Source organism: Pseudomonas palleroniana, assembly GCF_022836895.1.
GTDB classification, from domain to species: domain Bacteria; phylum Pseudomonadota; class Gammaproteobacteria; order Pseudomonadales; family Pseudomonadaceae; genus Aquipseudomonas; species Aquipseudomonas palleroniana.
In genome coordinates this window covers 1,456,147-1,571,489 of sequence record NZ_CP092411.1, presented here as the reverse complement: position 1 = coordinate 1,571,489, position 115,343 = coordinate 1,456,147, and the positions used below count along the sequence as shown (strand labels likewise).

Below are 115,343 nucleotides of genomic sequence, written 5' to 3'. Positions count from 1 at the left end.
CGGGAGCGCTCTGGGTGCATGAGGTGTCATTCAAGGGTGTGCTGGTGGAGTTTCGAGGCCGGGCCAAGCCGCCGAAAACCTTTTCCCTGTGGTTCAGCCCGTCAGGTTACGAACGCATTGCCTTGCGTGGCGCGCTGGAGCGGGAAACCGCCCGGGGCTTGTTCGCTTATCGCTTGAACCAGAGTAACGCGGATGAAATCGAGCGCTTGCGCCAGTTCATCCTGCATCAGCATCGCCTGGTCCACCCCCACGTACATGCCTGACTTCAGGTATCCAACTGCCCGTTGAGGAACTGCTGCAAGCGGCGCTGCATCAAGCGCCCTTCGTTGCCCAGGCAGCCGATGGAGGAGCCTGCGAGGTCGTCTTCGGCCAGTTCCGAAGCCGCACCGGCCAGAAACAGCGGGCAATCGAGCGTCAACGCCAATCGGTTCAGACGCTTGTGCAGGTCATGCCGTTGTGAATGGTTGGAGAAGACAACGAGCGCGCGCGGATGGGTCTTCTCACAGATCAGTGTCAACTCATCAAAAGGCTGGCCCATCGCGAGCACCTTGATGGCCAAGTCATCACGACTGATCAGTAATGCCGCGACCAGCAACTCCAATTTACGACACTCGCCGGGAATCGCGGCCATCACCACCCGCGGCGCCGAAGAGGCGCAGGCCACCTGCAGGCGCTGCAGGGCCTGCAGGCGCAGGAAGGCATCGTAGAACAACCATTCGCTGGCCTGACCGAACTGGTTCTGATGATGCAGCAGCTCGCCCCAAAGCGGCATCAGGATGTTCTGGAACGCCACACTGAGGGGGTAGGTGCCCAGGATCTGGCCATACAACTGCTCCAGCACGCGATCGTCGAAAACACTGACGGCCTGCATCAGGCGTGCCTGCCATTGCGACCATTCTGCGTTTTCGACCGTGCCCCGCTCGGAACGTACGACTTTTGCCTGCTGCTCGTCACGCGCGAGGATTTTGCCCACCTTGCTCACTGCCACACCGCGTCCGACCCAATCGAGAATGCGATGAACGGTTTCAATATCGCTCCTGGAGTAGAGCCGATGCCCACTTTCGGTGCGTGTGGGCTGAATCAGGCCATAACGGCGCTCCCAGGCGCGCAGCGTGACCGGATTGATGCCTGTCAATCTCGAGACTTCACGAATCGGAAACAGCTGGTCTGAATCGGTCGGATCTAGAAGCGAAGTGCTATCTATCGGAGCAGTATTCACGGGCATTTTGAACAAAAACCAACGGTAACTGGGCATTCATTTAACGCCTTTAGAACTGTCTTTTTCAAGGTGTGTGCCCTTCAGACCAATGTCACTGGCGCATTTTTGCAAAACAGGAATAATCCTTGCCTGTTTTTTCCACGTAGCTGCAACACCCCCGCAGCTTCGTTCGTGCGCCACCTACCCGGTGCCGCGCACCCGTTATCTGGAGATACACAATGTCTACCTCCCCCGTTACCTTGATGGTCGCGCGTCGCGTGGCCAAAGGACGCTACGAAGAATTGATGGCCTGGCTGCGCGAAGGCGAGCAACTGGCCACCGACTTCCCGGGTTACCTGGGCTCCGGCGTACTGGCCCCGCCACCCAATGATGACGAATTTCAGATCATCTTCCGCTTCGCCGACGAAAAAACCCTGCATGCCTGGGAGTTCTCCGCTTCGCGCAGTGCCTGGTTGAGCCGTGGCAGCGAGCTGTTTGCCGACCCGTCCGAGCATCGCGTCAGAGGTATTGATGGCTGGTTCGGCGCCGCGGGCGCACGCCCTCCCCGCTGGAAACAGGCGGTGGCTATCTGGCTGGCGTTCTTCCCGGTGTCACTGCTGTTCAATTTCGGCCTTGGGCCATTGCTCAGCGAGCTGGACCTGTTCAGCCGCGTGCTGGTCAGCACGGCCGCACTCACGCCATTGATGGTTTACTGCTTTATTCCGTTGTCGACCCACCTGCTGGCAAACTGGCTACATCCCACGCCACCGCGCAAGGCCACTGAAGCCGCCGCGTGAGTACAGGGGGGCCGGTCGCTGGTATCATTTCAACCTGCCAGCGATTTGAGTCCCCCCATGACTGCAACCAACGCCCCGATCCTGATCACCGGCGCCAGCCAGCGCGTCGGCCTGCACTGCGCCGAGCGCCTGCTGGATGACGGTTACCCGGTGATGTTCAGCTACCGCAGCGAGCGCGAAGGCATCGAGACGTTGCGCGAGCGTGGCGCGATCGGCCTGTTTGCCGATTTTTCCAGCGAAGCCGGGATTCTTGCGTTTATCGCGCAGTTGAAGACTCACACCGACAGCCTGCGTGCGATCGTCCACAACGCCTCGGCATGGATCGCGGAGACGCCAGGCGATGAAAGCCGCGCCTTGCAGGACATGTTCAGCGTGCACATGCTTGCGCCCTACCTGATCAACCTGCATTGTTCAGCGTTGCTGCAGCGCTCGACGCCTGCCGATATCGTGCATATCAGCGATGATGTGGTGCGCAAGGGCAGTCGCCAGCATATCGCCTACTGCGCCACCAAGGCCGGGCTCGACAGCCTGACGCTGTCGTTTGCCGCGCAGTTCGCGCCGCTGATCAAGGTCAACGGCATCGCCCCGGCAATGGTAATGTTCAACGAGGACGACGACGCCGCCTACCGCGCCAAGGTGCTGGCCAAGTCCGCTCTGGGCATCGAACCTGGACCGCAGGTGATCTACCAGAGCCTGCGTTACCTGCTGGACAACCCCTATGTCACCGGAACCACCCTGACCGTCAACGGTGGGCGGCATATCAAGTAAGCCGTTTTTGAGGATGTCGTATGACCTTATCCCTGCCCCACCATTACCGCGAGATCCTCAAGGGCCTGGGCGAAGACCCGCAGCGCGAAGGCTTGCTCGACACGCCCAAGCGCGCCGCCAAGGCCATGCAGTACCTGTGTCACGGCTACGAGCAGAACCTGGACGAGATCGTCAATGGCGCACTGTTCGCGTCCGATAACGACGAGATGGTGATCCTCAAGGACATCGAGCTGTATTCACTCTGCGAGCACCACCTGTTGCCCTTTATCGGCAAAGCCCATGTGGCCTATATTCCAACCGGCAAGGTGCTCGGCCTGTCGAAGCTGGCGCGCATTGTCGACATGTATGCGCGGCGCCTGCAGATCCAGGAAAACCTCACGCGGCAAATTGCCGACGCGATCCAGCAGGTCACCCAGGCCGCCGGCGTGGCGGTGGTGATCGAAGCCAAGCACATGTGCATGATGATGCGCGGTGTGGAGAAACAGAACTCAACCATGAACACTTCGGTGATGCTCGGCGCGTTCCGCGAGTCGAACACCACGCGCATGGAGTTCCTGCAACTGATTGGACGGAGCAAATAGCAATGCCACAACTTCAACCAGGCATGGCGCGCATCCGGGTCAAGGACCTGTGCCTGCGCACATTTATCGGTATCAACGAGGACGAAATCCTCAACAAGCAGGATGTGCTGATCAACCTGACGATCCTGTATGCCGCCCAGGAAGCCGTGCGTGACAACGACATCGACCACGCGCTGAACTACCGCACCATCACCAAGGCCATCATCGCCCACGTCGAAGGCAATCGCTTCGCCTTGCTGGAGCGCCTCACTCAGGAACTGCTGGATCTGGTGATGAGTAACGAATCGGTGCTGTATGCCGAAGTCGAAGTGGACAAGCCGCATGCGCTGCGTTTTGCCGAATCGGTGTCGATTACCCTGGCGGCCAGCCGTTAACCTCCCCTGAATCTGCGTGAACCCTATGACCGATCAACAACGTCTCGAACTCGAAGCCGCCGCCTTCCGCCGTTTGGTGGCCCATCTGGACAGCCGCAAGGACGTGCAGAACATCGACCTGATGAACCTCGCCGGCTTCTGCCGTAACTGCCTCTCCAAATGGTACAAGGCCGAGGCTGACGAGCGCCGGATCGAGCTGAGCCTCGATGACGCGCGTGAAGTGGTGTACGGCATGCCGTATGCCGAGTGGAAAGCCCAATACCAGAAAGAAGCCAACGCCGACCAACAAGCGGCGTTCGCCAAAGGAAAACCCCATGACTGATTTGAATACCCTGCGTGCCAGCCTGAACAGCGGCGAACATGCTTTTGCCGATACCTTGGCGTTTGTCGCTGCCGGTTATGACTACCAGCCGCAAGCGTTCACCAACGGCAACGTGGAAAACGCGGCCGGGCAGAACGAAGGGTCGTGCAAGACGCTGGGTTTGGCCCTGCTGGAGGGCTTGAGCGATCAGGAAGCACTGCTGGCATTTGGTGAGCATTACCGCTCGGTCGTGGCGACGCCTGAGGGCAGCGACCATGGCAACATCCGTGCGTTGATCGCCAACGGCTTGGCCGGTGTGAAGTTCAGCGCACAGCCACTGACTCGCCGCACCTGAGTCAGGCATTAAGCAAAATGTGGGAGGGGACAAGCCCTAAAATGCCAGTCAGTTAAGCGATAGAGCGGACGATGGTTAACATGTGGGAGGGGGCTTGCTCCCGATGGGCCGCGAAGCGGCCCCAGCTTTGGGTTTGAAAAGGCTGGGCCTGCTGCGCAGGCCATCGGGAGCAAGCCCCCTCCTACATTGGTTTTGCGGCGTTGGTTAGAACGAAGCGTCCTTCAAGCCGTCGAGGTAGCGCTCGGCATCCAGGGCCGCCATGCAACCGGCACCGGCCGAGGTGATGGCCTGGCGGTACACGTGGTCGGCCACGTCACCGGCAGCGAAGATACCTTCAATGTTGGTCGCAGTCGCATTGCCTTCACGGCCGCCTTGCACCACCAGGTAGCCATCTTTGGCTTCGAGCACGCCTTCGAACAACGAAGTGTTCGGCGTATGGCCGATGGCAATGAACACGCCGTCGACTTTCAGCTCGTCGAAGCTGCCGTCGTTGTTCTTCAAGCGCGCACCGGTCACGCCCATGTTGTCGCCCAGGACTTCGTCCAGGGTGGCGTTGAGCTTGAGGATGATCTTGCCTTCAGCGACACGGGCATGCAGCTTGTCGATCAGGATTTTCTCGGCGCGGAAGGTTTCGCGGCGGTGAATCAGGGTCACGGTGCTGGCGATGTTGGCCAGGTACAGCGCCTCTTCAACGGCCGTGTTCCCGCCGCCGACAACGGCGACCGGTTTATTGCGATAAAAGAAACCGTCGCAGGTCGCGCAGGCGGAAACGCCTTTGCCCATGAACGCCTCTTCGGACGGCAGGCCCAGGTAACGGGCGCTGGCGCCAGTGGCGATGATCAAGGCGTCACAGGTGTAGACACCGCTGTCGCCGGTCAGGCTGTAAGGCTTCTTGGAAAAATCGACCTGGTTGATGTGATCGAACACGATCTCGGTTTCAAAACGCTCGGCGTGTTCTTTCATCCGCTCCATCAGCGCCGGGCCGGTCAGGCCGTGGACATCGCCCGGCCAGTTGTCGACTTCAGTGGTGGTGGTCAACTGACCGCCCGCCTGCATGCCGGTGATCAGCAGCGGCTTGAGGTTGGCCCGGGCAGCGTAGACGGCAGCGCTGTAACCGGCAGGGCCGGAACCGAGAATAATCACTCGCGAATGACGGGTATCAGACATGACTCACTCCTGTCGACCGCCCGGACAACAAGGCGGCTGGAATAAAAAAGGACCGCGAAGCACTTGGGGAAGGCTTGAACTCGCAGGCCCTGAAAAATAATGGGTGCAGCGTATCGAGGGGGGCAAGATTAAGGAAATACGGAATAACAATCCAGCTCATAGGTGGTCTCTATGCAGTCGACTCGGTTGATCGAGACGTTTGTTACTGCTGATGTCGCCGCTTTCGCCCAACCGGCAAAGCCGGTAAGGTCGGCGCGTTTGTCCCACTGCTCGGAGTTCTCCATGCCCGCCCCTGCTCTTTCCGGCCCGCAATACCTGCGCGAGGGCCTCAAACTGGTGTTGAGCCCCGGCCTGCGCCTGTTTGTGCTGCTGCCGCTGGCAATCAACCTGGTGCTGTTCGTCGGCTTGATCTATTTCGCCGGCCATCAGTTCAGCCTGTGGGTCGATAGCCTGATGCCGACGCTGCCCAGTTGGTTGAGCTTCCTCAGCTACATCTTGTGGCCGCTTTTTGTGGTGCTGGTGGTGTTGATGGTGTTTTTTACCTTCACCATGCTCGCCAATATCATCGCGGCACCGTTCAACGGTTTTCTCGCAGAAAAAGTTGAAGTGGTGGTGCGTGGCACCGATGACTTCCCGCCGTTCAGTTGGGGTGAGCTGGCCGCGATGGTGCCGCGCACCCTGGCTCGTGAGATGCGCAAACTGGGCTACTTCCTGCCACGCGCCATCGGCTTGTTTATCCTGTCGTTCATCCCGGTGGTCAACCTGATCGCGGCGCCGTTGTGGCTGCTGTTCGGTGTGTGGATGATGGCGATCCAATACATCGACTACCCGGCCGACAACCACAAGCTGGGCTGGAACGAAATGCTCGCCTGGCTGCGCCAGAAGCGCTGGCAGAGCATGAGCTTCGGCGGCATCGTCTATCTGGTGCTGCTGGTGCCGGTGGTCAACCTGCTGATGATGCCGGCAGCCGTGGCCGGGGCCACGTTGTTCTGGGTACGCGAGCAAGGCGCCGAGGCGATGACGCGGCAAAACATGGCCAAGTCATAAATCCATCATCCCAATGACACAATGACGACATGGCCCGCGGAGACACTGTGGGTCATGACGACAGCCTCGCTTCACATCACCTTAATTACCGAAACCTTCCCGCCGGAAATCAACGGGGTGGCCAACACCCTTGGCCGCCTGTGCGAGGGGTTGCGTGCGCGCGGCCATCAAGTCGAGCTGGTACGCCCTCGCCAGGGCGCCGACCAGAGCCGCCCCAACGACGAACAACTGCTGCTGTGCCGCGGCTGGCCGCTGCCGGGTTACCCGGGCCTGCAGTGGGGCCAGTCGTCGATGCACAAATTGCTGCGGCGCTGGACGCGCCAACGCCCCGATGTGCTGTATATCGCCACGGAAGGGCCGTTGGGGCTATCAGCCCTGCGTGCGGCACGTCGCCTGGGTATCAGTGTGGTCAGCGGTTTCCACACCAATTTCCAGCAGTATTCGAACCAATATGGCCTGAGCATGCTGAGCCGCATGGTCACCCATTATCTGCGCTGGTTTCATAACCGCTCGACCTTGACCCTGGTGCCGAGCGCCAGCCAACGCCTGGAGTTGGAGCGCCGCAATTTCGAGCGCCTGGGGATGCTCGCGCGCGGGGTCGACAGCCAATTGTTCCACCCGGCCAAACGCGATAACGGGCTGCGTGAAAGCTGGGCGTTGAACAGTGAACAGATCGCCGTGTTGCATGTAGGCCGCCTGGCCCAGGAAAAAAACCTGGGGCTGCTCAAACGTTGCTTCGAAACCCTGCAAGACAGGTATCCACTGCACCAGATGAAACTGATCATCGTCGGTGATGGCCCGCAGCGCGCAGCGATGGAAAAAGCACTGCCCGAGGCGATTTTCTGCGGCACTCTGCGCGGTGAAGAATTGGCCCGGCATTACGCGTCGGGCGACCTATTCCTGTTCCCCAGCCTGACCGAAACCTTCGGCAACGTTGTGCTGGAGGCCATGGCTTCAGGGTTGGGGGTAGTGGCATACGATCAGGCGGCGGCGACCCAGCACATCCGCCACGGCTACAACGGTGTGACTGCGATGCCGGGGGATGAAGAAGCCTTCTGCGATGCGGCCAACTGGTTGCTTGAAGAGCGCGAGACCTTGCGCAGGGTGCGCCTGAATGCGCGTCAGCATGCCAGTCGCCAAGGCTGGCCGGCCATTATCGAGCAATTCGAGAACCAGTTACGTGGTGTGTGCGCGCAGGGTTTTACCCCATCCAAACCCGCCACACCTGCACTGAACGATCTGCGAGTGCCGTAAGTCGGTTCACCACGCCTCCCGGCACGCCCCCTAAAACCGGTCCCAATCTTCACAATCGTCTCTGCGCCCCCCCCGAATCACCGAGCTACAACGGCATATTTCGGGAACGTCGCGCTGCCAGTCACCACCCACATGACACCTGCTATCGAAGGTGTTTTCCTGTTGGATCACCCCGAATCAGGCAGGTATTTCTCACGAAAAATTGATAGAGAGCGTTATGTCGACACTGATCAATGGGCCAATGGCTCCGCAATTGCTGCACCACAACACGCAGACCCAGAACACTGCACAGGCTCCCGAATTGAGGCGATCCGGCGGCGGATATGAAATGGCGATGTATGGAAAGGAAACCCCGCCCAATTGGGGCCAACCACGGCCTGAACGTCCGGATTACGGCTGGAATCAGCCACTGCCTACCCACCCGGATTACGGCAGTTACCGTCCGCGTCCTACCCGCCCGGAATACGACAATCACCACCGTCCGTACGCAACCCGCCCGGACTATGACAATCATCGTCCTTACCCAGCCCGCCCGGACTACGACAATCACCGTCCTTACCCAAGCCCCCCGGACTACGATAATCACCGTCCTTACCCAACCCGCCCGGACTACGATAATCACCGTCCTTACCCAACCCGTCCGGACTACGATAATCACCGACCGCAATACACCCGACCTGATTATGGCTGGAACCGCCCGCTACCTACCCGACCGGATTACGACAGTCACCGTCCGCACTACCCCCGCGCGGATGACGGCTGGAACCAGCCGCAACATACCCGCCGGGGGGAACAACCCATACCGCGACCTGTGACAGGACAACGCAGTAAATAGCTGAAACAAAACGGGAGGCAGGGTCTTCCACCCCTTGCCTCCCGTTGAAAGCCGCATGTTTACCTGCCATTCAAACCAGGGTCGTCAATGCCTCACGACTGAACGGCAGAATGTCACTCTCGCGCCCTTCGCGCACCTTGACCGCCCAATCCGGGTCCACCAGCAGTGCTCGCCCTACAGCCACCAGGTCAAACTCCTCGTTGTTCAGGCGCTCCAGCAGTTTTTCCAGGCTCGCCGGCTGTGCAACTTTATCGGTGTTGACCATGAACTGCAGGAACTCGCCATCCAGGCCGACGCTCCCGACGGTGATGGTTGGCTTGCCGGTGAGCTGGCGGGTCCAGCCGGCCAGGTTGAGGTCGGAGCCTTCAAACTCCGGCTCCCAGAAGCGACGGGTAGAGCAGTGGAAAATATCCACACCGGCGTCGGCCAACGGCTTGAGGAATTCTCCCAGCGCCTGCGGGGTGTGCACCAGGCGCGCGGTGTAGTCCTGCTGCTTCCATTGGGAGAAACGGAAAATGATCGGGAAATCAGGGCCGACAGCGGCGCGGGTCGCCTGGATCAACTCGATGGCAAAGCGCGAACGGTTGGCCAGGCTGCCGCCATATTCGTCGGTGCGCTGGTTGCTGCCTTCCCAGAAGAACTGGTCCACCAGATAGCCGTGGGCACCGTGGATCTCCACGCCGTCCATACCGATGCGTTGGGCATCCTTGGCGGCTTGGGCGAAGGCATTGATCACGTCTTTGATGTCTTGGGTGGTCATGCCATGGACAACGACGGCGCCATCCTTGAGTTTTTCCATCGGGCCATATGCCGGCACGCTGGCGTCCGGTTCGGTGCCGATGCGGCGCACACTGCCCACATGCCACAGCTGCGGGACAATCTTGCCCCCTTCTGCGTGTACGGCGTCGACCACTTTTTTCCAACCGGCCAGTGCGGCATCACCGTAGAAATGCGGAACATTCGGGTAGCCGTTGGACGCTTGATGCCCCACCACGGTGCCTTCGGTAATGATCAGCCCCACGCCGGCGGCAGCGCGGCGGCGGTAGTACTCGATGACCTTGGAATTGGGCACGCCACCTGGGGAGAACGAGCGGGTCATCGGCGCCATCACTACGCGGGTCGACAGCGTCAGTGCACCGAGCTGGAACGGTTTGAACAAGGCTTGGACAGGCATGGGAGCGCTCCACGGGAGACTGGATTTATGATGCCGATAATATGGTGAGATCAGGGTGCTTCATAGCACTATTGATCTGGGTGATTAAGGGCTAAAAGCGAAGGCCGCTAACCTGTGGCTAGGGAGTTTGCTCCCTGGCCACAAGTAAGGGAGATGTTCAGCTCAGGGCTTTTTCGATGGCATGGACGATCGTTGGATCGTCCGGCGCGGTGCGCGGCGAAAAGCGTGCAAGCACTCGCCCATCCTTGCCCAGCAGGAATTTTTCGAAGTTCCAGGTGATATCCCCAGGAAACTCTGCGCCCTCGCCCGCCAGCAAGCGGTAGAGCTGATGGCGATCATGGCCATTCACATCAAGCTTGCTGCCCAATGGAAACGTCACGCCGTAGTTGAGGCTGCAGAACGCCTGGATTTCTTCCTCGGTGCCCGGTTCCTGGCCTGCAAACTGGTTGCAAGGCAGGCCAAGCACGGTAAAACCCTGGTCCTTGTACTGCTGATAGAGGTTTTCCAACGCCGCGTATTGCGGGGTCAGGCCACATTTGGAGGCCACGTTGACCACCAGTACCACTTGCCCCTTGAAAGGCGCCAGCGGCAGCTCATGTCCGTCTAAAGCTTTGAGTTTCAGGTCGTGGAAAGCGCTCATGACGAACTCCAGATATCCCATGTTCTTCGCATTGCGGCTCTGCGAGATTACAACCCGCAAGCCTGCAATCATAGACGCCGATTGCAAAACTCGCCTGCGAGTTACTGAGCGGTAGGCCAGGGCAAAATCGGAATCGCGGTCACCGCATTCTGCGGGCTGCCTTCGATCAAACGGTCGCTGTAGACCAGGTAAACCAGGGTATTGCGCTTCTTATCGAGGAAGCGCACCACTTGCATGGTCTTGAACACCAGGGAGGTGCGCTCCTTGAACACTTCGTCGCCGTCCTTGAGCTCGCCCTTGAAGCGAATCGGCCCGACCTGGCGGCAGGCAATCGAGGCTTCGGCGCGGTCTTCGGCCAGGCCCAGGCCGCCTTTCACACCGCCGGTCTTGGCGCGGGACAGGTAGCAGGTCACGCCATCAACCTTGGGGTCGTCAAACGCCTCGACCACAATGCGGTCGTTGGGGCCGACGAACTTGAACACCGTCGACACCTGGCCGATTTCTTCTGCGCTGGCCAGCAGCGGCATGGCCAACAGCAGACCGAGCAATCCCTTCATTACGCGCATCGTGTATTCCTTTGGTTAAACCAGGATCAGGTTATCGCGGTGAACCAGTTCCGGTTCGGCCATGTAACCCAATAGTCCGACAATCGCGTCAGACGATTGCCCAATGATTTTCTGCGCTTCCAGCGCGCTGTAGTTGGCCAGGCCGCGGGCGATCTCACGGCCGTCCGGCGCGACGCACACGACCATCTCGCCACGGCGGAAACTGCCTTGCACCAGCTTGACGCCCACCGGCAGCAGGCTCTTGTTGCCTTGAGACAAGGCCGACACAGCGCCATCGTCCAGCACCAGGGTGCCACGGGTTTGCAGATGGCCGGCCAGCCACTGTTTGCGCGCAGCCAGCATGCCGCGCTCCGGCGACAGCAGCGTACCGATGCGTTCACCGGCCTTGAGGCGGTCCAGCACACGCTCCAGGCGCCCGCCGACGATGATGGTATGCGCCCCGGAGCGTGCAGCCAGGCGTGCGGCACGCAGCTTGGTCTGCATGCCACCACGGCCCAGGGCGCCACCGACGCTGCCGGCCACGGCGTCCAGGGCCGGATCATCGGCACGGGCTTCGTAGATCAATTGCGCGTCGGGGTTATTGCGCGGGTCGGCGTCGAACATGCCGTCGCGGTCGGTGAGGATCACCAGCAGGTCGGCTTCCACCAGGTTGGCTACCAGGGCGGCCAGGGTGTCGTTGTCGCCGAAGCGGATTTCGTCGGTGACCACCGTGTCGTTTTCATTGATCACCGGGATGACCTTGAGCTCCACCAGCGCACGCAGGGTACTGCGGGCGTTGAGATAGCGCTTGCGGTCGGACAGGTCGTCGTGGGTCAGCAGGACCTGCGCGGTGTGGCGGCCGTGCTCGGCGAAGCTGGATTCCCAGGCTTGCACCAGGCCCATCTGGCCGATGGCGGCGGCGGCTTGCAGTTCGTGCATCGCGCTGGGTCGCGCGGTCCAGCCGAGGCGGCTCATCCCGGCGGCAACCGCCCCGGACGACACCAGCACCAACTCGACACCGGCCTCATGCAAGGCCACCATTTGCTCGACCCAGACGCTCATGGCTGCGCGATCGAGCCCCTTGCCATCCGCCGTCAGCAACGCACTGCCGATCTTCACGACCCAGCGCTGCGCACCTGTCACTTTGCTCCGCATCATCTTCAACCTTAAAGTGAGGGCCGCGCGACCCAGCGCCGCCCATAACGTTATACCCGGATACCAAAACGCCGCTCTACAAGGAGCGGCGTTCAAGTTTATCGCAACGAATCAGTCGCGCACGTAAATGATTTCCGGGCCATCTTCATCATCCACGTCTTCTTCGTCCCAATCATCGTCGCCGATGTCATGGACCGACTTCACGCCGCTGCGGCGCAGGGCACGCTGGTCATCCAGGGCCTGCAGCTGAGCACGGGCTTCGTCTTCGATGCGCTGGTCGAGCTCGGCCAGTTCGGCCTTGTACACCGGGTCGGCCGCCAGGCGGTCGGCGCGGTCTTCGAGGTAGCGCATGATGTCGCGGGTCAGGCGCTCGGTGCCTTCTTTGGCGATGGCCGAGATCACATAGACCGGGCCTTCCCACTCCAGGCGGTCGACGATTTCCTTGACGCGGGCCTCGTGTTCTTCTTCGAGGATCTGGTCGCACTTGTTCAGTACCAGCCAGCGATCACGCTCAGCCAGGGACGGGCTGAACTTGGTCAACTCGTTGACGATCACTTCGGCGGCGTCCGGCGCGCTGGTGTCATCCAGCGGGGCCATGTCGACCAGATGCAGCAGCAAACGGGTACGCGACAAGTGCTTGAGGAAGCGGATGCCCAGGCCAGCGCCATCGGAAGCACCTTCGATCAGGCCGGGAATGTCGGCGATCACGAAGCTTTTCCAACGGTCGACGCTGACCACGCCCAGGTTCGGCACCAGGGTGGTGAACGGGTAGTCGGCGACTTTCGGCTTGGCCGCCGAGACCGAGCGGATGAAGGTACTTTTACCGGCGTTCGGCAGGCCCAGCAGGCCCACGTCGGCGAGTACTTTCATTTCCAGCTTCAGGTCACGCTGCTCGCCCGGCTTGCCCGGTGTGGTCTGGCGCGGCGCACGGTTGGTACTGGACTTGAATCGGGTGTTACCCAGACCGTGCCAGCCGCCCTGCACAACCATCAGCTTCTGGCCGGCCTTGGTCAGGTCGCCAATCACTTCCTGGGTCGCGGAGTCGATGATCGTGGTGCCGACCGGTACGCGCAGTACCAGGTCCTCGCCTTTTTTACCGGTGCAGTCGGTGCTGCCGCCGTTGGAGCCACGCTCGGCGTCGAAGTGCCGGGTGTAACGGTAGTCGACCAGGGTGTTGAGGTTTTCGTCGGCCATCATGTAGATGGAACCGCCGTCACCGCCATCACCGCCGTTGGGGCCACCGTTTTCGATGAATTTTTCGCGACGGAAACTCATGCAACCGTTACCGCCGTCGCCTGCTTTTACTCGGATGGAAACTTCATCAACGAACTTCATAACAAAACGCCTCTCGCCTCTTGGACGAGCTTAAGAAACCAAGACATAAGACTCTTGCAAAAATGAGCGCAGCGACCTCAAGCAACGACCGCAAATCCTGCTGCTCTCGCCCATTACAAACAGCTTTGCAAGAGACTCACTCCACAAACGAAAAAGCCCCGTCGCAAGACAGGGCTTTTCCAGCGATCTCGCGATTAAGCTGCGACAACGCTCACGTAACGGCGGTTGAAAGCGCCTTTTACTTCAAACTTGATCACGCCTTCGATTTTCGCGAAGAGGGTGTGATCTTTACCCATGCCTACACCGTAACCGGCGTGGAATTGGGTGCCGCGCTGACGCACGATGATGTTGCCCGGAATGATTTTCTGGCCGCCATACATCTTCACGCCAAGGCGTTTGGCTTCTGAGTCGCGACCGTTACGGGTACTACCACCAGCTTTTTTGTGTGCCATGAGTCAATTCTCCTAGTGAGGAATTAGGCTGAAATTAAGCCTGAATACCGGTGATTTTGATCTCGGTGTACCACTGGCGGTGGCCCATACGCTTCATGTGGTGCTTACGACGACGGAACTTGATGATGCGGACTTTATCGTGACGACCTTGGGAGATCACTTCAGCCACAACGGTAGCGCCAGCAACAACTGGAGCGCCGATGTTCACGTCATCGCCATTGGCGACCAACAGAACGCGATCAAAAGTAACGGATTCGCCGGTAGCGATTTCCAGTTTTTCGATCTTCAGGTATTCACCTGGGGCGACCTTGTATTGCTTGCCACCAGTAACAATTACTGCGTACGACATGGTATTTCTCCGATAATCCTGCTCACCCAGCTCTTTATAAGAAGAGGTATTGGCTGGCATGGCTGCATGGGATGGACGTCCCGAATGCAATTGCGTAAGGCAGGTGCTGCCCAGGAAGTTCAGGGTGCGCGATTGTACGCAAGCTATAGAGGCCTTGCAAGTGGCCGTCCATCGCGCCTTGACACTGCGGGGTCAGGGTCCTAGCATGCCGCGCAACCCTTCTGGAGCGACTGTCGCTGATGCAACCCCAAGCTTTCTACCGCGCGGTCGCGGACGATTTTAGCGCCGTCGACGGCATCATCAAGCAGCAGCTGACGTCTAAAGTGCCGCTGGTCTCCAAAATTGGCGACTACATTACGTCGGCGGGCGGTAAACGCCTGCGTCCTTTATTAGTGTTGCTGTGCGGCAAGGCCCTGGGCCGCCAAGGCGATGACCTGCGCCTGCTGGCAGCAACTATCGAGTTCCTGCACACCGCCACCCTGCTGCATGACGACGTGGTCGACATGTCCGGCATGCGTCGGGGTCGCGAGACCGCCAATGCCATGTGGGGCAACGCTCCCAGCGTGCTGGTGGGCGATTTCCTTTACTCGCGCTCGTTCGAAATGATGGTCGAACTGGGTTCGATGCCCGTGATGAAAATTCTTTCACAAGCCACGCGCATCATCGCCGAAGGCGAAGTATTGCAGCTGTCGAAGGTCCGCGACGCCAGCACCACCGAAGAAACCTACATGGAAGTCATCCGCGGCAAAACCGCGATGCTCTTCGAAGCTTCGACCCATAGCGCAGCCGCCCTGTGCGGCGCGACCGCCGCACAGGCCGAAGCCCTGCGCACCTTTGGCGACCACCTGGGCGTGGCGTTCCAACTGGTGGATGACCTGCTCGACTACCGTGGCGACGCAGAAACCCTGGGCAAGAACGTCGGCGACGACCTGGCCGAAGGCAAACCGACCCTGCCGCTGATCTACACCATGCGTGAAGGCACGCCGGAACAGGCTGCGCTGGTACGCAAGGCGATCCAGAAAGGCGGGATCGAAGACCTGGAAGCCATCCGTGCAGCCGTTGAAGCCTCCGGCTCCCTGGATTACACCGCGCAACTGGCGCGCGACTTCGCGGCCCGTGCCATCGCGTGCCTGGAAGCCCTGCCGGCCAGCGAATACCGGGACGCCCTGGTCGAACTGAGTGAGTTCGCGGTCGCGCGTACACACTGAAATACCTGCATGTGGGAGCCCCCCTCCCACATTCAAGCCTATTACCCATTCCCGCCCCTGGCCCAATTCCCTATATAATGTGCGACTTTTAGCCCTCCTGACTTTCAAGGAACTTTAGTGAGCACGTTGCCACCCTGCCCAAAATGCAATTCCGAATACACCTACGAAGACGGCGCCCAGCTGATCTGCCCGGAATGCGCCCATGAGTGGTCCGTCAACGGCGAAGCCGAAGCGGCCAGCGACGAAACCGTGAAGAAAGACTCTGTGGGCAACGTCCTGCAAGACGGCGACACCATCACCGTGATCAAGGACCTCAAGGTCAAAGGCACGTCCCTGGTGGTCAAGGTCGGCACCAAGGTCAAGAACATCCGCCTGTGCGACGGCGACCACGATATCGACTGCAAGATCGACGGCATCGGCCCGATGAAACTCAAGTCCGAGTTCGTCCGCAAGGTCTGAATCTGCTGGTTCCATCCCGCGCCCGCCGCGGGGTGGCGTTTCGCCATCTCCTTTGACCGAACGCAACGGTCCATCCAGAAAACCCAGAAAACCGCCAATAGACACTTGCTATTCGACGAATAAGAATTATTCTCATTGAAACCCATCAAGGAGAATGAACCATGACTTATTTGATCGATGCCTGGCTGGACCGCCCACACCCCTACCTGCGGATTCTGCATCGGGAAACCGGTGAGGTTTGTGCAGTACTGGAAGAGGAAGCGCTGAACGAACTGCAGGATCAGGGTGACCTGGACGTCAATGGCTTGAGTTCAAGTGAACCCGGAGTGCTGAAAGAGGTGGTGAGAAACCTGTTTCTATTCTGCTATGCCCGAGCGTTGCGCCCGGCGACGGAGCTCAATGGCAAGTTCCATCCATGAACACACCCGCAAAACACTGTGGGAGCGAGCACGCTCGTTCCCACAGATAATCAGCAGGTCTTACAGAACGTCGAGCAGCTCGACGTCGAATACCAGAACGCTGTGCGGTGGAATGCTGCCAACGCCTTGAGCGCCGTAAGCCAGTTCACTCGGCACGTACAGACGCCATTTGCTGCCGGCATTCATCAGTTGCAGGGCTTCGGTCCAGCCGGCGATCACACCCCCTACCGGGAATTCTGCAGGCTGACCGCGCTCGTAGGAACTGTCGAACACAGTGCCGTCGATCAGGGTGCCGTGGTAGTGGGTACGTACTTGATCTTCACGGGTTGGCTTGGCGCCGGTACCGGCAGTCAGCACTTCAAATTGCAGACCGGAAGCGAGGGTGGTGATGCCATCACGCTTGGCGTTTTCCGCCAGGAATGCCAGGCCGGCGCCAGCAGCGGCTTCAGCCTTGGCGGCGGCTTCGGCTTGCATGATCTCGCGGATGACTTTGAAGCTTGCAGCCATTTGCTCCTGGTCCACACGGCTTGGCTTACCGCCGAAGGCGTCGGTCAGGCCGGCCAGGATCGCGTCCAGGCTCACGCCCGGTGGTGGGTTGTCGCGCAGTTGGTCGCCCAACTGACGGCCGATACCGTAGCTGACGCGGGTTTCGTCGGTGGACAGATTAACTTCGGACATGAAGAGGCTCCGCTGTAGGGCCACACAGGAAAACGCCGTTTCCCGCGCCGCCCAGAACTAAAAGGGCCAGCAGACTAGCACACATGCGTCGTCTGTGATGAGCCCTGCGCACGTACCTATCTACCGCCGTCGTTCCAAGCCGGCATCTCATGCTGAGGCTCCTTCCATCACATTGGAGACGGTGCCATGAGCACACCCTCTGCATCCCAACTTGAGCAACTGCACGCGCAGTTGCTTGAGATTGATCCAAGCCTGCGCAGCCAAGTCAGCAAGCCTGCCCCACCGCCCCAGGAGCTGACTGACCTGGAAAAATTGAACGCCACGCTCAAGCAAGCCAACCACACTTTCCTCGACCAGGCACGCGCGCTCTATCAGGACCTGGCCCAAGTCGACCTCAGCCAAACCGGCGGCAAGGCGTTGTTGACCCGCCTGCGGGCCAAACTGAACGAACAGTTGCAAGACCTTGATGACACCAGCTCCGTCACCGGTCAAGGCCGTCAGACCTTCATGCGCTACGCCGCCGGCAGCACGGCACTGGAACGGGAGGCCAGCCTCAATATCAAGGACCATCTGCTGAACCCGGTCGACCTGCGCATGCTTGAGGATTGCTCACGCGTGCCGTCGTTACGACCGGGCATCTATGCATTGACGTTCACCTATCAGGAGCAAAGCGTCGAATTCGCCGGCGCATTTGTATTGACGCGCCAGCCGAGCCCGGTGGTCGATAGCCTGACCAGCGATGCCGCGCTCGGCCCGGTACTGCTCTTTACGCCATCGGCGGGCCTGTATGGGTTCGATACCCTGCTCGAACTCGACCAGAGCCTGAAAGCGAACATGGCCGAGCGCGGAGAAATCCTCCGGCACTTGCCGGTGCGTTATCAACACTTGGGCGTCGCCGACATCTGGCCGCTGGAGCTGCGGCCGATCGACGACCTGCTGGTGTTCGAACACAGCTACCAGGCGCTGCTCGACAAACGTCGCCTGGACATCGACCTTGCGCTGAGCCTGGTCAATAACCCGCGAACTGACAGTGCGCAGTTGATCGAAGAGCTGGACGCCGCTATCAGTGCGGCCCAGCCCGACCTGTCCCAGCGCCTGGCAATGCGGCGCCAGCGCCTGCTGGAGTGGGCGTTGCATAAAAGCTTGCCCGACTGGTACCGCAACGCCGATGACGCGAAGCAAGCCAACCTGGCGGACTGCATCGTCCAGTACAACCAGGCCCGGCAGACATTTCTCGAACTGTTCGGCCCCTGGATAACCCCTGGCGCCCTGGCCCATTACCAGTTGCTCGAACAATTGGCCGACCAGTTGGAGATCCATGACCTCGACCCGCAGCAACTGCTCGTCACCACCCGCCGCGAAGTGGCGGACGTGGGCGCCTACGTGCAACAGCGCAGCCTGGTGGATGTCGCCCTCGCGGGTTTGCACAGCGACGACCGTCTGCCCGGCTCAGCCTTTCTCAAGCACACCACCCTGAGCTACGCCGGCGCACCGTTGCAAGGTCGCCACGCGCACCTCACGCCACACAGTCTGCTCGACCTGTTGCAACCGCTGGACCCGCGCCTGGAGTTTGCCGCCCAGCAGAAAAAAGCCATGGCTACGCCCGAAATCCGCCAGGCGACCAAAGCCATGCTCGATCGACGCCTGGCACTGTTGGCCTATACCGCCAACCTGCAAGGCCACCTGAGCGCGGCCGACTATCAATTGTTTGAACAATTGCGCAGCACGCCCGGCTCGGCGCTGCGTGCGCAGACCGTGCTGCTGCATGGCGCGCAGCTCAAGGACCTGTGGCTGCTGCGCGAGAACGACGCCAACGGGCAACCCAAACGCTTGCTGCTGTGCACTCCCGACTCACCAAGGGGGCAAATGTTTATCGCCTTCAACAGCCTGCGCGAATGCCAGACGCACATTCTCGCCTGGGCGGCGGACACGACCCGGCATAACGGAAAAACCATGGCCGACTACCTGCTAGAGCAAGTGCCACAGCGCTTTCGGCCGACCATGCGCATTGTCGCCGGCAACCTGGGTTTTCGACCGGATGCCATGGAGCACGAGGAAGTCACCCTGGGTACGCCCTGCACGCACAATGCCTGCATGGACGCCATGGTCGAGCACCTGATGGCGCAATTGATCGACGACTATGAATACAGCAGCCCGCTCTGGCTGCGCTCCGCCTCTCAAACTGAGCGCATCCGCCTGACAAGCCTCGCCGAAGATGCCGAAGGCGCCTTACGCACCTACAACGCCCGGCCGGATGCGGAGGCCAACTTCCCGACCTTTGCCGCGTATGTGCATGAGCAGGCCACCCTCAGCCTCAACAAGCTGTTGGGTCGGATGCACAACAAGGTCGACCCGGACCTGGTTTTTGCCTACACCCCCAAAACGTTGTTGGGCCAAGGGCCGAAACCTCTGTCCTATACCGAACTGTATCGCGACGGGTACGCGGACAACGTGGGGTTTATCAACGAAGACTTTTCCAGCTCTGCGACGTTTCGTGGCCCGCCCGGTGTCGACCTGAGCGCGCTGACCCCGCAGAAGGTCGCAGCCGCGGTAAGAGGCGTATGGATCGGCAAACGTTACACCGACCTGGTACACACGCAATTGCAGGCCGCCAACAGCCCGGGCTATACCGAAAGGCGCAATGCCACGCTGAAGATCACCCAGTTGCAAATGCAAAATGCCGCTCTGCAATCACGTCTCGAAGGGCATATCGCCAGTGTCGACCTGAGCTGGTTGACCCAGGCGATCAGCAGCCTGGGCCAGAGCGCAGTGACCCAGCGCACCACCTACAAAATACATCGCCTGTTTATCGACGGCAGTTGGGTCATGGGCGTTTACCTGTTCAGCCACGCGGATAACCCGGTGCTGCTGTACACCCCGAATGCCCCGGATGGCATCAGTTTTCGTGAAGCGAAACTGTTCAACTACCTGCTCAAGACCCTCGATGGTGCGGTGGAATATTTCTGTAGCCGCACCGCGCAGCAGTCCCAGGCACGTATCCGGGATGTACTCGAAACCGCCAAGAAGGGCCTGCCCGACGACATCAACCGCACCAGCCCCAGCCGCCCCCATTACGACAGCATCGAGCGCGTCACGCCCTTGACCGACCTGCGTCACGAGTTCTACAACATGGTATTGCAACGCCGGATCGACGACGTCCACGCCACTACGGTGAACCGTACGCAGATGATCATGGGCATTGTCTGGACCTGCGTCGAATGGGTCACTGCCATCGCGACCATTCCCTTTCCGATTCTCAGCCTGACCCTGGGCGGGTTGCTCGCCTTCAAGGATGCGCTGCTCGCGCTCAACGCGTGGCACCAGGGTGACCGCGACGGTGCATTGCTGCATTACATCGGGTACCTGGCCAACCTGGGCGGTGCGCTGCTGTTTGACCTGAGACCTGCCTTTCGCGGGCCGTTCAACGCACTGCGTCCGACACTCAAAACCGGCAAACAGGCGGCTGACAGCGCACTGCTCAAACAACTCGAACCCACCAGCCCGCCAGACATGCAACCGCTGCTGTTCGATGGCCAGCCCTACTGGGTCAAGCCCACCCCGGACGCCCTGGGCCGTCACCTGCTCTACCGCCAGGACCCGGCCTCCGGCCAGATGCGCTCGACCGCACGCTTGGTCAACCAGGATACCGAGGGTCGCTGGGTGCGTTCCGGCGTGACCGGTGGCGGGCGCAAGAAATATGAGCTGCTACCCGAAGAGGTCGACGACTCTCTGGCGAAATACGAGATTTCGCCCAGCGAAGGTAAATATTTCCGAGCCGTACTCGATGAAGGCTTCAAAGCCCGGCTGGTCACCAATTGGGATCCCGACGTCATCGGCGCTACCCAGCGCTACGTCTACGACCAGTTGCAGCCGCTACGCAATGCCTACGTCGGCCAGATCGAGCAACTGACGAAGGATGCCGAGGCTTTCTTCCTGCGTCCCCGCGTACACCCCATCAAGCCGCAAGTCCCCCCAGTGGCCGCAGAAACCGCGCACGCCGAACTGCTCAAGCTTTTGTTCTCGCCGGGTAAACAGCTGCTCATCGGCGCCCATAATGCGTCCATCGCCAGCAAACAATTGTTGATCGAAAACATGCAGTCCCTGGCCGAGCAAGGGCTCAAGCGGCTGTACATCGAAAACCTGCCGGTTGACGTGTTTCGCAGCAAACTGAAGATCCTCAACCGCGAAGTCGAAGGCAATGTCGCGGTGGCACTTGAACGCATCACTGAGCATCTGGCCAGGGTCGATCAGGCCTTGGGGTTCGCTGCCGATGCGCCTTTCAGTTTCCGCAAGCTGGTGCTTGAAGCGCACAAACACAACGTGATCATCGATGGGCTGGATGCGTCGAGCTCCTACCACATGGAGCACGTGCTGGCCCTGGGCGACGGCGAGCGGCTTATCCCACGCTCGAGCCGGCTGCGAAATTTCTATTCGCACCAGGCAATTGCGCGCAACGTGAAAAATCGCCCCGGGGAAGGCTGGATCGCCCTGGTCGAACAGGACCGCATGGGAAGCCACGCGATGACCACCGGCCTGGCCGATCTGCAAAACACCTTGGCGCTGCGCGTTCAAGACGTGGCACCTGACCAGCCCGTGGGCGTCTGGGTCGACACCTTGCCTGCGACGCAGTCCAGGGGGCACCTCACGTTGTCGCTGTCGACGAACCTGCACGTGCGCGCCCAACCGGCAGTGGCGCAGGCCCCTGCGGTCACGGCCGGCGCCACGCACTTCAACGAGTTCGACATGCCCCACGCCATGAAGAAGCAGGCCGGGCAATTGGCAGCGTCTCATCGTGGCCTGGATACACGCTACGCCTTGCATCAGGACGACCCCCGCCAGGCCACGTTCGCTGAGTTCATGCGTATTCGCGAGCGCTTGATCGAACGCGCCGAAGCCTTTTTTGCCGGGTACACAGCGCCACGACGCAGTGCCCTGGCTTACCTGGCCAACCTCACGAACGAAGAGGACCTGATCAAGCGCCTCTTTCAACAAAAACTCGGGCTTGTCATCGGAGAGGCGCACTCGGCGCAGTCGAGTAAGGAGTTCCTGATCAAGCACATGAAGCTGCTGAAGAAACAGGGGGTAAAAACGCTCTATGTCGAACACCTGCTGACCGACCTGCACCAGCACGAACTGGATATCCTGCATGACACGCTGAAAATGCCCAGCGGCTTGCAGGCCTACCTGAATGCCCAGGACCAGGGCCATATGCTCATGTATACCGGGCCGAACACTTATACCAACGTGATCAAGGCCGCCAACAAATACGGGCTGCGCGTGCGCGCCCTGGATTGCACTGCCAGCTACCACACCAAAGGGGCCAGGGGCAGCAGCCCGCGCAACACGCTGTTCAGTTATTTCGCCAACGAAGTGATCAAGGCCGACCAGGCGGCGTTCGGGCCCCATAAGTGGGTGGCGTTCATGGGCAGCGGGCACACCGATATGAACCTGTTGGTGCCCGGTATTGCCCAGTTGCAGGATGCCGTCAGCCTGCATGTGCGCGATGCCGCCGCCGGCACTGCACGCACCCTGCAACAGGGCGGCTGGGTCGTGGATGAGACCAGCTCATTGGCCTTGCGCAGCGACTTCACACTGCAGGTCGGTGTCGCCGGCAGGCGCGCCATTCGTCCACCCGCGCCGCCAAGCCGCGAGCGGTTGCGCCTCAAGGGACACTTCATCATCGAGCGGCCATCGGCCTACGAGACGAACCTGGTGCACCATTCCAACAGTGGCGACATCGTGGTCACGCCGATTCAGATCGATGACATGGGCCAGTTCTTCATCGACCGGTGGGAGGGGATTCGCGACAAGCGTTTTGTCTATCAAAGCCAGCTGATCGAAGCGCTCAAGTACGAGATCCATCTGACACCGGCACCGTGATGCCTCGGGGGCTCCTGCCCGCACGTCGGCCGGGGGCCCCCTTTCGATCTACCGGACAAAAGACATTTCAGATTCTGGCCGTGCTGCCGATATGGCCTACATACCTCAGCTGGCTCAAACAACAACACCGCCCAGCATTCAGATCACACTTTGCGGAGCTTTCAATGAACAGCTGGTTCGGTAACATCAGCGTCAACCTCAAACTGGGCCTGGGCTTCGGCCTGGTGCTTGTCCTCACCTCGATCCTGGCATTGACCGGCTGGACCAGCCTCGGCGGCCTGATCGACCGCAGCAACTGGATGAGCGACATTACCCAGCTCAACGCCTCGCTGACCAAACTGCGCATTGCGCGCCTGCAGTACATGCTCGCCAACGGCGACGAAACCGTGGCCCAGAACGTACAAGCCAACCTGGATACGTTCGCCGCCCAGCAACAGAAGCTGCTGGACAGTTTCAAGAGCCCGGAAAACCTCAAGCTGCTCAACGAGCAGAAAGCCGTCATTACCGCCTATCAACAGTCCCTGAACAAGATGCGAGAGGCCTACCGTAACGGCAACGCCTCACGCCAGGTGATGGGCGACAAGGCCGATATCGCCAACGCCCAGATCAACGCGTTGGAAGCCTCGGTGAAGCAAATGCCTGACAGTTCGGAGCACCTGGCGCAATTCCAGGCCGTGGCCGAAGCCAAGATGCAATTCCAACTGGCGCGCTTTGAAGTGCGCGGCTACACCGGCGATGTCAACCCAGACACCGAAGCCCGCGCCGTCGCACAGATTGAAAAAGCCATTACCGGCCTGAAAGACCTCAACAGCGTCTTCGGCGCCAGCCAGCAAAGCGCACTGAGCGCGCTGGAAACCGCGCTCGGCGCCTACCGCAGCGCCCTGCAGAACTACAAGGCCGCTAACGCGAATATCGTCGCTGCCCGCGCCGAAATGACCACCCAGGGTGCCGACATCGTCACGCTCAGTGACAAGCTGTATGACATCCAGCTCACTCGTCGCGATGCCGAAAGTACCCAGGCGCGCAGCCTGCAACTGATCAGCACCCTGCTGGCGTTGCTGGTTGGCATCATCGCTGCCTGGGTGATCACCCGGCAGATCACACGCCCATTGCAAGACACCCTGGCGGTGGTCGAGCGCATCGCCTCCGGCGATCTCAGCCACAACATTCAGATCACCCGCCGGGATGAACTGGGCGTGCTGCAACAAGGTATCCAGCGTATGGGCACCACCCTGCGTGAATTGATCAGCGGCATCCGTGACGGTGTGACGCAAATCGCCAGTGCCGCCGAAGAGTTGTCGGCCGTTACCGAACAGACCAGCGCGGGCGTCAACAGCCAAAAGGTCGAGACCGATCAGGTCGCCACCGCCATGCATGAAATGACCGCGACGGTGCAGGAAGTCGCGCGTAACGCAGAGCAAGCCTCCCAGGCGGCCTCCGACGCTGACGGCCAAGCCCGCGAGGGTGACAAGGTGGTCGCCGAAGCTATCGCCCAGATCGAACGCCTGGCTGACGAAGTGGCGCGCTCCACCGACGCCATGTCGCATCTGCAACAAGAGAGCAACAAGATCGGCAGCGTGATGGACGTGATCAAGGCCGTGGCCGAGCAGACCAACCTGTTGGCCCTCAACGCCGCCATTGAAGCCGCCCGTGCCGGTGAAGCCGGGCGTGGCTTTGCCGTGGTCGCCGATGAGGTGCGCGGCCTTGCTCAGCGCACGCAGAAATCCACCGAGGAAATCGAAGGCCTGGTCGCCGGTTTGCAGAACGGCACCCAGCAGGTGGCCAACGTGATGAACAACAGCCGCAGCCTCACCGACAGCAGTGTCGAGCTGACCCGCAAGGCCGGCGCCTCCCTGGAAAACATCACCCGTACGGTGTCGAACATCCAGTCGATGAATCAGCAGATCGCAGCGGCCGCCGAACAGCAAAGTGCCGTGGCTGAGGAGATCAGCCGCAGCATCGTGAATGTGCGCGATGTGTCGGAGCAGACGGCGACCGCCAGCAACGAGACCGCCAAGTCGAGCGTGGAGCTGGCGCGATTGGGGAGCCAGTTGCAGCAGATGGTCAGTCATTTCCGGGTGTAAATAGCGCTATCACTGTGGCGAGGGAGCTTGCTCCCGCTGGGCCGCGAAGCGGCCCTGATCAAGTTGATGCCGATTCGGACTTGAAAGCCCAGTGAATGCTTTGGGGGCTGCTACGCAGCCCAGCGGGAGCAAGCTCCCTCGCCACAGGCAAACTTAGACATACTCGGCCCTCCCTATGTTGGGCCTTACCTCCAGCGCACTTACCGGAACACGTGAGCCTTGGGATGCACATCACTGCTTCCTTTGAGGCTGCAAACCCGGCGACCAAGCGGGTTTGCAAAAAAAACCGCCCTACTAAGGCGGTTTTTTATTGCCTGCGATAAAACGCATGACAACGCCCCTCGTGAAAGCAACTCTACTACAGAGACGAAAACCCACCGCCCAGCGCCCCGCTACGCGCCAGGAAACGCCCCGAGCGCTGACCATTGGCCTGCCCCTCGCTGTAGCTCAACACGCCATTGACCCACACCCGCTCAATCCCCTGCGCCGCCCGCTGCGGCTCCTTGAAATCCGCCACATCCCGTACGCGCAATGGGTCGAATAACACCAGGTCAGCCCAATACCCCTCACGAATCTCACCACGTTCGGTCAGGCCAAACCGCGCCGCCGACAGGCCGGTCATCTTGTGCACCGCCGTGTGCAGCGGGAACAGCCCTACGTCCCGACTGAAATGCCCCAGCACACGGGGAAACGCGCCCCACAAACGCGGATGAGGGAACGGGTCTTCAGGCAACCCATCGGACCCCACCATCGACAGCGGATGCGCGAGGATGCGTCGCACATCCGCCTCATCCATCCCGTAGTACACCGCGCCAGCCGGTTGCAGGCGACGGGCCGCGTCCATCAGCGAAAGCCCCCATTGGGCGGCAATGTCCTGCAGATCGCGCCCGCCCACTTCCGGGTGCGGCGTCGACCACGTGATGGTAATGCGAAACGCATCGGTGACTTGCTTCAAGTCCAGGGTCGATGAGCTGGCCGCATAGGGATAACAATCACACCCTACCGGATGGGTTTTCGCCGCCTGCTCCAGCGACGCCAGCAATTGCGGACTGCGCCCCCAGTTCCCCGCACCGGCGCATTTGAGGTGAGAAATGATCACCGGCGCCTTGGCGTGCCGACCAATCAGAAACGCCTCATCCATGGCCTCCAGCACCGGTTCGAATTCGCTGCGCAAATGGGTGGTGTACACCGCACCGAAGGCCGTCAGCTCTTCACTCAGTTGCAGCACCTCATCGGTCGTTGCATTGAACGCGCTGGCGTAGGCCAGGCCTGTGGATAAGCCCAGGGCACCCGCCTCAAGACTCTCCTGCAACTGCCCACGCATGGCAGCAATTTCATCCGGTGTGGCGGTACGCTGCAAATCGTCCATGTGGTTGCTGCGCAGCGCCGTATGGCCAATCAATGCAGCCACGTTGACGGCCGGCTGGGCGCCTTCGACTGCAGCGCGATAATCGGCAAAGCGCGGGTAAGTGAACGCAGCGCGCGTGCCCAGCAGATTCATCGGGTCCGGAGGATCGCCGCGCAAACTCACCGGCGAGGCGCTGATGCCGCAGTTGCCGACAATCACCGTCGTCACGCCCTGGCTGAGCTTGGGCAGCATCTGCGGATGGCGGATCACCACCGTGTCATCGTGGGTGTGCACATCGACAAACCCCGGCGCCAGTACCAGGCCGCGGGCGTCGACTTCATGTGCGGCAGTAAGCGTTGCCAGATCACCGATCGTCTCGATACGTCCAGCCAACACCCCCACATCGGCGAGATAGCCCGGCGTGTTGCTGCCATCAATGATCAGCGCCTGACGTATCAACGTGTCGTACTTCATCTCAATCTCCAAGGGGCAGGCTGTCGGGGCCGCCGCGATAATCGTCCAGGGCCAGCTTGATCCGGCGCAGCCGCTCCTGGTTGTCGTCCGGCTGGGCCAACGCCAGCTCGGTGGCAAGCAGATCTATGGCCAGCAGCATGCCGTAGCGCGCTGCGGTGGGCTTGTAGATAAAACTGGTTTCGGCCGGTTGCAGCGCCAGCACGACGTCCGCCAACTGCGCCAATGGCGAGTTGGCCAGGGTGATCGCGATGATGCGTGCCTCGTAGTTGCGCGCCAGTGCGACCACGTCGAGCAATTCAGGGGTCAACCCCGTGAGCGAGCAGACGATCAGCGCCTGTTCCGGCCCCAGTGTCGCCGCCGTGACGCGCATCATCACCGGGTCATGGCTGGCGGCAATCGAATAACCCAGGCGCACCAGACGCACCTGCAACTCATCGCTGCACAGGCTTGATGGGCCGCCCATACCGAAGGCATGGATCATCCGCGCCTTGCTCAACACACTGACCGCATCGGCAAAACTCGCCTGGCTGAACCCTGACAGGTGCTGACGCAGCGTGGCCTCGATATCGCCCAGGATCTGTCGATGAAAGGCCGATTGCTCCGGCAGACCCGCCGGGTCCAGGAAGCGGCTGCCGACGCCGCTGGCCTGCGCCAGTTGCAGGCGCAGGTCACGCAAGTCGCGGCACCCCACACTGCGTGCAAACCGCGATAACGTGGCCGTGCTGACCTCGGCCCGCAACGACAACGCCTCCAGGCTGGCCGACGCCGCAAAGCCCACATCATCGAGCATCAGCTTGGCGATACGCCCTTCACCGGCACTGAATGAATCCTGGCGGGCGCGAATCTGGTAAAGGATGTCCATGGTGGCTCCGGGTTACACAATCAGGCTCGTAGGACCAGAGACAAGCCGTAGGTCAGGCCGAACGCAATCACCGAAATCAGCGTCTCCAGCACGGTCCAGGTCTTGAAGGTCTGGATGACCGTCATATTGAAGTATTCCTTGATCAGCCAGAAGCCGCCGTCGTTAACGTGGGAAAAGATCACCGAACCTGCGCCGGTAGCCAGCACCAGCAACTCGGGATGTGGATAACCCAAGCCCATGGCAACCGGTGCCACCACGCCGGACGCGGTGGTCATGGCAACGGTGGCCGAGCCAGTGGCAATACGCATCAACGCAGCAAACAGCCAGCCCATCACCAGCGGCGACAGCTGGAAAGCATGGGCCAGGCCGAGAATTTCATGGGTGACGCCTGCGTCCACCAGAATCCGATTCAAACCGCCGCCCGCCCCCACCAGCAAGGTGATGCTCGCAGTCGGCGCCAGGCATTCGTTGGTGAACTTGAGGATCGATTCGCGGTTGAAGCCTTGGGCAATCCCCAAGGTCCAGAAGCTGACAAGGGTCGCCACCAGCAGCGCGATCACCGAGTTGCCGATAAACAACAGGAACTGATTGAACCCGGTGCCTGGCGTGGAAAGCACGTTGGCCCAGCCGCCGATCATCATCAGCACCACCGGCAACAGGATGGTGCCCATGGTCAGCGTGAAACTCGGCAAGCGCGTACGCGGTTCGCGCTCGATGAACTGACGTTCCAGCGGGTTTTGCGCCGGCAACTGAATACGCGGCACGATGAATTTGGCGTAGACCGGGCCTGCAATGATCGCCGTCGGAATACCGATCAGGATCGCATACAGCACGGTCTGCCCCACCGACGCGTTATACGCCAGCACCGCCATCATCGCCGCCGGGTGCGGGGGCACCAGCGCATGCACCACCGACAGGCCGGCCACCATCGGCAGGCCGACCATCAGGATCGACACGCCCACCCGCCGCGCCACGGTAAACGCGATGGGCACCAGCAACACAAACCCGACCTCGAAAAACAGCGGCAACCCCACCAGAAACGCAATACACACCATCGCCCAATGCGCGTTACGCTCGCCGAAGCGGTTGATCAACGTACGCGCCACCTGCTCGGCACCACCGGACTCGGCCATCATCTTGCCGAGCATGGTGCCCAACGCGACCACCAGTGCAATATGCCCCAGGGTTTTACCAACGCCCGCTTCATACGAGCCCATGATCGTGTCCGCCGGCATCCCGGCCATCAGCGCCAGGCCGATGGACACCAGGGTGATGACGATAAACGGGTTGAGTCGGTAACGTGCAATCAGCACGATCAAAGCAATGATGGCGATGGCAGCGTATGCCAATAGCCCGAAGCCCGGTGATGCGGCCATGCGGTACTCCTCGGAAAGGGTCACGTCGAATAGGTTGTGAAACTCATAAATCATTCCTCGGTGGTATTTTCAATTTTTATGAAATTAATTTTCGCCCACGGATAAGCGCCGTCGCGTTGGGACATGCCCAACACCCGTGCATGAAAATCCGGGGGGTGTTCTTACATGAAGATCAGAGAACAGCGGAAACTCAGGCGCCCGCCCCAAGTCATAGAATGCGCATTCACTCACGCCCAGGAAAACCGACCATGATTCGCCCATCCCTCGCCGCCGGCGCCCTGCTGCTCGCCCTGTGCGGCACAGCTTCAGCTGCCGATAACGCCGTGTTGAACAAGTGCATGGACAGCGCCAACACCACCGCCGACATGGTCGGTTGCAATACCCAGGCCGCCAAAGTGCAGGATGAACGCCTGAACAGAGCTTACAAGACTGCGCTTGCCGCTCAGGACGGCCCACGTAAACAGCAACTGCAAGACGTGCAGCGCCTGTGGATAAAGTACCGTGACGCCAATTGCGCCTTCGCCGGCAGCGCAACCGGCGGCAGCATCGATCAGGTCAATGGCTCGGGCTGCGTGGTGGACATGACCCAGACCCGCGCCCAGGAATTGGAAGACCTGGTCGGGCCCTGATCAATCCGGTTGAACGCGGGCACGCTTGAGCAGCTTCTTGCAGCGCTCCGACAAATGCAGCACCCGCAGGTGCTTGCCCGCCTTGGCGTAACGCTCGCGTAAAGTCATCAACGCGGCAATCGCCGAATAGTCGACAAAGCTCAGGTGACGGCAATCCAGCGTCACCTGGGCCGGGTCATTGGCCGGGTCGAACTGGTTCAGAAACGGCGTGGTCGAGGCGAAAAACAATGTGCCGTGCAGGCGGTAGAGTTTGCTGCCATCGGCCTCCAGCGACGCATCGGCGTACAGCTCACGCGCCTGTTGCCAGGCGAAGTTGAGCGCCGCAATCACAATGCCGCATAACACAGCGGTCGCCAGGTCAGTGAACACCGTGATCACCGTCACCGCGAGAATCACCAGCACATCGTTGAACGGCACCTTGTTGATCACCCGCAGCGACGCCCAGGCGAAGGTCTGCTGGGACACCACGAACATCACCCCGACCAGCGCCGCCAGCGGAATCCGCTCGATCAACGGCGACAGAAACAGAATGAACAACAGGATCATCACCCCGGCAAACACGCCGGAAAACCGCCCGCGCCCGCCCGAGCTGAGGTTGATCACGGTTTGCCCGATCATCGCGCAACCGCCCATGCCGCCGAACAGTCCCGAGACCATATTCGCGGCGCCCAGGGCCACGCTTTCGCGGTCAGGGTAGCCACGGGTTTCGGTGATTTCGTCGGTGAGGTTCAGGGTCAGCAGGGTCTCCAGCAGCCCGACCATGGCCATCAGGAACGCATAGGGCGCGATGATGCCGAGGGTTTCCAGGGTCCAGGGGATTTGCGGCAGCGCAAAGGTCGGAAGGCCGCCGGCAATGTGGGCCATGTCGCCCAACGTGCGCGTCGGCAGGCCAAGCAGGTACACCGCCAGGCCCACGCCAAGAATCGCCACCAAGGCAGGCGGCACCGCACGGGTCAGGCGTGGCAGCAGGTAGACGATGGCCATGGTGACCAGCACCAGCCCCGCCATCACGTACAACGGTGTGCCGCTGAGCCAGGTGTCACCGCTCTTGAAATGCTCCAACTGCGCCAGCGCGATGATGATCGCCAAGCCGTTGACGAAGCCGAGCATCACCGGGTGCGGCACCATGCGCACCAGCTTGCCCAGGCGCAGGACGCCAAAGGCAATCATGATCAGCCCGCCCAGCAACACCGTCGCCAGCAGGTACTCCACGCCGTGCTGCACCACCAGTGCGACGATCACCACCGCCATTGAGCCGGCGGCGCCCGAGACCATACCCGGCCGGCCGCCGAACAACGCGGTGAGGGTGCAGATGATAAAGGCGCCGTAGAGCCCCATCAGCGGGTTGAGGTGGGCCACCAGGGCAAAGGCGATGCATTCGGGCAGCAGCGCGAAAGACGTGGTGAGGCCGGCCAGGGCATCGGCGCGCAGACGGGAGAGCTTCATGAGGTACCAGGGCATTGCGGGGATAAGGCGGGGAATGGTACGGAAATGAGGCGGGTGGGGATAGCCTTATGGACCGCGTCGTGCCTATCGGGAGCAAGCCCCCTCCCACAATTGACCGCGTTCCAGCTTTGGAATGCAGGCAACTGTGGGAGGGGGCTTGCTCCCGATAGGCAGCGACCCGGTATCAAACGAACATCAAACCATCTCGTGACGAATCCACTCGATCACCGACTGACGCTTTGGCTCCCATCCCAACAACTCACGGGCCTGTTTGCCCCGCACCCGGCTGTTGGAGCCCAGGCCATAGTTGGCCATTTCATAGCCCCACTCGGCTTCAGCTTCGGCCAATGGCCAATCCTGGGGCTGACCCAGCTTCAGGGCTTCGGCCATGGCGCGGGTCATGTCGGCAAACGCCGCTTCGCCGCTTTCCACAAAGTAGAAAGTGCCCGGTTCGTTCCGGGTCAGGGCCAGCAGGTACAGCGCCACCACGTCTTCAATATGCACGTTGGACCAAATGTTCTGCCCCGGGCCGACATGGCGCACCACCCCACTCTTGCGCGCCTGCTTGAGCAAACGCGGCAATTGCACGCTGTCACGCTTCACGCCCAGGCTGTGTCCGTAGATCAGGGTGTTGCAGATCACCGCCGAGTTGACGCCCTCTTGGGCGGCAGCGAGGATCAGATTGTCGATGGCCACCCGCGCGGCCTTGTCGACCGTCGGCTCCGGCAGGTTGTCTTCAAAATAGATCACATCGCTGGCCTTGCCGCCCGACGCATCACCCACGATGCTCGAACCGCTGGTGTGCAGGAACGGCTTGTTCGAACCTTTCAACGCGGCGAGCAACGTTTCTACAGCGCCACGATGGTCGCTGCTGGCGGCGTTGATCACCGCATCCGCTTGCCGGGCTTGCGCGGTCAACAGCGCGGCATCCTCGAGCGTGCCGATCACCGGGGTGATGCCCAGGGCGGTCATTTCAGCGGCCTGTTCGGCGCTGCGCACCAAACCGGTCACGGTGTGGCCGGCCTTGACCAGGCCGGTGGCGATGGAGCCGCCGATAAAACCGGCTGCACCGGTTACGAATACGTTCATGGAGTGTGCTCCTGACGAGATCAATGTGGGAGCCAGTATCTGCCCCCCCTCCCCGTCGAATAAGCCCTCCGCACCCAATTCACTCTTGCGCTCAAGTCACGAATCAGCGGGCATACCGCGCCAGCTTGGCCTGGATAAAGTCCAGGAAGCACTGGATGCGCAGCGCCAGTTGCGAGTTGCGGTAAAACACCGCGTTGATCGGCTGGCGGTAACCACTGTTGAATGTTTCCAGCACCGGCACCAGGCGCCCGGCGTGGATGTCTTCGAAGGTCATGAAGTTGGACAGGCAGCAAATGCCCTGCCCTTCCAGCGCCAGATGCCGCAGGGTCTCGCCGCTGGAGGCGGCGATGCCGGGTCGGATCAGCCAGCGGTCGCCTTCCACGTGGCGCAGCGGCCAATGGTTGAGGGTTTCGGTCTGGGTGAACCCCAGCAAGGTGTGATCCGCCAATTCGGCCACCGTGCTCGGTGTGCCGTACTGCTTGAGGTAGGTGGGGCTGGCCAGGATGTGCAACGGCGACCAGCCCAGGGAGCGCGCATGCAGGGTCGAGTCGGCCAATACACCGATGCGGATGGCAATGTCGGTGCTCTGCTCCAGCAGGTCGATGATCAGATCATCGCTGTTCAGTTCCAGCTGGATATCGGGGTAGAGGCTGCGAAATTCGGCGATGTACGGCAATATCCCATGCAGCATGAACGGTACGGCAGCATTGATGCGCAGGCGCCCGGCAGGTTTTTTCTGGCGTGACGACAGGCGTTCTTCCAGCTCATCCATCTGCGCCAGGATCACCTTGGCCTGCTCAAAGAAGTACTTGCCCTCTTCGGTCAGGTCCATACGCCGCGTGGTGCGATTGATCAGCGTCGTCTCGAGCTTGGCTTCCAGGCGCGACAGGGTGCGGCTGACCGCCGACGGCGTCTGCCCGACCTGCTCCGCCGCAGCGGAAATCGAGCCGCATTCAATCACGCTGACGAAGGTTTGTAGCTCATCGGATCGGGCTTTCACAGACTGTCCTCTTTTCGGGTCCCTGCAAAAATACCCTTAACGGGAACGCACGAATAAGCCTTTTCAACCGCCAACCAGCAAATGACCGCCCAATAGCGCCATGCCGACAAAAAACACGCGCTTGAACACCGTCGCACTGATGCGTTGGCGCACGACCTGGCCGAGCCACATCCCCAGCAACGCAGGCACCATGGCCAACAGTGACGCATTGATTTCCCCAGCGCCCAACGTGCCACGCCAAAGCAGCCCGGCCGCCAGTGCCAGTGTAGAAACGCTGAACGACAGCCCCAGCGCCTGCACCAGTTGATCGCGATTCAAGCCCATGGCCTGCAGATACGGCACCGCCGGGACCACGAAGACGCCAGTGGCCGAAGTGATGACCCCGGTGATCAGCCCACACACCGGGCCCAGCCAGCGTTCGGTCTCGGGCTTGACCTTGAACGTGGGCAAGCACAACCCGCTCAGTGCATACACCAGCAACGCAGCGCCCAACGCACGCACCGCCCCATGGCCACCGTCCATTCCCAGCCACTGCGTGCCGAGCCCGGTGCCGAGGAAAATCAGTAGCAGCATCGGCCACAGGCGCTTGAGCAAGTCACTCAAATGGCCGCCAAAGGCCAGTTGCCAGAGGTTGGTGACCATCGAGGGAATGATCAGCAATGCCGCAGCCTGTGTCGGTAACATAGCCAGGCCGAGCAATCCCATGGCCACCGTGGGCAGCCCGAGGCCGATCACGCCCTTGACGGTACCGGCCAGCAAAAACGTGCCAGCTACCCACAACGTCAGGGCCGGGCCTATGTTCTGGTAGAACGCGAGGAAAGTATTCATGCCGCGATTGTGGCGTTTTTCGAGCTGGCCGAAAATTCGCCATATACTGAGGCAGACTCTTGTTTTTCCGTAGGCACATGCCATGCACTTTGACCTGATCGACCTGCGCCTCTACTTGCATATCCTCGACACCGGCAATATCACCGCAGGCGCGGCGCGCAGCCATTTATCGCTGGCGGCGGCCAGCGCACGCATCCGCGCGATGGAGGCGTCGCTGGGGATCGCGTGCCTTGAGCGCGGCCGTCGCGGTGTCACGCCCACCGCCGCCGGCAAAGCCCTGGCCCGGCATGCCCGCTTGCTGTTGCAACAGGCCGAGCACTTGCAACAGGACCTGGCGGAATACGCCAAGGGGATCAAGGGCCAGGTGCGCCTGTTGTGCAACACCACGGCCTTGAGCGAATACCTGCCGGAATTGCTGGCGGACTTTTTGCGCGAACACCCCAACCTCGAGATCGACCTGCAGGAACTGCCGAGCCTGCGTATCACCCAGTCCTTGCGCCAAGGCACGGCAGACCTGGGGATCATCTCCGACGCGGTGGATACCCACGGCCTGCAAACCCTGGCGTTTCGCGATGACCCGCTGGTGTTGATCCTGCCCCTCGATCATCCCTTGGCAGCCGGCACCGTGAGTTTTATCGACAGCCTGCAACACGACTTCGTCGGCCTGAGCGCCGACAGCGCGCTGTCGATCTACCTGGAGGAACAGGCGCTGCACAGCGGGTTTCGCTTGCAGACGCGCATCCGTGCCGAAGGGTTTGAGGGGGTGATGCGCATGGTCGCCCGCGGTGCCGGCCTGGGCATCGTGCCCCAGGCCGCCCTGGACCGCTGGCCGTCGCAACAGCGCTTCAAGGCCCAGCCATTGCGCGAAGCGTGGGCCTGCCGACAGCTGCTGCTGTGCGCACGCTCGTTTGAGCATCTACCGGGTTACGCCAAGGCTTTGTTCGACGCCTTGGCCCTGCCCTTGCGGAAAAACCCGTAATACACCGCTGACAGAATCAGCAGGAACGGCACGCCGAACACCAGGGTCATCTTGAACGCCTCAGTGAAGTACGTGGTGATCATCACCGCCCCCATCAGCACCAGGCCCAGCAAAGTGCTGTAGGGAAACAGCCGCAGTTGGAACGACAGCTTCGGCCCGCCATGGCGTTGGCGATAGCGGCGGAAGAACAGGTGCGTGAGGAAGATCATGAACCAGGTGAAGATCGCACCGAACATCGAAATCGCCATCATCAGGGTGAACGAGCTTTCCGGGTACACCACGTTCAACAAGGTCGCCAAGGCAATCCCCGAGCTGGACAACAGCAAGGCATTCAGCGGAATGCCGCTCTTGCTCAACGCCCCCATGGACTTGGGGGCAAACCCTGCACGCGACAGGCTGAACAGCATGCGCGTGGTGATGTAGAGCTGGCTGTTCATCGCCGACAGCGCCGCGATCAGGATCACGAAATTCATCACGCCGGTGGCGCCGGGAATACCGATGGTCTGCATCACCGTGACAAACGGACTCTGGGTTTGCCCGGCCTGGCTCCACGGCACGATGGCAAGCATCAGGGCCAGGGTCAGCAGATAGAACACCACCAGGCGCACGATGGTCGCACGAAAGGCCTTTTTCACTGCCTGCTCGGGGTCTGCCGCTTCACCGGCGGCGACTGCGATCATCTCCACGCTCAAATAGCTGAAGATCGACACAATCACCGCGATCCACATACCGCTCAGGCCATGCGGGAAAAAACCGTCGTGAGACGTGTAGTTGTGCACGCCGTATTCCGGGTTGCCGGAGCCGAACACCACGTACACCGCAAGGATGATGAAGCCGACGATGGCGCTGATCTTGATCGTCGAGAACCAGTACTCGAAGTTGCCGAAGGTTTTCACGCTGATCGCATTGAGCAGGATCAGCACACTGGAAAACGACACGATCCACACCCACTCCGGCACATTGGCGAACCAGTACTTCATATACATCGCCACCGCAGTGACCTCGGCACCCACCGCCAGCACAATCGCCGCCCAGTACGCATAGCGCACGAGGAAACCGGCCAGCGGGCTGATGTAGAACTCGGCATAGGCGCCAAAGGAGCCCGAGGTGGAATGAGCCACCGTCATCTCCGCCAGGCAGCCCATCAACAGCAAGGTGATCAACGCGCCGATGGCGTAGCTCACCAGCACACTGGGCCCGGCGTAGCCGATGGCATAGGCGCTGCCCATGAACAGCCCTGTGCCGATGGCGCCACCGATGGCGATCATGCTCATCTGGCCGGAGGTGAGCTGGCGCCTCAGGCCCAGTTCGCGGTGGGTGATCTCTGCAAAGCCCTGGTCTGGCGTGGTCACGTGGTGTGCCCCTTTATTATTGTGATTGCACAGTGGGTGTGGTGTTGGCGCAGTTACTGTGGGAGGGGGCTTGCTCCCGATGGCGGTCTGAAGTCAAAGCATTGGGTGACTGACACACCGCTATCGGGAGCAAGCCCCCTCCCACATTTAGACCTGCATGCCTGTCAGGTGACGCTGTTGCGCACCTTGAATTGCGGCTGGTCCCAGGTGCGGTTGTCGAGGATTTCGCCAAGGATCTGCACGGCGTCAAATACCTCGGTAAAGCCGGTGTAAAGCGGGGTAAACCCAAAGCGCATGATGCGCGGCTCGCGGTAATCACCGATCACGCCACGGGCGATCAACGCCTGGATCACCGCATAGCCTTCTGGGTGTTCGAAACTCACATGGCTGCCACGCCGGGCATGCTCACGGGGCGTGATCAACACCAGGCCGTGGGCGGCGCAACGGGTTTCAACCAAGGCGATAAACAGGTCGGTCAACGCCAGGGATTTTTTGCGCAGGCTGGCCATATCGGTCTGGGCAAAAATCTCCAGGCCGCATTCCACCATGGCCAGCGAAGTGATCGGCTGGGTGCCGCACAGATAACGCGCGATGCCGACGCTGGGGGCGTAGGTCGATTCCATGGCGAACTGTCGGGTATGCCCAAACCACCCCGACAACGGCTGGCGCACCACATCCACCAGCGCCGGGTTGACCCACACAAACGCCTGGGAACCCGGCCCACCGTTGAGGTACTTGTAGGTGCAGCCAATCGCGTAATCGGCCTCGGCCTGGTGCAGATCAATGGGGACTGCACCCGCAGAGTGAGCCAGGTCCCAGAGGCTCAGCGCGCCGCATTCGTGGCTCAAGGCAGTGAGCGCCTGCATGTCGTACATGTAGCCGGTCTTGTAGTTGACGTGGGTGAGCATCACCACCGCGACATCCTGGTCGATGGCCTGGGGCAGTTCATCCGGGCTGTTCACCAGGCGCAGGCAATAGCCCTGCTGCAGCAACTCGGCCAGGCCCTCGGCGATATACAAATCAGTTGGGAAGTTGCTCGCCTCGCTGACGATGACCTTGCGCTGAGGCTGGCGTTGGCGCTGCACGCTCAACGCGGCGCTGAGCACCTTGAACAGGTTGATGGACGTGGTATCGGTGATCGCCACTTCGCCCTCCCGTGCGCCGATCAATGGTGCCAGGCGATCGCCCAGACGCAGTGACAACTGTGCCCAACCGGCGCTGTTCCAACTGCGAATCAAGCCATCGCCCCATTCCTCGGCGATCACCTGTTGCGCACGCTCAAGGGCCGCCACCGGGCGGGCGCCGAGGGAATTGCCGTCGAGGTAGATCACCCCCGCAGGCAGGGCGAACCGGTTGCGCAACGGGGCAAGGGGATCCTCGGCATCGAGGGCTTGGCAGTGGCTTCGAGTGGTCATGGGCGGTCCTGGTTTTTATAAGTGACGTTGAGCCAAATAATGAACGAAGTTTTAGAGAATTTTCGTGCAAAGTGCCGCGCAACAGGCTAATTAAGCTGTAGGAAATTCGAATTTAACCCCCAAACACGCGGATTTATTCTAAGCATGATTCTCGACGCCACCGACCTGCGCCTCCTGCATTTCCTGCAACAGGATGGCCGTATCAGCAATCAGGAACTGGCGGAAAAAGTCGCGCTGTCGCCGTCCGCCTGCCTGCGCCGTTTGCGCCTGCTGGAGAGCGAGGGAATCATCAGCGGCTACCGCGCCGTATTGAATGCCGAGCGGTTGGGCATCGAGCTGGAGGCCATCGTGCACCTGTCGCTGCGCCAGGATGTGGAGGACTGGCATGAGACGTTCATCAAGAAAGTGCAAGGCTGGCCGGAGGTGGCCAGTGCCTACGTGATTACCGGAGCGAGCAACTATGTGTTGCGCGTGCAGGCGCGCAACCTCAAGCACTTTTCGGACTTTATCGTGAACCACCTGAACCGCACGGCGGGGGTGATGGATATACGTTCGGAGATTGTGTTGCAGAAGATCAAGGATCGGGACGAAGTGCTCGATCTGGTAGTGCGCAAATGACAGCAACACCACAAAACCCTGTGGGAGGGGGCTTGCTCCCGATCGCGGTGTATCAGTCGACATATCAGCCACTGACACAGCGCGATCGGGAGCAAGCCCCCTCCCACATTTTTTGACCGCGTTCAGTCTTCCAGGGCACGCACTCGCTGCATGCGCTTTTGCTCCACCGGCGCGGCGGCGGTTTGCAACTCAAAGTCAAAATCAATCTGCGCAAACCGCCCTTCCACACCCAGCTCCCGTGCCAACTGCGGGTCGTCACTGAAACGGATCTCGGCAATCAACTCATCGCGTGTCGCATAGGCAAAGTCATCATGCAGGTACGGGTCATCCGACAGGTTGATCTGCGTGGTCAGGTGCCGGTACCCAGGCGCCGAAATGAAGAAGTGAATATGCGCCGGCCGCTGCCCATGACGCCCCAGTTGATCGAGCAAATGCTGAGTCGGGCCGGTTGGCGGGCAGCCGTAGCCGGACGGCACGATGCTGCGAAAACGGTAGTTGCCCTGGGCATCGGTCTCGATGCGCCGGCGCAGGTTGAACTCCGATTGCGTGGGGTCGAACCACGAATAAGTGCCGCCGGTATTGGCCTGCCACACATCCACAATCGCCCCCGCCAGCGGCTTGCCGTCGGTGTCGCGCACCTGCCCGCGCATAAACAGCGGCACCGCGTCGTCCAGGCCATCATCCAGCCGTGCTTCGTACTTGCTCAGCGGCGCCCCGGCCACATACAGCGGGCCTTCGATGGTGCGCGGCGTGCCGCCGGACTTGCCCGCTTGCTCATCGGCAGCGTCCATCAGCAGGTCCAGGTAATGCTCAAGGCCAAGTCCGGCCGCGAGCAAACCGGCTTCCTGGTGCTTGCCCAGCTCATTGAGGTAATTGACCGCCTTCCAGAACTCTTCCGGAGTCACTTCCAGGTCTTCGATGATGTTTACGGTGTCGCGCAAAATACGGTAGATCAGGGTCTTGGTGCGCGGGTTGCCGCCGTCATTGAGGTTACCGCTGACTTCTTCAAGAAACTGTTGGGCGTGCAGCGTCTGGGACAGTCGGATGGACATGGTGCATTCCTCATCTTGTAGTTATTCGGTGTAGAAGCAGGCTTAACGGTCGTCGTCATGGATCGACGATGGGTGACGACACAGAGCGTTCACCTCGATCGTCATATAAGGGAACAGCGGCAATTGCATCAGCAGGTCGTGCAGCGCTTGCACGCTGTCGACATCGAACACGCTGTAGTTGGCGTAATGCCCGGCGATCCGCCACAGGTGGCGCCACTGGCCCTCTTGCTGCAGGCGCTGCGCCAAGGCTTTCTCTTCGGCCTTCAAGGCCGCTGCACGTTCGGGGTTCATGTCCAAAGGCAGGTTCACGGTCATTTTTACGTGGAACAACATGGCAGGCGCCTCTTAGTGTTTATCACGACGCGAGAACGCCAGGCGCCCTTCATCGATGGCCAGGCCCAGGCCCGGTGCGGTGGAGACATGCAGTTGGAAATCGCGATACACCGGTGGCTCGGTCAGGATGTCCTCGGTGAGCAGCAGCGGACCGAACAGTTCGGTGCCCCACGCCAACTGGTTCAGCGTGAGAAAGGCATGGGCCGAAGCCAGGGTGCCGATTCCCCCTTCGAGCATGGTGCCGCCATACAGGCCGATACCTGCCGCTTCGGCAATCGCAGCGGTGTGCAATACGGCGCGCGGGCCGCCATTCTTGGCGATCTTCAGGGCGAACACCGAGGCGGCGCCTTCGCGAGCCAGGTTGAAGGCGTCTTCCACACACTCGATAGACTCATCGGCCATGATCGGCGCCGGGCTCGACAGGTTGAGTCGCGCCATGCCGCCACGGTTGTTACGCGAGATCGGTTGTTCGATCAGATCGATACCGTTATCGCCCAGCACCCTGCACGCGCGCAGGGCCACCGCCTCGTCCCAGGCCTGGTTGACGTCGACCCGCACACTGGCACGATCGCCCAGGGCCTTTTTGATCGCGATCACATGGGCCAGGTCACGGTCCACCTCACCCGCGCCGATCTTCAATTTGAACAGGCGATGGCGACGCAGGTCGAGCATCTTCTCGGCCTCGGCAATGTCTTGCTCGGTATTGCCGCTGGCCAGGGTCCAGGCCACCGGCAAGGCATCACGTACGCGCCCGCCGAGCAGTTCGCTGACCGGCAGATCGAGGCGTTTGCCGAGGGCGTCGAGCAAGGCCGTTTCGATGCCGGATTTGGCGAAGGTGTTGCCGCGAATGCTGCGTGCAAGGCGCAGCATGGCCGCGTTGATATTGCTCGCGTCCTGGCCGATCAGCAGCGGTGCGAAGTGCCGGTCGATGTTGACCTTGATGCTGTCCGGGCTCTCGTTGCCGTAGCTCAGGCCCCCGATGGTGGTGGCTTCGCCGAGGCCTTCGATACCGTCGCTGCAACGCAGGCGGATGATCACCAGGGTCTGGTTCTGCATCGTGTGCATCGCCAGCTTGTGCGGGCGGATAGTCGGGAGGTCGACGATGATCGTCTCGATCGACTCGATGGTACAAATCGGCATAACTATACCCGCTGGGTTCTTTATGGGTTTGAGCCGATTCTGCTGCGCAACTTCACGGGCTTCCAATATAGAATTGGTCTCAAGCGATACCCTAAAGGTATCAAAGGAGTCGATATGGAACTGCGTCATCTGCGCTATTTCCGGGTACTGGGTGAAACCCTGAACTTCACCCGCGCCGCCGAACGCCTGCACATTGCCCAGCCGCCCCTGAGCCGGCAGATCCAGCAGTTGGAAGATGAGCTGGGCGTGACGCTGCTGGAGCGCGGCCGGCCGCTGCGGCTGACCGAAGCCGGACGGTTTTTCTATGAGCACGCCAAGGTGCTGCTGGAGCAGTTGAACACGGTCTGCGACAACACGCGGCGCATCGGCCTGGGCGAGAAAACCTGGCTGGGCATCGGCTTTGCACCGTCGACCCTGTATGGCGTGCTGCCGGAATTGATCCGCCGGCTGCGCAATCACGAGACGCTGGAACTGGAGCTGGGGTTGTCGGAGATGACCACCTTGCAGCAGGTCGAAGCCCTCAAGGCAGGGCGCATTGATGTGGGCTTCGGGCGTATTCGCATCGACGACCCGGCCATCGTCCAGCGTGTGCTGGTGGAAGATCGGCTGGTGGCCGTGCTGCCGGCCGGCCACCCGTTGCTCGACGCGCCCGCGACCCTCGCTCAATTGGCCGCCGAACCTTTCGTGCTCTACCCCGGCAACCCGCGCCCCAGCTATGCCGACCATGTGATCGCACTGTTCGATGCGCAGGGTTTGAGCCTCAAGGTTGCGCAATGGACCAACGAACTGCAGACCGCCATCGGCCTGGTCGGCGCAGGCATGGGCGTGACGCTGGTACCGGCCTCGGTGCAGGTGCTGCACCGCGCCGATATCGGCTACACACCGATAGTGGAAAGCACCGCGACCTCGCCGATCATTCTCAGCCGGCGGGTGAATGACCAGTCGCCTGGGCTCAGTCATTGCCTGCAACTGGTGGAAGCGTTGACAAACTAATGTGGGAGGGGGCTTGCTCCCGATAGCGGTGGTTCAGTCAACGCTGTATCGACTGGTACCCCGCCATCGGGAGCAAGCCTCCTCTCACATTGGATCTTCATGGGCTTCATAGACTGCGCATCCGCTTGCGCTGCTGGGTCTGGCTCGGCGACTCATCGAACAGCTTGCGATACTCCGCCGCAAACCGCCCCAGGTGGGTGAAGCCCCAGCCCAGGGCGATTTCGGAAATGGTGCGGGTAGCGCCGTGTTCGAGGATTTCCTGGCGCACCGCGCCCAGCCGGTATTTTTTCAGATAGGCCATGGGCGACAGGGCAAAGTACTTGCGGAAAGCGTCGAACAGCTTGAACCGGGAGACACCCGCGGCGGTTTCCAAATCTTCCAGGTGCACCGCTTCGCGGGCATTGTCGTGGATGTATTGCCGAGCACGGATCAGATAGTGCGGCAGTTTCACCCCGAGCACGTCGCGCAATTCTTCGGAGTAATTATTCGGCTGGGCCAGGATCAACCCCTTGATCAACGAGCTTTCCAGGTCCCGGGTAAACGCCGTCTGCTCATACAATTCGCTGCTGTGCTCCAGCTCCGCAATGAAGTAGCGCGCCATGCGCCACCAGGATGCCGAGGCGCCCTCCACCGCGTCCATCACCGACTCAAAACGCAGCGGTGCCTCAATCGGCCGTTGCAGCAGCCCCTCCAGCGACTCACTCATCGCCGCCCGCGTAATCACGACCTGCAACTTGCGGCAATCACCGGAAATCGCCAGTACCTGATGCTCGTTGGGCGAGATGATCACCCCTTGGTCGCGATTGGAGCTCAGGCGCTCACCGTTCTTGCTCAACTCTTGCTCGCCCACCAATGGCAGGCTGAGGCTATAGCTGCTGAAGTGCTCGGCGTCTTCGATGTCGATAGTCACATCCGTGCCGTATTCGATCACGCCCAGGGTGGTGGCGCGGGACTTGAGCACATTGGCGCTGTGATGGAAGCGCAGGCGTTCGGGCGTGGCCGTCACCAGGCGATGCGGCCCGCAAATACCGGACATCCAGCTGCGGGCGCCTTCCAGGTCGAAGCGTTGAATCGTTTGGCTGCTCATCAGGGTGCACCCACGGCGGTTAGGCATTTGCGCGCTCTGGCGGCGCGTCGTTGTGGTTTGACAGCAAGTAATGCGCCACGCCCGCGCAATTGCCAGCGGGTGGATAGCAATGGACGACTAAGTGGATAAGCGGCCGGCTTTTGCGACCATCGCCCTGCAAGACAGTAGCGCATCCCGTCACCGCCATGCACTGGGTTGGGTATTTGCTGCCCACTTATCCGGGGCAATTTTCCGGAGCAGGTTCCCCCATTAAGCGGATAGCCCACGCCCTGCCCTGCTGCCTCTAATAAACCACCGATTAGCCCTATCAAAAAGGTGCCTCCCATGAGTGGTGCAAGAAGCGTCGAGCAGTGGAAAACATTTATTGAAGGCTGCCTGGATTTTCGCCCGGTGGATGAAGTGTTCCGCATCGCCCGCGACATGTTCACCGAGCCGCAACTGTTCGACCTGGAGATGGAACTGATCTTCGAAAAGAACTGGATCTATGCCTGCCACGAAAGCGAACTGGCCAACAACCACGACTTCGTGACGATGCGCGCCGGGCGCCAGCCGATGATCATCACCCGCGACGGCGAAGGCCAGCTCAATGCACTGATCAACGCCTGCCAGCATCGCGGCACGACCCTGACGCGGGTCGGCAAAGGCAACCAATCCACCTTCACCTGCCCCTTCCATGCCTGGTGCTACAAGAGCGACGGCCGGTTGGTGAAGGTCAAGGCGCCAGGGGAATACCCGGAGGGTTTCGACAAGGCCACGCGCGGACTGAAAAAGGCACGTATCGAGAGCTACAAGGGCTTCGTGTTTATCAGCCTGGACGTGAATGGCAGCGACAGCCTGGAAGACTTCCTCGGCGATGCCAAAGTGTTCTTCGACATGATGGTCGCCCAGTCGGCCACCGGGGAGCTGGAAGTGCTGCCGGGCAAGTCCGCCTACACCTATGACGGCAACTGGAAGCTGCAGAACGAGAACGGCCTGGACGGTTATCACGTCAGCACCGTGCACTACAACTACGTGGCCACGGTGCAGCATCGCCAACAAGTGAATACCGAGAACGGCAGCGGGTCTGCCGCCACCCTGGACTACAGCAAGCTCGGTGCCGGCGACGCGAATACCGATGACGGCTGGTTCGCCTTCAACAATGGCCACAGCGTGCTGTTCAGCGATATGCCCAACCCCAGCGTGCGCTCCGGCTACGCCACCATCATGCCGCGCCTGGTGTCCGAACACGGCCAGCAAAAGGCCGAGTGGATGATGCACCGCCTGCGCAACCTGAATATCTACCCGAGCCTGTTCTTCCTCGACCAGATCAGCTCGCAGCTGCGCATCATCCGCCCGGTGGCGTGGAACAAGACCGAGATCATCAGCCAGTGCCTGGGGGTGAAGCACGAGTCTGACGCCGACCGTGAAAACCGCATCCGCCAGTTCGAAGACTTCTTCAACGTGTCCGGCATGGGCACCCCGGATGACCTGGTGGAGTTCCGCGAAGCCCAGCGCGGTTTCCAGGGCCGCCTGGAACGCTGGAGTGATATTTCCCGCGGCAGCCATCGCTGGGAAACCGGGCCGACGCCGAACAGCGAGGCCATCGGCATCCAACCGGCCATGACCGGCACCGAATTTACCCACGAAGGTTTGTATGTGAACCAGCACCGCAACTGGCAGCAGTTCCTGCTCAACGGGCTCGATCAAAAAGCCTTGAAACTGCGGGAGGTGAACTGATGAACGCGCAATTGCAGTACCGGATCGAGCAATTTTTCTACCGCAAGTCCGAACTGTGCGACGCCCAGGATTGGGACGCCTATGTGCAGTTGTTCGACCCGCAAAGCGAATTCCACCTGCCGCAATGGGATTCGGAACACGTCTATACCCGCGACCCCAAGCGGGAGATGTCGTTGATCTATTACGCCAACCGTTCGGGCCTGGAAGACCGCGTGTTCCGCTTGCGTACCGGCAAGGCGGCTTCGGCGACCCCGATGCCACGCACCTTGCACCTGATCAATAACGTGCGGATTGCCGAGCAGGCGGACGGCACGTTGGAGGTGCGCTTGAACTGGCACACGCTGTTCTACCGCCTGGCCACATCGGAGCAGTTTTACGGGCACGCTACATATCGCCTCAAACCCCATGGCGACAGCTGGTTGATCATGCGCAAACACACGTTGCTGCTCAACGACACCATCAACTCGGTGCTGGATTTCTATCACCTCTAACCACGTGTAGTGAGCGGGCTTGCCCCGCGCTGGAGTGCGCAGCGCTCCTGTTTTTTGGGGCCGCTATGCAGCCCAGCGCGGGGCAAGCCCGCTCACTACAAGTTCGCATGCTGATGTGGAGCACAATGGATGAATCACAAAGTGGCCTTCAGTTTTGCCGACGGCAAGACCTTGTTCTTTCCCGTAGGCGCCCATGAAATCCTGCTGGATGCGGCCTTGCGCAACGGCATCAAGATCCCGCTGGATTGCCGCGAAGGCGTCTGTGGTACCTGCCAGGGACGTTGCGAGTCCGGCGAATACACCCAGGACTATGTGGACGACGAGGCGCTTTCCAGCCTCGACCTGCAACAGCGCAAGATGCTCAGTTGCCAGACCAGGGTGAAGTCCGATGCAACGTTCTATTTCGATTTTGACTCAAGCCTGTGCAACGCTGCGGGGCCGGTGCAGGTGCGCGGCACAGTCAGCGCGGTGCAGCAGGTGTCGGCCAGCACCGCGATCCTGCAGGTGCAGCTTGATCAACACCTGGATTTCCTGCCCGGCCAATACGCCCGCCTGGCGGTGCCCGGCACCGACAGTTGGCGTTCTTACTCCTTCGCCAACCGTGCGGGCAAGACGCTGCAATTCCTGGTGCGCCTGCTGCCGGAAGGGGTGATGAGCAACTACTTGCGCGAGCGCTGCCAGGTCGGTGATGAAGTGCTGATGGAAGCGCCCTTGGGGGCGTTCTACCTCAGGCACGTCACTCAGCCGCTGGTGCTGGTAGCCGGCGGTACCGGGCTGTCGGCGTTACTAGGCATGCTCGATGAGCTGGTCGCCAACGGTTGTGAGCAACCGGTGCATCTGTATTACGGTGTGCGCGGCGCCGAAGATTTGTGCGAAGCGGCGCGTATTCAGAGTTATGCCTCGAAAATCGCTGATTTTCGCTACACCGAGGTCTTGAGTGACCCGTCCCCCGAGTGGCCTGGCAAGCGCGGCTACCTCACCGAGCATTTCGACCTGGCCGAATTACGGGACAGATCGGCCGATATGTACCTGTGCGGCCCCCCTCCAATGGTCGAATCCATCCAACAATGGCTGACGGATCAGGCGCTTAACGACGTTCAGCTGTATTACGAAAAGTTCACGCAGAGTAATATCTGACCCTCAGTACTTCTGAGGGGCGGATGCGGCGTGCACTTACCCTAAGAAAAACAAGCAGAAGGGAATGTTAATGGCGGATGACATGGTTAACCCGGTGGGCCTCAAGCGTGGCCTGAAGAACCGGCATATTCAGCTGATCGCCTTGGGAGGGGCGATTGGCACGGGGTTGTTCCTCGGCTCGGCCGGGGTACTCAAGTCGGCGGGGCCGTCGATGATCCTCGGTTACGCGATTGCCGGTTTTATCGCATTCCTGATCATGCGCCAGCTCGGCGAGATGATCGTCGAGGAGCCCGTGGCCGGTTCCTTCAGCCACTTCGCGCATAAATACTGGGGCGGTTACGCAGGCTTCCTGGCCGGCTGGAACTACTGGGTGCTCTACGTCCTGGTGGGCATGGCCGAACTGACGGCGGTGGGCAAGTACATCCAGTTCTGGTGGCCCGAGATCCCGACCTGGGTCAGTGCGCTGGTGTTCTTTGTCGCGGTGAACCTGATCAACACCCTGAACGTGAAGTTCTTCGGTGAGGCCGAATTCTGGTTTGCGATCATCAAGGTGGTGGCGATTGTCGGCATGATCGTGCTCGGCTGCTACCTGCTGTTCAGCGGCAGCGGCGGCCCGCAGGCGAGCGTCAGCAATCTGTGGAGCCACGGTGGTTTCTTCCCGAATGGCGGCATGGGGCTGCTGATGTCCATGGCCTTCATCATGTTCTCGTTCGGCGGCCTGGAGTTGGTGGGTATTACCGCCGCCGAAGCCAGTGAGCCGCGCAAGGTAATCCCGAAAGCCATCAACCAGGTGGTGTACCGGATCCTGATTTTCTACGTCGGCGCCCTGACCGTACTGCTGTCGCTGTACCCCTGGGACCAGCTGCTGCAAACCCTCGGTGCCTCGGGCGATGCCTATAGCGGCAGCCCGTTTGTGCAGATCTTCTCGCTGATCGGCAACGACACGGCCGCGCACATTCTCAACTTCGTGGTGCTGACGGCGGCGCTGTCGGTGTACAACAGCGGTGTGTACTGCAACAGCCGCATGCTGTTCGGCCTGGCCGAGCAAGGCGACGCGCCGAAGTCGCTGATGAAGCTCAACAAGCAAGGCGTGCCGATCCGCGCCCTGGCGATTTCGGCCCTGGTGACGATGCTGTGTGTGGTGGTCAACTACGTCGCCCCGAAAAGTGCCCTGGAGTTGCTGTTTGCGCTGGTGGTTGCCTCGTTGATGATCAATTGGGCGCTGATCAGCATCACCCACATCAAGTTCCGCAAGGCCATGGGTGAACAGGGCCTGACACCGTCGTTCAAGACCTTCTGGTTCCCGTTCAGCAACTACCTGTGCCTGGCGTTCATGGTGATGATCATCAGTGTCATGCTGGCGATTCCTGGGATCAGCGAGTCGGTGTATGCGATGCCGGTGTGGGTGGGGATTATCTACATTGCCTACCGGTTGCGGATCAGAAACGCGAAAGTAGCCGTGACGCAGTCATGATCGTTCCCACGCTCCGCGTGGGAATGCCGCCCAGGACGCTCTGCGTCCGCCTTCAGAGACGTGACGCGGAGCGTCACAACCTGCGTTCCCACGCAGAGCATGGGGACGGTCAAATGCGAAAGTAGCCGTGACGCAGTCATGATCGTTCCCACGCTCCGCGTGGGAATGCCGCCCTGGACGCTCTGCGTCCGCCTTCAGAGACGCGACGCGGAGCGTCACAACCTGCGTTCCCACGCAGAGCGTGGGGACGATCAAACGCGAAAGTAGCCGTGACGCAGTCATGATCGTTCCCATGCTCCGCGTGGGAATGCCGCCCAGGACGTTCTGCGTCCGCCTTCAGAGGCGTGACGCGGAGCGTCACAACCTGCGTTCCCACGCAGAGCGTGGGGACGATCAAACGCGAAAGTAGCCGTGACGCAGTCATTATCGTTCCCACGCTCCGCGTGGGAATGCCGCCCAGGACGCTCTGCGTCCGCCTTCAGAGACGTGACGCGGAGCGTCACAGCCTGCGTTCCCACGCAGAGCGTGGGGACGATCAAACGCGAAAGTAGCCGTGGCACAGTCATGATCGTTCCCACGCTCCGCGTGGGAATGCCTCCCTGGACGCTCTGCGTCCGCCTCTAGAGACGTGACGCGGAGCGTCACAACCTGCGTTCCCACGCAGAGCGTGGGGACGATCAAACGCGAAAGTAGCCGTGGCACAGTCATGATCGTTCCCACGCTCCGCGTGGGAATGCCGCCCAGGACGCTCTGCGTCCGCCTTCAGAGACGTGACGCGGAGCGTCACAGCCTGCGTTCCCACGCAGAGCGTGGGGACGATCAAACGCGAAAGTAGCCGTGACGCAGTCATGATCGTTCCCACGCTCCGCGTGGGAACGATCAGCTCCGGTTCATAGCGTTGAACGCACTCGCCACAACTCGGGGAACAGCACAGTATCGAGCATCTTGCGCAAATAGCCCACGCCTTCGGTACCGCCGGTGCCGGGCTGGAAACCGATAATCCGCTCCACCGTGGTCACATGCCGAAAGCGCCACTGGCGGAACGAATCCTCCAGGTCGATAAACTTCTCGGCCAACTGATACAGGTCCCAGTAGCGGTTCGGATCGCGGTAGACCTCACGCCAGGCCGCTTCCACCGACTCATCGTGAACCGTCGCCGCCGTCGGGTCGCGCTCGGCGCGTTTCGGGTCAATCGCCAGGCCGGCCTTGACCATCAGGTTGATCGCCTCGTCATACAGCGACGGCGTGGCAATCGCCACTTTCAACTCGTTCAACAACTCAGGCCGATGAGCGTGGGGCCGCAACAGCGCCGCGCTTTTGTTGCCGAGGATGAATTCGATCTCGCGGTACTGGAACGACTGGAACCCCGACGACTGGCCCAGGAACGGACGGATCGCCTTGTACTCCGACGGCGTCATCGTCGCCAGCACCGCCCAGGCATGTACCAGTTGATCAAAGATCCGCGACACCCGCGCCAGCATCTTGAACGCCGGCGGCAGTTGGCCCAGGCGCACGTGTTCACGGGCGGCCTTGAGTTCGTGGAGCATCAACTTCATCCACAGCTCGGACGTCTGGTGCTGGATGATGAAGAGCATTTCGTTGTGGTCCGGCGACAGCGGATGCTGGGCGCTGAGGACTTTGCCCAGGTCCAGGTAATCGCCGTAACTCATGGACTCGGAAAAATTCAGTTCGGCGTTGTGCCATTCTTCCGGGGGTTGGTAATCAGGCGAGAAAGGGCATTGGCTCATCGCGTGGGCTCCTTGAGCGGGCGGAGAATGGCGCGAACCGGGCTCGCGTCGAGGTTGGCAAACCGCAGCGGCAACGCGATCAACTCGTAGTCGCCCTCCGGTACGTCATCGAGCACGATGCCTTCGAGAATCGCCATGCCATGGCGCGCCACGGCGTTATGGGCATCCATGGTCTTGGATTGTTGCGGGTCCAGGGACGGGGTGTCGATACCGATCAGACGTACTCCCAGCCCGGCCAGTCGTTCGATGGTTTGCGGGGCGATGGCGGTGAAGTTCGAATCCCACTCAGTCAGCGGCGCCTGTGCATAAGTACGCAGCAACACGCGCTCCGGCAAGTTATCCACACGCCCGTCCAACTGATGCGGCTGCACCAGCGCGCCGCTGTCCAGGCAATGCAGCACACGGCACGCGCCCATGTACACCTCCAGCGACACCTCGCCAATGGGTGCGCCGTCCGCGCTGTAATGCAGTGGCGCGTCCACATGGGCGCCCGTGTGCGGTGACAGGGTGACGCGCCCGACGTTCACCGGGCACTCCGGGCCGAACTGCCACACGCGCTCTTCCTGGAATGGCGTGTCACCCGGCCAGGTCGGGGTCGCCGTGCTCAAGGGTGGGCTGATATCCCACCACGTTTTTATTGGGTTCATCGCAAGGCTCTCACTCGTTATGCGGTGAATGATACGAGGGCCTGCTGCGAATTTTCTTGCGAATTCTGGCGTGAGGCGGGAAATCTTTCGCACTTACTGCGAGGAAAAAGCGGATTGACGGTGGGTTATATCAAATAAACACGGCTGCGCTTCTGGGCATCCCGATGTCGAGTTCAGACCACTGGTGCAGCGCCCAAGGCCGTAGGGTTGAGCTTTCCCTACCTTGCCTCGGAGACATCATGTCCAAGCCCATCACCGTACTGCGCGACACCCACCCACTGCCGGTCCTGGACGCGTGTAAATGGGAAAAGCTCGAAGGCGACCCGCACACCGTCAACCTCAACGCCTACACCAGCGAAGATGGCAGCAAGATCATGGGCACCTGGATCTGCACACCGGGCAAGTGGTATGTGGAATATGTGAAGTGGGAATACTGCCACTTTCAGGAAGGCTACTGCGTGATCACCCCGGACGGCATGGAACCGATTCACCTGCGCGCAGGGGATATCTTTGTGGTGGAGCCGGGGATGAAGGGGACGTGGGAAGTGGTCTAGACGGTGCGTAAGTATTTTGTGTTTGCTTGAGCCGCAAAAACCCGGGAGCCGCCAAAGGCAGGCTCCCGGAAAACGCCCTACTCGGGCTTGCGATAGCTGTTGATGATCGCCGAGAAGTCCTTGCCCCCTTCCCCGCGCTGGCTCATCGATTGGTACAACTGCTGGGCCACGGCGCCCAGGATCACAGGTTGCTTGGCCTGGCGCGCGGCTTCGGTGGCCAGGCCCAGATCCTTGAGCATCAGGTCGGCACCAAACCCACCGGTGTAACCACGGGACGACGGTGCGGTTTCGATCACGCCCGGCCAGGGGTTGTAGGTGTCTGAACTCCAGCAGCGCCCGGTGGAGCTGTTGATGATGCCCGCCAGCACCTGAGTGTCGATGCCCAACGCATCCCCCAGCGCCATGGCTTCGCTGACGCCGACCATGCTGATGCCCAGCAGCAGGTTGTTGCAGATCTTGGCGATCTGGCCGGTGCCGACGTCGCCGCAATGCACGATATTACGGCCCATCTGCGCCAGCACCGGTTGCAGGGTGGCGAACAGTTCCGGGGTGGCGCCGACCATAAAGGTCAGGGTGCCGGCACTGGCGCCACCGGTGCCGCCGGAGACCGGGGCGTCGGCCATCACCACGCCTTGCCTGGCAGCCGCAGCGGCAACATCGCGCGCGGTTTGTGGGTCAATGGTGCTGCAATCCACCGCCGGCACGCCTTGGCCGATACCCGCCAAAACGCCGTCATCATTGAGCCACACGCTGCGCACATGAGCAGCGGCCGGCAGCATGGTAATCACCAGTTCCGCGCCTTGGGCGGCGTGACGTGGCGAGTCGCTGACGGTGCCGCCCAGCTCGGCCAGTTCCTTGAGCACGCTCTGGTTGAGGTCGAACAGGCTCAGCGCGTGGCCGGCCTTGATCAGGTTGCGGGCCATGGGCGCGCCCATATTGCCCAGGCCGATAAATGCAATCTTCATGGTCGTCTCCCGGAATCAGCGCAGGTTGATGGTGGTGTTGACGCCATCGTTGACCGTATCGTCGTCGAACCAGCGGCTCGTCACGGTTTTGGTCTGGGTGTAGAACTGCACCACTTGCTTGCCGTACGGGCCCAGGTCGCCGAGTTTGGAGCCACGGGAACCGGTGAAGCTGAAGAACGGCACCGGCACCGGGATCGGGATGTTGATGCCGACCTGGCCCACATCGATTTCGCTCTGGAACTTGCGCGCCGCCGCGCCGCTCTGGGTGAACAGCCCGGTACCGTTGCCGAACGGGTTGGCGTTGACCAGTGCGATGGCTTCATCAAGGGTCGCGACTTCGATCACCACCAGTACCGGGCCGAAGATTTCCTCGGTGTAGATCCGCATATCGGTCGTCACGCCCGAGAACAAGGTCGGGCCGACAAAGTTGCCTTGCTCGAAGCCCGGCACCTGGATGTCGCGGCCGTCCAGCTCCAGCTTGGCGCCTTCTTTGACGCCGCTTTCGATCAGCTCCAGGATGCGCGCCTTGGCCCGCTTGGAAATCACCGGGCCTACATCAGTGCCCGCTTCGCTGCCGGCATTGACCTTGAGCTTTTGTGCCAGCGCCTTGAGATCCGGCAGCCATTGCTTGGACGCCCCCACCAGCACCACCACCGAAGTGGCCATGCAGCGCTGGCCCGCCGCGCCAAAACCGGCACCCACCAGCGCATTGAGGGTGTGTTCGCGGTTGGCGTCCGGCAGCACCACGGCGTGGTTCTTGGCCCCCATCATCGACTGCACGCGCTTGCCGTGTTTACCCGCCAGGTCGTACACATGCGTGCCCACGGCGGTCGAACCGACGAAGGACACGGCCTTGATGTCTTTATGGGTGCACAGCGCATCCACGACATCCTTGCCGCCGTGCACCACGTTGAGCACGCCGGCCGGTACACCGGCTTCCAGCGCCAGCTCCACCAGCAGCAGGGTCGACAGCGGGTCCTGCTCGGACGGTTTGAGGACGAAGGTGTTACCGCAGGCGATCGCCATCGGGAACATCCACAACGGGATCATCGCCGGGAAGTTGAAGGGGGTAATCCCCGCACAGACGCCGATAGGCTGGCGCAGGGTGTAGGTGTCGACGCCACCGGCGACGTTTTCAGCGAACTCTCCCATCTGCAGGGTGCCGATGGAGCACGCGTGCTCAACCACCTCCAGGCCACGGAAAATATCGCCCTCGGCATCGGCAATGGTCTTGCCCTGCTCGGCGCTGAGTACCACGGCGATGCGCTTGGAATGTTCGCGAATCAGGGCTTGCAGCTTGAGCATGATGCGCATGCGTGCACCGATCGGCGTCAGCTTCCAGGTCTGGAAGGCACGGTGCGCGGCGTCGATGGCGGCGTTGACTTCATCAGCGGTGGCAAACGGGACTTTGGCCAGCACTTGTTGGGTGGCCGGGTTGACGATGTCTTGCCAGTGGGTGGTCTTGGACTCGACCCATTCACCATTGATCAGCAACTTGACCTGTTGCACGGAAATATCGGCGGAAGCGTTCATGGGGTCTCCAAATCTTATAGTTATGCAGAGAACCAAGGCGTTGAATCGCCTTGAAGAATGAGGCGTTCGGACTGTTTTTGGAGTATAGATGTGCAAATCTCTAATAAGAACGCACATAAAAGCCGGACCAACATGCAAAAAAACATCACGTCGCTAGGCTCCCTGAACTGGGATGACCTGAAGTTTTTCCTCGAAGTGGCCCGCACCCGAAAGGCCAGCGTGGCCGCCAAGCGCCTGGCGGTGGACTACACCACCGTATCGCGGCGCATCAGTTCACTGGAAGTGTCGCTCGGCACGTTGCTGTTCGAAAAATCCCGGACCAACGGTTTTGTGCTCACCCCCGAGGGCCAGCGTTTGCTGGGCTACGCGGAGTCCATCGAAAGCACTCTGCACATGGCCTGCGAACAGGTTTCCGGCTCCGGCGTGGCGCTGTCCGGCCACGTGCGCATGGGCTGCACCGAAGGCTTCGGCAGTTTTTTCGTCACCCCGCAGTTGAGCCACTTCGTCGATACCTACCCGGCCATCTCGGTGGACATCCTGCCGCTGCCCCACTTCATCAGCCTGTCCAAACGCGAGGCCGACATCGTCATCGCTTTGGAGCGCCCGGAGCACGGGCCGTATGTGTGCTGCAAACTGTGCGACTACAAATTGCAGCTGTACGCGACCCAGGAATACCTCGATCAACACCCGCCGATCCAACGCCCGGCGGATCTGGCTGAGCATCCGTTTATCAGTTATGTGGACGACTTGGCGTTCAGCTCGGAGTTGCTGTACTTGGCGAATGTGGTGCCTGGCGCCAGCGCCAGCTTGCGCAGTACCAGCGTGATTGCGCAGTACGTGGCGGCGCAGCAGGGGCGTTCGATGGCGATCTTGCCGTGTTTTCTGGCGGCGCAGGATCCGCGACTATTGCCGGTACTCGGCGAGCAGATTTCCATCACCCGCCAGTTCTGGATGTATTGCCGCGAGGATTTGCGCAAGTTGAAGCGGATCACCCTGTTATGGGACTACATCCGCGAGGTGACGGAGCAGAATCAGGGGTTGTTGATGGGCAAGACGCGGGAGATCAGGTTCGCGGACTAAAGGCTCGCCATTCAAATATGGGAGGGGGCTTGCTCCCGATTGCGGTGGGTCAGTTGCCGATGAGTTGGCTGATCCACTGCTATCGGGAGCAAGCCCCCTCCCACACTTTGATTGCATTTCAGATCGAAGAGGCTCAGTCGGCGATCACTACGATCGATACCCGCCGATTCTCGGTGCGCCCGGCTGCCGTGGTATTCGGCGCCACCGGCTCGCTGCTGCCCAGGCCGCGTAGCTGGATGTTTTCTTCCTTCATGCCCACGCTCTTCAACACGTTGCCCACGCTTTTGGCGCGGCGCAGGGACAGTTGCTGGTTGTACGGTTCCTTGCCCGAGGCATCGGTGTGGCCGTCCACGCGCACGCGGTTGATGCCCGCGCCCACCAGGGCTTTGCCGATGCGTTCGACGATGTCGGTACTGGCTTTATTCAGGCTTTCAATATCGCTACCGAACAGCACTTTGCCCGACAGGCCAAATGTCCAGCCGTCGTCAGCCAGCTCAAAGCCTTGTTGTTTGAGCACGGCCACTTGTGCCGGGGTCAGGCCCTTGGGTGGGGCTGTCTGGCAGCCGCCGAGGGCAAGCAGTGCCACCAGCAAGGTGATAAACATAAAACGTGCGGTCGAGAACAAGGGATCAACTCCTGTGTTGAATGTTGACGACGGGGCGCTCCGGCTCCGCCGTTTGCTGGCCGCCCGAAGACATGCGTTTGGCCTGGTACATCGCCGCATCGGCGGCATTGAGCAAGGTGCCTGGGGTGGCGCCATGCTCGGGATAAATGGCAATGCCGATACTGAGGGAGGTCACTACTTGGGTATCGCCGGGCAGCGGGATCGGCACGTCCATGCTGGCAATGATCTTGTCGGCAATGCGCCGGGCATCTTCGGCCTTGTGCAAGGGCGCCAGCAGGATCGCGAACTCATCGCCGCCCAGACGCGCTACCAGGTCATCCTCCCGTAATTGCGCGCGCACGCGCTCGGCGACGGCCACGAGCACGGCGTCACCCGCCGCATGACCGAAGTTGTCGTTGATGTCTTTGAAGCGGTCGCTATCGAGAAACAACACCGCAACCTGCTCATTAACCTTGGCGGCGCTGCGCAGGGCACGGATCAAGCGGCCTTCGAAGAACGCGCGGTTGGGCAGGCCGGTGAGGCTGTCATGGCTGGCCTGGTGGGCGAGGGTTTCGTTTTCGCTTTGCAAGTGGCTCTGCCAGGCTTCCATCTCGCCAAGCAGGGCGTTGAAGTCGCTGCCCAGGCTGTCGAGTTCGGCGATTTGCGCCGGTGGCACACGGCGGTCGAAATCGCGCTCGCTGCGGGCAGCGTGAGCCACGGCGGCAAGGCTTTGCAGCGGTTGGGTGATGCCCCGTAACAGGCGCCGCGCCAGGTACAGGGCCACCCAGGCGCTGAGGGCGGTGCAAATCAAAATGCCGGCCAGGCCGCTGAGTAAAAAGCGCAGGAGGCTGCCGCCGTGGCCGACTACGTGAATGCTGCCGACGATGCGCCCCTGGTGCAGGATCGGCTGGCTGATGGGCTGTTCGAGCAAGGTGCGCGCCAATACCAGTTCAACCTGCGACAACATTCCGGTTTCCGGGCGGATCCACTGCGCCAACAACTGCCCGTTGGCATCGAAGACTTCGGCCTGGGCCACCTCTTCGGTGGAGGCGATCAGGCTGAGGGCCTCGGTGGCGGCGGCGCTGTCGTTGAACACCACCGCGGCTTCCACGGTGTAATTGATGGAACGAGCGATCAGGTGCAGGTTGTGATCGGCGTACACCCGCAGCGCCAACACCCCGAGCAGAGTCAGGGATACGCTGGCCAGCGTCACTGCCACCAACGCCAGGATCAGGTGCCCACGGCCGATGACCGAACGCAGGGTCGGTCGCACTTTGATAGCGGTCATGGCACTGGCGCCCGGCGCCGGGATAGTTGCAATACGCTTGGATGAATGCGCACGCCGCTGCGTGCGACGGAGTCCAGGTTGACCTCGAACGACACCTGCTCATCGCCCACACGCAGGCAGAACAGGCTGCCCACGGTGCATTGGTCACCGCCTTCACTGATGCTGAGCACCGGGTGACCGATCAATGAAGTAAACAACCGAGTGCGCTCATCGACGCTGAGCTTGCCGATGTACACGGCGTCGCAGGCACTGACGATATCGGGGTGATCGGCCAGCAGGCGTCGCACCACCACCGGACGACCGGTGGCCTGGGTGGTGCCTTTGATCAGGTCATCGGTGTATTGGGTGGGGCCGACGATGCACAGGCGCAGTTGCGCGGGCTCCGTCGGCCAGCGTGCGTAACTGAGGATGCCGAGTACCACTTGAGTGACTGCCTGGGCGCGGTGATCTGCGGGGCTGGGCGACTGTGCAAAGACCGACGGCACGAGCAGGCACAGTACCGCTACCAGTAACAGGCGTCTCCAGCTCGAACTACGCGCTGTGGACCGGACAGCCACGTTCATGCAGCGATTCTCTCAGGTATTTTCAAGGTGATGCCGCAACGATAGCACAGTGGCGGAAAACCCTACGAGGCAAGGCTTACGCGGGGTGCGCTATTTTTTCAGAAAAGCCCTACGATTGAATCAGAAATATTTCATGACCAGACAGTCAGTTTATTCAGTCCCTGCGTCCAGCTCCAGCATCAGTCCGCTCAAGCGCTTGACCTTCCGTCGCACCGCTTCCTCGAACACACCACCACGCGGCTCGATCAGGCTGAACCAACGCTTGGCCCGGGTGATGCCGGTGTAGATCAGCTCCTTGGTCAGTACCGGGTTCAGCGTATCCGGCAGGATCAACGCGGTATGGGTGAACTCCGAGCCCTGGGATTTATGCACGGTCATGGCGTACACGGTTTCCACATCATTCAGACGGCTGGGCAGCACAAAGCGCACACCGCCCTGGCCATCGTTACGTGGGAAGGCCACCCGCAATACCTGCGGGCCGCCGTCGCTTTCCGGCAGTTTGAGGGCGATGCCGATATCGCCGTTCATCAAGCCCAGGCCGTAATCGTTGCGGGTCATCAGCACCGGACGGCCTTCATACCACTGGTCGTCACCCTCGATCAGCCGCACTTTGCGCAGCGCGGCGGTGATGCGCAGGTTCAGCCCCTCCACGCCCCAGGGGCCTTTGCGTACGGCGCAGAGCAGTTGAAAGGCGTCGAAGGCTTGCAGCAGTTGTTGCGCCCAGAGAGTCCAGGCGGGGGCTTCGCGGGGGGTGTCCAGGGCCGGGCGGGCACTGCGCAACAGGTTGAGGTAATAGCGATAGCCTTGGGCTTCATCGCCCTGCCCGTCCAGTACCAGGCGCTCCAAGGCGTGGTCGTGCTCGCCCTTGAGGCGCAGGCAAAACAGGTCAGCGTGAGTGCGTGCAGCCAGCAATTTGCGCGCCTCCTCAGCATTCTGCTGGTTGACCCAACGTGCCATCTGGCCGATGCCGCTGCCTTCACCAAACCTGCGCGAGTAGCGCAGCATAACCACTTGCTGGGCCAACGGATGGCTGCCGTCGACGTCTTCCTGCAGGCCACTTTTACCCAGGTCCTCGCCGCTGACGGCTTGCAACCATTCACGGGTTTCGGCGCTGTACCAGCCCGCTTCAGCGTCACGGCACAAATCGCCGAGCACCGCACCCGCCTCCACCGAAGCCAGCTGATCCTTGTCTCCCAGCAAGACCAATCGCGCATGCGGTGCCAAGGCATCCAGCAGGTTGGCCATCATTTCCAGGTCGATCATCGAGGCTTCGTCGACCACCAGCACATCCAGGGGCAGCGGGTTGCCAAGGTGGTGACGAAAGTGCCGCGTGCCCGGACGACTGCCCAGCAGGCGGTGAACGGTGGTGACCTGGGTCGGGATTTTTTCCCGCACGGTGTCCGGCACATTCAGCGACAGGACCTGTTGGCTGATGGATTCGGTCAGGCGCGCAGCCGCTTTACCGGTCGGCGCCGCCAGGCGGATGCGCAACGGGTTGCCGGCCTCGACGGCCGGTGCCTGCAACAGCGCGAGCAAGCGCACCACGGTGGTGGTCTTGCCGGTGCCGGGGCCGCCGGTGACGATGCTGAAAGCCCCGCGAGTGGCCAGGGCGCAGGCGAGTTTTTGCCAGTCGATCACGCCATCCGGGGGGGGTTGGTCAAACAACCGATCCAGGCGTTGCGGCAAATCGGCAGCGAGGCTTTCCTGAGTAGCCAGACGCAGGCGCAAGGCCATGTCGATGCGCCGTTCGTAGGTCCAGTAGCGCCGCAGGTACAAGCGAGTGCCGGACAGGACCAGCGGGCGACTGTGGGCAGCCTCACTGCCATCCACCGCCAACGCCACCAACTGGCTGGCGGCCAGTGCATGGCACCAGTGCGCGCCGTCAAGGCCATCCAGCAATTGCGACGGCAGCAGCATGGCGCCGGTTTGCACGTCGCCTTCGGGCGGTAATGACAGGGCAAAGTCCGGCGCCTTGAGGGTTTCGAACAGGTCGAGGCATACGTGCCCGTGGCCCAGTTGATGGCTGGTCAACGCTGCCGCCAGCAGTACCAGAGGGTCGGCCTGTGGGTCGAGTTCGTGCAGGAAACCGACAAACGCTTTATCCAGGGCTCGCAACCAGCCACGCTCTACCCAACGATCGAGGAGTTGCACCAGGTCGGTGGCGCGTTCGAGCGGTTTCAATGCCTCAAGCGGCTGGGGCGACAGGCTCATAGCAGAACTCCTTGTTCCCAGGCGGGTTCAACCTTGGGCGGGATGGGCTTGCCCTGGAACAACAGGTCCAGGCCTTCGATCAGCGCCCGTGGCGGTCGGGTGAAATACGCGCCTTTGCTTGCAGACTGGGTGCCACGCAGGAACACATACAGCGCACCGCCGACGTGCCGGTCATAGTCGTAATCCGGTAGTCGGGCCTTCAACTGGCGGTGCAGGGCCAGCAGGTAAAGTACGTATTGCAGGTCGTACCGATGCTCCAGGATCGACTGCTCCATGGCTTCCAAGGTGTAGGACGAGTCGTCGGGGCCAAGCCAATTAGATTTGTAATCGGCCACGTAAAAGCGCCCGGCGTGCTCGAAAGTCAGGTCGATAAAACCTTTGAACATGCCATTGAGCAACACCGCTTCGGCCGCCACGCGGGAGGCACCGTTGTGGGTGAACTGGCACACCCACTTATCGAGGGCGAGCACGTCGACCTTGTGGCTGGCGAACCAGAACTCCATTTCGATCTGGTAGTGCTGCAGGCTGTTGAGCGTGACCAGCGCGTTATCCAGCGCAAACGGCGTGCGCAGTAACTGGCCCAGCCAGCCGCTGAGCGTCACGATCCAGCCCTCCCAGTTGCGTCGGTTACAGCGCGCACCCACGGCTTTTTCAATGGCTTCGGGGGTTACGTTGAAGCCCTCCTCTCCCGCCCATTCCAACAGGCCGTGGAGGAAGGTCCCAGGATTCGGGCCGCGTGGGAAACGATGAATGTCACCGCCAGACGCTACCACTTCACGTGGTGCGTCGGGGTCGAGGCGTTCATCGTCGAACAGTTTCTGGGCTTGCGGGCTTTCCGGTGCTTCAAGGCTTGCGGCGCTCATGCTGTCGCCGATTCTTAAAGCGCTGTAGGAAGCGATCCACCAGTTTTCGGCAGCCTTGCGCTTCGGCAGCAGAGGCGCGAGCAACGTGGCTTCATTGCGTGGTGGGTAGAACACGCTATCTTGCGCTTCGGGCACGTGGCCATAGTCGATAGCGGCGCAGCCCGCCTGTAAATCCAATAGCCAGCGCGCTAACGCAGCAGACTCACCCAGGGAGGCGCCCGCTCCGAGCAGGTAACCCAGCGCGGACAGGTGCAAGACCGAGCTGCTGTTGTTACCGCGCTTGAGGTCGGCGATACCGAGCCAGCAAGCGTGCTTGGCACGGGTCAGGGCGACGTAGAGCAAGCGCAGGTCTTCGGCCAGACGCTCATCGTCGGCCTGGGCGATCAATTCGGCGGTCGGCCGCAGACTGACCTGGGCCTTACCCTTTTCATCGTGATAATGCAGCGGTAGGCGGCTGCCATCCACCGGCTTGGCCGAACAGATAAAGGGCAGGAATACCAAGTCGTATTCCAGGCCTTTGGATTTGTGGATGGTCACGACCTTGACCAGTTGCTCATCGCTTTCCAGGCGCAGGATCTGTTCTTCACCCGCCTGGCCGGATAGCGCCAGGTGTTCGGCCAGATGGCGGATCAACGCCTGCTCACCGTCCAGCTCCGAGGCGGCCTGTTGCAGCAGTTCGCTCAGGTGCAGCAGGTTGGTCAGCACACGCTCGCCATCGCTACGGGCGATCAGGGTTTGCGGCAGTTTGAAATCATGGAGCAGGCGTCGCAACATCGGCAGCACGCCCTGGGTGCGCCAGATCGCGCGGTAGCCGCGGAACTGCATGACGCGGGTTTCCCACGCCAGTTCGTCCTGGTTCAGACGTTCAAGTTCATGCAGCGACAGGTTCAAGGTGACGCAGGCCAGCGCCGCCCGCAGCGGGCGCTCGACGTCAGGTTCGGCACATGCCTTGAGCCAGGCGAGCAGGTCATGGGCTTCCTGGGCGGCGAAGACTGAGTCTTTATCCGACAGGTACACGCTGCGCACGCCACGGGCGGCCAATTCGGCGCGTACGGCCTGGGCTTCCTTGCCGTCGCGTACCAGAATGGCGATGTCTGACGGAAGCACGCCTTTGAAGCTGCCGTCCGGTTGCAGGAAGCCTGCACTGCCTTGTTGCCCGCCATTGAGCAATCCAACAATGTGCGTGGCACAGGCGGCCGCCAGTTGTTGACGATACACCGCGTTGGAAATCGGTTGATCGGTGGGCAGGTGCCAGAGGTTCATGGCCGGCAGTGTTTGCCCATCGACCTGCAATTGCTCCTTGCGGCCTTGGGACAGCACTGAGTGGAACGGCACGGGGTTGTCGCCATTCGGCTTACGGAACAGGAACGCGCCACGCCCGGTTTCCGCCCGTTGGAACACATGATTCACCGCCTCAACCATTGCATGGCTGGAACGGAAGTTGGTGCCCAGGGTGTGGTGACGGCCAGTGGTGGCCTGACGGGCACGCAGATAGGTGTAGATATCGGCGCCACGGAACGCGTAGATCGCCTGCTTGGGGTCGCCGATCAGGAACAGGCCGCTGTCGAGGTGGTTGTCCTCGATGCGGTAGATCCTGTCGAAGATGCTGTATTGAACCGGGTCGGTGTCTTGAAACTCATCGATCAGGGCGACCGGGAACTGCTCGCGGATCACGTTGGCCAAGCGCTCTCCCCCCTCGGCGTGCAGGGCGGCGTTCAGACGGATCAGCATGTCATCGAAGCCCATTTCGGCGCGGCGGCGTTTTTCATCTTCGAAGCGTTTACCTACCCAGCCGGCGGCGTGTTGCAACACGGCGGCGTCGGGGGTGGGCAGCGCGTCGAGAGCCGCCTTGAGCCCGGCCATGGCATCGATGCCCGGGTGGCGCGGTGGCTCGCCCTTCCAGGCTTCGGCCATTCCGTCGGGCGTCAGCCGTGTAAAACCGGTGCCAATGTCGAGTTGCTCAAGGGTTTCGTCGGCGGCCCAGGCACTGATTTTCTCAAACCAGGGTTCGAAGTAGCGGGCTTGCATCTTGCGGCCATCGACGGTTTTGGCGGCCACGGCTTGCAGGCAGATATCGCGCAGCTCGGCGGCCCATGTTTGCCAGGGCGCCTTGAGTTGGATCAGCGCCTCGCGGCGTTCTTGCAGGCAGGCGTTGATCAACTCGGCCGGCTCGCGGGTTTCGTCCATCGGCCGCTCGCTGCCGAACAGCGCGCGAACCCGTGGCATCAATGCGGCCGGGCCACCCCAATGATTGCGCACCCAGTTGAGCGCGTCGTCGCGCATCGGGTAGCAGAACAACCGCCAGTAGTCGCGCAGCACTTCGCCGAGCAAGTCGCTGTGGTCGGTTTCCAGGGTCTGGGTGAACAGGCTGCCGCTGTCGAAAGCGTGCTCACGCAGCATGCGCTGGCACCAGCTGTGGATGGTCGAGACAGCGGCTTCATCCATCCATTGCGCGGCAATGTCCAGCCGGTTGGCACAGGCGGGCCATTGCTCGGGGAGGTATTGATCGCGCAGGTCGGCGATCAGCGTATCCGGGGGCTGGATTTCATCGCGAAAGAAGCGTGCGGCTTCGGCCAGGCGAATGCGGATGCGTTCACGCAGTTCTTTGGTCGCGGCGTCGGTGAACGTTACGACAAGGATTTGCGGCGGCAACAGTTCACGGCCGAAGCCTGACTCTGCGTCACCGTGACCGAGGACCAGGCGCAGGTACAGGGCGGAAATGGTAAAGGTCTTGCCGGTGCCGGCGCTGGCTTCAATCAGCTGGCTGCCTTTGAGCGGGAAGGCCAGGGCCAAGGGTTTGCTGCTCATGTGCTGGCCTGCGAACTGGTGAGCGATCGCCATGGGGCGTTGATCAGTGGGCGGTACAGGGTTTCGCACCAACCTTCGAATTCTTCGCTGGCGATAAGCGTTGCGTAGTCGGGAAATTGTCGGGTGAGCGCCGGGGTTTCGCGGCGTTCGCCGTCGTGGGTCAAACCATCGCCTTCGTAGGCTTTGCTTGCAGCCGCCTGGGCCTTGGCGGGATCGGTCTGGCCGAGCCATGCGAACGCGGTTTTTACGGCTACCGGAAGCGGTTTGCGCATGCCAGTGTGCCAGGCCAACAGCAGGTTGCCGAGGATTTCCTGGGCCGCCGATGGTTCCAGCGGGGCCAGTAGCAACGTGTCATCGCTCGCCACCAGAGCGGTACTGAGTGACAGACCGCACGCACAGGCCACCACATGATTGACCCACGGGCGAATCAGGCGATGCCACTTGCGCGCCTTGATCGAACCGATGCTGTTGGGGATGGTGGTGACGCTTAACAGGCCACCATCGTTGCGCCGATGCAGACCGCTGATCCAGCCTTCCAACCGAATGCCCTGATGCTCAAAACTGACCGGTTCTGCCCCTGTGTGTGGGGTGGGCCAGAGCGCCAGCAGTTGCTGGTAGCGTTGCAACAGGCCGGGTAAGGGCTCGATCAACTCGTTGCGCAGGCACTCGCCAAAACCGACCATGGGCAACAGGCCACTGCCTTGCAGACGCAGGGCTTGGGCATTGAGCGCGTGGTCCACGTGATCGGGCCTGACCAGCGCGGCGTTCAGCAGGCTGTCGCTGAGGCTGTAGCGTTGCAGTGCGTCGAGGACGAAGGGTTCTTCATCGGCCAAGGGCACTTCGGCGGCCTCAAAGAAGACTTTCAGACGCTGGCTGAAGAAATGTTTGACCGGGTTACGCAGGAAGTCCTGCAACTGGCCGAGGCTCAGGGGTTCTTCCTGTTGGTGATCGGCCAGTTCGTATGCTTGCGCCATGGCGTCAGGCGTTTCGTGCAGCAACTGCCATTCGCGGGCGTAGCTGAAGAGCGGATCGCCTGCGTGAAAGTAACGAGCGCTGAAGGGTTGGAGCGGGTGTTCCTGGGTCATCGCGTCGATCAGCGGTGTGTGTGGTTGTGCGTTCTGCCAGCCACTGGCGAGATGGTCACGCAGTTGGCCGATCAGTACCGAGGCCGGGCGATCGCTGTTGTCACGGATGCTGCGGCCCACCCAACTGATATAGAGCTGGTCGCGGGCCGACAGCAACGCTTCGAGCAGCAGGTAACGGTCGTCTTCGCGACGTGAGCGGTCACCGGGGCGGTAGTCGCTGCCCATCAGGTCGAAGTCCAGCGGCGGTTGGGCACGTGGGTAATCGCCGTCGTTCATGCCGAGCAGGCAGACCAGCTTGAACGGGATCGCTCGCATGGGCATCAGCGTGCAGAAATTGACAGCGCCGGCGAGGAAGCGCTGGGACAGACGCCCCTGGTCAAGGCCGGCCAACCAGGCTTCACGGACGACAGTGAGGGGTAACTCGTCGTATAGGCCAACGGACTCGCAGGTCTCCAGCCAGGTCTCCCTGAGTTGTTCGAGTTGGCCCAACAGGTAGTCATCGTGTTCGCTGCTGGCCAGGAAGAAGCGTTGCATCAGACGTTGCAGGCGCTCACCCCATTCTTGGGGAGCCGCAGGTTGCGAGAGTGCGTGATGTGCATCACTCAGCGCGTCAAGCAAGGCCACCAGCGGGCCAATCAGGGCAGCGTCGAGGCCACCGATTTCATCATAGGGCTCGATGCCTTCGTAGGCTCCACCGGTGCCGACCGCATAGCCCAGCAGCATGCGGCGCAAGCCAAATCGCCAGCTGTTTTGCTCCAACTCATTCGGCAGACCCAGGCCGGCACGCTGTTCGGCGTTGAGCCCCCAGCGCACGCCTGCGCCTTCGATCCAGCGGTGCAGCGTCGGCAGGTCGCGTTCCTTGATGGCGAAACGTTCGCGCAAGGCGGGGACATCGAGCAAGTCGAGGATTTCACTGACGGGGAAGCGGCTGTCGGGAAGTTTCAGCAGATGCTCGACGGCGATCAATAGCGGATCGCGACCGCGTTGGCCCTGGTCGGTGAGGGTGAAGGGGATAAAGCGTGGGTCATTTCGCTCAAGCTGTCCGAATACGGCGCGAATGTGCGGCGCATAGCTGTCAACGTCGGGGACCATGACGATGATGTCTCGGGGGCGCAACGTGGGGTCGGCACTGAAGCGTTGCAGCAACTGGTCGTGGAGGATCTCCACTTCGCGTTGGGCACTGTGGGCGATATGGAAGCGGATTGAAGTATCGCGCTCCAGATCAACAGCCGGCCATAGCTCGCGTGTTTCATTGAGCGGGCGCAGTTCGAGAATGTCGTCCTGCAATTGATTGAGCAACGTGCGGGGTTCACTTTCACTGAACAGATCGATGCGGCCGTCACGGAATGCGGCGCGGTAGCTGTTGGGGTCGTCGTAGCTGTCCAGCAGGCTGATGTAGTCACGGCCTTGTTTACCCCAGGCGGCAAGTAGCGGGTGTGCGTGCTGATGCAGGGTTTGCGGGTCGAGGGTGACCGGCATCCCGGTTTTACGTGCCTGGCGTTTATATTCGTTACGCAGCAAGTCTTTGTCAGCGACGATGTCGGACCAATGGTGACGGCATGGGTTGTGAACGCACAGCAGCACCTGGCTGAAGCGTGCCAGACCGGAGAGTGCTTCCAGCGCTTGGGCGGGCAGCGATGAAATGCCGAACACGATCACCCGCGACGGTAGACCTTCAGGGGCCGTCTCCAGTGTATTGATGCGCTCGATGAAACGTTGGTGGACGCCTGCACGACTCTCGGCCATGCCTTCTTCCCCCACATCCAGCAACAACGCTCGCCACAATTCGGCTTGCCAGCAATTGGCGGGGTTGAGCGGCTTGGATTCGCCTCGTCCGTTACGCAGTTGATGCCGGCCGGCTGCCCAGTCCTCCAGCCAATCGGCGCGGTAAACCTGGTATTGGTCGAACAGGTCGGCCAGGCGTTCGGCGAGTTGGTAGCGCTTGCGCAAATCCGTGTCGTGGGTAAGGAAGCGCTGTAGCGGCTCGAAATGCGGCTGGTCGATGAGTTCCGGGAGTAGGCGCATGAGACGCCAGGTCAGTGGAGCTTTATCGAGCAGGGATTTAGGCGGGATTTCGTCACGGCCCAGGACCATTCGGTAAAGCTGCCACATAAAGCTGCCGGGGAGCTGCACATCGATTGCGGCGGCGATTCCGCAGCCGCCCATGTCGTCATCTTCCGGATCTTCAGCCAGGGCTAGCTTGAGCCACTGGGCGATGCCGTTGCTTTGTACCAAGGCGATCTCGTTTTCCAGAGGCGCCAGAGGGTAGCGCCGCATCCAACTGACCACCAGGCTGCGCAGTTCATCCAGGCGGTTGCCGTGAACCACCATGAATCCAGCGCTGAGGGACGTCGCTTGCGGCATAACGGCTTCCTTGGGAAAAGCAAAATCGAGGCGTGGACTTTAGCATTGAAGACCGTCTCGATGAGCCCCTACGCATTTTCGATCGCCCAAAACAAAACCCCATCTGCTTTCGCAAATGGGGTTTCGGAATTTAATCTTGACGATGACCTACTCTCACATGGGGAAACCCCACACTACCATCGGCGATGCATCGTTTCACTACTGAGTTCGGGATGGGATCAGGTGGTTCCAATGCTCTATGGTCGTCAAGAAATTCGGGTACTGAATCGTAGCCAGTTGGCTTCGCTTCAGCAAATTGGGTATGTAATAGAAGTCGGTGTCTTGTGAGCGTCGAACTTTCGGTTCATAGCGTCTTCACACACCGCAATCTGGCCTTTCGACTCAAATTGCTTGGGTGTTATATGGTCAAGCCTCACGGGCAATTAGTATTGGTTAGCTCAACGCCTCACAGCGCTTACACACCCAACCTATCAACGTCGTAGTCTTCGACGGCCCTTCAGGGAACTCAAGGTTCCAGTGAGATCTCATCTTGAGGCTAGTTTCCCGCTTAGATGCTTTCAGCGGTTATCTATTCCGAACATAGCTACCCGGCAATGCCACTGGCGTGACAACCGGAACACCAGAGGTTCGTCCACTCCGGTCCTCTCGTACTAGGAGCAGCCCCTCTCAAATCTCAAACGTCCACGGCAGATAGGGACCGAACTGTCTCACGACGTTCTAAACCCAGCTCGCGTACCACTTTAAATGGCGAACAGCCATACCCTTGGGACCGGCTTCAGCCCCAGGATGTGATGAGCCGACATCGAGGTGCCAAACACCGCCGTCGATATGAACTCTTGGGCGGTATCAGCCTGTTATCCCCGGAGTACCTTTTATCCGTTGAGCGATGGCCCTTCCATACAGAACCACCGGATCACTAAGACCTACTTTCGTACCTGCTCGACGTGTCTGTCTCGCAGTCAAGCGCGCTTTTGCCTTTATACTCTACGACCGATTTCCGACCGGTCTGAGCGCACCTTCGTACTCCTCCGTTACTCTTTAGGAGGAGACCGCCCCAGTCAAACTACCCACCATACACTGTCCTCGATCCGGATAACGGACCTGAGTTAGAACCTCAAAGTTGCCAGGGTGGTATTTCAAGGATGGCTCCACGCAGACTGGCGTCCACGCTTCAAAGCCTCCCACCTATCCTACACAAGCAAATTCAAAGTCCAGTGCAAAGCTATAGTAAAGGTTCACGGGGTCTTTCCGTCTAGCCGCGGATACACTGCATCTTCACAGCGATTTCAATTTCACTGAGTCTCGGGTGGAGACAGCGCCGCCATCGTTACGCCATTCGTGCAGGTCGGAACTTACCCGACAAGGAATTTCGCTACCTTAGGACCGTTATAGTTACGGCCGCCGTTTACCGGGGCTTCGATCAAGAGCTTCGCGTTAGCTAACCCCATCAATTAACCTTCCGGCACCGGGCAGGCGTCACACCCTATACGTCCACTTTCGTGTTTGCAGAGTGCTGTGTTTTTAATAAACAGTCGCAGCGGCCTGGTATCTTCGACCGGCATGGGCTTACGGAGCAAGTCCTTCACCCTCACCGGCGCACCTTCTCCCGAAGTTACGGTGCCATTTTGCCTAGTTCCTTCACCCGAGTTCTCTCAAGCGCCTTGGTATTCTCTACCCAACCACCTGTGTCGGTTTGGGGTACGGTTCCTGGTTACCTGAAGCTTAGAAGCTTTTCTTGGAAGCATGGCATCAACCACTTCGTCATCTAAAAGATGACTCGTCATCAGCTCTCGGCCTTAAGATCCCGGATTTACCTAAGATCTCAGCCTACCACCTTAAACTTGGACAACCAACGCCAAGCTGGCCTAGCCTTCTCCGTCCCTCCATCGCAATAACCAGAAGTACAGGAATATTAACCTGTTTTCCATCGACTACGCTTTTCAGCCTCGCCTTAGGGACCGACTAACCCTGCGTCGATTAACGTTGCGCAGGAAACCTTGGTCTTTCGGCGTGGGTGTTTTTCACACCCATTGTCGTTACTCATGTCAGCATTCGCACTTCTGATACCTCCAGCAAGCTTCTCAACTCACCTTCACAGGCTTACAGAACGCTCCTCTACCGCATCACTTACGTGATACCCGTAGCTTCGGTGTATGGTTTGAGCCCCGTTACATCTTCCGCGCAGGCCGACTCGACTAGTGAGCTATTACGCTTTCTTTAAAGGGTGGCTGCTTCTAAGCCAACCTCCTAGCTGTCTAAGCCTTCCCACATCGTTTCCCACTTAACCATAACTTTGGGACCTTAGCTGACGGTCTGGGTTGTTTCCCTTTTCACGACGGACGTTAGCACCCGCCGTGTGTCTCCCATGCTCGGCACTTGTAGGTATTCGGAGTTTGCATCGGTTTGGTAAGTCGGGATGACCCCCTAGCCGAAACAGTGCTCTACCCCCTACAGTGATACATGAGGCGCTACCTAAATAGCTTTCGAGGAGAACCAGCTATCTCCGAGCTTGATTAGCCTTTCACTCCGATCCACAGGTCATCCGCTAACTTTTCAACGGTAGTCGGTTCGGTCCTCCAGTTAGTGTTACCCAACCTTCAACCTGCCCATGGATAGATCGCCCGGTTTCGGGTCTATTCCCAGCGACTAGACGCCCTATTAAGACTCGCTTTCGCTACGCCTCCCCTATTCGGTTAAGCTCGCCACTGAAAATAAGTCGCTGACCCATTATACAAAAGGTACGCAGTCACAGAACAAAGTCTGCTCCCACTGCTTGTACGCATACGGTTTCAGGATCTATTTCACTCCCCTCTCCGGGGTTCTTTTCGCCTTTCCCTCACGGTACTAGTTCACTATCGGTCAGTCAGTAGTATTTAGCCTTGGAGGATGGTCCCCCCATATTCAGACAAAGTTTCTCGTGCTCCGTCCTACTCGATTTCATGACTAAGAGATTTTCGCGTACAGGGCTATCACCCACTATGGCCGCACTTTCCAGAGCGTTCCGCTAATCTCAAAGCCACTTAAGGGCTAGTCCCCGTTCGCTCGCCACTACTAAGGGAATCTCGGTTGATTTCTTTTCCTCAGGGTACTTAGATGTTTCAGTTCCCCTGGTTCGCCTCTTGCACCTATGTATTCAGTACAAGATAACCATCTTATGATGGCTGGGTTCCCCCATTCAGACATCTCCGGATCAAAGTCTGTTTGCCGACTCCCCGAAGCTTTTCGCAGGCTACCACGTCTTTCATCGCCTCTGACTGCCAAGGCATCCACCGTATGCGCTTCTTCACTTGACCATATAACCCCAAGCAATCTGGTTATACTGTGAAGACGACATTCGCCGAAAATTCGAATTTCTCAACTAAGAGAACTCACAAATTTTACCTTAGCCTGATCCGTTACCAGTGAAAGTAACGTTCAGTCTATCTTTCTATCACATACCCAAATTTTTAAAGAACGATCTAATCAAAGACTAGAAATCAACATTCACCATCACCTCGATGGAATGCTCATTTCTAAGCTTTAAACGTCAGAAGCAGTAGTGGTGGAGCCAAACGGGATCGAACCGTTGACCTCCTGCGTGCAAGGCAGGCGCTCTCCCAGCTGAGCTATGGCCCCGTATTTCTACAGGCGTTTCCCACACAAAATTGGTGGGTCTGGGCAGATTCGAACTGCCGACCTCACCCTTATCAGGGGTGCGCTCTAACCAACTGAGCTACAGACCCAATTTCGGGCTGCTTCTTATCGTCTTCTTCAATGAATCAAGCAATTCGTGTGGGAGCTTATGAAGCAGCTGATGTCGTCGATTAAGGAGGTGATCCAGCCGCAGGTTCCCCTACGGCTACCTTGTTACGACTTCACCCCAGTCATGAATCACACCGTGGTAACCGTCCTCCCGAAGGTTAGACTAGCTACTTCTGGTGCAACCCACTCCCATGGTGTGACGGGCGGTGTGTACAAGGCCCGGGAACGTATTCACCGCGACATTCTGATTCGCGATTACTAGCGATTCCGACTTCACGCAGTCGAGTTGCAGACTGCGATCCGGACTACGATCGGTTTTATGGGATTAGCTCCACCTCGCGGCTTGGCAACCCTTTGTACCGACCATTGTAGCACGTGTGTAGCCCAGGCCGTAAGGGCCATGATGACTTGACGTCATCCCCACCTTCCTCCGGTTTGTCACCGGCAGTCTCCTTAGAGTGCCCACCATAACGTGCTGGTAACTAAGGACAAGGGTTGCGCTCGTTACGGGACTTAACCCAACATCTCACGACACGAGCTGACGACAGCCATGCAGCACCTGTCTCAATGTTCCCGAAGGCACCAATCCATCTCTGGAAAGTTCATTGGATGTCAAGGCCTGGTAAGGTTCTTCGCGTTGCTTCGAATTAAACCACATGCTCCACCGCTTGTGCGGGCCCCCGTCAATTCATTTGAGTTTTAACCTTGCGGCCGTACTCCCCAGGCGGTCAACTTAATGCGTTAGCTGCGCCACTAAAAGCTCAAGGCTTCCAACGGCTAGTTGACATCGTTTACGGCGTGGACTACCAGGGTATCTAATCCTGTTTGCTCCCCACGCTTTCGCACCTCAGTGTCAGTATCAGTCCAGGTGGTCGCCTTCGCCACTGGTGTTCCTTCCTATATCTACGCATTTCACCGCTACACAGGAAATTCCACCACCCTCTACCATACTCTAGTCAGTCAGTTTTGAATGCAGTTCCCAGGTTGAGCCCGGGGATTTCACATCCAACTTAACAAACCACCTACGCGCGCTTTACGCCCAGTAATTCCGATTAACGCTTGCACCCTCTGTATTACCGCGGCTGCTGGCACAGAGTTAGCCGGTGCTTATTCTGTCGGTAACGTCAAAACAGTTACGTATTAGGCAACTGCCCTTCCTCCCAACTTAAAGTGCTTTACAATCCGAAGACCTTCTTCACACACGCGGCATGGCTGGATCAGGCTTTCGCCCATTGTCCAATATTCCCCACTGCTGCCTCCCGTAGGAGTCTGGACCGTGTCTCAGTTCCAGTGTGACTGATCATCCTCTCAGACCAGTTACGGATCGTCGCCTTGGTGAGCCATTACCTCACCAACTAGCTAATCCGACCTAGGCTCATCTGATAGCGCAAGGCCCGAAGGTCCCCTGCTTTCTCCCGTAGGACGTATGCGGTATTAGCGTCCGTTTCCGAACGTTATCCCCCACTACCAGGCAGATTCCTAGGCATTACTCACCCGTCCGCCGCTCTCAAGAGAAGCAAGCTTCTCTCTACCGCTCGACTTGCATGTGTTAGGCCTGCCGCCAGCGTTCAATCTGAGCCATGATCAAACTCTTCAGTTCAAACATCTTTGGGTTTTTAAGAAACCCTAAACTTGGCTCAGCAATCGTTGGTTACATCTTTGATTTCTCGCGGAGTAACTTGTGATGCTGATAATCTTGTTGACTATCAGTCTGACTCCACAAGCACCCACACGAATTGCTTGATTCAGTTGTTAAAGAGCGGTTGGTTAAGTCTTTCGTCTCAACCGAGGCGCGCATTCTACAGCAGCCTCATTTGCTGTCAAGTGATTATTTTCAGAAGCTTTCGAAGATTTCTTCAACAACTTCAACCACTTGCGCTTCCGATCTCTCGTTAGCGGGAGGCGAATTCTACAGCGTTACACGCTGCTGTCAACACCTCTTTTTCTCCGCTTTCGACCGAGAAGATCGAACCGTTGATAGAGCCAAACAACATCGCCCGATCAACTCCTTCTGGGCTTCGATGAACTGAAGCTATTCGCTGCCTGAATCTTCGTAACTTCTTGTTTACCAAGGAGTTTTCAGTTTCGACTGCGCCGGAAGTGGGGCGAATTATAGACAGATACAATTTGCCGTCAAGCAATAATTACGTTTTTGTTGCAGAGGGGGCTTTTTTCGCAATAAGACGAGGGATCCGGCGCATCACTGGAGGCAAACGCAACATTAAAAGCAGAGCACCTATAGATGCATAGATAGCCCATTCCTTCAGATCAGCCCGCACGATCCACAACATATGCAGCAAACCGAGCCCCAGAATGACATACACCAGACGGTGCAGCTTCTTCCAACGGCTACCCAACCGGCGCTGGCTATAGCGGTTTGAGGTCACCGCAAGCGCCAACAAGGAAATGAACCCCAGCGCACCGACAATAATGTAAGGCCGCTTACGCAGCTCCACTCCCAATTGCGACCAATCAAGCCCAAGGATAAACACGCAGTAAGCCGCCAGGTGCAGAACCACATACGCAAAACACCAGAGTCCCAACTGTCGCCGCACCGCAATCCACCCGGCCCACCCGCTAAGCTTCTGCAGCGGTGTCATGCTCAAGGTGATCAATAGCAAGATCAGCGTCCCAAGCCCCAACCGATCCATCAGCACTTTCCCAGGATCAGGCCCCAGCACAGAACGCCATGCTTCATACAGCCAGTAAAACGGCCATATCGCCGCCGCTATAAAAACGCCAATGCGCCAGATGGGATAACGCATCAATAGTTCTTCCGCAAATCGAGACCTGTATAGAGAGAAGCGACCTCATCCGAATAGCCATTGAACATTTGCGTTTCGCGCACATTCGGGCTGAACAAACCGCTCGGCAAGCGCCGCTCCCGCGCCTGGGTCCAGCGAGGGTGATCGACTGTAGGGTTCACGTTTGCGTAGAACCCATATTCGTTGGCCGCAATACTCTGCCAGGTAGTCTTAGGCTGTTCGCTCACCAAGCTGATCCGCACAATGGACTTCACACTCTTGAAGCCATACTTCCACGGCACCACCAAACGCAATGGCGCGCCATTCTGGTTAGGCAACTCCCGCCCATACATGCCCACAGCAAGGATCGCCAAGGGATTCATCGCCTCATCCAGGCGCAGCCCTTCTACATAAGGCCAATCGATCAATCCAAAACTCGACCGCTGACCCGGCATACTCTTAGGGTCCTGAAGCGTTTCAAACCGGATGTACTTGGCATTTGATGTCGGCTCAACCTGCTTTAGCAAAGCAGAGATCGGAAAACCGATCCACGGAATAACCATCGACCACGCTTCAACACAGCGCAAACGGTAGATCCGCTCCTCCAATTGATAAGGTTTCATGAAATCTTCCAAGGCATAACGCCCCGGCTTCGCCACCTCGCCGTCGATGACCACACTCCAGGGTTCGGTCTTGAGTGAGCCTGCGTTCGCCGCCGGGTCGCCCTTGTCAGTACCGAATTCATAAAAGTTGTTGTAGTGGGTGGCATCCTTGAACGGCGTAATAGCCTCGTCCTTTACCGTAACCGCCTGCCATTTGGCTCCCGACAGCTTTTCGGCAAACCAGGCCGGCGCCTTGCCCGGCTCAACATCAGCATAACGCGAAGCATCACCAGCACTAGCCCAACGCGGCAGACCAGTGGCGGCGATGCCGGCCAGCGCACCACCGAGCAAGCTACGACGAGAAAGGTAGAAGGATTCAGGCGTGACATCCGATTCGTGACAATCGGAGGCTTTGGGAAGTTTGATTAACATGGCTACTCCGCAGTGTTGGAGGACTGATGCACCAATAGACTGCGGAGTATGGGGGAAATTACATTAAGGCAACGTTTTGTCCCGACGCAGATGCAGTAAATACTGAATCGGCCCCGAAGCCGCGTAAACCAGGAAGGCCAGCAGCAGAATGCGCGGTGGATCGCTGAAAACTACGGCGAACACCAACACCACTATCAGGATCGCCACGAAAGGCACCCGCCCCTTGAGGTCGAACTCCTTGAAGCTGTTGTACTTGATGTTGCTGACCATCAGCATGCCGGCCGCAGCCACCATCAAGGCGACCAGGAACGACATTTTCGAACCCTGGATGCCGTAGTCGCTGAATGCCCACACGATACCCGCGACCACTCCCGCTGCAGCAGGGCTGGCCAAGCCAATGAAGTAACGCTTGTCGGCCGTTCCCACCTGTGTGTTGAAACGCGCCAGGCGCAAGGCAGCCCCCGCGACATAGATGAAGGCAACCATCCAGCCGACCTTGCCCATATCACCCAGTGCCCAGGCAAATGCCAGCAACGCCGGAGCAACGCCAAAGGCAACCATGTCCGATAGCGAATCGTACTCTGCACCGAAGGCGCTCTGAGTATTGGTCATGCGCGCTACACGACCATCAAGGCCGTCGAGCACCATGGCGACGAAAATCGCGATGGCAGCAAAGCCGAAATACTTGCTGGCACTCGCCGCATCCCCCGCCGCCAGGGCGCTTTGGGCACTCATGGAATTGATGATGGAATAAAACCCGGCAAACAGGTTCGCCGTGGTGAACAGGTTGGGCAGAAGATAGATACCACGATGCCGGACCTTGCGGCCTTCCGCGTCATGCCCTTCTTCGACATGCTCATCGATCGGCAGCAGGCTTTCGGCGTCAGAAGCCTGGTTTGGCTCTTCGGGACGTTCGCTCATGGACTTTACCTTACAACGGTGTGAAAAAAATTCGACAAGTACTTGCGGCGAGTGTTCGCACGCAAAGGATGCAGCTTTATACCAGAACCCGTCCTCCCAAACGAAAAAACGCGGCCTAGGCCGCGTTTTCTCTTGATACATACGACTTAGTTTTTGGCTTTGTCGACGATCTTGTTGGCACCGATCCACGGCATCATGGAGCGAAGTTGCTCGCCGATGACTTCGATACCATGAGCGGCGTTGTTACGACGCTTGGCGGTCATCGAAGGGTAGCCGGTTGCGCCTTCGCTGATGAACATTTTGGCGTATTCGCCGTCCTGAATACGTTTCAGGGCGTTGCGCATAGCCTGACGGGACTCGGCGTTGATCACTTCCGGGCCAGTCACGTACTCGCCGTATTCGGCGTTGTTGGAGATCGAGTAGTTCATGTTGGCGATACCGCCTTCGTACATGAGGTCAACGATCAGCTTCAGTTCGTGCAGGCATTCGAAGTAGGCCATTTCCGGCGCGTAGCCAGCTTCAACCAGGGTTTCGAAACCGGCTTTTACCAACTCAACGGTACCGCCGCACAGAACGGCTTGTTCGCCGAACAGGTCAGTTTCGGTCTCGTCCTTGAAGGTGGTTTCGATGATGCCGGTACGGCCGCCGCCCACGCCGGAAGCGTAAGACAGTGCAACGTTCTTGGCGTTGCCCGACGCGTCCTGGTAGATCGCGATCAGGTCAGGAATACCACCGCCTTTGACGAACTCGGAACGTACGGTGTGGCCCGGGGCCTTCGGCGCGATCATGATCACATCGAGGTCGGCGCGCGGCACAACCTGGTTGTAGTGAATCGCAAAACCGTGGGAGAAGGCCAGGGTGGCGCCCTTCTTGATGTTCGGCTCGATTTCGTTCTTGTACAGCGTGGACTGGAACTCGTCCGGGGTCAGGATCATGACCACATCGGCAGCAGCTACGGCGGAAGCCACGTCAGTGACTTTCAGGCCATGGGCTTCAGCCTTGGCAACAGTGGCCGAGCCCTTGCGCAGGCCGACAGTCACGTCAACGCCGGAATCTTTCAGGTTGCAGGCTTGTGCATGACCCTGGGAGCCGTAGCCGATGATGGCGACTTTCTTGCCCTGGATGATCGACAGGTCACAATCTTTATCGTAATAAACTTTCATGAGGTTCCTCTATATATCCAGGCCGTAAGGCCATTCGCTAATTTGGGTTAGATGCTGAGTACTTTGTCGCCACGGGCAATCCCGGTGACACCACTGCGTACCGTTTCCAGAATCGAGGCCGTCCCGATCGACTGGATGAAGCTGTCCAGCTTGTCGCTCGTACCGGTCAGTTGAACGGTATAAACGCTGGCACTCACATCGACGATCTGCCCGCGATAAATGTCGGTGGTGCGTTTGATCTCGGCACGTTGAGCACCCGTGGCCTTGACTTTAACCAGCATCAGCTCGCGCTCGATGTGGGCACTTTCCGACAGGTCGACCAGCTTGACCACTTCGATCAGCTTGTTGAGGTTCTTGGTGATCTGTTCGATGACCTCATCGTGACCCACGGTGGTCAACGTCAGGCGCGACAGGGTCGGGTCTTCGGTTGGCGCCACAGTCAGGCTTTCGATGTTGTAGTTACGTTGCGAAAACAGGCCGACAACACGAGACAGAGCGCCGGGTTCGTTCTCCAAAAGCAGGGAGATAATATGCCGCATGATTAAGTACGCTCCGTCTTGTTCAACCACATGTCGCGCATAGAGCCGTCTTTGATCTGCATCGGGTAGACGTGCTCGCTGGTATCCACCTGAATATCGATGAACACCAGGCGGTCCTTCATGGCGAACGCCTCTTCCATCTTCGGCTTCAGATCTTTCAAATCCGTGATGCGAATGCCGACGTGGCCATAGGCTTCAACCAACTTGACGAAATCTGGCAGCGACTCCATGTAGGAATGGGAGTGACGGCTGTTGTAACTCATGTCCTGCCACTGACGAACCATGCCCAGCACGCCGTTGTTCAGGCACACGATCTTCACCGGCAGCCCGTACTGCAGGCATGTCGACAGCTCCTGGATATTCATCTGAATACTGCCCTCACCGGTGACGCACGCGACGTCGGTGTCAGGGAAGCTCAGTTTCACACCCATGGCGGCAGGGAAACCAAAGCCCATCGTGCCCAGGCCACCGGAGTTGATCCAGCGGTTAGGCTTGTCGAACTTGTAGTATTGCGCGGCGAACATCTGGTGCTGGCCCACGTCGGAGGTCACAAAGGCGTCGCCCTTGGTCACTTCGCACAGGGTCTCGATCACGGTTTGTGGCTTGATGATGCTGCCGTCACCCTTGTCGTAAGGGAACAGGCCGCGGTCACCGCGCCATTCGTCGATCTGTTTCCACCAACTGGCCACGGACTCTTTGTTCGGCGCTTGGCCGATGTCCTTGAGCGCGGCAACCATTTCGGTCAGTACGCTTTCCACTGGCCCCACGATCGGCACATCGGCCTTGATGGTCTTGGAAATGGACGCCGGGTCGATGTCGATGTGGATGATCTTGGCATTCGGGCAGAATTTGCTCGCGCCGTTGATCACTCGATCATCGAACCGTGCGCCTACAGCCAGAATCACATCGGCGTGGTGCATGGTGAGGTTGGCGGTGTAGCTGCCGTGCATACCGAGCATGCCGACGAACTGACGGTCCGTCCCAGGAAATGCGCCAAGGCCCATCAGGGTATTGGTGACCGGCAGGTTAAGCAGTTTGGCCAGTTCGGTGAGCGGTGCTGAACCGCCCCCCAGAATCACGCCACCGCCCGAGTACAACACAGGGCGCTTGGCCGCCAGGAGCATTTCTGCCGCCTTGCGGATTTGACCCGAATGCCCACGAACGGCCGGGCTGTAGGAACGCAGCTTGGCTTTCTTCGGGAAGACGTATTCGAATTTTTCCGCCGGGTTGGTCATGTCTTTCGGGACATCGACCACCACAGGGCCCGGGCGACCGGACTGTGCGAGGTAGAAGGCCTTCTTCATGACTTCCGGGATTTCCGACGGATGCTTGATCATGAAGCTGTGTTTCACGATCGGCCGGGAGATACCGATCATGTCGGTTTCCTGGAATGCATCGGTACCCACCATGGTGCTTGGCACCTGGCCGGAAATGATCACCATCGGGATGGAGTCCATATAGGCAGTCGCGATGCCGGTAATGGCATTGGTTGCGCCTGGGCCGGACGTTACCAGTACCACGCCGGCTTTACCGGTGGCACGGGCGTAACCGTCAGCCATATGGGTCGCGGCCTGTTCGTGGCGAACCAGGATGTGGGTAACAGCCGGTTCCTTGAACAGTGCGTCGTAAACATGCAGCAGAGCACCACCTGGGTACCCGTAGATATAGTCGACGCCTTCGTCACGCAAAAAGCGGACGAGCATCTCACCACCAGATAAAAGCTCCACGTTGTTCACCTCTAAAACGCCAGAATACCGTCCGTTGAAAACCGACGGGTCTTAATAGGTTTACTTCTCAACAGAGCATGAGCGACGGTGGTCGCCGACTACGTCAGCACTGACTGAGCAAGTATTGGGATCGTCCCAAGTGTTGCGGGCTTTTCCCACCCAGCGCGAGGTAACGCGTTGCGGGTGTTACAGGTCGGCGCGGATATGCGCCTCATGATCTGCCGAGCGGGCCTGCTTCTGGCAGTCCCGATACAGCGGACTTTGGATTCTTCTGTTTCAGCCCCTTCAAGTCAAGCAATAATTGCGCTTTTTTCCAACTAAGCGCACGAGAACGTAGAAGAAAGGGGTTTGAGGAGGGATAAAACTCGCCTGAATGTCGTCAAGCGGTAGAAATATGCGCAAGACTGCCGGAAAAACCGGCAGTCAGGCAATTAACGAGCGTCGACGATCAGTTGGTCGAACTTTTTCAGCGCATCACGCAAGCCAAGGCTCTCCGACGGCCGATCGGCGTAGACCATCTCGGCCATCTCCAGGATTCCCGACGCGTTGGGCAGCGGCAGATCCTGCTCGAGAATCTGCTTCATGCGCACCAGGAAGATCCATTGCAGCCACTGATGAAAATCCAGGGTATCGACCGAAAAGGGCTCCGTGCTGCCAAGCGCCTCGGCGCTGGGGGGCACTTCGTCCCACCAGCCCTGCACACGCAACTCGCGCTCAATCAGCAGCAGCTGTTCGGCAATCGCGGGAAAACGTGCATCCATCAGAGGCTGACCTTGGCTTTCTGCCGCGCTTGGGCGGCACCGGCGGCATCACCTTGCGCCGCACGCGCATCACCAATCAAAGCCCACAAGTTGGCCTGCAGGTCAGGGCGACCGTTGGCCAGAGTCAGGCCGCGACGTGCGAACTGTTCGGCTTGCGGTGCATCCCCCTGGGCCAAACGCACCTGGGCGAGTCGATACAGCACTTGCGGCTCGCGAGGTGCAACACGTTGGGCACGCTCAAGGCTCGACGATGCGCCGTTCAGGTCACCACCGGCCTGCTGTTGCTGGGCGGTGGTCAGCAAAGCCAATACCGGCCCGTCCAGTTGCTCGTCAGCCGACAGGCCGCCGGCATTCGACGATGGAATGCCGCTCGGCGTCGAAGGCGGCATGTTGTAGGTGCCCTGGTTGATCGGTGCGGCCTGGATCGGCGTCGAATCCACTGGGCCCGAAGTGCTCGGCCCTGGCGTCCACGGCTCGGCACTGATCGGCGCCGAGGTAGCGGCTCCGGCACCCGGCACCATGACGACCACGCCCGAATCCTGCGGCACGGCTTGAGGGGCCTGGGCAGGACGCTTGACGACAGTCTGGCGGAAACCGCCGTTGGCCGAAATCCGGTCGTTATTGGAAACGGTCGTGCTCGAATCCACTACGGGAATGGAGCCACGTTGCACACTGGAGCAACCGTTGAGCAAAGCCAGAGCTGTAATAGCTGGAATCCACCACTTGTTCACTTGAAACCCTCTTTGCTTAATTCATCCAGCCCTTGACCCAATCCATCACCGACTCCGCATCAGCAGGCGCACTGCCACCGCACGCGGCGCCAGGTGGTGGCTCGCTGCCGCGAATATACGGCATCTGTACCGCACCCGGACAGTTGGCATCGGAACCCTGGCCGGTGTGCGGATCAATCCATGCCTGCACGATATTGTCCGGCTGCGGCATGTTCAACGGCAGCGGGTCGGCCTTGCGCATGAAACTGGTCCAGACCTGCAATGCACCAGTGGCACCGGTGAACGGCGTTTTGCCGTTGTCATCTCGGCCCAGCCACACCACCGCCAGCACATCCTGGCCGAAGCCAGCGAACCAGCTGTCGCGAGAGTCGTTACTGGTGCCGGTCTTGCCCGCCAGCGTCAGGTTGGACGGCAACACGCTATAGACCGAGCGCCCCGTACCTTCACGCATTACGCGCTGCATGGCGTTCTGAATCAGGTAGATGGAGCCCGCGTCGAAACGCTGCTGGATCTGGAACGGATAACGTTTGAGCGGCTCACCGTCGGCGGTCAGTACGCTGCGAATGCCGCGCATCGGCGTATTGAACCCCCCGTTGGCGAGGGTCTGGTACATCGTGGCCACTTCCATCGGGGTCATCGCACCGGCGCCCAGCAGCATCGATGGGAACGCCGGGAACTCACGGTTGATGCCCAGGCGCCCCAAGGTTTTCAGCACGTTCGGCACGCCCACTTCAAGCCCGAGGCGCGAGGTGGAAATGTTGTAGGAATGCGCCAGGCCTTGATACAGGAACACCGTGCCGTGGGAGCGGCGATCGAAGTTCTGCGGCGTCCATACCTGGCCATCGGCACCCTTGACCGACAGCGGTTCATCCGACAGCCAACTGGTCAGGGTGTATTTGCTTGGTTTCTCCAAGGCCGTCAGGTAGACCGCAGGCTTGACCAGCGAACCGATCGGCCGCACGGCATCCAGCGCACGGTTGAAACCGGCGAAACTGGCTTGGCGACTGCCGATCATGGCCTGGACTTCACCGGTTTCCGGGTTGGTCACAACCATGGCCGCTTCCACTTCATCCGAGCCCTTGCGACCGGTCAGGCGCTTGAAGGTGTCATTGACGGACGCTTCGGCCTTCATCTGCAGAATCGGGTCGAAACTGGTGAAAATCCGCAAGCCTTCTTCGGTCAAGTCTTCGTCGCGGTAGTCTTCACGCAATTGGCGTTTGACCAGGTCGATAAAGCCTGGGAAGGAACTGTCGGCAAGCTTGCCGCGAGTAGTCACACCCAGTGGCATTTTCTTCGCCGCAGCCACCTGCTCGGCGGTAGCGACGCCCTGCTGTTCCAACACATCGAGCACCAGGTTGCGGCGCTCAAGGGCGCGCTCCGGGTTACGACGCGGGTTGTAATAGGAAGGCCCTTTGACCATCCCCACCAGCAACGCGACTTGATGCAGCTTCAATTCGGACAACGGCTGGCCAAAGAAGAACTGGCTGGCCAAGCCAAACCCGTGCACAGCACGCTGGCCATCCTGGCCGACGAATACTTCGTTGAGGTACGCCTCAAGGATTTCCTGCTTGCTGTAGTGCAGCTCCAGCAACATCGCCATCATGGCTTCGGTGAGTTTGCGGGTCAGGCTGCGCTCGTTGGTCAGGTAGAAGTTCTTGACCAATTGTTGCGTGAGCGTACTGCCGCCCTGAGTCATCTTGCCGCCGGACGTGTTGACCCAGATGGCACGGGCAATCGACTTGGGCGACACGCCCCAGTGGCTGTAGAAGTCGCGGTCTTCTACCGCAACCAGGGTTTCCAGCAGATACGGTGGCACCTGATCGAGCTTGATCAGGATGCGATCTTCAAGGTTTTTCGGGTAAATACCGCCGATCAACAGCGGTTCCAGGCGGACTACAGGCAGTTTCGAGCCATTGAGCGACGAAAGCTCGGCCACATAATCGCCGGAGAAGCGCACGCGCACCGGCTGGGCTTTTTCCAGGCCCTCATAGAACTGGAAGCCACGGGTATTCAAGTCGACGGTATTGCCACTGACGGCAGCCGCACCCGGGCCATTGCTTACGGGTTCGCGACGATAGCCCAGCGCATCGAGCTCAGTGAGGAAGTCATCCTTGCTCAGCTTCTGGCCGGTGAACAACTCCAGCGGGCGAGCGTATACCTTGGCCGGGATGGTCCAGCGCTTGCCGGAGAACTTCTCCTGAACCACAGCGTCGAGGTACACCGCGAAGCCGGCAAGCACCACAAGGCCTACCAGGCTGAGCTTGAGCGCCCAGCCCAACCAGGGACGCAGGCCGCGGGAAGGAGGTTTTTTACGGGAACGGGGAGATCGGGTTCGAGTCATGGCGGCGGATTATACGCACTTTATTGATGATCAACATGAGCCGGACAGCGGTTTGCACGACCGGCTGTAGCCGCCATAATGCCTGCCATGATTTCTCCCAGACTTTGAAGGATCGCCCGTGAGCCAGTCCCTGATCGCTGCCCTGCAAAACCCGGCTTTATACCCTCACCCGGTTGAAGCGTTTCAAGTCATCGAGACCCATATTTCCTGGGTGATACTGACCGGCGCTTATGCTTATAAGCTGAAGAAACCGATGAACTTCGGTTTTCTGGATTTCACCAACCTGGCTGATCGCGGCCACTTCTGTCGTGAAGAACTGCGCCTCAACCAGCGTCTGACCAAAGATTTGTATCTTGAAGTGTTGCCTATCACCGGTACCGCTGACGCCCCGCAAATCGGCGGCGACGGCCCGGTGATCGAATACGCGCTGAAAATGCGCCAATTCCCGCAAAGCCAGATGCTCAGCACGTTGCAGGCGAACGGCGAGCTGACCAGCGCGCACATCGATGAAATGGCCCGGCAAATCGCGCACTTCCACCTCAACGCGCCAAAGGTGCCGCAAGACCACCCTGCCGGCACCCCGGATGAGGTAATGGCACCGGTACGCCAAAACTTCGAACAGATCCGCCCGTTCCTCAGTGACAAGGCCGACCTGGTTCAACTGCAAGCGCTGCAAGCCTGGGCCGAAAGCAGCTTCGAACGCCTCAAACCATTGCTGGCACAACGCAAGCTTGATGGCTTCACCCGCGAATGCCACGGTGACATCCACCTGGGCAACGCCACCTTGATCGATGGCAACGTGGTGATCTTCGACTGCATCGAATTCAATGAACCGTTCCGCTTCACCGATGTGTACGCCGACACCGGCTTCCTGGCCATGGACCTGGAAGACCGCGGTCTCAAATCCCTGGCCCGACGTTTTATCAGCCAGTATCTGGAATTGACCGGCGATTATCAGGGCCTTGAAGTCCTGAACTTCTACAAAGCCTACCGGGCCCTGGTACGCGCCAAGGTTGCGCTGTTCAGCATGCCGAGCGAAGCCGACCCGGTGCAACGCGCTACCACCCTGCGCCAGTACCGTAACTACGCCAACCTGGCGGAAAGCTACAGCACTATTCCGTCGCGCTTCCTGGCAATTACCCATGGCGTTTCGGCCGTCGGCAAAAGCCACGTCGCCATGCGTCTTGTTGAAGCCCTGGGTGCCGTGCGCCTGCGTTCGGACGTCGAGCGCAAGCGCCTGTTTGGTGAGCAGCAGATTGAAAACACGCCGCAGGCCGGGATCTATAGCCAGGACGCCAGTGCTGCGACTTACGCGCGCCTGAACGAAATCGCCAACACTATATTGCGCGCGGGCTTCCCGGTGGTGCTCGATGCCACTTTCCTGAAGCGAGAACAGCGTGACGCAGCCGCCAAGATAGCCGAAGCCACGGGCGCGCCTTTCCTGATTCTGGACTGCAATGCACCACAAGCCGTTATCGCCAACTGGTTGGCGCAACGTCAGGCAGATAAAAACGACCCGTCTGACGCAACACTCAGCGTTATTGACGAACAGCAAGCCCACCGCGAACCGCTGACTGCCGAAGAACTGCTCCTGAGCAAACGCGTAGAAACCAATGAGAGCGGAACGCTTGACGCACTCGTGGCGCACATTCGCCAGCGTCTGCCCGGCCTGTAAGAAATATTTCTTGGTCGTGTCACCGACCTACGGTGCACGGCCAAGAAATAGTGGCACTATAATGGCATTATAAATCCAATCGGAGTCGCCATCATGAGTCAGCCCAAGCTTCTTGATACTCCGCTCTTCGCTCTCCTGCATAAAGACGATATCCGCGGCTTTAACCAGGAGCGCCCCAAAGAGGGTGTCATCAACCTGCGCGGTGGCGACTTCCGAGGGCTGGACCTGCGCGACCTGAACGCCACCGGCGTGGACTTCACCGATGCCTATTTCCGCTCGGCCGACCTGCGCGGCCTGGATCTACGCGACTGCTCGCTGGAAGGCGCCAGCCTGGCGCATGCGCAGATCTCCGGCACCTACTTTCCAGCCGAATTGACCGCTGATGAAATCCTGATGTCCGTCAACTTCGGCACCCGGCTGCGCTACCGCACCAAGTAACAGCGCCTGCCCCCTTCCCCCCCCGGCACGCCCTCAAGCGCGCCGGTAGTCCTCGCCTGCTTGTGGCTGAAGCGTGTTCGTCACTCTTATAGCTTTTCAGCCGTTTCTGCCCAATGAACTACGCTTTTCCTACTGAGCGCTACACTCCTTTCAGGCTTGCCTGGTCACGATACCCACCGCACCATTCGGCCGTCGCAAGGAGGCTTGATGAACGATGAGCTGCAACACCTGAAAAACCTCGGCAAGACCTCCGCGCAATGGCTGCATGCAGTGGGTATCCACAGTGCGTCGGATTTGCGCCGCCTGGGAGCGGTTGATGCCTACCGCGCCGTGCGGACTCGTGGCTTCCGGGCCTCGAAAGTACTGCTGTATGCAATCGAAGGTGCATTGATGGATGTGCACTGGAACGACATCCCCGCGGAGCGCAAGGAAGCGTTGAACCGTCAGTTGGATGCGATTTCAGCGCGCCAGAAAAATTAGATCGGCCACAAACCCCAAGGTTTACAAGCGTTCCAAACAGCTGTTTGAGAAAATTCGATAGGCAGCCAAAACAACTGTTGACTCACAAATGAGAATCGTTATGATTATCACAACTGGTCGCGAGATCAGCCGATAACTGAAAGACCCTTGGTTCGGACTCTCAGATTATCTCCTCATCAGGCTAATCACGGTTATTTGACCCGGCTCTTGCCGGGTCTTTTTTTGCCTGATAAAAGCCGCCTGTGAGAAGCTGCTTTCAGCGCGCAATTATCAACGGATGCCCAAGCTCCGGATGCGGCTGAACCAGCACATCCAAGCCAAACACAGCCTTGAGCAATTCCGGCCGCAACACGTTTGATGGCGTGTCCAAGGCCTGTGGGCAGCCGTTTTCCAGCAACAGGATACGATCGCAGTAGCGAGCCGCCAGGTTCAGATCGTGCAGAATCACCAATACGGCCGCCCCTCGATCGGCAAAGCGGCGGATGGCCTGCAGCGTCGTGTGTTGATGCAGAGGGTCCAGCATCGATGTCGGCTCATCCAGCAGCAAGGTTTGACCCGCTTCGCCCGGCCATAACTGCGCCAGCACCCGTGCCAAGTGCACACGTTGACGCTCGCCGCCGGACAACGCCAAATAGCTGCGACCACTCAAATGCCCGGCGTCCGCCGCGTGCAAGGCTGCGGCGATGATTTCATCATCGCGTACCCGTCCGGTCTGATGGGGCAAGCGGCCCATGCCCACGACCTCTTCGACACGAAAAGCGAAGTCCAGGGTCGACGTTTGCGGCAACACCGCCAAACGCTGCGCACGATGCGGGCCACTCCAATGCGTCAACGCCTGCTCAGCCAGCCAGACGCTGCCTTGGTCCGGATGCAGCTCCCCGCACAACGCACCGAGCAAGGTACTTTTACCGGCGCCGTTGGGCCCCAGCACACCGAGCACTTCGCCCGACAACAGATCCAGCGTGATATCCGTCAGCACCACCTTGCGCCCGCGCCGAATCTGCAGCCCTTCCACACGTAGCATCAGGCGCGCCCCCGCAACAACAGATATAAAAAGAACGGTGCGCCAATGAACGCGGTCACGATGCCGATCGGCAGCTCTGCAGGTGCCAGCGCCAGGCGCGCCACCAAGTCCGCAAACAGCAGCAAACTTGCGCCTGCCAGTACCGAGGCCGGCAACAACACCCGATAGTCCGGGCCCGCCAGCAACCGCACCAGATGCGGCACTACCAGGCCGACAAAACCGATCATCCCCGCCGCCGCTACCGCAGCGCCCACACCCAGCGCGGTGCAGAACACCAATTCGCGCTTGAGCCTTTCGACATCGATGCCCAAGTGATTGGCCTCGGACTCACCCAATAACAGTGCATTCAACGCCTTGGCCCGGCGCGGCAACCAAAGCGCCACACCCGCGCTCACCAGCAGCAATGGCCATAACCGCGAATAACTGGCGCCATTGAGGCTGCCCAGGTTCCAGAAAGTCAGGGTACGCAACGTAGCGTCATCTGCCAGATAGGTGAACAGGCCCACAGCCGAACTGCCGAGAGCCGTAAGAGCAATGCCGGCCAGCAACATCGTCGCGACATGGGTCTGGCCATTACGGCGCCCCAATCGATATACCAGCGCGGTAACCCCCAAGCCGCCAAGAAATGCACACAGCGACAACAAATAGGGCCCGAACGCGTCCGGTAACCCGCCAAAAAACGAACCACCGACAATCGCGATCGCTGCCCCCAGCGCTGCGCCACTAGACACCCCCACTAACCCGGGATCAGCCAACGGGTTGCGAAACAGGCCTTGCATCGCCACGCCCGACAGCGCCAGCACGCCGCCCACCGACAAACCCAGCAACGTGCGCGGAAGACGGATTTGTCCCAAGATCAATTCGGCCTGCTCCAGGCCTTGCGCATCAATCGGCAACCCCATCAAGCGCAAAGCGGCCTTGAGCGTATCCAGCAAAGGCAGACTGACGGGCCCCAGCGCCAATGAAAGCCAAGTCGCGAATACACACATCAGCGACAACCCGATAAACAGTGTCTTCGGCTTTACCAGTGTGGTCATGGGGCAGGCTTGGCCTGGGAGGGATAGAACCCGGCAGACAGCTCAACCAAACTTTTTGGCAGGCGAGGCCCAAGGCCGCCGACCAGCAGGGTCGGGTCCAACTCAAACGCTCGCGCCTGCTTGGCCGCCGGGGTTGAAGCCAGGATCGGGTTCTCTTTGAACAGAGCCGCACGCGCTGCATCGCCGGTCAAAGCTCGGTCGGCAAACACCAACACGTCAGGGCTCAGCCCCGCCAGCGATTCGACCGAAAACGGTTTGTAACCGGTGTGAGTCGCCAGGTTATGGCCGCCTGCCTGCTGCAATATCCAGTCGGCGGCAGTGTCTTTACCCGCAATCAGCGGCTTGCCACCCGCGTGGCCCAGCAACAACAGCACACCCGGTGCCTTTTGCGTAGCCTGCGCCTTGGCGACCCAATGCTTCTGCTGCTCAAGAGCCTGCTCATACTCGGTAAACAGCTCGCTGGCCTTGGCTTCACTGCCCAGCAATTTGCCCAAGTGCTGCAGGTTGCCTTTCAAGGTTGGCAAATCCGGCTGGGCCGAGAACATTTCCACCCGCACACCGGCGTCACGAATCTGCGCCAGCACCGGCGGCGGCCCCATCTCCTCGGTACCGACGAGGATCTGCGGGCGCAGGCTGAGAATGCCTTCAGCCGACAGCTGCCGCTGGTAACCAATACTCGGCAACGCCTTGAGCGACTCCGGGTGCTGGCTGGTCGTGTCGACCCCCACTAACTTCGACTCAGCACCCAGGGCCGTCACCCATTCCGACAACGCCCCACCGGCACTGACCCAACGTTGTGGCTGTTCAGAGGCTTGTGCCCCGTGGTTGACCAGCAGTGAGACAACAAGCGCAAAAACGCTGGTACTCAAGCGCATAACAGGGTTTCCTTCCAAGGGCAGGGCCACTCAAGCGCACATCGATGTGACAGATAACACCCGCCTTACATCGTATGAAGCACCCGGTCAGCCGACGGGCGAAGCGGGCATTTGATAATTGTTTGCATTTGAACGTCAAGGCACTTAAGGATTGAAATGAAGTTTCTCTGCCCCTCCGAAACCCTCGCGCCCAACAGCAGCCGCGGCTTTGATATCGACGGTCGCAAGCTATTGGCCGTGCGCCGGGACGGCATTGCCTACTTCTATATCAACCGTTGCCCCCATCGCGGCATTCCACTGGAGTGGCAACCCAACCAGTTCCTGGACTCCAGCGCCAGCCTGATCCAATGCGCCACCCACGGCGCGCTGTTTCTGGTTGAAAGCGGCGAGTGCATCGCCGGCCCTTGTGCAGGCGAAAGCCTCACCCCCCTGCTCGGCCGCGAAGACGAACAAGGCTTATGGGTTGAACTCTAGTCGCCCAGCAGCACCTCCAACCGACGGTCGACGTACATTTCCTCAGGCGTCACCCGCACGCCATAGGCCAACACCTCAACGCCGGCGGCCTTGGCCTCACGCAGCGCAGCGGCATAACCGGCATCAATCTCCACCGCCGGCCGCACCGCATCAACCCCCGATAGACACACGCAGTACAACTGCACCGCCCGCACACCTTCACGCGCCAAGTGCGCCAGCTCACGCAAATGCTTGGCACCGCGCTGGGTCACGGCATCAGGAAAGGCCGCCACGGAAGAGCCGTCAAACCCCAGCGTCACGCTTTTCACCTCCACATAAGCTGCGCCCTGGGGATATTCCAGGCGAAAGTCGATACGGCTTTTCTCCTGCCCGTAAGGCACCTCGCGCTTCAGCGCGGTAAAGCCGTTGAGCTCAGTGATTACCCCAGCACGCAACGCTTCTTCGACCAGCTGATTGGCGCGCGCCGTGTTGATGCATGCCAATCGGCCCTGAGGCGTTTCGGCGATTTCCCAGGTGCCTGGCAGCTTGCGCTTTGGGTCATCGGAACGGCTGAACCAGACCTGCCCACCCTCTAGCATGCAATTGAGCATCGAGCCGGTGTTCGGACAGTGAATAGTCAGCAACTCGCCGGCATCCGTTTCGATATCGGTGAGAAAACGCTTGTAACGGCGAATCAGCCGCCCTTGTTCCAGAGGAGGATGAAAGCGCATCAGCCTTGCCAACTCTGCAAGCCGCGAGCAATGCGCTCCACAGCCTCTTCTAGCCGTTCAAGGTTTTGCGTGTAGGCAAAACGCACATGGTGACCGGCTTGATGGCGGCCGAAATCCAGCCCCGGTGTAAAAGCGACATGTTCGGTTTCGAGGAAGTGGCGACAGAACGCGAAGGCATCACCGCCGAACGCGCTGATATCGGCATACAAATAGAAAGCGCCCTCAGGTTCTACGGCAATACCGAAGCCCAAGTCGCGCAATGCCGGCAGCAGAAAGTCCCGACGGCGACCGAATTCAGCGCGGCGCGCCTCCAGAATCTCCAGGGTTTGTGGGGTAAAGCAGGCCAGCGCCGCGTGCTGGGCCATACTTGGCGCGCTGATATAGAGGTTTTGCGCCAGCTTCTCCAGTTCCCCGACAGCGGCGGGAGGCGCTACCAGCCATCCCAGGCGCCAGCCGGTCATACCGAAGTACTTCGAAAAACTATTGAGCACAAAGGCATCATCGTCGACTTCCAGTACGCTGGCAGCCTCAGTGCCGTAGGTGAGGCCGTGATAGATCTCGTCTACGACCAAGTGGCCCTTGCGCGCCTTGATTGCCCTCGACAACCCGGCCAATTCGTCACGCGTAAGAATCGTACCGGTCGGGTTGGCAGGCGAAGCCACCAGCGCGCCGACGCTGTCGTGATCCCAATACCGCTCAACCAGATCGGCATTCAATTGGTAACGCACCTCCGGACCTACCGGCACCAGCTGCGCAGCCCCCTCCACCAACCGCAGGAAATGCCGGTTACAGGGGTAGCCGGGGTCCGCCAGCAGCCAGTGCTTGCCGGGGTCCACCAACAGGCTGCTCGCCAATAACAAGGCGCCGGAGCCACCGGGCGTAATCAGAATGCGCTCAGGATCGACATCCAGCCCGTAGCGCTGCCGATAGAACCCGCTGATGGCCTCACGCAGCTCAGGCAACCCACGAGCCGCGGTATAGCGGGTCTTGCCGTTGGCCAAGGCCGCCTGCCCCGCCTGAATGATCGGCTCGGCCGTGGTGAAGTCCGGCTCACCGATTTCCAGATGGATCACATCATGACCCGCCGCCTGCAGCTCATTGGCGCGCGCCAGCAACGCCATGACATGAAAAGGTTCGATGGCGCGACTGCGCGCACTATAGGGCTGAGCCATTAGCCTTCCTTAACCGTGAGGACAAAATCCGGATTCTACCGAACCCACGCCGTAAAACATGTTCTATTGCCTGCTCGGCCACTTGAACGGTGCGGGCACACACGCGCAAAACGACTAAAATCAGTATTCGAGACGATTCATACCCAGCCACGACGGGCCGCTGCTATTTACGCCCCCGTGCGATGGGCCTCGACAACCGGGAGTGGCGCACCCCGAATCTATCTGGTAAGTTCGCCCGCTTGCAGCCGCAGGGCCGGCAGGTGTCGGTGACGTTGCAATCCTGCGCAATGGATTAGAAGAGTGAGAGGCGGTCTATTCATGTCCACCCAAGCAAAGCAACAACAATCCTCAGCCCTCAGCGGCTTCACACCTTATGTCGAGACAAAAGGTGAGGAGTACATGGGTGAGCCCATGCGCAAACACTTCTCCAATATCCTGAAGAAGTGGAAGCAGGACTTGATGCAGGAAGTCGACCGTACGGTTGACCACATGAAGGACGAAGCCGCCAACTTCCCGGACCCGGCCGACCGTGCCAGCCAGGAAGAGGAATTCGCCCTCGAGTTGCGCGCCCGTGATCGCGAACGCAAGCTCATCAAGAAAATCGACAAGACCCTGCAACTGATCGAAGACGAGGAATACGGCTGGTGCGAATCCTGCGGCGTCGAGATCGGTATTCGCCGCCTGGAAGCTCGTCCTACCGCAGACCTCTGCGTAGACTGCAAGACCTTGGCTGAAATCAAGGAAAAACAGGTCGGCAAGTAATTCCTGCCGAGCTGAACGAATGGGGCGTGCGAACGCCCCATTTTGGTTTCTGGGATTTACCGAATTCCAGTAGTATCCGGCCCATGACAGCCTCTACCTATATCGGGCGCTTCGCCCCCACGCCCAGCGGCCACCTGCATTTTGGCTCGCTGGTTGCAGCCCTCGCCTCCTACCTCGATGCTCGCGCCAACCATGGCCGCTGGCTGATGCGCATGGAAGATCTCGACCCTCCGCGTGAAGAACCCGGCGCCCAGGCGGCCATTTTGCATGCCCTGGAAAGCTACGGCTTTGAATGGGATGGCGAACTGGTCCGACAAAGCGAGCGGCATGATGCCTACGCCAAAGTGCTGAATGACCTGTTCAGCCACGGCTTGGCATACGCCTGCACCTGCTCACGCAAACAGCTGGAAACCTACAACGGGATTTACCCGGGCCTGTGCCGCAATGCCGGTCACGATCAGCAGGACGCCGCCATCCGTTTGCGCGTTCCAGAGTTGGAGTACCACTTTACCGATCGTGTACAAGGCGAATTCCGACAACACCTGGGCCGCGACGTGGGCGACTTCATCATCCGGCGTCGAGACGGCCTGTATGCCTACCAATTGGCCGTGGTGCTCGACGATGCCTGGCAAGGGGTGACCGATATCGTGCGCGGAGCCGACCTGCTCGACTCCACACCGCGCCAACTGTATCTGCAAGAGTTGTTGGGGCTGCGCCAGCCGCGCTATCTGCACGTGCCGCTGATCATCCAGCCGGACGGTAACAAACTGGGCAAATCCTACCGTTCTCCACCGCTGGCACCCGACCAGGCCACGCCGTTGCTATTGAGAGCATTGCGTGCCCTTGGCCAGCAACCGGGCGACGAACTGCTCCACGCCAGCCCACGGGAGCTGCTCGATTGGGGCATTGCGCACTGGGATGCCGCAAAGATCCCGCGCACACTCACGTTGGCGGAAGCGCAATTAAGCTGAAGGCGCTTGCAGCTTGCCAGCCATCCGTTACCATCGCCGCACGTTTTCACACAGAGGCCAACATGTACATCTATCGATTGGTCCTGCTGCTGGTCGTCGGGATCTACCTGTTTTCCCCCGCCATCATGGATTGGTGGATCGACGCCACGGGCGCCTGGTACCGCCCTTATCTGCTGTGGCTGATCCTGATCGTCGTGACTTTCATCCTGCAGAGCCAAAAAGATGCCGATGAGCTTTAGCCTCACCCAGATGCTGCTGATCAGCGCCGCCTACCTGGCCGCGTTGTTCGGCGTCGCCTGGATCAGTGAGCGCGGAATGATTCCGCGGGCGATCATTCGCCATCCGCTGACCTACACCTTGTCCCTGGGCGTCTACGCCAGTGCCTGGGCGTTCTACGGCACCGTGGGCCTGGCCTATCAGTACGGTTATGGCTTCCTTTCCAGCTACCTCGGGGTCTCCGGCGCATTCCTGCTGGCGCCCGTGTTGCTGTATCCGATCCTGAAAATCACCCGCACCTATCAGTTGTCGTCCCTGGCAGACCTGTTTGCCTTTCGCTTTCGCAGCACCTGGGCCGGCGCGCTGACCACCGTATTCATGTTGATTGGCGTCCTGCCCTTGCTGGCCCTGCAGATCCAGGCGGTGGCCGACTCCATCAGCATCCTGACCCGCGAGCCGGTGCAGCATCGCGTTGCCCTGGCCTTCTGTGCGCTGATCACCCTGTTCACGATTTTCTTCGGCTCGCGCCATATTGCCGCCCGTGAAAAACACGAAGGCCTGGTATTCGCGATAGCCTTCGAGTCGGTCATCAAGCTGATCGCCATCGGTGGCGTCGGCCTCTACGCACTGTATGGCGTGTTCGACGGCCCGCAACAGTTGGAGCTGTGGCTGCTGCAAAACCAGACCGCCCTCGCCGCCCTGCACACCCCCTTGCAGGAAGGTCCGTGGCGCACGCTGCTGCTGGTGTTCTTCGCCTCGGCGATCGTAATGCCGCACATGTACCACATGACCTTCACCGAGAACCTCAACCCGCGCTCACTGGTCAGCGCCAGTTGGGGCTTGCCGCTGTTCCTGCTGCTGATGAGCCTGGCGGTGCCGCTGATCCTGTGGGCCGGCCTGAAGCTGGGAGCCACCACCAACCCGGAATACTTCACCCTCGGCGTCGGTATCGCCGCGAATAACCCGGCCCTGGCGCTACTCGCCTACGTGGGCGGCTTATCGGCGGCCAGCGGCTTGATCATCGTGACCACCCTGGCCCTGTCGGGGATGGCGCTCAACCATCTGGTACTGCCGCTCTACCAGCCGCCTGCCGAAGGCAATATCTACCGCTGGCTGAAATGGACGCGCCGCGCACTGATCGTCGCCATCATCATGGCCGGCTATGGTTTCTACCTGCTGCTGGGCGCAGGCCAAGACCTGGCCAACCTCGGGATCGTCGCGTTCGTCGCCACCTTGCAGTTCCTGCCGGGAGTGTTGTCGGTGCTGTACTGGCCAACCGCCAATCGCCGTGGTTTTGTCGCCGGGCTGCTGGCCGGCATCCTGGTGTGGATCGTCACCATGTTGTTGCCGTTGGTCGGCAACCTCCAGGGTTTCTACATCCCGTTGCTGAACATGATTTACGTGCTGGATGACACCAGTTGGCACATGGCGGCGATCGCGTCCCTGGCCGCCAACGTGCTGATGTTCACCCTGATCTCGCTGTTCACCAACGCCAGCCCCGAAGAAACCAGCGCCGCTGAAGCCTGCGCAGTGGATAACGTACGTCGCCCGCAACGCCGCGAGCTGCACGCCGCCTCACCCCAGGAGTTCGCCACGCAACTGGCCAAGCCACTGGGTGCCAAGGCGGCACAAAAAGAAGTCGAACAGGCATTGCGCGATCTCTACCTGCCGTTTGACGAGCGCCGCCCTTATGCGCTGCGCCGCCTGCGTGATCGTATCGAAGCCAACCTTTCCGGCCTCATGGGGCCGAGCGTGTCCCAGGACATGGTCGAAACGTTCTTGCCCTACAAGGCCGGCGGTGAAAACTACGTCACCGAAGACATCCACTTCATCGAGAGCCGGCTGGAGGACTACCACTCACGCCTTACCGGCCTCGCCGCCGAACTCGATGCGCTACGCCGCTACCACCGCCAGACGCTGCAGGAACTGCCGATGGGTGTGTGCTCCCTGGCCAAGGATCAAGAGATCCTGATGTGGAACAAAGCCATGGAAGAACTCACCGGCATCGCCGCCCAGCGAGTAGTGGGTTCACGCTTGAATACCCTGGGCGAGCCGTGGAAAGAACTGCTGCAAGGCTTCATCAACCTGCCCGACGAACACTTGCACAAGCAGCATCTGGCCCTCGACGGCCAGACCCGCTGGCTCAACCTGCACAAGGCGGCGATTGACGAACCGCTCGCCCCCGGCAACAGCGGCCTGGTGCTGCTGGTGGAAGACCTGACCGAAACCCAGATGCTCGAAGACAAGTTGGTGCACTCTGAGCGCCTGGCCAGCATCGGCCGACTGGCGGCGGGTGTCGCCCACGAAATCGGCAACCCGATCACCGGTATCGCCTGCCTGGCGCAGAACCTGCGCGAAGAACGCGAAGAAGACGGCGAGATCACCGAGATCAGCGGGCAAATCCTTGAGCAGACCAAACGTGTTTCGCGCATCGTGCAATCGCTGATGAGTTTCGCCCACTCAGGGGCGCATCAGAACCAGGATGAAGCCGTGTGCCTGGCCGAAGTGGCGCAGGATGCCATTGGGCTGCTGGCCTTGAACCGGCGCAATTTCGAAGTACAGTTTTTCAATCTGTGCGACCCGGATCACTGGGTCGACGGCGACTCCCAACGTTTGGCGCAGGTGTTGATCAACCTGCTGTCCAACGCCCGTGACGCATCACCGGCCGGCAGCGCGGTACGTGTCAAGAGCGAGGCTTTCGAGCACACGATCGATCTGATCGTGGAAGACGAAGGCAGCGGCATTCCACAGAACATCATGGACCGATTGTTCGAACCTTTCTTCACCACCAAGGATCCAGGTGAAGGTACCGGTCTGGGCCTTGCACTGGTCTATTCCATCGTTGAAGAGCATTATGGACAAATCACCATCGACAGCCCGGCTGACACCGAAAGCCAACGCGGCACCCGTATCCGGGTGACCTTGCCGCGTCATGTCGAAGCGACGTCCGCTGTGAACTGAGACCGTCGAGAGAATTGAATCAATGCCGCACATTTTGATCGTCGAAGACGAAACCATTATCCGCTCTGCCTTGCGTCGCCTGCTTGAACGTAATCAGTATCAGGTCAGCGAAGCCGGCTCGGTGCAGGAAGCCCAAGAGCGATTCAGCATTCCCACGTTCGACCTGATTGTCAGTGACCTGCGCCTGCCGGGCGCACCGGGCACCGAGCTGATCAAGCTGGGCCAGGGCACCCCGGTGCTGATCATGACCAGCTATGCCAGCCTGCGCTCGGCGGTGGACTCCATGAAGATGGGCGCGGTGGACTACATCGCCAAGCCCTTCGACCACGACGAGATGCTCCAGGCCGTGGCGCGTATCCTGCGCGACCGGCAGTCGGCCGGCAGTGCGCAGGCCGAAGCGCGCCCCGCCGGAAAGGCCGCCAACGGCGCGGACAAACCTGGGGTCGACAACAGCAATGGCGAGATCGGCATCATCGGCTCGTGCCCACCGATGCAGGACCTTTACAGCAAGATCCGCAAGGTTGCGCCGACCGACTCCAATGTATTGATCCAGGGTGAATCGGGCACCGGTAAAGAACTGGTGGCCCGTGCACTGCACAACCTGTCCAAGCGCGCCAAGGCACCGATGATTTCGGTGAACTGCGCGGCGATCCCCGAGTCGCTGATCGAGTCCGAACTGTTCGGCCACGAGAAAGGCGCGTTCACTGGCGCCAGCGCCGGGCGTGCGGGCCTGGTGGAAGCGGCGGACGGCGGCACCTTGTTCCTCGACGAAATCGGCGAACTGCCCCTGGAAGCCCAGGCGCGATTGCTGCGGGTACTGCAGGAAGGCGAGATTCGTCGCGTCGGCTCGGTGCAGTCACAGAAGGTCGACGTGCGATTGATCGCCGCGACCCACCGTGACCTCAAGAGCCTGGCCAAGATCGGCCAGTTCCGGGAAGACTTGTATTACCGCCTGCACGTCATCGCCCTCAAGCTGCCGGCGCTGCGCGAGCGTGGTGCCGACGTCAACGAAATCGCCAACGCGTTCCTGCTGCGTCAAAGTGCGCGCATCAACCGCACCGACCTGAAATTCGCCGCGGACGCCGAGCAGGCGATTCGGCATTACTCGTGGCCGGGTAACGTGCGAGAGCTGGAAAACGCTGTCGAGCGTGCGGTGATCCTGTCGGAAAGCCCGGAAATTTCCGCTGAACTGCTGGGCATCGATATCGAACTCAGCGATCTTGAAGACGACGACTTCCTCGACATGGCCCCACAGCCAGGCGGCGGTAGCAATACCAGCCATGAGCCGACGGAAGATTTGTCACTGGAAGACTACTTCCAGCATTTCGTCCTGGAGCATCAGGACCACATGACCGAGACCGAACTGGCCCGCAAGCTTGGCGTGAGCCGCAAGTGCTTGTGGGAACGGCGCCAGCGCCTGGGTATTCCACGGCGCAAGACCGGGGTGGCCAGCGAAAGCTGAGTATGCGCGCCTGCGGGTAACACCCTCAGATGTGAAAAAACTGTTACCGCAGAATTTTTACGTAACAAAAGCCGGGGCTTACGGTAACGAAGCCCCGGCTTTTTTTCGTCCAACAACCTCTCGAAAACCCAGCAAACCCCCGGTTTTGCTGGGCGGTGCAAAAGTTGGCACGCACCCTGCTATATGCTTAGTACAAAAACAATAACAAGCTTTGTACAAGACAATAAAAATAAGACGAATCGACTCACGCATAACAAAAACAACACGGCGGAGGCGCAGCTAACTGATTCTTTTGGAGAGGCGTTGCATTTGGGGCTTGCCCCGCAACCAGGCCGAGAACAACAAAAAACTGCCCTAAGGCAGAGCCTGAACTGGTTGGATCGTAGATCAGCAACACAGCGACCAAAGCAATCCGTTTGCTCTTGACTCCCGATTGGGAGTGTCATGAAGGTAAAGCTTCCTGACGAGGGCGATCAACAAAAACAAGAAGCCCGCAATCAATAATAAAAATAGAGCACGCAACTACTTCTGGGGGAGCTTCGGCTCCCCTTGTAGTTTCCGGCGTTTAGCTTGAGCGCTCTGGCGATTTAAGGCTTATGGCGCAAGGCCGCAGCTTGTTCCTACACCATCCCCTGACTAAATGCTAGAATCCCCGCCCATCATGCGGTCATTCTTCGTTATGGCCGAACATTCCTTCAAACAGTGCATCCCATGCTGAAGAAGTTGTTCCAGTCATTCCGTTCTCCCTTGCGTCGAACGCAACAAATTCGCAGCACGCCTGAAGTGCTTAACAGCAATCAGCATTCATTGCAGCGCGCTCAATTCAGCCGTTATGCGGTGAACATCGTCGAACGGTTGCAGAACGCCGGCTACCAGGCTTATCTGGTGGGCGGGTGCGTACGCGACATGCTGCTCAATATCACGCCCAAGGACTTCGACGTTGCCACCAGCGCCACGCCTGAGCAAGTGCGCGCCGAGTTTCGCAATGCGCGAATCATCGGCCGACGCTTCAAGCTGGTGCACATCCACTTTGGTCGCGAGATCATCGAGGTCGCGACGTTCCGTGCCAATCACCCGCAAAACGACGAGGAGGAAGACACCAACCAGTCTTCCCGCAACGAGAGCGGGCGCATTCTGCGGGACAACGTCTATGGCACCCTGGAAGAAGACGCGCAACGTCGCGACTTCACCATCAACGCCCTGTATTACGACCCGGTCAGCGAGCGCATTCTCGATTACGCCAATGGCGTCCATGACATTCGCAATAACCTGATTCGCCTGATCGGCGATCCGGTCCAGCGCTACCAGGAAGACCCGGTCCGTATGCTGCGCGCGGTGCGCTTTGCCGCCAAGCTGAACTTCGGTATCGAGAAGCACACGGCCGCGCCGATTCGTGAACTGGCGCCAATGTTGCGCGAGATTCCTTCCGCGCGCCTGTTCGAAGAAGTGCTCAAGCTGTTCCTCTCGGGCTACGCCGCCGACACGTTCGAAATGCTGGTCGACCTGCAGTTGTTCGACCCTCTGTTCCCGGCCAGCGCCGAGGCCCTGGAATACAACCCGACCTACACCCACACGTTGATCAGCGAAGCGCTGATCAACACCGACCTGCGCATCAAGCAGAACAAGCCGGTAACCCCGGCGTTCCTGTTTGCCGCCCTGTTGTGGCCTGCCCTGCCCAAGCGTGTACTGCGCCTGCAAGAGCGCGGCATGCCGCCGATTCCTGCCATGCAGGAAGCCGCTCACGAGCTGATCGCCGAGCAGTGCCAGCGCATCGCCATCCCGAAACGCTTCACCATGCCGATCCGCGAGATCTGGGACATGCAGGAACGCCTGCCACGCCGCAGCGGCAAACGCGCCGACCTGCTGCTGGACAACCCGCGTTTCCGCGCCGGCTACGACTTCCTGTTGCTGCGCGAAAGCGCTGGGGAACAGACCGACGGTCTGGGCGAATGGTGGACTGACTATCAGGACGCCAATGACAGCCAGCGCCGCGACATGATTCGCGACCTCGGCAGCAAAGGTGACACAGAAGGCCCGAAAAAACGTCGCCGCAGCGGTGCCAAACGCAAGCGCAGCGGCGCCGATGCCGCAGGCGAATAACCGTGGAACGCATCTACATCGGCATGGGCAGCAACCTCGCTGCCCCGCAGCAGCAATTGCGCAACGCCTTGCAGGCGTTGGCGCTATTGCCCGGTACCACCCTCGCAGGGGTGTCGGCGTTCTATCAAAGTGACTCCCTGCTACCAGGCCAGCCGCGCTACACCAATGCCGTTGCGGGGCTGGACAGCAGCCTGGCGCCACTGGAGCTGCTGGATGCGCTGCAAGCCATCGAGCATGACCAGGGCCGCGAACGCCTGGAACGCTGGGGGCCGCGCACGCTGGACCTGGACATCGTGCTGTTTGGCGATCGCCTGATCGACGAGCCCCGCCTGAAAGTACCGCACTACCAGATGCACGTTCGACCGTTCGTGCTGTACCCATTGGCCGAATTGGCCTCTGCCGATCTGCAACTGCCGGATGGCCAGCGACTCAGCGCGCTGCTTGAAGCTTGCCCGTTTGTCGGCCTGGAACGCCTGCCTGATTGAATCCAGGAGCAGGCCCGCCTTGCTCGCGAAATACGTCAAAACACCGCGTTTATCCAGGCACGGCGTATTGTCGTTAACGATCTTCGCGAGCAAGCTCGCTCCTACAATCGCATCAGTAACACAGGTAACACCCCGCTCGTAACAATGCGGTAACACATCCAATTGACTTCCCGTGTCCTCCTCACGACTATAGGCGTCCCGCCGCCGCCAACCCGGCGCTGAAGGGCGCAATCCAGGCCATATAAGCACTGCTTTCAAGACAGTGCGCCTGTATAAACGAAGACTCACGCGCGTTACTCGCTGTTTCCAAGCGCCTGAACGAGGACCCTTTTCATGCCAAGCATTACCCTGACCACCTTGCAGAGCCTCAAGCTCAAGGGTGAAAAAATCACCATGCTGACCTGCTACGACGCCACCTTCGCCCACGTCAGCTGCCAGGCCGGGGTCGAGGTGCTCCTGGTGGGCGACTCCCTGGGCATGGTTCTTCAAGGGAATGACAGCACCCTGCCGGTGACCACCGATGAACTGGCCTACCACACCGCCAGCGTCAAGCGCGGTAACGACGGCGCGTTCATCATCGCCGACCTGCCATTCATGGCTTACGCCACCCCCGAGCAGACCTTCCAGAACGCCGGCAAACTCATGCAAGCCGGTGCACACATGGTCAAGATCGAGGGCGCCGTATGGCTCGCCGACTCGATTCGCCTGCTGGCTGAGCGCGGAGTTCCGGTGTGTGTGCACATGGGGCTGACGCCGCAGTCGGTGAACATCCTCGGCGGCTACAAGGTTCAAGGCCGCAATGAAGCCCAGGCACGCCAGATGCGCGCCGATGCCATTGCCCTGGAACAGGCCGGCGCCGCGATGATCGTGCTGGAGTGCGTACCGAGCGAACTGGCCGCTGAAATCACCCAAGCCGTCAAAGTGCCGGTGATCGGCATTGGTGCCGGGTCCGCGACCGATGGTCAGGTACTGGTGGTGCACGACATGCTTGGCCTGTCCATAAGCGGCCATGTGCCTAAGTTCGTAAAGAACTTCATGGACGGCCAGGACAGCATCCAGGCAGCACTGAGCGCCTACGTTCGTGAAGTCAAAGCAGTAACCTTCCCAGGCGCCGAACACGGGTTCTCTGCATGAACACTGTCAAGACCGTACGTGAACTGCGGGCCGCCGTGACCCACGCGCGCAGCGCCGGCAAGCGCATCGGCTTCGTGCCGACCATGGGGAACCTGCACAGCGGCCATGCCACCCTGGTCACCAAGGCGGCTCAGCAGTCGGACTTCGTGGTCGCGAGTATCTTCGTCAACCCGCTGCAATTCGGCGCCGGCGAAGATTTGGACAAATACCCTCGCACCCTCGCCGCCGACCAGGAAAAGCTGCTGCAAGCCGGCTGCAACCTGCTGTTTGCACCGACCGTCGAAGAAATGTACCCAGGCGGCATGACGGGCCAGACCCGCGTCAGCGTCCCGCAGCTGTCCGAAGGCCTGTGCGGGGCCAGCCGCCCCGGGCACTTCGAAGGCGTGGCGACGGTGGTCAGCAAGCTGTTCAACATGGTCCAACCGGACATGGCCGTATTTGGCCAGAAGGATTACCAGCAGTTGGCGGTGATCCGTGCCATGGTCCATGACCTGAACATGCCGATCCAGATCATCGGCGAGCCCACCGTGCGTGCCGAAGACGGCCTCGCGCTGTCTTCGCGCAACGGCTACCTCACCGAGGAGCAGCGTGCCATTGCCCCGGTGCTCTATCGCAGCCTCAGCCAGATTGCCGCGTCGATCAAGGCAGGTGACAAAGACTTCGCCACGTTGCGTGCCGAACAGGTACAGCAGATCGAAGCTGCCGGCCTGCGCGTCGACTACCTTGAAGTGCGCCAGGGCGTGCATCTGCGTCCAGCCACGGCCGAAGACCGCGATGTGGTGATTCTGGTAGCCGCCTATCTGGGCGCCACTCGCCTCATCGACAACCTGCATCTAACCCTCAACTGAACACCTTCATTTGCCCTCCTCGCTGAGCCGGTATAAAAAAGTACCGGCTACAGCGCAGACAAAGCCAAGACATATCGACACGCTAGGTTTAATGTAATCGCCCTGCGCTCTTGGTTAGCGCTGTCCGGCATCGGCCGCTTGATCAAAGACAGGACGTTCCGGACTTTTAAGTGTCCTAAAGGCAGTCCCCGTAATAAAAAGGAAACCCGCAGCGATGGCGTACTACCGCACTCCTCATGACGTTACCGCTCTGCCCGCCTGGCAAGCGCTCAATCAACATCGCCAAGCCATGCAGGATTTCAGCATGCGCGAGGCATTCAATGCCGATCCCCAGCGCTTTTCCCAATTCACTTTGAGCAGCTGCGGGCTTTTCCTCGATTACTCGAAAAACCTGATCACTCGCGAAACCCGTGACCTGCTGGTGGGTCTGGCCAACGAAGTCGGCCTCAAGGACGCGATCAACTCGCTGTTCGCCGGTGAGCCGGTCAACTCGTCCGAAGGCCGACCTGCCCTGCACACCGCCCTGCGCCGCCCGGTGGGCGACAAATTGTCGGTCAACGGCGTGAACATCATGCCGGACGTGCACAAGGTGCTGAACCAGATCACGGACCTGGTCGGCCGCATCCACGACGGCCTGTGGCGGGGTTACACCGAGAAGCCGATCACCGACGTGGTGAACATCGGCATCGGTGGCTCGTTCCTCGGCCCGGAGCTGGTCTCCGAAGCGCTGTTGTCCTACGCCCACAAAGGCGTGCGCTGCCATTACCTGGCGAACATCGACGGCAGCGAGTTCCACGAGCTGACCATGAAACTGCGCGCCGAGACCACGCTGTTCATCGTCTCGTCGAAATCCTTCAACACCCTCGAAACCCTGAAAAACGCCCAGGCCGCCCGCGCCTGGTACTTGGCCCAGGGTGGCTCGGAAGCGGAGCTGTACCGCCACTTCATCGCCGTGTCGAGCAACAACGCAGCGGCGGTAGCTTTCGGTATCCGCGAAGAAAACATCTTCCCGATGTGGGACTGGGTCGGCGGCCGTTACTCGCTGTGGTCGGCCATCGGCTTGCCAATCGCCCTGGCCATCGGCATGTCCAATTTCAAGGAACTGCTGTCCGGTGCCTACACCATGGACCAGCACTTCCAGAACGCGCCATTCGAAGCCAACATGCCGGTACTGCTGGGCTTGCTGGGTGTGTGGTACGGCAACTTCTGGGGTGCGCAGAGCCATGCGATCCTGCCGTACGACCACTATCTGCGTAACATCACCAAGCACTTGCAACAGCTGGACATGGAATCCAACGGCAAGAGCGTGCGCCAGGACGGTACACCGGTGTCCACCGATACCGGCCCGGTGATCTGGGGTGGCGTAGGCTGCAACGGTCAACACGCTTACCACCAGTTGCTGCACCAAGGGACCCAACTGATCCCGGCCGACTTCATCGTGCCGATCGTCAGCTTCAACCCGGTGTCCGACCACCATCAGTGGCTGTACGCCAACTGCCTGTCCCAGAGCCAGGCATTGATGCTGGGCAAAACCCGCAGCGAAGCCGAAGCCGAACTGCGCGACAAGGGCCTCCCGGAAGCCGAAGTACAGAAACTGGCTCCGCACAAGGTGATCCCGGGCAACCGTCCAAGCAACACCCTCGTGGTTGAACGCATCAGCCCGCGCCGCCTGGGCGCCCTGGTGGCGATGTATGAACACAAAGTGTTCGTGCAGAGCGTGATCTGGGGCATCAACGCCTTCGACCAATGGGGCGTGGAGCTGGGTAAAGAGCTGGGCAAAGGCGTCTACAACCGCCTGACCGGCACCGAAGAGACCTCCGCCGAGGACGCTTCGACCCAGGGCCTGATCAACTACTTCCGTGGTCGTCACCGCGGCTGATAGCGGTAGTACAGGGCCAACGTCCGCTTGGACGTTGGCCTTGAACCCTCCCCCCACAGGGTGCATCTTTATGACTTGTCGCAAAACAAGAATAAGGAGCGCTCATGTTCGATATCAGCCAGTATCCCCACGCCGATGCCGTCCGCCGGGCTGCGCAACTCAGTCAAGAGGACTACCAGCGCCTCTATCGTCAATCCATCGAGCAACCCGATGCCTTCTGGGCTGAACAAGCCAAGGGCTTTCTCGACTGGATCACCCCCTGGCATATCGTGCACAGCGCCGATATCCGCAGCGGCGCCGCCCAATGGTTCGCCGGCGGCCAACTGAACGTCAGTTACAACTGTATCGACCGTCACCTGGCACAACGTGCCGATCAACCGGCCTTCATCTGGGAAGGCGATGATCCTGCCCATGCTTGCAGCATTACCTACCGCCAACTCCACCAGAAGGTCAGCCGCCTGGCCAACGTACTGAAAAGCCGTGGCGTGAAGAAAGGCGACCGGGTGTGCATCTACATGCCGATGATTCCCGAGGCCGCCTACGCCATGCTGGCCTGCACGCGAATCGGGGCCGTGCACTCGGTCGTGTTTGGCGGGTTCTCGCCGGATGCCCTGCGCGACCGCATTCTCGACGCCGACTGCCGCACCGTGATAACCGCCGATGAAGGCGTACGCGGCGGCAAGCCGGTCGCACTGAAGAAGAATGTCGACAAAGCCCTGGCCAGTTGCCCGAACGTCAGCACGGTGCTGGTGATACAACGCACGGGCGCTGCCGTGAACTGGAGCGAAGGCCGTGACCTTGCGTACCAGCAAGCCCTGGATACCGCCAGCGAGCACTGCCCGCCTGAGCCGATGGATGCCGAAGACCCATTGTTCATCCTCTACACCTCCGGCAGCACCGGCAAACCCAAGGGCGTCCTGCACACCACCGGAGGCTATCTGCTGCAGGCGGCGATGACCTTCAAATACGTGCTCGATTACCGCGACGGCGAAGTGTTCTGGTGCACGGCCGACGTGGGCTGGGTCACCGGGCACAGTTACATCGTGTATGGTCCGCTGGCCAACGGCGCCACCTCGCTGATGTTCGAAGGCGTGCCGAGCTACCCCGACAGTTCGCGCTTCTGGCAGGTGATCGACAAACACCAGGTCAATATCTTCTATACCGCGCCCACCGCGCTGCGTGCCCTGATGCGTGAAGGCCACGGCCCGCTGGAGCACACCTCGCGCGCCAGCCTGCGCCTGCTGGGCAGCGTCGGCGAGCCGATCAACCCGGAAGCCTGGGATTGGTATTTCAACGCGGTGGGCGAGCAGCGCTGCCCGATTGTGGATACCTGGTGGCAGACAGAAACCGGCGGCATCATGCTCAGCCCACTGGTCAGCGCTCAGCGCATCAAACCCGGCTGTGCGACCCGGCCAATGTTTGGCGTACAGCCCGTGCTGCTGGACGAGCACGGCAAGGAACTCAGCGACGCCGGCAGCGGCATTCTCGCGATCAAAGCCAGCTGGCCGGGGCAGATCCGCAGCGTCTACGGCGACCCGCAGCGCATGATCGACACCTATTTCAAACCTTACCCCGGCTACTACTTCACCGGCGACGGCGCACGCCGCGATGAAGATGGCGACTATTGGATCACTGGACGCATCGATGACGTGATCAATGTCTCCGGGCATCGTATCGGTACCGCCGAGGTGGAAAGCGCCCTGGTGCTGCATGACCAGGTGGCCGAGGCCGCAGTGGTGGGCTACCCCCATGATGTCAAAGGCCAGGGCATCTACGCGTTCGTTACGCCGATGAATGGCGTGGAACCCAGCGACGCCTTGAAGCAACACCTGCTGGACCTGGTAAGCCAGGAAATCGGCAGCTTTGCCAAGCCGGAACTGATCCAATGGGCGCCGGCCTTGCCGAAAACCCGCTCGGGCAAGATCATGCGACGCATATTGCGCAAGATCGCCTGCAACGAACTGGACAGCCTCGGTGATACCTCGACCCTGGCCGACCCCAGCGTCGTGGACGGCCTGATCGACAAACGCCTGAACCGATAGGAAACCCCGAGTCGCCATGGAATTTATCCGCAGCCGCATCGAATCCCAACTGATGAGCCTGACCGGCCTGTCACTGGGCCAGCTGGATCTGGAAAACCCCAAGGGCGATCCGGGCCTGTTCGGGCCGAACTCGGTGAGCTGGCAAGTGCATGGCGACTTCAGCAGCATGCTCATCGGCGGCATCAGTGCATTGATGCTGCAAGCCTTGCATCCCCTGGCGCTGGCCGGCGTGTGGGACCACTCGAATTTCCGCCAGGACATGCTCGGGCGCCTGCGCCGGACCTCGCAGTTTATTTCCGGCACCACCTTCGGCTCGCGTAAAGATGCCGAATGGCTGATCGAAAAAGTCCGCACCATTCACCTGCAAGTGGTCGGGCATGCCCCGGACGGGCGGCCCTATGCGGCCAGCGACCCGGAGCTGTTGACCTGGGTGCATGTGGCTGAGGTCAGCAACTTCCTGGCCGCGCACCTGCGTTATTGCAACCCGCATCTGTCGGGGCGTGATCAGGATCGTTACTACAGCGAAATCGCCTTGGTCGCCGAACGGCTGGGCGCCAGGCATGTGCCGCGTTCACGGCAGGACGTTTCAGATTATCTGGCACGCATACGTCCGCAGTTGCTGTGCGACGAACGCAGCCGTGAAGTGCTGCGCCTGCTGCTCAATGCTCCCGCCCCAAGCACCCTGGCCAAACCCTTCGGCAGCCTGATGATGCAAGCCGGGATCGACCTGCTACCGGACTGGGCCAGTACCCTGCTTGAACAACACCAGAGCCCGCTGCAGCGTCAGATGATCCGCGCGGGGGTCAAGCGCAGCGCGCCGCTGCTGCGTTGGGCAATGCGCAATGGTTCGGTGCAACGCGCCCATCGGCGGATGGGGCTGATGTAGGCCGGCGCCTATAGCTGTTAAACTCCGCGCCCACCTTTACCCCATTGACCCAGCACGCAAGGCGCGTTCCATGTATTCCCTGAATCAGGCGCTGCGCGCCGCCCTCGATCAACGCCAAGACCTGATCCATGAGCTGCACGCCCAAGGCACTGACTGCTACCGGTTGTTCCACGGCAGCCAGGAAGGCGCCGGCGGCCTGACCATCGACCGCTATGGCCCGCAATTGCTGGTGCAGAGTTTTCACCAGCCGTTGGAAACGGCCGAGTTGCTGGACATGCATCAACTGATCAATCAGTTCATGGGGTTGGAATTGCTGCTGGTGTACAACGACCGCTCCCGGGGCAATTCACGGATCGACCGCGAAGACACGGTGTATCGCGCCGAACCTGCGGCACTGGAAGACCTGGTCGGCCATGAGTGGGGCCTCAACTACCGCGTGCGCGGGCGCCATGCCGGGCAAGACCCGCTGCTGTTCCTCGACTTGCGCAATACCCGCGGCTGGGTCAAAGACCACAGCGCCGGCAAGAGCGTGCTGAACCTGTTCGCCTACACCTGCGGCGTGGGCTTGAGCGCCGCCGCCGGTGGCGCACGCGAGGTGTGCAACCTGGACTTCGCCGAGGGCAACCTGGCAGTCGGTCGTGAAAACGGCCTGCTGAACCCGCAGCTGCCGAGCATGCAGTTCGTGCAGTCCGATTACTTCCCGGCCATCCGCCAACTGGCGGGTTTGCCGATTACCCAGCGGCGTGGGCAAAAACTGCCGAGTTATCCACGCCTTGAGCCGCGCCAATATGACCTGGTATTGCTCGACCCACCGGCCTGGGCCAAGAGCGCCTTCGGCACCGTCGACCTGTTGCGCGACTATCAAAGCCTGCTCAAGCCTGCACTGCTGGCCACCGCCGACAACGGCGTACTGATCTGCTGCAATAACCTGGCAAAAGTCAGCATGGACGATTGGCGCGAGCAGGTGCTGCGCTGCGCCGAAAAAGCCGGCCGTCCGGTACGCGACTGGCAGATCATGACACCGGGGGCGGATTTTCCCTCACAGGACCAACAGCCACCGCTGAAGACCCTGATCCTGCAACTGTAGGCCTTATCCCAATAGCCCCGGTTCTTCGGAACCGAAATCCCGTGCCATACTCCAAGGCACTCTCGTTCGATATAGATGCCGCCACCCATGCCCAAAGGATTGATTCGCGCCATCGGCGCCGTGTTGACTGCTCTTGCTCTGTACAGCTTGCTGGGCTTCCTGATTTTGCCGGGCATCGCCCTTCGGATCGCCAATCAACAGCTGGCCAATTACGCCACGGTGCCGGCACGCCTCGAGCGTCTCGAACTCAACCCGTTCAGCCTGGAAGTCACGGCATGGGGCCTGCAGATCGGCGAACCGGGCAAGGAACAGGTCGGTTTCGAACGCCTTTACGCCAACCTGCAGATCGACAGTCTCTGGACTCGCGCCCTGCACCTGGCCGATGTCCAGTTGGATAAGCCCAAGACCGAGTTGCTGTTCGACAAGTCCGGCCAACTGAACCTCGCGCAGTTGTTCAAACTGCCGCCGAGCGAACCCACTCCGGCCGACCCGAACGCCAAACCATTCCCTTTGCGCATCGACAGCATCAAGCTGGCGAGCGGTTATGTGCACTTCCAAGACCTGCGCCCCAGCGAGCCCATCGAGTTTCTCTACGACAAACTCGACTTCGAGCTGAAAAACCTCAGCACCTTGCCCGAAGACAACGCCGACATGACCTTGGTGGCCGCAGGGCCTCAAGGCGGGCAGATCGACTGGAAAGGTAATTTCAGCCTGGTACCGATCACGTCCGAGGGCACGCTGAAAGTCACCGATGGCAAGATGAAAGCCTGGTGGCCCTATGTCCGTGACGCCTTGCCGCTGGTGCTGGAAGACGGCGTGCTGAACTTCAGCACCGAGTACACGTTCAGCCTGGCCAAGGAAACCGAACTGAAACTGACCAATACTGCGGCCAGCATCGCGCCCTTTGCGATCAAGGCCCCGGACGGACGCCCATTGGCACGCCTGGAGCGCCTGGACGTCAGCGAGACCACGGTAGACCTGGCCAAGCAGCAAGTGGTGGTTGGCAAGATCCGCAGTAACAAGCTGGAAACCTGGGCGGCCCGCGAGGCTGACGGGCAATTGGACTGGCAGAAACTGTTCGCCAGCCAACCGAGCAAACCGGCCAAGGCCCCGGAGCCGGCAGCCGCGCCGGCCACTGCCGACTCGCCAAAAGCTGAACCCGCAGCCCCAAGCAAACCCTGGCAAGTGCTGCTCAAGGACGTGCAACTGCGTAATTACCAGGTGCACCTGGCTGACCGCGCGGCCAAGCCTGCGGTAGCGCTGGAGCTGGGCCCGTTGAACGTCGACATGCAGAACTTCGACAGCCTCAACCAGAGTCCCTTTACCCTGAAGGTCGACAGCGGCCTGGGCAAGCAAGGCAAGATCCAGGCAACCGGCGAGGTCAACCTCAACCCGGTCAGCGCCAAGCTGAAAGTGAATACCCAGGACATCGACCTGCGGGTCGCCCAGGCCTATATCAGCCCATTCATTCGTTTGGAACTGCGCAGCGGCATGCTGGGCAGCAACCTGGATGTAAACCTCAAAAGCACCGCACCGCTGGCGTTGCAAGTCACCGGTCGCGCGCAAGTCGACCAGTTGCATACGCTGGACACCCTCAAGACCCGCGACTTCGTCAAATGGCAGCGCCTGATACTGGAAGGCGTGAACTATCAGCACGGCGAGAGCCTTTCAATCGACAAGGTCAACCTGCTGCAGCCGTATGCACGCTTCATGATCAACGATGACCGTACCACCAACATCGACGACCTGCTGATACCACAACCGGCCGACAGCGGCGCCAAGTCTGGTGCCAAACCTGCAGCAAGCAACGAGAAGCCGTTGGGCATTCATATCGGGCAAATTGCGATCAACGATGGCTCGGCCAACTTTGCCGACTTCAGCCTCACACCCAATTTCGCCACGGCCATTCAACAGCTCAACGGGCAGATCGGCACCATCGACAGTCGCCAGGCCAAACCGGCCAGTGTCGACATCAACGGCAAGGTCGACCGCTACGCACCTGTGACCATCAAAGGCAGCGTGAACCCGTTTGATCCCATGGCGGCATTGGATATCGCCACCAGCTTCAAACGGGTCGAACTGACGACATTGACGCCCTACTCAGGCAAATTCGCCGGTTTCCGCATCCGTAAGGGTCGCCTGAACCTGGACCTGCACTATGTGATTACCAAAGGCCAATTGAAGGCCGAAAACAAAGTGGTGGTTGAACAGCTGCAACTGGGCGAGAAAGTCGACAGTGCCGACGCCGTGGATTTGCCGATTCGCCTGGCGATCGCGTTGCTCAAAGACAGCGACGGCAAAATCTCTATCGAACTGCCGGTGAGCGGTGATTTGAACAACCCTCAATTCAGCGTAATGCCGATTGTGTGGCAGACCCTGCGCAACCTGGTGGTACGCGCGGCAACAGCACCATTCAAATTCATTGGTGGGCTGATCACCGGCAGCGGCTCGGAAGACCTCGGCAGTGTGTCCTTTGCCGCAGGTTCCAGTGAGTTGAGCAAAGATGCAGAAGGCGCCCTGAACACGTTGGCCAAGGCACTTAAAGAACGCCCTAGCCTGCGCCTGGAAATCGAAGGCACGGCAGCGGCCAGCAGCGACGGCCCGTTCCTTGCCGCCGAGCGTCTGGAGCGTGAATACCAATACAACTACTACAAGATGCTGCAACGCCGTGGCGACAAAGTCCCGGCCCAAGCCTCGTTGCTGGTTGTACCGGAGAAGGAAAAAGCGCCTTTGCTGGAAGGCATCTACCGCACGCGCCTGAAACAACAACCACCAGCCGAATGGAAAGACCTGAGCAGCGATGAGCGTACCGCCAAGCTCAAAGACGGCGTGATCAAGTTCTGGAGCGCCAGTGATGTGCTGCTGCGCCAACTGGGGCAGGACCGGGCCAGCACCATCAAGGACTATCTGGTGGATAAAGCGAAACTGGAAGATGACCGGGTGTATTTCATTGATGCCAACCTGGGGCAGGCCGAGAAAGACGGCCGCGTAGTGACGCCGATGCATCTGGATGCCGAATAATCTCCCCAAATAGAACAGGCCCCGACACAAGTGCCGGGGCCTGTAATGACCACATCCGTGTGGTCGGTCGCATGAACCTCGGAGGTGCATTGAGTGGATATCTAACTCACGCGCCGCCGCCGCCTAGTTCAGACGATTCCTCAAGCGTTACTGAACGGTAAGACCATCAGCCGATACAGATTTAACGCCTTTAATTTTCTTGGTAATCGCTACTGCAGTCTCTTTCTGCGCTTGGGTCAGAGCGGCAGTGGACGACAGCGATACTACGCCGTGGTTGGTTTCGACTTTGATGTCGGTACCAGGAATACCTTTTTCGGTAACCAGGTCGGATTTAACTTTGGTAGTAATCCAGGTATCCGAGGTGCTGGTCTTGGCTTTGTCGATGTTGTCAGCTTTAACTGCGCCGCCTGCCAGCAGGCCATCAGCAGAAACAGCGGTTACACCTTTGATTTTCTTGGTAATGGCTACAGCGGTCGCTTTCTGCGAATCCGAGATAGCGACTTCGGAGGACAGGGAAACCACGCCTTTGTTGGTTTCAACCTTGATATCCGAACCAGGAATACCTTTCTCGGTCAGCAGATCAGCTTTCACTTTGGTGGTGATCCAGGTGTCCGAAGTAGACTCTTTAGCCTTGGTCATTTCACCGGCCGCCAAAGTCATAGGGGCTTGGGAAGTCTGAGCAAAGGCTACGTTAGCACCCATGGCCAGGGTCAGAGCGGTAGCAGTAGCGAGAGCGAACTTCTTCATACGAGTAACTCCTGTTTTATTGAAAGTCTGCAGCGCATAGACCTTGATGCTGCAGTGTTAACAGGGTTATTGCAGGCAGTATGCCAATTCTTGATGCCAGATTAATTCTTTATAAAACAATAACTTATGAAATCAGGCTTTTTTCGAAATCGTGCAACTTGCATGAAGTCACTCAGGCCTGCATGCAAGTTGCGGGTTTCAGGATTTACTAAGCGCCTGATTTCCTGACCTTTTCCCACGCGCATAAAAAAAGGACTCCTGAGAGTCCTTTTTTCAGCTTAGCGCTAAGGCTGGGTGGTTAAACGCCCGACGCCTTGGCTGCTGCTACGTCCTTGATGGACAGCTTGATACGGCCGCGGTTGTCCACGTCCAGTACCAGCACTTCCACTTCCTGGCCTTCTTTCAGAATGTCGGTCACTTTCTCGACACGAGCATCGCTCAGCATGGAGATGTGTACCAGACCGTCTTTGCCCGGCAGGATGTTGACGAATGCGCCGAAGTCGACGATGCGCTCAACTTTACCGACGTAGATCTTGCCGATCTCGGCCTCGGCGGTGATGCCCAGAACGCGCTGACGTGCAGCTTCAGCCGCTTCCTTGGTTTCGCCGAAGATCTTGATCGAGCCGTCGTCTTCGATGTCGATCGAAGCCTTGGTTTCTTCACAGATCGCACGAATAGTCGCGCCGCCTTTACCGATGACATCACGGATTTTGTCGGTGTCGATTTTCATCGCGATCATGGTCGGAGCGTTTTCCGACAGTTCGGTACGCGACTGACCAATGATCTGGTTCATCTGGCCGAGGATATTCAGGCGCGCTTCCAGGGCTTGGCCCAGGGCGATTTCCATGATCTCTTCGGTGATGCCTTTGATCTTGATGTCCATCTGCAACGCGGTCACACCTTTGGCGGTACCGGCTACTTTGAAGTCCATGTCGCCCAGGTGGTCTTCGTCACCCAGGATGTCGGTCAGAATGGCGAACTTCTCGCCTTCTTTAACCAGGCCCATGGCGATACCGGCAACCGGCGCCTTCATCGGCACACCAGCGTCCATCAATGCCAGGGAAGCACCGCAAACGGAAGCCATCGAGCTGGAACCGTTGGATTCAGTGATTTCCGACACAACACGGATGGTGTACGGGAACACGTCAGCCGCAGGCAGCATGGCCTGAACCGAACGGCGCGCCAGGCGGCCGTGACCGATTTCGCGACGACCAGCACCACCCATGCGACCGCACTCGCCCACCGAGAACGGAGGGAAGTTGTAGTGCAGCATGAACGGGTCTTTTTTCTCGCCTTCCAGGGTGTCCAGCAGCTGTGCGTCACGGGCAGTACCCAGAGTCGCGACTACCAGGGCCTGGGTTTCACCACGGGTGAACAGAGCCGAACCGTGGGTTTTAGGCAGAACGCCGACTTCGATGTTCAGCGGACGTACGGTGCGAGTGTCACGGCCGTCGATACGTGGCTTGCCGTTAACGATGTTTTCGCGAACGGTACGGTATTCGATTTCACCGAATGCAGCTTTGACGTCGCTGGCGGAAGGCTGGCCTTCTTCACCGGACAGCTTGGCCACGACCTGGTCCTTCAGTTCGCCCAGGCGAGCGTAACGGTCGGCCTTGACGGTGATGGTGTAGGCATCGGAGATCGCAGCACCGAACTCGGAGCGGATAGCGCTCAGCAGTTCAGTCGCTTCAGCTTGTGGAGCCCAGGTCCAGGTTGGCTTGGCAGCTTCGGCAGCCAGCTCGGTGACGGCCTTGATGACAGCCTGGAACTCGTCGTGAGCAAACAGTACAGCGCCCAGCATCTGGTCTTCGGTCAGCTCTTTGGCTTCCGATTCAACCATCAACACGGCTTCCGAAGTACCGGCAACGACCATGTCCAGGCTCGAAGCTTTCAGTTGTTCGTAAGTCGGGTTCAGCAGGTAGCCGGTGCTTTCGTGGAATGCAACGCGGGCAGCGCCGATCGGACCATCGAAAGGAATGCCGGAGATGGCCAGGGCCGCCGAGGTACCGATCATCGCAGCGATGTCCGGATCGGTCTTCTTGCTGGTGGAAACGACGGTGCAGACAACCTGCACTTCGTTCATGAAGCCTTCTGGGAACAGCGGACGGATCGGACGGTCGATCAGTCGGGAAGTCAGGGTTTCTTTCTCGGAAGGACGGCCTTCACGCTTGAAGAAACCGCCAGGAATCTTACCGGCAGCGTAAGTCTTTTCCTGGTAGTGAACGGACAGAGGGAAAAAGCCTTTGCTCGGGTCAGCGGTCTTGGCACCTACAACGGTCACCAATACGGTGACGTCGTCGTCAACGGTAACCAGCACTGCGCCGGAGGCTTGACGGGCGATACGGCCTGTCTCGAGGGTAACGGTCGACTGACCGAACTGGAATTTTTTGATAACCGGGTTCACGGTGTCCTACCTTCTTTGTGGCTCTTGGGGGAACGTGTCTTCTTGCGAAATTCTTGGGCAATGCCGGGAATCGGCCCGACTCTAGTCCAGGGTAAAACGTGTATCCAGATAAAACTTGAGGCTGGGAGCCTGCCATGGGCCAGCGGGAAACCCACTGGCACACGGCAGACAACCAACCTCTAGCGCAATCGCTTATTAGCGACGCAGACCCAGGCGACCGATCAGAGTCTGATAACGACCCAGATCCTTGCCTTTCAGGTAGTCCAGCAGCTTACGGCGCTGGTTTACCATGCGGATCAGACCACGACGGGAGTGGTGATCTTTACCGTTGGCCTTGAAGTGACCTTGCAGCTTGTTGATGTTGTGGGTCAGCAGTGCAACTTGCACTTCTGGCGAACCAGTGTCACCAACAGCTTGCTGATAGTCAGCTACGATTTGTGCTTTTTCTTGAACGTCGAGAGCCATGAGGCAATCCTTTTTTTCAGGAAACCACCCAAGGGTGATCTCAACAGGCCAGGGACAAATCCCTGTATCTAAAAATGAGTGTTGACCGTGCCTGTTAACAGCCACACTCGTCCGGTCATTCTGACCGAATCAGTCGACGTGGCGCGATGCGCCCGTCTTCGCTCACTTCACCGATACCGATAAAGCGACCGTTATGATCCTGTACCCGCACCATACCGAACTTCGGAGCGTCCGGGGCACGTACCGGCTGGCCGTTGAGCCAGTAGAACGCGCTGTGCTCCGAAAAGTGCAGCAATGGCCAATCCTGCAAACCGCTGTCCGATGGCATGAGGAAGCGATCAACCGCTTCGTTGCCGCCTTCGGCGTGTACGGCTTCCAACTCTTCCAGCGTTACGGTCTGCGCCAGGCTGAAAGGTCCGGCCTGCGTGCGTCGCAGTTCTGCAACGTACGCGCCGCAACCGAGCTTTTCACCAATATCTTCCACCAGGGTACGGATATAGGTGCCTTTGCTGCAGTCCACCGCCAAACGCGCGGTATCGCCTTCGCAGGCGAGCAATTCCAAGCGGCTAATAGTAACAGAACGCGGTTCGCGCTCCACTACTTCACCGGCACGTGCCAACTTGTAAAGAGGCTGCCCATCACGCTTGAGCGCCGAGTACATCGGCGGTATCTGACTGATTTCCCCACGAAAAGCGGGTAAAGCGGCCTCGATATCAGCACGACCAACGGTCACGTCACGAACCTGCAAGACATCACCTTCGGCATCGGCCGTGGTGGTGGTCTTGCCCAGTTGCATCAGGGTTTCGTACCCCTTGTCGGAGTCGAGCAAGTATTGCGAGAACTTGGTGGCCTCGCCAAAGCACAACGGCAGCACGCCGGTGGCCAGGGGATCGAGGCTGCCGGTGTGCCCGGCCTTCTCGGCATTGAGCAACCAGCGGACCTTCTGCAACGCGGCATTGGAAGTAAAGCCAATGGGCTTGTCGAGCAGAATGATGCCGCTGACGTTGCGACGGATACGTTTGACCTGAGCCACCCGCTTACTCCTTGGCGTCTTCAGGTGTGGACGAATGCTGGCTGTCTTCAGCCACGGCACGTTCGATCAGGGCCGACAGGTGCGCACCACGCACGACGCTTTCGTCGTAGTGGAAGTGCAACTGAGGAACGCTGCGCAGCTTCATTTCACGGGCCAACTGCATGCGCAGGAACCCTGCGGCGGAGTTGAGCACCTTGATGCTTTGCGCAATTTCTTCGCTGCTGTCCTGGCCCATCACGGTGATGAAGATCTTGGCGTGCCCGACGTCACGGCTCACTTCAACTGCGGTGATGGTAACCAGGCCAACGCGTGGGTCTTTGACTTCGCGACGGATCAGTTGGGCCAGCTCGCGCTGCATCTGATCGCCGATACGCTGGGTACGGCTGTATTCTTTTGCCATGTCTTGTTACCTGTTACTGCCACACGGTGAAACCCGTGGGGTCTGAAAGCGGCAAACGCCCGGCCTGACAAAAGCCAGACCGGGCGTTGCGTTTAGAGTCCGTACGCGGTGTTGGGCATCTGCATGCCCACACGCTGCGTGGCTCCTGAAGTGCGCGAGTTAGAGGCTGCGAGCAACCTGAACCTTCTCGAAGACTTCGATCTTGTCGCCAACCTTGACGTCGTTGTAGCTCTTGACGCCGATACCGCACTCCATGCCGGCACGTACTTCGGAAGCGTCATCCTTGAAGCGGCGCAGGGATTCCAGCTCGCCTTCGAAGATAACGATGTCTTCACGCAGTACACGGATCGGACGGTTACGGTACACGGTGCCTTCGACAACCATGCAGCCAGCGACCGCGCCGAATTTAGGCGAGCGGAACACATCACGCACTTCGGCGATACCCAGGATGTTCTCCCGGACGTCACTGCCAAGCATGCCGGTGAGGGCTTTCTTGACGTCTTCGATGATGTCGTAGATGACGTTGTAGTAACGCATGTCCAGGCCTTCCTGCTCGACGATCTTGCGAGCGCCGGCATCGGCACGCACGTTGAAGCCGAACAGTACAGCGTTGGAAGCCAGTGCCAGGTTGGCGTCGGACTCGGTG

General features: G+C 59.9%; 96 protein-coding genes, 2 tRNA genes, 3 rRNA genes and 1 pseudogene (2 of these 102 only partly in view). 43 read left to right on the top strand and 59 right to left on the bottom strand.

The window, feature by feature from the left end:
- Positions 1–263, top strand: partial view of a hypothetical protein gene (locus MJP36_RS07105; RefSeq protein WP_060754380.1) — the 3' portion only. The gene continues 343 nt to the left of window position 1, outside the view; only the last 263 of its 606 coding nucleotides appear in the window; the start codon falls outside the window, past its left edge; it ends in the stop codon at positions 261–263.
- A gap of 2 nt (positions 264–265) precedes the next feature.
- Here the strand turns inward: MJP36_RS07105 and MJP36_RS07100 are convergent, their stop codons facing one another.
- Positions 266–1,225, bottom strand: coding sequence for a MerR family transcriptional regulator (locus tag MJP36_RS07100; protein WP_244385609.1), 960 nt, complete (start codon positions 1,223–1,225; stop codon positions 266–268).
- Between the two features lie 212 nt (positions 1,226–1,437).
- Here MJP36_RS07100 and MJP36_RS07095 point away from each other — a divergent pair, with 212 nt between their 5' ends.
- The 6 genes from MJP36_RS07095 to MJP36_RS07070 are packed head-to-tail and all read left to right on the top strand — an operon-like array spanning position 1,438 to position 4,374.
- Complete coding sequence (locus tag MJP36_RS07095) at positions 1,438–1,995, top strand: antibiotic biosynthesis monooxygenase (RefSeq protein ID WP_090368605.1); 558 nt, start codon at positions 1,438–1,440, stop codon at positions 1,993–1,995.
- Positions 1,996–2,052: 57 nt separating this feature from the next.
- The gene (folM, locus tag MJP36_RS07090) at positions 2,053–2,763 is read left to right on the top strand and encodes a dihydromonapterin reductase (protein WP_060754382.1); all 711 of its coding nucleotides are present in this window, start codon (positions 2,053–2,055) and stop codon (positions 2,761–2,763) included.
- Positions 2,764–2,783: 20 nt separating this feature from the next.
- Positions 2,784–3,344: a GTP cyclohydrolase I FolE gene (gene folE, locus MJP36_RS07085; protein ID WP_090368599.1), complete on the top strand. Its 561-nt coding sequence runs from the start codon at positions 2,784–2,786 to the stop codon at positions 3,342–3,344.
- A 2-nt stretch (positions 3,345–3,346) separates the two neighbouring features.
- A complete protein-coding gene (gene folX, locus MJP36_RS07080) occupies positions 3,347–3,718 on the top strand; it encodes a dihydroneopterin triphosphate 2'-epimerase (protein WP_003194073.1) in 372 nt (123 codons plus the stop codon).
- 25 nt (positions 3,719–3,743) lie between these two features.
- The gene (locus MJP36_RS07075; protein ID WP_060754384.1) at positions 3,744–4,040 is read left to right on the top strand and encodes a DUF1244 domain-containing protein; all 297 of its coding nucleotides are present in this window, start codon (positions 3,744–3,746) and stop codon (positions 4,038–4,040) included.
- Positions 4,033–4,374, top strand: coding sequence for a HopJ type III effector protein (locus MJP36_RS07070; protein ID WP_244385098.1), 342 nt, complete (start codon positions 4,033–4,035; stop codon positions 4,372–4,374). The genes MJP36_RS07075 and MJP36_RS07070 overlap by 8 nt, the downstream gene beginning before the upstream one ends.
- 204 nt (positions 4,375–4,578) lie before the next feature.
- On the opposite strand, the gene trxB is transcribed toward MJP36_RS07070, so the two are convergent.
- Together trxB and MJP36_RS07060 are read right to left on the bottom strand one after the other, a co-directional pair.
- Positions 4,579–5,541: a thioredoxin-disulfide reductase gene (gene trxB, locus MJP36_RS07065; RefSeq protein ID WP_034115064.1), complete on the bottom strand. Its 963-nt coding sequence runs from the start codon at positions 5,539–5,541 to the stop codon at positions 4,579–4,581.
- 128 nt (positions 5,542–5,669) lie between these two features.
- Positions 5,670–5,825 carry a hypothetical protein gene (locus tag MJP36_RS07060; RefSeq protein WP_178126908.1) on the bottom strand — a complete coding sequence of 52 codons (156 nt, stop codon included), beginning with the start codon at positions 5,823–5,825 and terminating at the stop codon, positions 5,670–5,672.
- Here MJP36_RS07060 and cysZ point away from each other — a divergent pair.
- Positions 5,824–6,588, top strand: a complete 765-nt coding sequence (cysZ, locus tag MJP36_RS07055; protein ID WP_060754386.1) for a sulfate transporter CysZ — start codon at positions 5,824–5,826, stop codon at positions 6,586–6,588. The genes MJP36_RS07060 and cysZ overlap by 2 nt on opposite strands.
- A 54-nt stretch (positions 6,589–6,642) precedes the next feature.
- A complete protein-coding gene (locus MJP36_RS07050; RefSeq protein WP_060754387.1) occupies positions 6,643–7,842 on the top strand; it encodes a glycosyltransferase family 4 protein in 1,200 nt (399 codons plus the stop codon).
- 905 nt (positions 7,843–8,747) lie between these two features.
- Here the strand turns inward: MJP36_RS07050 and MJP36_RS07045 are convergent.
- The 7 genes from MJP36_RS07045 to rplU all read right to left on the bottom strand — a co-directional run bounded on the left by MJP36_RS07045 (position 8,748) and on the right by rplU (position 14,327).
- Entirely contained in the window at positions 8,748–9,851 is a 1,104-nt protein-coding gene (locus MJP36_RS07045) for an NADH:flavin oxidoreductase (RefSeq protein ID WP_090368583.1), read from the bottom strand.
- 157 nt (positions 9,852–10,008) lie between these two features.
- Complete coding sequence (locus MJP36_RS07040) at positions 10,009–10,491, bottom strand: glutathione peroxidase (protein ID WP_060754390.1); 483 nt, start codon at positions 10,489–10,491, stop codon at positions 10,009–10,011.
- A gap of 101 nt (positions 10,492–10,592) precedes the next feature.
- Complete coding sequence (locus MJP36_RS07035) at positions 10,593–11,057, bottom strand: CreA family protein (RefSeq protein ID WP_015885841.1); 465 nt, start codon at positions 11,055–11,057, stop codon at positions 10,593–10,595.
- A 15-nt stretch (positions 11,058–11,072) separates the two neighbouring features.
- Positions 11,073–12,191: a glutamate 5-kinase gene (gene proB, locus MJP36_RS07030; RefSeq protein WP_060754391.1), complete on the bottom strand. Its 1,119-nt coding sequence runs from the start codon at positions 12,189–12,191 to the stop codon at positions 11,073–11,075.
- 111 nt (positions 12,192–12,302) lie between these two features.
- Entirely contained in the window at positions 12,303–13,526 is a 1,224-nt protein-coding gene (gene cgtA / locus MJP36_RS07025) for an Obg family GTPase CgtA (RefSeq protein ID WP_060754392.1), read from the bottom strand.
- Between the two features lie 194 nt (positions 13,527–13,720).
- Complete coding sequence (gene rpmA / locus MJP36_RS07020; protein ID WP_003176049.1) at positions 13,721–13,978, bottom strand: 50S ribosomal protein L27; 258 nt, start codon at positions 13,976–13,978, stop codon at positions 13,721–13,723.
- A 34-nt stretch (positions 13,979–14,012) separates the two neighbouring features.
- The gene (gene rplU / locus MJP36_RS07015) at positions 14,013–14,327 is read right to left on the bottom strand and encodes a 50S ribosomal protein L21 (RefSeq protein WP_003176051.1); all 315 of its coding nucleotides are present in this window, start codon (positions 14,325–14,327) and stop codon (positions 14,013–14,015) included.
- 239 nt (positions 14,328–14,566) lie between these two features.
- On the opposite strand from rplU, the gene MJP36_RS07010 reads away from it, so the two are divergent.
- From MJP36_RS07010 to MJP36_RS07000, 3 genes are all read left to right on the top strand, one after another.
- On the top strand, positions 14,567–15,535 hold the full coding sequence (locus MJP36_RS07010; RefSeq protein ID WP_060754393.1) for a polyprenyl synthetase family protein: 969 nt from the start codon (positions 14,567–14,569) through the stop codon (positions 15,533–15,535).
- Positions 15,536–15,652: 117 nt separating this feature from the next.
- Positions 15,653–15,994 (top strand): zinc ribbon domain-containing protein YjdM, encoded by a 342-nt coding sequence (locus tag MJP36_RS07005; RefSeq protein WP_060754394.1) that lies wholly within the window; start codon positions 15,653–15,655, stop codon positions 15,992–15,994.
- 161 nt (positions 15,995–16,155) lie between these two features.
- A complete protein-coding gene (locus tag MJP36_RS07000; protein ID WP_003194088.1) occupies positions 16,156–16,413 on the top strand; it encodes a PA4570 family protein in 258 nt (85 codons plus the stop codon).
- Positions 16,414–16,473: 60 nt separating this feature from the next.
- Here the strand turns inward: MJP36_RS07000 and bamJ are convergent, their stop codons facing one another.
- On the bottom strand, positions 16,474–17,091 hold the full coding sequence (gene bamJ / locus MJP36_RS06995) for a BamJ family beta-barrel-assembly machinery protein (RefSeq protein ID WP_060754395.1): 618 nt from the start codon (positions 17,089–17,091) through the stop codon (positions 16,474–16,476).
- 186 nt (positions 17,092–17,277) lie between these two features.
- On the opposite strand from bamJ, the gene MJP36_RS06990 reads away from it, so the two are divergent.
- From MJP36_RS06990 to MJP36_RS28045, 3 genes and pseudogenes are all read left to right on the top strand, one after another.
- The gene (locus MJP36_RS06990) at positions 17,278–22,971 is read left to right on the top strand and encodes a membrane-targeted effector domain-containing toxin (RefSeq protein ID WP_244385097.1); all 5,694 of its coding nucleotides are present in this window, start codon (positions 17,278–17,280) and stop codon (positions 22,969–22,971) included.
- A pseudogene (locus MJP36_RS28050) lies at positions 22,971–24,152 on the top strand (methyl-accepting chemotaxis protein); the annotation flags it as partial. The gene MJP36_RS06990 and the pseudogene MJP36_RS28050, both read left to right, overlap by 1 nt.
- A 39-nt stretch (positions 24,153–24,191) precedes the next feature.
- Complete coding sequence (locus MJP36_RS28045) at positions 24,192–25,055, top strand: methyl-accepting chemotaxis protein (RefSeq protein WP_372241717.1); 864 nt, start codon at positions 24,192–24,194, stop codon at positions 25,053–25,055.
- Positions 25,056–25,413: 358 nt separating this feature from the next.
- On the opposite strand, the gene MJP36_RS06980 is transcribed toward MJP36_RS28045, so the two are convergent.
- From MJP36_RS06980 to MJP36_RS06970, 3 genes are read right to left on the bottom strand one after another with little or no spacing between them, the layout of a single operon-like run.
- The gene (locus MJP36_RS06980; protein ID WP_244385095.1) at positions 25,414–26,877 is read right to left on the bottom strand and encodes an N-acyl-D-amino-acid deacylase family protein; all 1,464 of its coding nucleotides are present in this window, start codon (positions 26,875–26,877) and stop codon (positions 25,414–25,416) included.
- A gap of 1 nt (position 26,878) precedes the next feature.
- Positions 26,879–27,739 carry a MurR/RpiR family transcriptional regulator gene (locus MJP36_RS06975; protein WP_060754399.1) on the bottom strand — a complete coding sequence of 287 codons (861 nt, stop codon included), beginning with the start codon at positions 27,737–27,739 and terminating at the stop codon, positions 26,879–26,881.
- 20 nt (positions 27,740–27,759) lie between these two features.
- The gene (locus MJP36_RS06970; protein ID WP_244385094.1) at positions 27,760–29,169 is read right to left on the bottom strand and encodes a GntT/GntP/DsdX family permease; all 1,410 of its coding nucleotides are present in this window, start codon (positions 29,167–29,169) and stop codon (positions 27,760–27,762) included.
- Between the two features lie 194 nt (positions 29,170–29,363).
- On the opposite strand from MJP36_RS06970, the gene MJP36_RS06965 reads away from it, so the two are divergent.
- The gene (locus MJP36_RS06965; protein ID WP_060754401.1) at positions 29,364–29,744 is read left to right on the top strand and encodes a lysozyme inhibitor LprI family protein; all 381 of its coding nucleotides are present in this window, start codon (positions 29,364–29,366) and stop codon (positions 29,742–29,744) included.
- On the opposite strand, the gene MJP36_RS06960 is transcribed toward MJP36_RS06965, so the two are convergent.
- The 4 genes from MJP36_RS06960 to MJP36_RS06945 all read right to left on the bottom strand — a co-directional run bounded on the left by MJP36_RS06960 (position 29,745) and on the right by MJP36_RS06945 (position 34,107).
- Entirely contained in the window at positions 29,745–31,190 is a 1,446-nt protein-coding gene (locus MJP36_RS06960) for a SulP family inorganic anion transporter (RefSeq protein WP_104994811.1), read from the bottom strand.
- Between the two features lie 195 nt (positions 31,191–31,385).
- Positions 31,386–32,279, bottom strand: coding sequence for an NAD-dependent epimerase/dehydratase family protein (locus MJP36_RS06955; RefSeq protein ID WP_244385093.1), 894 nt, complete (start codon positions 32,277–32,279; stop codon positions 31,386–31,388).
- Positions 32,280–32,382: 103 nt separating this feature from the next.
- Positions 32,383–33,279, bottom strand: a complete 897-nt coding sequence (locus MJP36_RS06950) for a LysR family transcriptional regulator (protein WP_244385092.1) — start codon at positions 33,277–33,279, stop codon at positions 32,383–32,385.
- A gap of 63 nt (positions 33,280–33,342) precedes the next feature.
- On the bottom strand, positions 33,343–34,107 hold the full coding sequence (locus MJP36_RS06945) for a sulfite exporter TauE/SafE family protein (RefSeq protein WP_244385091.1): 765 nt from the start codon (positions 34,105–34,107) through the stop codon (positions 33,343–33,345).
- 82 nt (positions 34,108–34,189) lie between these two features.
- On the opposite strand from MJP36_RS06945, the gene MJP36_RS06940 reads away from it, so the two are divergent.
- Complete coding sequence (locus tag MJP36_RS06940; RefSeq protein WP_104994814.1) at positions 34,190–35,086, top strand: LysR family transcriptional regulator; 897 nt, start codon at positions 34,190–34,192, stop codon at positions 35,084–35,086.
- Here MJP36_RS06940 and MJP36_RS06935 read toward each other — a convergent pair.
- Positions 35,032–36,438 carry an amino acid permease gene (locus MJP36_RS06935; protein ID WP_104994815.1) on the bottom strand — a complete coding sequence of 469 codons (1,407 nt, stop codon included), beginning with the start codon at positions 36,436–36,438 and terminating at the stop codon, positions 35,032–35,034. The genes MJP36_RS06940 and MJP36_RS06935 overlap by 55 nt on opposite strands.
- A 164-nt stretch (positions 36,439–36,602) precedes the next feature.
- Entirely contained in the window at positions 36,603–37,853 is a 1,251-nt protein-coding gene (kynU, locus tag MJP36_RS06930) for a kynureninase (protein ID WP_104994816.1), read from the bottom strand.
- A gap of 144 nt (positions 37,854–37,997) precedes the next feature.
- Here kynU and MJP36_RS06925 point away from each other — a divergent pair, with 144 nt between their 5' ends.
- Positions 37,998–38,471: an Lrp/AsnC family transcriptional regulator gene (locus MJP36_RS06925; protein ID WP_060754409.1), complete on the top strand. Its 474-nt coding sequence runs from the start codon at positions 37,998–38,000 to the stop codon at positions 38,469–38,471.
- A gap of 122 nt (positions 38,472–38,593) precedes the next feature.
- On the opposite strand, the gene catA is transcribed toward MJP36_RS06925, so the two are convergent.
- The 3 genes from catA to MJP36_RS06910 are packed head-to-tail and all read right to left on the bottom strand — an operon-like array spanning position 38,594 to position 40,996.
- On the bottom strand, positions 38,594–39,523 hold the full coding sequence (gene catA, locus MJP36_RS06920) for a catechol 1,2-dioxygenase (RefSeq protein ID WP_104994817.1): 930 nt from the start codon (positions 39,521–39,523) through the stop codon (positions 38,594–38,596).
- A gap of 42 nt (positions 39,524–39,565) precedes the next feature.
- Positions 39,566–39,856, bottom strand: coding sequence for a muconolactone Delta-isomerase (gene catC / locus MJP36_RS06915; RefSeq protein ID WP_060754411.1), 291 nt, complete (start codon positions 39,854–39,856; stop codon positions 39,566–39,568).
- 12 nt (positions 39,857–39,868) lie between these two features.
- A complete protein-coding gene (locus MJP36_RS06910) occupies positions 39,869–40,996 on the bottom strand; it encodes a muconate cycloisomerase family protein (RefSeq protein ID WP_244385090.1) in 1,128 nt (375 codons plus the stop codon).
- A gap of 114 nt (positions 40,997–41,110) precedes the next feature.
- Here MJP36_RS06910 and MJP36_RS06905 point away from each other — a divergent pair, with 114 nt between their 5' ends.
- Entirely contained in the window at positions 41,111–41,989 is an 879-nt protein-coding gene (locus MJP36_RS06905; protein ID WP_060754413.1) for a LysR family transcriptional regulator, read from the top strand.
- 106 nt (positions 41,990–42,095) lie between these two features.
- Here MJP36_RS06905 and MJP36_RS06900 read toward each other — a convergent pair whose 3' ends face one another.
- Positions 42,096–43,076 carry an AraC family transcriptional regulator gene (locus tag MJP36_RS06900; protein WP_244385089.1) on the bottom strand — a complete coding sequence of 327 codons (981 nt, stop codon included), beginning with the start codon at positions 43,074–43,076 and terminating at the stop codon, positions 42,096–42,098.
- Between the two features lie 324 nt (positions 43,077–43,400).
- Between MJP36_RS06900 and antA the strand changes: the two genes are divergently transcribed.
- From antA to MJP36_RS06880, 4 genes are all read left to right on the top strand, one after another.
- Positions 43,401–44,792 (top strand): anthranilate 1,2-dioxygenase large subunit, encoded by a 1,392-nt coding sequence (gene antA / locus MJP36_RS06895; protein WP_060754414.1) that lies wholly within the window; start codon positions 43,401–43,403, stop codon positions 44,790–44,792.
- A complete protein-coding gene (antB, locus tag MJP36_RS06890; RefSeq protein WP_060754415.1) occupies positions 44,792–45,283 on the top strand; it encodes an anthranilate 1,2-dioxygenase small subunit in 492 nt (163 codons plus the stop codon). Before antA ends, antB begins: the two co-directional genes overlap by 1 nt.
- Before the next feature lie 129 nt (positions 45,284–45,412).
- Entirely contained in the window at positions 45,413–46,420 is a 1,008-nt protein-coding gene (gene antC, locus MJP36_RS06885) for an anthranilate 1,2-dioxygenase electron transfer component AntC (RefSeq protein WP_244385088.1), read from the top strand.
- Positions 46,421–46,490: 70 nt separating this feature from the next.
- Positions 46,491–47,894: an amino acid permease gene (locus MJP36_RS06880; protein WP_060754417.1), complete on the top strand. Its 1,404-nt coding sequence runs from the start codon at positions 46,491–46,493 to the stop codon at positions 47,892–47,894.
- A gap of 890 nt (positions 47,895–48,784) precedes the next feature.
- Here MJP36_RS06880 and kynA read toward each other — a convergent pair.
- Positions 48,785–49,642 (bottom strand): tryptophan 2,3-dioxygenase, encoded by an 858-nt coding sequence (gene kynA, locus MJP36_RS06875; RefSeq protein WP_060754418.1) that lies wholly within the window; start codon positions 49,640–49,642, stop codon positions 48,785–48,787.
- Positions 49,639–50,289, bottom strand: a complete 651-nt coding sequence (gene kynB / locus MJP36_RS06870) for an arylformamidase (protein WP_244385087.1) — start codon at positions 50,287–50,289, stop codon at positions 49,639–49,641. Before kynB ends, kynA begins: the two co-directional genes overlap by 4 nt.
- A 239-nt stretch (positions 50,290–50,528) precedes the next feature.
- On the opposite strand from kynB, the gene MJP36_RS06865 reads away from it, so the two are divergent.
- Complete coding sequence (locus tag MJP36_RS06865; RefSeq protein WP_244385086.1) at positions 50,529–50,843, top strand: cupin domain-containing protein; 315 nt, start codon at positions 50,529–50,531, stop codon at positions 50,841–50,843.
- Positions 50,844–50,920: 77 nt separating this feature from the next.
- Here MJP36_RS06865 and mmsB read toward each other — a convergent pair whose 3' ends face one another.
- On the bottom strand, positions 50,921–51,808 hold the full coding sequence (gene mmsB, locus MJP36_RS06860) for a 3-hydroxyisobutyrate dehydrogenase (protein WP_060754421.1): 888 nt from the start codon (positions 51,806–51,808) through the stop codon (positions 50,921–50,923).
- 15 nt (positions 51,809–51,823) lie between these two features.
- On the bottom strand, positions 51,824–53,341 hold the full coding sequence (locus tag MJP36_RS06855; RefSeq protein ID WP_060754422.1) for a CoA-acylating methylmalonate-semialdehyde dehydrogenase: 1,518 nt from the start codon (positions 53,339–53,341) through the stop codon (positions 51,824–51,826).
- 132 nt (positions 53,342–53,473) lie between these two features.
- On the opposite strand from MJP36_RS06855, the gene MJP36_RS06850 reads away from it, so the two are divergent.
- Entirely contained in the window at positions 53,474–54,421 is a 948-nt protein-coding gene (locus tag MJP36_RS06850; protein ID WP_104994826.1) for a LysR family transcriptional regulator, read from the top strand.
- Positions 54,422–54,554: 133 nt separating this feature from the next.
- On the opposite strand, the gene yfiB is transcribed toward MJP36_RS06850, so the two are convergent.
- The 20 genes from yfiB to mrcB all read right to left on the bottom strand — a co-directional run bounded on the left by yfiB (position 54,555) and on the right by mrcB (position 81,909).
- Positions 54,555–55,046: an outer membrane lipoprotein YfiB gene (yfiB, locus tag MJP36_RS06845; RefSeq protein ID WP_244385085.1), complete on the bottom strand. Its 492-nt coding sequence runs from the start codon at positions 55,044–55,046 to the stop codon at positions 54,555–54,557.
- 4 nt (positions 55,047–55,050) lie between these two features.
- Positions 55,051–56,313 carry a diguanylate cyclase DgcN/YfiN gene (gene dgcN, locus MJP36_RS06840; RefSeq protein WP_060754425.1) on the bottom strand — a complete coding sequence of 421 codons (1,263 nt, stop codon included), beginning with the start codon at positions 56,311–56,313 and terminating at the stop codon, positions 55,051–55,053.
- Positions 56,310–56,876, bottom strand: coding sequence for a regulatory sequestration protein YfiR (yfiR, locus tag MJP36_RS06835; RefSeq protein ID WP_060754426.1), 567 nt, complete (start codon positions 56,874–56,876; stop codon positions 56,310–56,312). The genes dgcN and yfiR overlap by 4 nt, the downstream gene beginning before the upstream one ends.
- Before the next feature lie 150 nt (positions 56,877–57,026).
- Positions 57,027–59,087 carry an exodeoxyribonuclease V subunit alpha gene (gene recD, locus MJP36_RS06830; RefSeq protein ID WP_244385084.1) on the bottom strand — a complete coding sequence of 687 codons (2,061 nt, stop codon included), beginning with the start codon at positions 59,085–59,087 and terminating at the stop codon, positions 57,027–57,029.
- Entirely contained in the window at positions 59,084–62,758 is a 3,675-nt protein-coding gene (recB, locus tag MJP36_RS06825; RefSeq protein ID WP_244385608.1) for an exodeoxyribonuclease V subunit beta, read from the bottom strand. The genes recD and recB overlap by 4 nt, the downstream gene beginning before the upstream one ends.
- Positions 62,755–66,207, bottom strand: coding sequence for an exodeoxyribonuclease V subunit gamma (gene recC, locus MJP36_RS06820; protein ID WP_244385083.1), 3,453 nt, complete (start codon positions 66,205–66,207; stop codon positions 62,755–62,757). Before recC ends, recB begins: the two co-directional genes overlap by 4 nt.
- 134 nt (positions 66,208–66,341) lie before the next feature.
- Positions 66,342–66,457: ribosomal RNA gene (gene rrf / locus MJP36_RS06815) — 5S ribosomal RNA — on the bottom strand.
- A gap of 151 nt (positions 66,458–66,608) precedes the next feature.
- Positions 66,609–69,500, bottom strand: a 23S ribosomal RNA gene (locus MJP36_RS06810).
- A 246-nt stretch (positions 69,501–69,746) separates the two neighbouring features.
- Positions 69,747–69,822: transfer RNA gene (locus MJP36_RS06805), tRNA-Ala, on the bottom strand.
- A gap of 30 nt (positions 69,823–69,852) precedes the next feature.
- Positions 69,853–69,929, bottom strand: a tRNA-Ile gene (locus MJP36_RS06800).
- 82 nt (positions 69,930–70,011) lie between these two features.
- Positions 70,012–71,548: ribosomal RNA gene (locus MJP36_RS06795) — 16S ribosomal RNA — on the bottom strand.
- Together the 16S, 23S and 5S rRNA genes with 2 tRNA genes alongside form the textbook arrangement of a ribosomal RNA operon.
- Before the next feature lie 544 nt (positions 71,549–72,092).
- Positions 72,093–72,713, bottom strand: coding sequence for a protein-methionine-sulfoxide reductase heme-binding subunit MsrQ (gene msrQ / locus MJP36_RS06790; RefSeq protein ID WP_244385082.1), 621 nt, complete (start codon positions 72,711–72,713; stop codon positions 72,093–72,095).
- Positions 72,713–73,726 (bottom strand): protein-methionine-sulfoxide reductase catalytic subunit MsrP, encoded by a 1,014-nt coding sequence (gene msrP, locus MJP36_RS06785; protein WP_104995982.1) that lies wholly within the window; start codon positions 73,724–73,726, stop codon positions 72,713–72,715. The genes msrQ and msrP overlap by 1 nt, the downstream gene beginning before the upstream one ends.
- Before the next feature lie 63 nt (positions 73,727–73,789).
- Complete coding sequence (gene pssA, locus MJP36_RS06780) at positions 73,790–74,647, bottom strand: CDP-diacylglycerol--serine O-phosphatidyltransferase (RefSeq protein ID WP_060752232.1); 858 nt, start codon at positions 74,645–74,647, stop codon at positions 73,790–73,792.
- A gap of 146 nt (positions 74,648–74,793) precedes the next feature.
- Positions 74,794–75,810 carry a ketol-acid reductoisomerase gene (gene ilvC / locus MJP36_RS06775; protein WP_060752233.1) on the bottom strand — a complete coding sequence of 339 codons (1,017 nt, stop codon included), beginning with the start codon at positions 75,808–75,810 and terminating at the stop codon, positions 74,794–74,796.
- Between the two features lie 47 nt (positions 75,811–75,857).
- The gene (gene ilvN, locus MJP36_RS06770; protein ID WP_003176102.1) at positions 75,858–76,349 is read right to left on the bottom strand and encodes an acetolactate synthase small subunit; all 492 of its coding nucleotides are present in this window, start codon (positions 76,347–76,349) and stop codon (positions 75,858–75,860) included.
- 2 nt (positions 76,350–76,351) lie between these two features.
- Positions 76,352–78,076 (bottom strand): acetolactate synthase 3 large subunit, encoded by a 1,725-nt coding sequence (locus tag MJP36_RS06765; protein WP_090365838.1) that lies wholly within the window; start codon positions 78,074–78,076, stop codon positions 76,352–76,354.
- 431 nt (positions 78,077–78,507) lie between these two features.
- Positions 78,508–78,837, bottom strand: coding sequence for a YqcC family protein (locus MJP36_RS06760; RefSeq protein ID WP_060752234.1), 330 nt, complete (start codon positions 78,835–78,837; stop codon positions 78,508–78,510).
- On the bottom strand, positions 78,837–79,568 hold the full coding sequence (locus MJP36_RS06755) for a hypothetical protein (RefSeq protein WP_060752235.1): 732 nt from the start codon (positions 79,566–79,568) through the stop codon (positions 78,837–78,839). Before MJP36_RS06755 ends, MJP36_RS06760 begins: the two co-directional genes overlap by 1 nt.
- Before the next feature lie 16 nt (positions 79,569–79,584).
- Positions 79,585–81,909: a penicillin-binding protein 1B gene (gene mrcB, locus MJP36_RS06750; protein ID WP_104995984.1), complete on the bottom strand. Its 2,325-nt coding sequence runs from the start codon at positions 81,907–81,909 to the stop codon at positions 79,585–79,587.
- A 118-nt stretch (positions 81,910–82,027) separates the two neighbouring features.
- Between mrcB and MJP36_RS06745 the strand changes: the two genes are divergently transcribed.
- The 3 genes from MJP36_RS06745 (at position 82,028) to MJP36_RS06735 (ending at position 84,502) form a co-directional block, all read left to right on the top strand.
- Positions 82,028–83,584 (top strand): bifunctional aminoglycoside phosphotransferase/ATP-binding protein, encoded by a 1,557-nt coding sequence (locus tag MJP36_RS06745; RefSeq protein ID WP_244385081.1) that lies wholly within the window; start codon positions 82,028–82,030, stop codon positions 83,582–83,584.
- A 93-nt stretch (positions 83,585–83,677) separates the two neighbouring features.
- Entirely contained in the window at positions 83,678–84,022 is a 345-nt protein-coding gene (locus tag MJP36_RS06740; RefSeq protein ID WP_104995986.1) for a pentapeptide repeat-containing protein, read from the top strand.
- A gap of 207 nt (positions 84,023–84,229) precedes the next feature.
- On the top strand, positions 84,230–84,502 hold the full coding sequence (locus MJP36_RS06735; protein ID WP_010562703.1) for a TfoX/Sxy family protein: 273 nt from the start codon (positions 84,230–84,232) through the stop codon (positions 84,500–84,502).
- 256 nt (positions 84,503–84,758) lie between these two features.
- On the opposite strand, the gene MJP36_RS06730 is transcribed toward MJP36_RS06735, so the two are convergent.
- The 3 genes from MJP36_RS06730 to MJP36_RS06720 are packed head-to-tail and all read right to left on the bottom strand — an operon-like array spanning position 84,759 to position 87,438.
- A complete protein-coding gene (locus MJP36_RS06730) occupies positions 84,759–85,526 on the bottom strand; it encodes a heme ABC transporter ATP-binding protein (RefSeq protein ID WP_244385080.1) in 768 nt (255 codons plus the stop codon).
- Positions 85,526–86,515, bottom strand: coding sequence for a FecCD family ABC transporter permease (locus MJP36_RS06725; RefSeq protein WP_425226339.1), 990 nt, complete (start codon positions 86,513–86,515; stop codon positions 85,526–85,528). The genes MJP36_RS06730 and MJP36_RS06725 overlap by 1 nt, the downstream gene beginning before the upstream one ends.
- A gap of 44 nt (positions 86,516–86,559) precedes the next feature.
- Positions 86,560–87,438 (bottom strand): heme/hemin ABC transporter substrate-binding protein, encoded by an 879-nt coding sequence (locus MJP36_RS06720; RefSeq protein WP_244385078.1) that lies wholly within the window; start codon positions 87,436–87,438, stop codon positions 86,560–86,562.
- 156 nt (positions 87,439–87,594) lie between these two features.
- On the opposite strand from MJP36_RS06720, the gene MJP36_RS06715 reads away from it, so the two are divergent.
- Positions 87,595–87,912, top strand: a complete 318-nt coding sequence (locus MJP36_RS06715; RefSeq protein WP_244385077.1) for a Rieske (2Fe-2S) protein — start codon at positions 87,595–87,597, stop codon at positions 87,910–87,912.
- Here the strand turns inward: MJP36_RS06715 and sfsA are convergent.
- Together sfsA and MJP36_RS06705 are read right to left on the bottom strand one after the other, a co-directional pair.
- Positions 87,909–88,622 carry a DNA/RNA nuclease SfsA gene (sfsA, locus tag MJP36_RS06710; RefSeq protein ID WP_244385076.1) on the bottom strand — a complete coding sequence of 238 codons (714 nt, stop codon included), beginning with the start codon at positions 88,620–88,622 and terminating at the stop codon, positions 87,909–87,911. The two genes, MJP36_RS06715 and sfsA, sit on opposite strands and share 4 nt — an antisense overlap.
- Complete coding sequence (locus MJP36_RS06705) at positions 88,622–89,794, bottom strand: pyridoxal phosphate-dependent aminotransferase (RefSeq protein ID WP_090365805.1); 1,173 nt, start codon at positions 89,792–89,794, stop codon at positions 88,622–88,624. The genes sfsA and MJP36_RS06705 overlap by 1 nt, the downstream gene beginning before the upstream one ends.
- Before the next feature lie 318 nt (positions 89,795–90,112).
- On the opposite strand from MJP36_RS06705, the gene dksA reads away from it, so the two are divergent.
- The 14 genes from dksA (at position 90,113) to MJP36_RS06635 (ending at position 109,648) form a co-directional block, all read left to right on the top strand.
- Positions 90,113–90,556 carry an RNA polymerase-binding protein DksA gene (gene dksA / locus MJP36_RS06700; protein WP_060752245.1) on the top strand — a complete coding sequence of 148 codons (444 nt, stop codon included), beginning with the start codon at positions 90,113–90,115 and terminating at the stop codon, positions 90,554–90,556.
- An 83-nt stretch (positions 90,557–90,639) separates the two neighbouring features.
- Positions 90,640–91,527, top strand: a complete 888-nt coding sequence (gluQRS, locus tag MJP36_RS06695) for a tRNA glutamyl-Q(34) synthetase GluQRS (RefSeq protein WP_104995992.1) — start codon at positions 90,640–90,642, stop codon at positions 91,525–91,527.
- 62 nt (positions 91,528–91,589) lie between these two features.
- Positions 91,590–91,766 carry a hypothetical protein gene (locus MJP36_RS06690; RefSeq protein ID WP_003176118.1) on the top strand — a complete coding sequence of 59 codons (177 nt, stop codon included), beginning with the start codon at positions 91,590–91,592 and terminating at the stop codon, positions 91,764–91,766.
- Positions 91,750–94,704 carry a sensor histidine kinase gene (locus MJP36_RS06685; RefSeq protein WP_161548368.1) on the top strand — a complete coding sequence of 985 codons (2,955 nt, stop codon included), beginning with the start codon at positions 91,750–91,752 and terminating at the stop codon, positions 94,702–94,704. Before MJP36_RS06690 ends, MJP36_RS06685 begins: the two co-directional genes overlap by 17 nt.
- A gap of 22 nt (positions 94,705–94,726) precedes the next feature.
- A complete protein-coding gene (locus MJP36_RS06680; RefSeq protein ID WP_244385075.1) occupies positions 94,727–96,166 on the top strand; it encodes a sigma-54-dependent transcriptional regulator in 1,440 nt (479 codons plus the stop codon).
- A gap of 711 nt (positions 96,167–96,877) precedes the next feature.
- Positions 96,878–98,266, top strand: coding sequence for a polynucleotide adenylyltransferase PcnB (locus MJP36_RS06675; protein ID WP_244385074.1), 1,389 nt, complete (start codon positions 96,878–96,880; stop codon positions 98,264–98,266).
- A gap of 2 nt (positions 98,267–98,268) precedes the next feature.
- Positions 98,269–98,751: a 2-amino-4-hydroxy-6-hydroxymethyldihydropteridine diphosphokinase gene (gene folK / locus MJP36_RS06670; RefSeq protein WP_060752250.1), complete on the top strand. Its 483-nt coding sequence runs from the start codon at positions 98,269–98,271 to the stop codon at positions 98,749–98,751.
- 333 nt (positions 98,752–99,084) lie between these two features.
- On the top strand, positions 99,085–99,885 hold the full coding sequence (gene panB / locus MJP36_RS06665; RefSeq protein WP_060752251.1) for a 3-methyl-2-oxobutanoate hydroxymethyltransferase: 801 nt from the start codon (positions 99,085–99,087) through the stop codon (positions 99,883–99,885).
- Complete coding sequence (gene panC, locus MJP36_RS06660) at positions 99,882–100,733, top strand: pantoate--beta-alanine ligase (protein ID WP_060752252.1); 852 nt, start codon at positions 99,882–99,884, stop codon at positions 100,731–100,733. Before panB ends, panC begins: the two co-directional genes overlap by 4 nt.
- A gap of 214 nt (positions 100,734–100,947) precedes the next feature.
- On the top strand, positions 100,948–102,612 hold the full coding sequence (gene pgi, locus MJP36_RS06655; protein WP_060752253.1) for a glucose-6-phosphate isomerase: 1,665 nt from the start codon (positions 100,948–100,950) through the stop codon (positions 102,610–102,612).
- Between the two features lie 104 nt (positions 102,613–102,716).
- Complete coding sequence (gene acs, locus MJP36_RS06650; RefSeq protein WP_244385073.1) at positions 102,717–104,654, top strand: acetate--CoA ligase; 1,938 nt, start codon at positions 102,717–102,719, stop codon at positions 104,652–104,654.
- Between the two features lie 16 nt (positions 104,655–104,670).
- Positions 104,671–105,540, top strand: coding sequence for an oxygenase MpaB family protein (locus MJP36_RS06645; protein ID WP_090365794.1), 870 nt, complete (start codon positions 104,671–104,673; stop codon positions 105,538–105,540).
- A gap of 70 nt (positions 105,541–105,610) precedes the next feature.
- The gene (locus tag MJP36_RS06640; RefSeq protein ID WP_090365792.1) at positions 105,611–106,627 is read left to right on the top strand and encodes a class I SAM-dependent rRNA methyltransferase; all 1,017 of its coding nucleotides are present in this window, start codon (positions 105,611–105,613) and stop codon (positions 106,625–106,627) included.
- A gap of 87 nt (positions 106,628–106,714) precedes the next feature.
- A complete protein-coding gene (locus tag MJP36_RS06635; protein WP_161548374.1) occupies positions 106,715–109,648 on the top strand; it encodes a DUF748 domain-containing protein in 2,934 nt (977 codons plus the stop codon).
- 147 nt (positions 109,649–109,795) lie between these two features.
- Here the strand turns inward: MJP36_RS06635 and MJP36_RS06630 are convergent, their stop codons facing one another.
- The 6 genes from MJP36_RS06630 to infB form a co-directional block, all read right to left on the bottom strand.
- The gene (locus MJP36_RS06630) at positions 109,796–110,395 is read right to left on the bottom strand and encodes a BON domain-containing protein (RefSeq protein ID WP_060752258.1); all 600 of its coding nucleotides are present in this window, start codon (positions 110,393–110,395) and stop codon (positions 109,796–109,798) included.
- Positions 110,396–110,693: 298 nt separating this feature from the next.
- Entirely contained in the window at positions 110,694–112,799 is a 2,106-nt protein-coding gene (gene pnp / locus MJP36_RS06625; RefSeq protein ID WP_060752259.1) for a polyribonucleotide nucleotidyltransferase, read from the bottom strand.
- 195 nt (positions 112,800–112,994) lie between these two features.
- Entirely contained in the window at positions 112,995–113,264 is a 270-nt protein-coding gene (gene rpsO / locus MJP36_RS06620; RefSeq protein ID WP_003177875.1) for a 30S ribosomal protein S15, read from the bottom strand.
- 115 nt (positions 113,265–113,379) lie between these two features.
- Positions 113,380–114,297: a tRNA pseudouridine(55) synthase TruB gene (gene truB, locus MJP36_RS06615; protein ID WP_060752260.1), complete on the bottom strand. Its 918-nt coding sequence runs from the start codon at positions 114,295–114,297 to the stop codon at positions 113,380–113,382.
- 4 nt (positions 114,298–114,301) lie between these two features.
- Positions 114,302–114,697, bottom strand: coding sequence for a 30S ribosome-binding factor RbfA (rbfA, locus tag MJP36_RS06610; RefSeq protein WP_060752261.1), 396 nt, complete (start codon positions 114,695–114,697; stop codon positions 114,302–114,304).
- Between the two features lie 159 nt (positions 114,698–114,856).
- On the bottom strand, positions 114,857–115,343 hold the 3' end of the coding sequence (gene infB / locus MJP36_RS06605) for a translation initiation factor IF-2 (protein WP_161548375.1). 2,033 nt of this gene lie beyond the right edge of the window; the window shows 487 of its 2,520 coding nt (coding positions 2,034–2,520); its start codon lies beyond the right edge, outside the window; it ends in the stop codon at positions 114,857–114,859.

Coding starts and splice junctions, on each gene's coding strand:
- MJP36_RS07100 (WP_244385609.1), bottom strand. CDS start 1,225: ATGCCCGTGAATACTGCTCCGATAGATAGCACTTCGCTTCTAGATCCG.
- MJP36_RS07095 (WP_090368605.1), top strand. CDS start 1,438: ATGTCTACCTCCCCCGTTACCTTGATGGTCGCGCGTCGCGTGGCCAAA.
- folM (WP_060754382.1), top strand. CDS start 2,053: ATGACTGCAACCAACGCCCCGATCCTGATCACCGGCGCCAGCCAGCGC.
- folE (WP_090368599.1), top strand. CDS start 2,784: ATGACCTTATCCCTGCCCCACCATTACCGCGAGATCCTCAAGGGCCTG.
- folX (WP_003194073.1), top strand. CDS start 3,347: ATGCCACAACTTCAACCAGGCATGGCGCGCATCCGGGTCAAGGACCTG.
- MJP36_RS07075 (WP_060754384.1), top strand. CDS start 3,744: ATGACCGATCAACAACGTCTCGAACTCGAAGCCGCCGCCTTCCGCCGT.
- MJP36_RS07070 (WP_244385098.1), top strand. CDS start 4,033: ATGACTGATTTGAATACCCTGCGTGCCAGCCTGAACAGCGGCGAACAT.
- trxB (WP_034115064.1), bottom strand. CDS start 5,541: ATGTCTGATACCCGTCATTCGCGAGTGATTATTCTCGGTTCCGGCCCT.
- cysZ (WP_060754386.1), top strand. CDS start 5,824: ATGCCCGCCCCTGCTCTTTCCGGCCCGCAATACCTGCGCGAGGGCCTC.
- MJP36_RS07060 (WP_178126908.1), bottom strand. CDS start 5,825: ATGGAGAACTCCGAGCAGTGGGACAAACGCGCCGACCTTACCGGCTTT.
- MJP36_RS07050 (WP_060754387.1), top strand. CDS start 6,643: ATGACGACAGCCTCGCTTCACATCACCTTAATTACCGAAACCTTCCCG.
- MJP36_RS07045 (WP_090368583.1), bottom strand. CDS start 9,851: ATGCCTGTCCAAGCCTTGTTCAAACCGTTCCAGCTCGGTGCACTGACG.
- MJP36_RS07040 (WP_060754390.1), bottom strand. CDS start 10,491: ATGAGCGCTTTCCACGACCTGAAACTCAAAGCTTTAGACGGACATGAG.
- MJP36_RS07035 (WP_015885841.1), bottom strand. CDS start 11,057: ATGCGCGTAATGAAGGGATTGCTCGGTCTGCTGTTGGCCATGCCGCTG.
- proB (WP_060754391.1), bottom strand. CDS start 12,191: ATGCGGAGCAAAGTGACAGGTGCGCAGCGCTGGGTCGTGAAGATCGGC.
- cgtA (WP_060754392.1), bottom strand. CDS start 13,526: ATGAAGTTCGTTGATGAAGTTTCCATCCGAGTAAAAGCAGGCGACGGC.
- rpmA (WP_003176049.1), bottom strand. CDS start 13,978: ATGGCACACAAAAAAGCTGGTGGTAGTACCCGTAACGGTCGCGACTCA.
- rplU (WP_003176051.1), bottom strand. CDS start 14,327: ATGTCGTACGCAGTAATTGTTACTGGTGGCAAGCAATACAAGGTCGCC.
- MJP36_RS07010 (WP_060754393.1), top strand. CDS start 14,567: ATGCAACCCCAAGCTTTCTACCGCGCGGTCGCGGACGATTTTAGCGCC.
- MJP36_RS07000 (WP_003194088.1), top strand. CDS start 16,156: ATGACTTATTTGATCGATGCCTGGCTGGACCGCCCACACCCCTACCTG.
- bamJ (WP_060754395.1), bottom strand. CDS start 17,091: ATGTCCGAAGTTAATCTGTCCACCGACGAAACCCGCGTCAGCTACGGT.
- MJP36_RS06990 (WP_244385097.1), top strand. CDS start 17,278: ATGAGCACACCCTCTGCATCCCAACTTGAGCAACTGCACGCGCAGTTG.
- MJP36_RS28045 (WP_372241717.1), top strand. CDS start 24,192: ATGGGCACCACCCTGCGTGAATTGATCAGCGGCATCCGTGACGGTGTG.
- MJP36_RS06980 (WP_244385095.1), bottom strand. CDS start 26,877: ATGAAGTACGACACGTTGATACGTCAGGCGCTGATCATTGATGGCAGC.
- MJP36_RS06975 (WP_060754399.1), bottom strand. CDS start 27,739: ATGGACATCCTTTACCAGATTCGCGCCCGCCAGGATTCATTCAGTGCC.
- MJP36_RS06970 (WP_244385094.1), bottom strand. CDS start 29,169: ATGATTTATGAGTTTCACAACCTATTCGACGTGACCCTTTCCGAGGAG.
- MJP36_RS06965 (WP_060754401.1), top strand. CDS start 29,364: ATGATTCGCCCATCCCTCGCCGCCGGCGCCCTGCTGCTCGCCCTGTGC.
- MJP36_RS06960 (WP_104994811.1), bottom strand. CDS start 31,190: ATGAAGCTCTCCCGTCTGCGCGCCGATGCCCTGGCCGGCCTCACCACG.
- MJP36_RS06955 (WP_244385093.1), bottom strand. CDS start 32,279: ATGAACGTATTCGTAACCGGTGCAGCCGGTTTTATCGGCGGCTCCATC.
- MJP36_RS06945 (WP_244385091.1), bottom strand. CDS start 34,107: ATGAATACTTTCCTCGCGTTCTACCAGAACATAGGCCCGGCCCTGACG.
- MJP36_RS06940 (WP_104994814.1), top strand. CDS start 34,190: ATGCACTTTGACCTGATCGACCTGCGCCTCTACTTGCATATCCTCGAC.
- kynU (WP_104994816.1), bottom strand. CDS start 37,853: ATGACCACTCGAAGCCACTGCCAAGCCCTCGATGCCGAGGATCCCCTT.
- MJP36_RS06925 (WP_060754409.1), top strand. CDS start 37,998: ATGATTCTCGACGCCACCGACCTGCGCCTCCTGCATTTCCTGCAACAG.
- catA (WP_104994817.1), bottom strand. CDS start 39,523: ATGTCCATCCGACTGTCCCAGACGCTGCACGCCCAACAGTTTCTTGAA.
- catC (WP_060754411.1), bottom strand. CDS start 39,856: ATGTTGTTCCACGTAAAAATGACCGTGAACCTGCCTTTGGACATGAAC.
- MJP36_RS06910 (WP_244385090.1), bottom strand. CDS start 40,996: ATGCCGATTTGTACCATCGAGTCGATCGAGACGATCATCGTCGACCTC.
- MJP36_RS06905 (WP_060754413.1), top strand. CDS start 41,111: ATGGAACTGCGTCATCTGCGCTATTTCCGGGTACTGGGTGAAACCCTG.
- MJP36_RS06900 (WP_244385089.1), bottom strand. CDS start 43,076: ATGAGCAGCCAAACGATTCAACGCTTCGACCTGGAAGGCGCCCGCAGC.
- antA (WP_060754414.1), top strand. CDS start 43,401: ATGAGTGGTGCAAGAAGCGTCGAGCAGTGGAAAACATTTATTGAAGGC.
- antB (WP_060754415.1), top strand. CDS start 44,792: ATGAACGCGCAATTGCAGTACCGGATCGAGCAATTTTTCTACCGCAAG.
- antC (WP_244385088.1), top strand. CDS start 45,413: ATGAATCACAAAGTGGCCTTCAGTTTTGCCGACGGCAAGACCTTGTTC.
- MJP36_RS06880 (WP_060754417.1), top strand. CDS start 46,491: ATGGCGGATGACATGGTTAACCCGGTGGGCCTCAAGCGTGGCCTGAAG.
- kynA (WP_060754418.1), bottom strand. CDS start 49,642: ATGAGCCAATGCCCTTTCTCGCCTGATTACCAACCCCCGGAAGAATGG.
- kynB (WP_244385087.1), bottom strand. CDS start 50,289: ATGAACCCAATAAAAACGTGGTGGGATATCAGCCCACCCTTGAGCACG.
- MJP36_RS06865 (WP_244385086.1), top strand. CDS start 50,529: ATGTCCAAGCCCATCACCGTACTGCGCGACACCCACCCACTGCCGGTC.
- mmsB (WP_060754421.1), bottom strand. CDS start 51,808: ATGAAGATTGCATTTATCGGCCTGGGCAATATGGGCGCGCCCATGGCC.
- MJP36_RS06855 (WP_060754422.1), bottom strand. CDS start 53,341: ATGAACGCTTCCGCCGATATTTCCGTGCAACAGGTCAAGTTGCTGATC.
- MJP36_RS06850 (WP_104994826.1), top strand. CDS start 53,474: ATGCAAAAAAACATCACGTCGCTAGGCTCCCTGAACTGGGATGACCTG.
- dgcN (WP_060754425.1), bottom strand. CDS start 56,313: ATGACCGCTATCAAAGTGCGACCGACCCTGCGTTCGGTCATCGGCCGT.
- yfiR (WP_060754426.1), bottom strand. CDS start 56,876: ATGAACGTGGCTGTCCGGTCCACAGCGCGTAGTTCGAGCTGGAGACGC.
- recD (WP_244385084.1), bottom strand. CDS start 59,087: ATGAGCCTGTCGCCCCAGCCGCTTGAGGCATTGAAACCGCTCGAACGC.
- recB (WP_244385608.1), bottom strand. CDS start 62,758: ATGAGCAGCAAACCCTTGGCCCTGGCCTTCCCGCTCAAAGGCAGCCAG.
- recC (WP_244385083.1), bottom strand. CDS start 66,207: ATGCCGCAAGCGACGTCCCTCAGCGCTGGATTCATGGTGGTTCACGGC.
- msrQ (WP_244385082.1), bottom strand. CDS start 72,713: ATGCGTTATCCCATCTGGCGCATTGGCGTTTTTATAGCGGCGGCGATA.
- msrP (WP_104995982.1), bottom strand. CDS start 73,726: ATGTTAATCAAACTTCCCAAAGCCTCCGATTGTCACGAATCGGATGTC.
- pssA (WP_060752232.1), bottom strand. CDS start 74,647: ATGAGCGAACGTCCCGAAGAGCCAAACCAGGCTTCTGACGCCGAAAGC.
- ilvC (WP_060752233.1), bottom strand. CDS start 75,810: ATGAAAGTTTATTACGATAAAGATTGTGACCTGTCGATCATCCAGGGC.
- ilvN (WP_003176102.1), bottom strand. CDS start 76,349: ATGCGGCATATTATCTCCCTGCTTTTGGAGAACGAACCCGGCGCTCTG.
- MJP36_RS06760 (WP_060752234.1), bottom strand. CDS start 78,837: ATGGATGCACGTTTTCCCGCGATTGCCGAACAGCTGCTGCTGATTGAG.
- mrcB (WP_104995984.1), bottom strand. CDS start 81,909: ATGACTCGAACCCGATCTCCCCGTTCCCGTAAAAAACCTCCTTCCCGC.
- MJP36_RS06740 (WP_104995986.1), top strand. CDS start 83,678: ATGAGTCAGCCCAAGCTTCTTGATACTCCGCTCTTCGCTCTCCTGCAT.
- MJP36_RS06735 (WP_010562703.1), top strand. CDS start 84,230: ATGAACGATGAGCTGCAACACCTGAAAAACCTCGGCAAGACCTCCGCG.
- MJP36_RS06730 (WP_244385080.1), bottom strand. CDS start 85,526: ATGCTACGTGTGGAAGGGCTGCAGATTCGGCGCGGGCGCAAGGTGGTG.
- MJP36_RS06725 (WP_425226339.1), bottom strand. CDS start 86,515: ATGTGTGTATTCGCGACTTGGCTTTCATTGGCGCTGGGGCCCGTCAGT.
- MJP36_RS06720 (WP_244385078.1), bottom strand. CDS start 87,438: ATGCGCTTGAGTACCAGCGTTTTTGCGCTTGTTGTCTCACTGCTGGTC.
- MJP36_RS06715 (WP_244385077.1), top strand. CDS start 87,595: ATGAAGTTTCTCTGCCCCTCCGAAACCCTCGCGCCCAACAGCAGCCGC.
- sfsA (WP_244385076.1), bottom strand. CDS start 88,622: ATGCGCTTTCATCCTCCTCTGGAACAAGGGCGGCTGATTCGCCGTTAC.
- MJP36_RS06705 (WP_090365805.1), bottom strand. CDS start 89,794: ATGGCTCAGCCCTATAGTGCGCGCAGTCGCGCCATCGAACCTTTTCAT.
- dksA (WP_060752245.1), top strand. CDS start 90,113: ATGTCCACCCAAGCAAAGCAACAACAATCCTCAGCCCTCAGCGGCTTC.
- gluQRS (WP_104995992.1), top strand. CDS start 90,640: ATGACAGCCTCTACCTATATCGGGCGCTTCGCCCCCACGCCCAGCGGC.
- MJP36_RS06690 (WP_003176118.1), top strand. CDS start 91,590: ATGTACATCTATCGATTGGTCCTGCTGCTGGTCGTCGGGATCTACCTG.
- MJP36_RS06685 (WP_161548368.1), top strand. CDS start 91,750: ATGCCGATGAGCTTTAGCCTCACCCAGATGCTGCTGATCAGCGCCGCC.
- MJP36_RS06680 (WP_244385075.1), top strand. CDS start 94,727: ATGCCGCACATTTTGATCGTCGAAGACGAAACCATTATCCGCTCTGCC.
- MJP36_RS06675 (WP_244385074.1), top strand. CDS start 96,878: ATGCTGAAGAAGTTGTTCCAGTCATTCCGTTCTCCCTTGCGTCGAACG.
- panB (WP_060752251.1), top strand. CDS start 99,085: ATGCCAAGCATTACCCTGACCACCTTGCAGAGCCTCAAGCTCAAGGGT.
- panC (WP_060752252.1), top strand. CDS start 99,882: ATGAACACTGTCAAGACCGTACGTGAACTGCGGGCCGCCGTGACCCAC.
- pgi (WP_060752253.1), top strand. CDS start 100,948: ATGGCGTACTACCGCACTCCTCATGACGTTACCGCTCTGCCCGCCTGG.
- acs (WP_244385073.1), top strand. CDS start 102,717: ATGTTCGATATCAGCCAGTATCCCCACGCCGATGCCGTCCGCCGGGCT.
- MJP36_RS06645 (WP_090365794.1), top strand. CDS start 104,671: ATGGAATTTATCCGCAGCCGCATCGAATCCCAACTGATGAGCCTGACC.
- MJP36_RS06640 (WP_090365792.1), top strand. CDS start 105,611: ATGTATTCCCTGAATCAGGCGCTGCGCGCCGCCCTCGATCAACGCCAA.
- MJP36_RS06635 (WP_161548374.1), top strand. CDS start 106,715: ATGCCCAAAGGATTGATTCGCGCCATCGGCGCCGTGTTGACTGCTCTT.
- MJP36_RS06630 (WP_060752258.1), bottom strand. CDS start 110,395: ATGAAGAAGTTCGCTCTCGCTACTGCTACCGCTCTGACCCTGGCCATG.
- rpsO (WP_003177875.1), bottom strand. CDS start 113,264: ATGGCTCTCGACGTTCAAGAAAAAGCACAAATCGTAGCTGACTATCAG.
- rbfA (WP_060752261.1), bottom strand. CDS start 114,697: ATGGCAAAAGAATACAGCCGTACCCAGCGTATCGGCGATCAGATGCAG.